This is a genomic window from Zestomonas ipomoeae (assembly GCF_057128665.1).
In genome coordinates, this window is the sequence record NZ_JBSKHQ010000006.1 from 1 (window position 1) to 108726 (window position 108726).

The 108726-nt window shown below is 64.3% G+C and carries 118 protein-coding genes and 4 tRNA genes (1 of these 122 only partly in view); 83 read left to right on the plus strand and 39 right to left on the minus strand.

Annotated elements, in window-relative coordinates:
• Positions 1-180: 180 nt before the first annotated feature.
• The 49 genes from birA to katG all read left to right on the plus strand — a co-directional run bounded on the left by birA (position 181) and on the right by katG (position 36992).
• The gene (birA, locus tag ACWKV7_RS08970) at positions 181-1137 is read left to right on the plus strand and encodes a bifunctional biotin--[acetyl-CoA-carboxylase] ligase/biotin operon repressor BirA (RefSeq protein ID WP_483857323.1); all 957 of its coding nucleotides are present in this window, start codon (positions 181-183) and stop codon (positions 1135-1137) included.
• Positions 1127-1876, plus strand: a complete 750-nt coding sequence (locus tag ACWKV7_RS08975) for a pantothenate kinase (RefSeq protein WP_483857324.1) — start codon at positions 1127-1129, stop codon at positions 1874-1876. The genes birA and ACWKV7_RS08975 overlap by 11 nt, the downstream gene beginning before the upstream one ends.
• A 7-nt stretch (positions 1877-1883) precedes the next feature.
• Positions 1884-2573 carry an SPOR domain-containing protein gene (locus ACWKV7_RS08980; protein ID WP_483857325.1) on the plus strand — a complete coding sequence of 230 codons (690 nt, stop codon included), beginning with the start codon at positions 1884-1886 and terminating at the stop codon, positions 2571-2573.
• A 132-nt stretch (positions 2574-2705) separates the two neighbouring features.
• Positions 2706-2790, plus strand: a tRNA-Tyr gene (locus ACWKV7_RS08985).
• 24 nt (positions 2791-2814) lie between these two features.
• Positions 2815-2888 (plus strand) — tRNA-Gly (locus ACWKV7_RS08990).
• Between the two features lie 26 nt (positions 2889-2914).
• A tRNA-Thr gene (locus ACWKV7_RS08995) sits at positions 2915-2990 on the plus strand.
• 84 nt (positions 2991-3074) lie between these two features.
• Positions 3075-4268, plus strand: coding sequence for an elongation factor Tu (tuf, locus tag ACWKV7_RS09000; RefSeq protein WP_483857326.1), 1194 nt, complete (start codon positions 3075-3077; stop codon positions 4266-4268).
• Between the two features lie 53 nt (positions 4269-4321).
• A tRNA-Trp gene (locus ACWKV7_RS09005) sits at positions 4322-4397 on the plus strand.
• 48 nt (positions 4398-4445) lie between these two features.
• A complete protein-coding gene (secE, locus tag ACWKV7_RS09010) occupies positions 4446-4814 on the plus strand; it encodes a preprotein translocase subunit SecE (RefSeq protein ID WP_483857327.1) in 369 nt (122 codons plus the stop codon).
• 9 nt (positions 4815-4823) lie between these two features.
• Entirely contained in the window at positions 4824-5357 is a 534-nt protein-coding gene (nusG, locus tag ACWKV7_RS09015; protein WP_483857328.1) for a transcription termination/antitermination protein NusG, read from the plus strand.
• A gap of 117 nt (positions 5358-5474) precedes the next feature.
• Positions 5475-5906 carry a 50S ribosomal protein L11 gene (gene rplK, locus ACWKV7_RS09020; RefSeq protein WP_483857329.1) on the plus strand — a complete coding sequence of 144 codons (432 nt, stop codon included), beginning with the start codon at positions 5475-5477 and terminating at the stop codon, positions 5904-5906.
• Positions 5907-6602 carry a 50S ribosomal protein L1 gene (rplA, locus tag ACWKV7_RS09025; RefSeq protein WP_483857330.1) on the plus strand — a complete coding sequence of 232 codons (696 nt, stop codon included), beginning with the start codon at positions 5907-5909 and terminating at the stop codon, positions 6600-6602.
• A 212-nt stretch (positions 6603-6814) separates the two neighbouring features.
• Positions 6815-7315: a 50S ribosomal protein L10 gene (rplJ, locus tag ACWKV7_RS09030; RefSeq protein WP_483857331.1), complete on the plus strand. Its 501-nt coding sequence runs from the start codon at positions 6815-6817 to the stop codon at positions 7313-7315.
• A 79-nt stretch (positions 7316-7394) separates the two neighbouring features.
• The gene (rplL, locus tag ACWKV7_RS09035; protein ID WP_483857332.1) at positions 7395-7763 is read left to right on the plus strand and encodes a 50S ribosomal protein L7/L12; all 369 of its coding nucleotides are present in this window, start codon (positions 7395-7397) and stop codon (positions 7761-7763) included.
• A gap of 209 nt (positions 7764-7972) precedes the next feature.
• Complete coding sequence (gene rpoB / locus ACWKV7_RS09040; protein ID WP_483857333.1) at positions 7973-12046, plus strand: DNA-directed RNA polymerase subunit beta; 4074 nt, start codon at positions 7973-7975, stop codon at positions 12044-12046.
• Between the two features lie 65 nt (positions 12047-12111).
• Positions 12112-16311 carry a DNA-directed RNA polymerase subunit beta' gene (gene rpoC / locus ACWKV7_RS09045; RefSeq protein ID WP_483857334.1) on the plus strand — a complete coding sequence of 1400 codons (4200 nt, stop codon included), beginning with the start codon at positions 12112-12114 and terminating at the stop codon, positions 16309-16311.
• Between the two features lie 158 nt (positions 16312-16469).
• Positions 16470-16841 (plus strand): 30S ribosomal protein S12, encoded by a 372-nt coding sequence (gene rpsL / locus ACWKV7_RS09050; protein WP_483857335.1) that lies wholly within the window; start codon positions 16470-16472, stop codon positions 16839-16841.
• 85 nt (positions 16842-16926) lie between these two features.
• Positions 16927-17397, plus strand: coding sequence for a 30S ribosomal protein S7 (gene rpsG / locus ACWKV7_RS09055; protein ID WP_483857336.1), 471 nt, complete (start codon positions 16927-16929; stop codon positions 17395-17397).
• Positions 17398-17427: 30 nt separating this feature from the next.
• Positions 17428-19548: an elongation factor G gene (gene fusA / locus ACWKV7_RS09060; RefSeq protein ID WP_483857337.1), complete on the plus strand. Its 2121-nt coding sequence runs from the start codon at positions 17428-17430 to the stop codon at positions 19546-19548.
• Positions 19549-19578: 30 nt separating this feature from the next.
• Positions 19579-20772 carry an elongation factor Tu gene (gene tuf / locus ACWKV7_RS09065; protein WP_483857326.1) on the plus strand — a complete coding sequence of 398 codons (1194 nt, stop codon included), beginning with the start codon at positions 19579-19581 and terminating at the stop codon, positions 20770-20772.
• Between the two features lie 150 nt (positions 20773-20922).
• Positions 20923-21234, plus strand: coding sequence for a 30S ribosomal protein S10 (rpsJ, locus tag ACWKV7_RS09070; protein WP_003186070.1), 312 nt, complete (start codon positions 20923-20925; stop codon positions 21232-21234).
• A gap of 82 nt (positions 21235-21316) precedes the next feature.
• Positions 21317-21952 (plus strand): 50S ribosomal protein L3, encoded by a 636-nt coding sequence (rplC, locus tag ACWKV7_RS09075; protein ID WP_483857338.1) that lies wholly within the window; start codon positions 21317-21319, stop codon positions 21950-21952.
• Between the two features lie 14 nt (positions 21953-21966).
• Positions 21967-22569 carry a 50S ribosomal protein L4 gene (rplD, locus tag ACWKV7_RS09080; protein ID WP_483857339.1) on the plus strand — a complete coding sequence of 201 codons (603 nt, stop codon included), beginning with the start codon at positions 21967-21969 and terminating at the stop codon, positions 22567-22569.
• Complete coding sequence (rplW, locus tag ACWKV7_RS09085; protein ID WP_483857340.1) at positions 22566-22865, plus strand: 50S ribosomal protein L23; 300 nt, start codon at positions 22566-22568, stop codon at positions 22863-22865. Before rplD ends, rplW begins: the two co-directional genes overlap by 4 nt.
• A 14-nt stretch (positions 22866-22879) precedes the next feature.
• Positions 22880-23701, plus strand: coding sequence for a 50S ribosomal protein L2 (gene rplB / locus ACWKV7_RS09090; RefSeq protein ID WP_483857341.1), 822 nt, complete (start codon positions 22880-22882; stop codon positions 23699-23701).
• Positions 23702-23717: 16 nt separating this feature from the next.
• Entirely contained in the window at positions 23718-23993 is a 276-nt protein-coding gene (gene rpsS / locus ACWKV7_RS09095; protein WP_483857342.1) for a 30S ribosomal protein S19, read from the plus strand.
• A 13-nt stretch (positions 23994-24006) separates the two neighbouring features.
• A complete protein-coding gene (rplV, locus tag ACWKV7_RS09100; protein WP_003103908.1) occupies positions 24007-24339 on the plus strand; it encodes a 50S ribosomal protein L22 in 333 nt (110 codons plus the stop codon).
• Between the two features lie 13 nt (positions 24340-24352).
• Positions 24353-25039, plus strand: coding sequence for a 30S ribosomal protein S3 (gene rpsC, locus ACWKV7_RS09105; RefSeq protein ID WP_483857343.1), 687 nt, complete (start codon positions 24353-24355; stop codon positions 25037-25039).
• Between the two features lie 12 nt (positions 25040-25051).
• The gene (gene rplP, locus ACWKV7_RS09110) at positions 25052-25465 is read left to right on the plus strand and encodes a 50S ribosomal protein L16 (protein WP_028238758.1); all 414 of its coding nucleotides are present in this window, start codon (positions 25052-25054) and stop codon (positions 25463-25465) included.
• Positions 25465-25656 (plus strand): 50S ribosomal protein L29, encoded by a 192-nt coding sequence (gene rpmC / locus ACWKV7_RS09115; protein ID WP_483857344.1) that lies wholly within the window; start codon positions 25465-25467, stop codon positions 25654-25656. Before rplP ends, rpmC begins: the two co-directional genes overlap by 1 nt.
• Positions 25657-25658: 2 nt before the next feature.
• A complete protein-coding gene (gene rpsQ / locus ACWKV7_RS09120) occupies positions 25659-25925 on the plus strand; it encodes a 30S ribosomal protein S17 (protein ID WP_483857345.1) in 267 nt (88 codons plus the stop codon).
• Positions 25926-25948: 23 nt separating this feature from the next.
• Positions 25949-26317 carry a 50S ribosomal protein L14 gene (gene rplN, locus ACWKV7_RS09125; RefSeq protein ID WP_003243907.1) on the plus strand — a complete coding sequence of 123 codons (369 nt, stop codon included), beginning with the start codon at positions 25949-25951 and terminating at the stop codon, positions 26315-26317.
• 12 nt (positions 26318-26329) lie between these two features.
• The gene (gene rplX, locus ACWKV7_RS09130) at positions 26330-26644 is read left to right on the plus strand and encodes a 50S ribosomal protein L24 (protein WP_483857346.1); all 315 of its coding nucleotides are present in this window, start codon (positions 26330-26332) and stop codon (positions 26642-26644) included.
• Between the two features lie 19 nt (positions 26645-26663).
• Positions 26664-27203, plus strand: coding sequence for a 50S ribosomal protein L5 (gene rplE / locus ACWKV7_RS09135; RefSeq protein ID WP_483857347.1), 540 nt, complete (start codon positions 26664-26666; stop codon positions 27201-27203).
• 12 nt (positions 27204-27215) lie between these two features.
• Positions 27216-27521 carry a 30S ribosomal protein S14 gene (gene rpsN / locus ACWKV7_RS09140; protein ID WP_483857348.1) on the plus strand — a complete coding sequence of 102 codons (306 nt, stop codon included), beginning with the start codon at positions 27216-27218 and terminating at the stop codon, positions 27519-27521.
• Positions 27522-27712: 191 nt separating this feature from the next.
• The gene (rpsH, locus tag ACWKV7_RS09145) at positions 27713-28105 is read left to right on the plus strand and encodes a 30S ribosomal protein S8 (RefSeq protein ID WP_483857349.1); all 393 of its coding nucleotides are present in this window, start codon (positions 27713-27715) and stop codon (positions 28103-28105) included.
• Between the two features lie 13 nt (positions 28106-28118).
• The gene (gene rplF, locus ACWKV7_RS09150; protein ID WP_483857350.1) at positions 28119-28652 is read left to right on the plus strand and encodes a 50S ribosomal protein L6; all 534 of its coding nucleotides are present in this window, start codon (positions 28119-28121) and stop codon (positions 28650-28652) included.
• 10 nt (positions 28653-28662) lie between these two features.
• Entirely contained in the window at positions 28663-29013 is a 351-nt protein-coding gene (rplR, locus tag ACWKV7_RS09155) for a 50S ribosomal protein L18 (protein ID WP_483857351.1), read from the plus strand.
• A gap of 3 nt (positions 29014-29016) precedes the next feature.
• Positions 29017-29517: a 30S ribosomal protein S5 gene (gene rpsE / locus ACWKV7_RS09160; RefSeq protein ID WP_483857352.1), complete on the plus strand. Its 501-nt coding sequence runs from the start codon at positions 29017-29019 to the stop codon at positions 29515-29517.
• A 2-nt stretch (positions 29518-29519) separates the two neighbouring features.
• Entirely contained in the window at positions 29520-29702 is a 183-nt protein-coding gene (gene rpmD / locus ACWKV7_RS09165) for a 50S ribosomal protein L30 (protein ID WP_263146893.1), read from the plus strand.
• A 3-nt stretch (positions 29703-29705) separates the two neighbouring features.
• Complete coding sequence (gene rplO, locus ACWKV7_RS09170; RefSeq protein WP_483857353.1) at positions 29706-30140, plus strand: 50S ribosomal protein L15; 435 nt, start codon at positions 29706-29708, stop codon at positions 30138-30140.
• Complete coding sequence (gene secY, locus ACWKV7_RS09175) at positions 30141-31469, plus strand: preprotein translocase subunit SecY (RefSeq protein ID WP_483857354.1); 1329 nt, start codon at positions 30141-30143, stop codon at positions 31467-31469.
• A 27-nt stretch (positions 31470-31496) separates the two neighbouring features.
• Entirely contained in the window at positions 31497-31613 is a 117-nt protein-coding gene (rpmJ, locus tag ACWKV7_RS09180; RefSeq protein WP_043217073.1) for a 50S ribosomal protein L36, read from the plus strand.
• A gap of 132 nt (positions 31614-31745) precedes the next feature.
• The gene (rpsM, locus tag ACWKV7_RS09185; protein ID WP_483857355.1) at positions 31746-32102 is read left to right on the plus strand and encodes a 30S ribosomal protein S13; all 357 of its coding nucleotides are present in this window, start codon (positions 31746-31748) and stop codon (positions 32100-32102) included.
• Between the two features lie 30 nt (positions 32103-32132).
• Positions 32133-32522: a 30S ribosomal protein S11 gene (rpsK, locus tag ACWKV7_RS09190; protein WP_002555466.1), complete on the plus strand. Its 390-nt coding sequence runs from the start codon at positions 32133-32135 to the stop codon at positions 32520-32522.
• Between the two features lie 16 nt (positions 32523-32538).
• Entirely contained in the window at positions 32539-33159 is a 621-nt protein-coding gene (gene rpsD / locus ACWKV7_RS09195) for a 30S ribosomal protein S4 (protein ID WP_483857356.1), read from the plus strand.
• A gap of 23 nt (positions 33160-33182) precedes the next feature.
• A complete protein-coding gene (locus ACWKV7_RS09200) occupies positions 33183-34184 on the plus strand; it encodes a DNA-directed RNA polymerase subunit alpha (RefSeq protein WP_483857357.1) in 1002 nt (333 codons plus the stop codon).
• Between the two features lie 45 nt (positions 34185-34229).
• The gene (gene rplQ, locus ACWKV7_RS09205; RefSeq protein ID WP_483857358.1) at positions 34230-34619 is read left to right on the plus strand and encodes a 50S ribosomal protein L17; all 390 of its coding nucleotides are present in this window, start codon (positions 34230-34232) and stop codon (positions 34617-34619) included.
• Between the two features lie 225 nt (positions 34620-34844).
• Complete coding sequence (gene katG / locus ACWKV7_RS09210; RefSeq protein ID WP_483857359.1) at positions 34845-36992, plus strand: catalase/peroxidase HPI; 2148 nt, start codon at positions 34845-34847, stop codon at positions 36990-36992.
• Positions 36993-37065: 73 nt separating this feature from the next.
• Here katG and uvrA read toward each other — a convergent pair whose 3' ends face one another.
• Positions 37066-39927, minus strand: coding sequence for an excinuclease ABC subunit UvrA (gene uvrA, locus ACWKV7_RS09215; protein WP_483857360.1), 2862 nt, complete (start codon positions 39925-39927; stop codon positions 37066-37068).
• 160 nt (positions 39928-40087) lie between these two features.
• On the opposite strand from uvrA, the gene ACWKV7_RS09220 reads away from it, so the two are divergent.
• The 3 genes from ACWKV7_RS09220 (at position 40088) to ACWKV7_RS09230 (ending at position 44247) form a co-directional block, all read left to right on the plus strand.
• Positions 40088-41479, plus strand: coding sequence for an MFS transporter (locus ACWKV7_RS09220; protein WP_483857361.1), 1392 nt, complete (start codon positions 40088-40090; stop codon positions 41477-41479).
• 9 nt (positions 41480-41488) lie between these two features.
• Positions 41489-41980: a single-stranded DNA-binding protein gene (ssb, locus tag ACWKV7_RS09225; RefSeq protein WP_483857362.1), complete on the plus strand. Its 492-nt coding sequence runs from the start codon at positions 41489-41491 to the stop codon at positions 41978-41980.
• A gap of 419 nt (positions 41981-42399) precedes the next feature.
• Complete coding sequence (locus tag ACWKV7_RS09230) at positions 42400-44247, plus strand: putative Ig domain-containing protein (RefSeq protein WP_483857363.1); 1848 nt, start codon at positions 42400-42402, stop codon at positions 44245-44247.
• A 41-nt stretch (positions 44248-44288) separates the two neighbouring features.
• On the opposite strand, the gene ACWKV7_RS09235 is transcribed toward ACWKV7_RS09230, so the two are convergent.
• The 4 genes from ACWKV7_RS09235 to ACWKV7_RS09250 form a co-directional block, all read right to left on the minus strand.
• Positions 44289-44750, minus strand: coding sequence for a MarR family winged helix-turn-helix transcriptional regulator (locus ACWKV7_RS09235; RefSeq protein ID WP_483857364.1), 462 nt, complete (start codon positions 44748-44750; stop codon positions 44289-44291).
• A 110-nt stretch (positions 44751-44860) separates the two neighbouring features.
• A complete protein-coding gene (locus ACWKV7_RS09240; RefSeq protein WP_483857365.1) occupies positions 44861-45976 on the minus strand; it encodes a hypothetical protein in 1116 nt (371 codons plus the stop codon).
• Positions 45948-47324 carry a cytochrome P450 gene (locus tag ACWKV7_RS09245; RefSeq protein ID WP_483857366.1) on the minus strand — a complete coding sequence of 459 codons (1377 nt, stop codon included), beginning with the start codon at positions 47322-47324 and terminating at the stop codon, positions 45948-45950. The genes ACWKV7_RS09240 and ACWKV7_RS09245 overlap by 29 nt, the downstream gene beginning before the upstream one ends.
• A 30-nt stretch (positions 47325-47354) precedes the next feature.
• Positions 47355-47837 carry a DUF1330 domain-containing protein gene (locus ACWKV7_RS09250; RefSeq protein WP_483857367.1) on the minus strand — a complete coding sequence of 161 codons (483 nt, stop codon included), beginning with the start codon at positions 47835-47837 and terminating at the stop codon, positions 47355-47357.
• A 169-nt stretch (positions 47838-48006) separates the two neighbouring features.
• On the opposite strand from ACWKV7_RS09250, the gene ACWKV7_RS09255 reads away from it, so the two are divergent.
• The 10 genes from ACWKV7_RS09255 to ACWKV7_RS09300 all read left to right on the plus strand — a co-directional run bounded on the left by ACWKV7_RS09255 (position 48007) and on the right by ACWKV7_RS09300 (position 61351).
• On the plus strand, positions 48007-50316 hold the full coding sequence (locus tag ACWKV7_RS09255) for an efflux RND transporter permease subunit (protein WP_483857368.1): 2310 nt from the start codon (positions 48007-48009) through the stop codon (positions 50314-50316).
• Positions 50261-51073 carry an outer membrane lipoprotein-sorting protein gene (locus tag ACWKV7_RS09260; RefSeq protein WP_483857369.1) on the plus strand — a complete coding sequence of 271 codons (813 nt, stop codon included), beginning with the start codon at positions 50261-50263 and terminating at the stop codon, positions 51071-51073. The genes ACWKV7_RS09255 and ACWKV7_RS09260 overlap by 56 nt, the downstream gene beginning before the upstream one ends.
• 11 nt (positions 51074-51084) lie before the next feature.
• Positions 51085-52191, plus strand: coding sequence for a DNA alkylation repair protein (locus tag ACWKV7_RS09265; protein WP_483857370.1), 1107 nt, complete (start codon positions 51085-51087; stop codon positions 52189-52191).
• A gap of 32 nt (positions 52192-52223) precedes the next feature.
• The gene (locus tag ACWKV7_RS09270) at positions 52224-53249 is read left to right on the plus strand and encodes a methyltransferase (RefSeq protein WP_483857371.1); all 1026 of its coding nucleotides are present in this window, start codon (positions 52224-52226) and stop codon (positions 53247-53249) included.
• Between the two features lie 190 nt (positions 53250-53439).
• Entirely contained in the window at positions 53440-55023 is a 1584-nt protein-coding gene (locus ACWKV7_RS09275) for an NAD(P)-binding domain-containing protein (RefSeq protein WP_483857372.1), read from the plus strand.
• 95 nt (positions 55024-55118) lie between these two features.
• Positions 55119-55946 carry an amidohydrolase family protein gene (locus ACWKV7_RS09280; protein WP_483857373.1) on the plus strand — a complete coding sequence of 276 codons (828 nt, stop codon included), beginning with the start codon at positions 55119-55121 and terminating at the stop codon, positions 55944-55946.
• 20 nt (positions 55947-55966) lie between these two features.
• Complete coding sequence (locus tag ACWKV7_RS09285) at positions 55967-57298, plus strand: coproporphyrinogen-III oxidase family protein (protein ID WP_483857374.1); 1332 nt, start codon at positions 55967-55969, stop codon at positions 57296-57298.
• Between the two features lie 9 nt (positions 57299-57307).
• Positions 57308-58594, plus strand: coding sequence for an ATP-grasp domain-containing protein (locus tag ACWKV7_RS09290; RefSeq protein WP_483857375.1), 1287 nt, complete (start codon positions 57308-57310; stop codon positions 58592-58594).
• A complete protein-coding gene (locus ACWKV7_RS09295; RefSeq protein WP_483857376.1) occupies positions 58587-60083 on the plus strand; it encodes a pyridoxal phosphate-dependent decarboxylase family protein in 1497 nt (498 codons plus the stop codon). Before ACWKV7_RS09290 ends, ACWKV7_RS09295 begins: the two co-directional genes overlap by 8 nt.
• Entirely contained in the window at positions 60077-61351 is a 1275-nt protein-coding gene (locus ACWKV7_RS09300; RefSeq protein ID WP_483857377.1) for a cation:proton antiporter, read from the plus strand. The genes ACWKV7_RS09295 and ACWKV7_RS09300 overlap by 7 nt, the downstream gene beginning before the upstream one ends.
• A 36-nt stretch (positions 61352-61387) precedes the next feature.
• Here the strand turns inward: ACWKV7_RS09300 and ACWKV7_RS09305 are convergent, their stop codons facing one another.
• Positions 61388-62401, minus strand: a complete 1014-nt coding sequence (locus ACWKV7_RS09305) for a MerR family transcriptional regulator (protein ID WP_483857378.1) — start codon at positions 62399-62401, stop codon at positions 61388-61390.
• Between the two features lie 366 nt (positions 62402-62767).
• Between ACWKV7_RS09305 and ACWKV7_RS09310 the strand changes: the two genes are divergently transcribed.
• Entirely contained in the window at positions 62768-63652 is an 885-nt protein-coding gene (locus ACWKV7_RS09310; RefSeq protein ID WP_483857379.1) for a sugar nucleotide-binding protein, read from the plus strand.
• Positions 63645-64577, plus strand: coding sequence for an NAD-dependent epimerase/dehydratase family protein (locus ACWKV7_RS09315; RefSeq protein WP_483857380.1), 933 nt, complete (start codon positions 63645-63647; stop codon positions 64575-64577). Before ACWKV7_RS09310 ends, ACWKV7_RS09315 begins: the two co-directional genes overlap by 8 nt.
• A 166-nt stretch (positions 64578-64743) precedes the next feature.
• Here ACWKV7_RS09315 and ACWKV7_RS09320 read toward each other — a convergent pair whose 3' ends face one another.
• Positions 64744-65442: an OmpW/AlkL family protein gene (locus ACWKV7_RS09320; RefSeq protein WP_483857381.1), complete on the minus strand. Its 699-nt coding sequence runs from the start codon at positions 65440-65442 to the stop codon at positions 64744-64746.
• Positions 65443-65630: 188 nt separating this feature from the next.
• On the opposite strand from ACWKV7_RS09320, the gene ACWKV7_RS09325 reads away from it, so the two are divergent.
• The 7 genes from ACWKV7_RS09325 (at position 65631) to ACWKV7_RS09355 (ending at position 71401) form a co-directional block, all read left to right on the plus strand.
• A complete protein-coding gene (locus ACWKV7_RS09325) occupies positions 65631-66401 on the plus strand; it encodes a DUF3450 domain-containing protein (RefSeq protein WP_483857382.1) in 771 nt (256 codons plus the stop codon).
• Positions 66398-67741, plus strand: coding sequence for a MotA/TolQ/ExbB proton channel family protein (locus ACWKV7_RS09330; RefSeq protein WP_483857383.1), 1344 nt, complete (start codon positions 66398-66400; stop codon positions 67739-67741). Before ACWKV7_RS09325 ends, ACWKV7_RS09330 begins: the two co-directional genes overlap by 4 nt.
• Positions 67742-67796: 55 nt before the next feature.
• Positions 67797-68276 (plus strand): MotA/TolQ/ExbB proton channel family protein, encoded by a 480-nt coding sequence (locus ACWKV7_RS09335; protein ID WP_483857500.1) that lies wholly within the window; start codon positions 67797-67799, stop codon positions 68274-68276.
• 10 nt (positions 68277-68286) lie between these two features.
• Positions 68287-68700: an ExbD/TolR family protein gene (locus ACWKV7_RS09340; RefSeq protein WP_483857384.1), complete on the plus strand. Its 414-nt coding sequence runs from the start codon at positions 68287-68289 to the stop codon at positions 68698-68700.
• The gene (locus ACWKV7_RS09345; RefSeq protein ID WP_483857385.1) at positions 68700-69380 is read left to right on the plus strand and encodes a TonB family protein; all 681 of its coding nucleotides are present in this window, start codon (positions 68700-68702) and stop codon (positions 69378-69380) included. The genes ACWKV7_RS09340 and ACWKV7_RS09345 overlap by 1 nt, the downstream gene beginning before the upstream one ends.
• A gap of 1 nt (position 69381) precedes the next feature.
• Positions 69382-70476 carry a tetratricopeptide repeat protein gene (locus ACWKV7_RS09350; RefSeq protein ID WP_483857386.1) on the plus strand — a complete coding sequence of 365 codons (1095 nt, stop codon included), beginning with the start codon at positions 69382-69384 and terminating at the stop codon, positions 70474-70476.
• 76 nt (positions 70477-70552) lie between these two features.
• The gene (locus ACWKV7_RS09355; RefSeq protein WP_483857387.1) at positions 70553-71401 is read left to right on the plus strand and encodes a GNAT family N-acetyltransferase; all 849 of its coding nucleotides are present in this window, start codon (positions 70553-70555) and stop codon (positions 71399-71401) included.
• 11 nt (positions 71402-71412) lie between these two features.
• On the opposite strand, the gene ACWKV7_RS09360 is transcribed toward ACWKV7_RS09355, so the two are convergent.
• The 4 genes from ACWKV7_RS09360 to ACWKV7_RS09375 form a co-directional block, all read right to left on the minus strand.
• Complete coding sequence (locus tag ACWKV7_RS09360; protein ID WP_483857388.1) at positions 71413-71931, minus strand: DUF3299 domain-containing protein; 519 nt, start codon at positions 71929-71931, stop codon at positions 71413-71415.
• Between the two features lie 11 nt (positions 71932-71942).
• Entirely contained in the window at positions 71943-73208 is a 1266-nt protein-coding gene (locus ACWKV7_RS09365) for an ABC transporter permease (RefSeq protein WP_483857389.1), read from the minus strand.
• A gap of 2 nt (positions 73209-73210) precedes the next feature.
• On the minus strand, positions 73211-73915 hold the full coding sequence (locus ACWKV7_RS09370) for an ABC transporter ATP-binding protein (RefSeq protein WP_483857390.1): 705 nt from the start codon (positions 73913-73915) through the stop codon (positions 73211-73213).
• Positions 73916-74000: 85 nt separating this feature from the next.
• The gene (locus ACWKV7_RS09375; protein WP_483857391.1) at positions 74001-74564 is read right to left on the minus strand and encodes a DUF2796 domain-containing protein; all 564 of its coding nucleotides are present in this window, start codon (positions 74562-74564) and stop codon (positions 74001-74003) included.
• 110 nt (positions 74565-74674) lie between these two features.
• Here ACWKV7_RS09375 and ACWKV7_RS09380 point away from each other — a divergent pair, with 110 nt between their 5' ends.
• Positions 74675-75022, plus strand: a complete 348-nt coding sequence (locus ACWKV7_RS09380; RefSeq protein WP_483857392.1) for a hypothetical protein — start codon at positions 74675-74677, stop codon at positions 75020-75022.
• A 218-nt stretch (positions 75023-75240) separates the two neighbouring features.
• Here the strand turns inward: ACWKV7_RS09380 and trxA are convergent, their stop codons facing one another.
• Together trxA and ACWKV7_RS09390 are read right to left on the minus strand one after the other, a co-directional pair.
• The gene (trxA, locus tag ACWKV7_RS09385; RefSeq protein WP_483857393.1) at positions 75241-76113 is read right to left on the minus strand and encodes a thioredoxin; all 873 of its coding nucleotides are present in this window, start codon (positions 76111-76113) and stop codon (positions 75241-75243) included.
• Positions 76114-76273: 160 nt separating this feature from the next.
• On the minus strand, positions 76274-77266 hold the full coding sequence (locus ACWKV7_RS09390) for a zinc-dependent alcohol dehydrogenase family protein (RefSeq protein WP_483857394.1): 993 nt from the start codon (positions 77264-77266) through the stop codon (positions 76274-76276).
• 110 nt (positions 77267-77376) lie between these two features.
• Here ACWKV7_RS09390 and ACWKV7_RS09395 point away from each other — a divergent pair, with 110 nt between their 5' ends.
• Positions 77377-78291: a LysR family transcriptional regulator gene (locus ACWKV7_RS09395; protein WP_483857395.1), complete on the plus strand. Its 915-nt coding sequence runs from the start codon at positions 77377-77379 to the stop codon at positions 78289-78291.
• A gap of 34 nt (positions 78292-78325) precedes the next feature.
• Here ACWKV7_RS09395 and ACWKV7_RS09400 read toward each other — a convergent pair whose 3' ends face one another.
• Together ACWKV7_RS09400 and ACWKV7_RS09405 are read right to left on the minus strand one after the other, a co-directional pair.
• The gene (locus tag ACWKV7_RS09400; RefSeq protein ID WP_483857396.1) at positions 78326-78997 is read right to left on the minus strand and encodes a class I SAM-dependent methyltransferase; all 672 of its coding nucleotides are present in this window, start codon (positions 78995-78997) and stop codon (positions 78326-78328) included.
• Positions 78994-79440 (minus strand): hypothetical protein, encoded by a 447-nt coding sequence (locus ACWKV7_RS09405; RefSeq protein ID WP_483857397.1) that lies wholly within the window; start codon positions 79438-79440, stop codon positions 78994-78996. Before ACWKV7_RS09405 ends, ACWKV7_RS09400 begins: the two co-directional genes overlap by 4 nt.
• Before the next feature lie 141 nt (positions 79441-79581).
• Here ACWKV7_RS09405 and nrdR point away from each other — a divergent pair, with 141 nt between their 5' ends.
• Both nrdR and ribD read left to right on the plus strand, forming a co-directional pair.
• Positions 79582-80046, plus strand: coding sequence for a transcriptional regulator NrdR (nrdR, locus tag ACWKV7_RS09410; RefSeq protein ID WP_483857501.1), 465 nt, complete (start codon positions 79582-79584; stop codon positions 80044-80046).
• Entirely contained in the window at positions 80046-81161 is a 1116-nt protein-coding gene (gene ribD, locus ACWKV7_RS09415; RefSeq protein ID WP_483857398.1) for a bifunctional diaminohydroxyphosphoribosylaminopyrimidine deaminase/5-amino-6-(5-phosphoribosylamino)uracil reductase RibD, read from the plus strand. The genes nrdR and ribD overlap by 1 nt, the downstream gene beginning before the upstream one ends.
• A 104-nt stretch (positions 81162-81265) precedes the next feature.
• Here the strand turns inward: ribD and ACWKV7_RS09420 are convergent, their stop codons facing one another.
• Entirely contained in the window at positions 81266-81418 is a 153-nt protein-coding gene (locus tag ACWKV7_RS09420) for a hypothetical protein (RefSeq protein WP_483857399.1), read from the minus strand.
• Positions 81419-81429: 11 nt separating this feature from the next.
• Complete coding sequence (locus ACWKV7_RS09425) at positions 81430-81813, minus strand: Rho termination factor N-terminal domain-containing protein (protein ID WP_483857400.1); 384 nt, start codon at positions 81811-81813, stop codon at positions 81430-81432.
• 130 nt (positions 81814-81943) lie between these two features.
• On the opposite strand from ACWKV7_RS09425, the gene ACWKV7_RS09430 reads away from it, so the two are divergent.
• Positions 81944-82834, plus strand: a complete 891-nt coding sequence (locus ACWKV7_RS09430; protein ID WP_483857401.1) for an alpha/beta fold hydrolase — start codon at positions 81944-81946, stop codon at positions 82832-82834.
• A 24-nt stretch (positions 82835-82858) separates the two neighbouring features.
• Here the strand turns inward: ACWKV7_RS09430 and ACWKV7_RS09435 are convergent, their stop codons facing one another.
• The 3 genes from ACWKV7_RS09435 to ACWKV7_RS09445 all read right to left on the minus strand — a co-directional run bounded on the left by ACWKV7_RS09435 (position 82859) and on the right by ACWKV7_RS09445 (position 84657).
• Positions 82859-83686, minus strand: a complete 828-nt coding sequence (locus ACWKV7_RS09435; protein WP_483857402.1) for an alpha/beta hydrolase — start codon at positions 83684-83686, stop codon at positions 82859-82861.
• 5 nt (positions 83687-83691) lie between these two features.
• Positions 83692-83898 carry a hypothetical protein gene (locus ACWKV7_RS09440; RefSeq protein ID WP_483857403.1) on the minus strand — a complete coding sequence of 69 codons (207 nt, stop codon included), beginning with the start codon at positions 83896-83898 and terminating at the stop codon, positions 83692-83694.
• Between the two features lie 96 nt (positions 83899-83994).
• Positions 83995-84657 (minus strand): hypothetical protein, encoded by a 663-nt coding sequence (locus ACWKV7_RS09445; RefSeq protein WP_483857404.1) that lies wholly within the window; start codon positions 84655-84657, stop codon positions 83995-83997.
• A gap of 319 nt (positions 84658-84976) precedes the next feature.
• On the opposite strand from ACWKV7_RS09445, the gene gbpA reads away from it, so the two are divergent.
• Positions 84977-86380, plus strand: a complete 1404-nt coding sequence (gene gbpA, locus ACWKV7_RS09450) for an N-acetylglucosamine-binding protein GbpA (RefSeq protein WP_483857405.1) — start codon at positions 84977-84979, stop codon at positions 86378-86380.
• Between the two features lie 262 nt (positions 86381-86642).
• On the opposite strand, the gene ACWKV7_RS09455 is transcribed toward gbpA, so the two are convergent.
• Positions 86643-87371: a VC0807 family protein gene (locus ACWKV7_RS09455; RefSeq protein ID WP_483857406.1), complete on the minus strand. Its 729-nt coding sequence runs from the start codon at positions 87369-87371 to the stop codon at positions 86643-86645.
• Positions 87372-87516: 145 nt separating this feature from the next.
• Between ACWKV7_RS09455 and ACWKV7_RS09460 the strand changes: the two genes are divergently transcribed.
• Positions 87517-88263, plus strand: a complete 747-nt coding sequence (locus ACWKV7_RS09460; protein ID WP_483857407.1) for a substrate-binding periplasmic protein — start codon at positions 87517-87519, stop codon at positions 88261-88263.
• 111 nt (positions 88264-88374) lie between these two features.
• Here the strand turns inward: ACWKV7_RS09460 and ACWKV7_RS09465 are convergent, their stop codons facing one another.
• Complete coding sequence (locus tag ACWKV7_RS09465) at positions 88375-89613, minus strand: cation:proton antiporter domain-containing protein (protein ID WP_483857408.1); 1239 nt, start codon at positions 89611-89613, stop codon at positions 88375-88377.
• Positions 89614-89759: 146 nt separating this feature from the next.
• On the opposite strand from ACWKV7_RS09465, the gene ACWKV7_RS09470 reads away from it, so the two are divergent.
• Positions 89760-90743 carry a type II secretion system F family protein gene (locus ACWKV7_RS09470; protein ID WP_483857409.1) on the plus strand — a complete coding sequence of 328 codons (984 nt, stop codon included), beginning with the start codon at positions 89760-89762 and terminating at the stop codon, positions 90741-90743.
• 85 nt (positions 90744-90828) lie between these two features.
• Here the strand turns inward: ACWKV7_RS09470 and ACWKV7_RS09475 are convergent, their stop codons facing one another.
• The 4 genes from ACWKV7_RS09475 to ACWKV7_RS09490 form a co-directional block, all read right to left on the minus strand.
• Entirely contained in the window at positions 90829-91353 is a 525-nt protein-coding gene (locus ACWKV7_RS09475; protein ID WP_483857410.1) for an REP-associated tyrosine transposase, read from the minus strand.
• Positions 91354-91651: 298 nt separating this feature from the next.
• The gene (locus tag ACWKV7_RS09480) at positions 91652-92200 is read right to left on the minus strand and encodes an RNA 2'-phosphotransferase (protein WP_483857411.1); all 549 of its coding nucleotides are present in this window, start codon (positions 92198-92200) and stop codon (positions 91652-91654) included.
• Positions 92201-92216: 16 nt separating this feature from the next.
• Positions 92217-92765 (minus strand): 2OG-Fe(II) oxygenase, encoded by a 549-nt coding sequence (locus ACWKV7_RS09485; protein ID WP_483857412.1) that lies wholly within the window; start codon positions 92763-92765, stop codon positions 92217-92219.
• 78 nt (positions 92766-92843) lie between these two features.
• Positions 92844-94109 (minus strand): Hsp70 family protein, encoded by a 1266-nt coding sequence (locus ACWKV7_RS09490; RefSeq protein WP_483857413.1) that lies wholly within the window; start codon positions 94107-94109, stop codon positions 92844-92846.
• Between the two features lie 122 nt (positions 94110-94231).
• Here ACWKV7_RS09490 and ACWKV7_RS09495 point away from each other — a divergent pair, with 122 nt between their 5' ends.
• From ACWKV7_RS09495 to ACWKV7_RS09510, 4 genes are all read left to right on the plus strand, one after another.
• Complete coding sequence (locus tag ACWKV7_RS09495) at positions 94232-94714, plus strand: GreA/GreB family elongation factor (RefSeq protein ID WP_483857414.1); 483 nt, start codon at positions 94232-94234, stop codon at positions 94712-94714.
• 113 nt (positions 94715-94827) lie between these two features.
• A complete protein-coding gene (locus ACWKV7_RS09500; protein ID WP_483857415.1) occupies positions 94828-95691 on the plus strand; it encodes an isocitrate lyase/PEP mutase family protein in 864 nt (287 codons plus the stop codon).
• 99 nt (positions 95692-95790) lie between these two features.
• Entirely contained in the window at positions 95791-96057 is a 267-nt protein-coding gene (locus ACWKV7_RS09505) for a DksA/TraR family C4-type zinc finger protein (RefSeq protein WP_483857416.1), read from the plus strand.
• 82 nt (positions 96058-96139) lie between these two features.
• Entirely contained in the window at positions 96140-96952 is an 813-nt protein-coding gene (locus ACWKV7_RS09510) for a substrate-binding periplasmic protein (protein WP_483857417.1), read from the plus strand.
• Here ACWKV7_RS09510 and ureC read toward each other — a convergent pair.
• From ureC to ACWKV7_RS09575, 13 genes are all read right to left on the minus strand, one after another.
• Positions 96937-98637, minus strand: coding sequence for an urease subunit alpha (gene ureC / locus ACWKV7_RS09515; protein ID WP_483857418.1), 1701 nt, complete (start codon positions 98635-98637; stop codon positions 96937-96939). The genes ACWKV7_RS09510 and ureC overlap by 16 nt on opposite strands.
• A 148-nt stretch (positions 98638-98785) precedes the next feature.
• Entirely contained in the window at positions 98786-99091 is a 306-nt protein-coding gene (locus ACWKV7_RS09520) for an urease subunit beta (RefSeq protein WP_483857419.1), read from the minus strand.
• Complete coding sequence (locus tag ACWKV7_RS09525) at positions 99088-99615, minus strand: N-acetyltransferase family protein (protein WP_483857420.1); 528 nt, start codon at positions 99613-99615, stop codon at positions 99088-99090. The genes ACWKV7_RS09520 and ACWKV7_RS09525 overlap by 4 nt, the downstream gene beginning before the upstream one ends.
• Positions 99615-100127, minus strand: coding sequence for an N-acetyltransferase family protein (locus tag ACWKV7_RS09530; protein WP_483857421.1), 513 nt, complete (start codon positions 100125-100127; stop codon positions 99615-99617). Before ACWKV7_RS09530 ends, ACWKV7_RS09525 begins: the two co-directional genes overlap by 1 nt.
• 17 nt (positions 100128-100144) lie before the next feature.
• Positions 100145-100447 carry an urease subunit gamma gene (gene ureA / locus ACWKV7_RS09535; protein ID WP_483857422.1) on the minus strand — a complete coding sequence of 101 codons (303 nt, stop codon included), beginning with the start codon at positions 100445-100447 and terminating at the stop codon, positions 100145-100147.
• Positions 100447-101286, minus strand: a complete 840-nt coding sequence (locus tag ACWKV7_RS09540) for an urease accessory protein UreD (protein WP_483857423.1) — start codon at positions 101284-101286, stop codon at positions 100447-100449. The genes ureA and ACWKV7_RS09540 overlap by 1 nt, the downstream gene beginning before the upstream one ends.
• A gap of 94 nt (positions 101287-101380) precedes the next feature.
• A complete protein-coding gene (gene urtE / locus ACWKV7_RS09545; RefSeq protein WP_483857424.1) occupies positions 101381-102079 on the minus strand; it encodes an urea ABC transporter ATP-binding subunit UrtE in 699 nt (232 codons plus the stop codon).
• A 187-nt stretch (positions 102080-102266) separates the two neighbouring features.
• Positions 102267-103103, minus strand: a complete 837-nt coding sequence (gene urtD / locus ACWKV7_RS09550; RefSeq protein ID WP_483857425.1) for an urea ABC transporter ATP-binding protein UrtD — start codon at positions 103101-103103, stop codon at positions 102267-102269.
• On the minus strand, positions 103100-104179 hold the full coding sequence (gene urtC / locus ACWKV7_RS09555; RefSeq protein ID WP_483857426.1) for an urea ABC transporter permease subunit UrtC: 1080 nt from the start codon (positions 104177-104179) through the stop codon (positions 103100-103102). The genes urtD and urtC overlap by 4 nt, the downstream gene beginning before the upstream one ends.
• Before the next feature lie 127 nt (positions 104180-104306).
• The gene (gene urtB / locus ACWKV7_RS09560; RefSeq protein ID WP_483857427.1) at positions 104307-105878 is read right to left on the minus strand and encodes an urea ABC transporter permease subunit UrtB; all 1572 of its coding nucleotides are present in this window, start codon (positions 105876-105878) and stop codon (positions 104307-104309) included.
• A gap of 142 nt (positions 105879-106020) precedes the next feature.
• Positions 106021-107289, minus strand: a complete 1269-nt coding sequence (gene urtA / locus ACWKV7_RS09565) for an urea ABC transporter substrate-binding protein (protein WP_483857428.1) — start codon at positions 107287-107289, stop codon at positions 106021-106023.
• A 199-nt stretch (positions 107290-107488) separates the two neighbouring features.
• Positions 107489-108085, minus strand: coding sequence for a MarC family protein (locus ACWKV7_RS09570; protein WP_483857429.1), 597 nt, complete (start codon positions 108083-108085; stop codon positions 107489-107491).
• Positions 108086-108421: 336 nt separating this feature from the next.
• Positions 108422-108726 carry the 3' end of a hybrid sensor histidine kinase/response regulator gene (locus ACWKV7_RS09575; protein ID WP_483857430.1) on the minus strand. The gene runs 2479 nt beyond the window's last position, so only the last 305 of its 2784 coding nucleotides appear in the window; the start codon falls outside the window, past its right edge; it ends in the stop codon at positions 108422-108424.

A 108726-nucleotide genomic window follows, 5' to 3' on the forward strand; every position in this document is an offset into this window, starting at 1 on the left:
ATGGTAGTGTGGGGTTTCCCCATGTGAGAGTAGGTCATCGTCAAGCTTCTATCCCAAACCCCCCATCCGCCAAGCGGGTGGGGGGTTTGCTTTTGCCTGTCCGAAAACCCGTCCAGAGGTTCCTAGGCATTTCCAAAGCGCGCCGCTATGATGCCTGCCTCTTTCGCAGGCGGGGGCAGCATGCTCGCTCTTTTGAAACTCCTACAGGACGGCAGATTTCATTCCGGGCAGCAGCTCGGCGCCGCAATGGGCGTCAGTCGCTCCGCCGTGTGGAAGCAGCTGCAGCAGTTAGAAGCGGATTTGAATATTCAGCTGCATAAAGTCCGTGGGCGTGGCTATCGCCTGGCCTGCCCGCTTGCCCTGCTCGATGCGTTGCGTCTTGATTCTGCCTGCCAGGAGTGGCCGATTTGTGTTCTGGAGTCCACTGACTCGACCAATGCGGAGGCATTTCGTCGCCTGGATCGGGGAGTGGAACCTCCTTTCATGATCCTGGCCGAACAGCAGAGTGCCGGGCGCGGGCGGCGCGGGCGGCATTGGATCAGTCCGTATGGGGAGAATCTCTACTGCAGTCTAGTCCTGCGTATAGAGGGTGGCCCTCGCCAGTTGGAGGGGCTGAGTCTCGTCGTGGGTTTGGCGGTGATGAAGACCCTCCACGAGTCGGGGTTGGCGGCCGCAGGGCTGAAGTGGCCGAACGATCTGCTGGTGAATGGGTGCAAAATAGCCGGAATTCTTCTGGAGTTGGCGGGTGACCCCGCGGATGTCTGCCATGTGGTCATTGGTATCGGTATCAATGTAAACATGTCGGCGCCATCTGAGGTCATCGATCAGCCTTGGACATCCTTGCGTGGAGAGCTGGGCGTTCTCGTCGATCGTACCGACCTTGTCATTCGCCTGTCGGCGCAGTTGCAACACTATCTTGCTCTGCATCGTGAGCAGGGCTTTGCTGGGCTGCAGGGCGAATGGGAGCGGTATCATCTTTGGCAAGGGTGCCGCGTAGCCCTGACAGCTGGCACCCAGTCGATCAGCGGGGTGGTGCTGGGGGTCGATCAGGGCGGAGCGCTTCGGTTGAGTGTCGAGGGTGTCGAGCAACGCTTTAGCGGTGGCGAGCTCAGTTTGAGGTTGCGTGATGATTCTTGAGCTCGATTGTGGCAACAGTTTTATCAAATGGCGGGTTGTCGCGGGGCCGGGGTCTCCAGTGTTTTCTGGTGGCGTCGCGGGGTCGGACGGACAGTTGCTTGATGCCTTGTCGCGGCTGCCAGGGCTGGTGTTGACCTGGTGCCGTCTGGTGAGTGTGCGCAGCGAGGAGGAAACGGCTCGGTTGGTTGCGCTGCTTGGTGAGCGCTATTCCATTGAATGTGTCCGCGCTGTTCCGGTCGAGTGCCTGGGCGGGGTGCGCAATGGCTACCAAGACTATCAGCGATTGGGATTGGATCGCTGGCTGGCGTTGGTGGGGGCATACCGGCTGGCGGGTCGTGCTTGCCTGGTCCTGGATCTTGGGACGGCGATTACCTCGGACTTCGTCTCGCCTGGCGGGGATCACTTGGGAGGCTACATCTGTCCTGGTATGCCATTGATGCGAAACCAGTTGCGTACCCATACCCGGCGGATCCGTTATGACGATGAGGCTGCCGAGCAGGCGCTCGAGGATATGGCTCCTGGGCGTTCCACGGTCGAGGCGGTGGAGCGGGGTTGTCTGTTGATGCTGCGAGGCTTCGTGCAGACGCAGCTCGAGCAGGCGAAAGCGTTCTGGGGGGGGGACTTCGAGGTGTTTCTGACTGGCGGAGATGCCGGCTTGGCGCACTCGGTGCTTCCAGATGCGCGCGTTGTGCCGGACCTGGTGTTCGTTGGCCTGGCAATCGCCTGTCCTTTGGTTTGAGGTTTCTATGCGTTGGATCTTGCTGTTGCTGATCGTGCTCAATCTCTTCTATTACGTCTGGCATCAGCAGCAGGCGCCTTTGCGCGCCAAGGAGGTGGCTGCCCCCTTGGCGCTATACAAAGGCTCCCAGCAGGACATCCGCCTGCTGAGCGAGTCGGGTCGTTCGCCTGCTCGGCGAGCGCCTGTCGAGACGGCTCCCGATCAGCCGAAGTCCGAGGCCGTGTGCTTGTTTCTGGGCAGTTTCGATCAGGAGGAGGCTGCCCATGTATTCGAGCAGCGCCTGTTGGGGTTGGATATCCAGTCTCAAGTTCAGGCGGTGGATGCGGCTGCGGGTGTGGATTATTGGGTCTATCTGCCCCCGCTGGCGTCGCGCCAGGCCTCCCTGCGGCAGTTGAAGGAGCTGCAGGCACGCAAGATCGACAGCTATGTCATTACTCAGGGGGACCTGGCTAACGGAATTTCTCTGGGAATCTTTCCGCGCAGCGATTCCGCAGAAAGCGTCATGCAGCGCCTGCGCGAGGCTGGTTACGAGCCCAGGCTACGTGAGTTGACTCGTGCGCAGCGCAATTACTGGGTTCGCATCGCCCCCCATAGTCGGCGCCTGGTGGATGAGGGCATGCTCAAGCGCTTGTCGCAGGACTTCGATGGGTTGCAACATCAATTAATGCCGTGCGAAAGCATTGCCACGCCAAGATAGTTTGCATAGAATGGCGCCCGCTTCGCAGGGTGGTGTTGCTGCGGGGTTGCTGTCAAAGAAGCTAACCTCAAGTTTTTAATGAGAAAATGCTTGACAGTAGGGTGGCATACAATGAAAATGCCGCCTCCTTTTGGAGGGGTTCCCGAGCGGCCAAAGGGATCAGACTGTAAATCTGACGTCATAGACTTCGAAGGTTCGAATCCTTCCCCCTCCACCAGATTTAGCGTGAGCTGCAGGCTCCGCGGGTATAGTTCAGTGGTAGAACCTCAGCCTTCCAAGCTGATGATGCGGGTTCGATTCCCGCTACCCGCTCCAGCATTGCTGTTTATGCGTAGCGTTTCGCTCATGTAGCTCAGCTGGTAGAGCACACCCTTGGTAAGGGTGAGGTCAGCGGTTCAAATCCGCTCATGAGCTCCATTACACAAAGGCAGATATGAAGATATCTGCCTTTGTTCTAATGGTGGCGTGACTTGCTCAATTCTTCGATAGGAGACGGTCTCGATGGCTAAAGAAAAGTTCGAACGTAACAAGCCGCACGTCAACGTCGGCACCATCGGTCACGTTGACCATGGCAAGACCACGCTGACTGCTGCTCTGACCAAGGTCTGTGCCGAGACCTGGGGTGGTTCTGCGCGCAACTTCGACCAGATCGACAATGCGCCGGAAGAGAAGGCTCGCGGTATCACCATCAACACCTCTCATGTTGAGTACGATTCCGCCATCCGTCACTACGCCCACGTCGACTGCCCCGGCCACGCTGACTATGTGAAGAACATGATCACCGGTGCTGCGCAGATGGATGGCGCGATCCTGGTTTGCTCCGCAGCCGACGGCCCCATGCCGCAGACTCGCGAGCACATCCTGCTGTCCCGTCAGGTCGGTGTTCCTTACATCGTCGTGTTCCTGAACAAGGCCGACATGGTGGACGACGCCGAGCTGCTGGAGCTGGTCGAAATGGAAGTTCGCGACCTGCTGAACACCTACGACTTCCCGGGCGACGACACTCCGATCGTCATCGGTTCCGCGCTGATGGCGTTGGAAGGCAAGGACGACAACGAGATCGGCGTTAGCGCCGTTCGCAAGCTGGTCGAGACCCTGGACTCCTATATTCCGGAGCCGGTGCGTGCCATTGACCAGCCGTTCCTGATGCCGATCGAAGACGTGTTCTCGATCTCCGGTCGCGGCACCGTGGTAACCGGTCGTGTCGAGCGCGGCATCGTCAAGGTCCAGGAAGAAGTGGAAATCGTCGGCATCAAGGCGACCACCAAGACCACCTGTACCGGCGTCGAGATGTTCCGCAAGTTGCTCGACGAAGGTCGTGCCGGCGAGAACGTTGGTGTGCTGCTGCGCGGCACCAAGCGTGAAGACGTCGAGCGTGGCCAGGTTCTGGCCAAGCCGGGCACCATCAAGCCGCACACCAAGTTCGAAGGCGAAGTGTACGTGCTGAGCAAGGAAGAAGGCGGTCGTCACACTCCGTTCTTCAAAGGCTACCGTCCGCAGTTCTACTTCCGTACCACTGACGTGACCGGTAACTGCGAACTGCCGGAAGGCGTTGAAATGGTTATGCCGGGCGACAACATCAAGATGACTGTCACCCTGATCGCTCCGATCGCCATGGAAGAAGGTCTGCGCTTCGCGATTCGCGAAGGCGGCCGTACCGTTGGTGCTGGCGTGGTTGCCAAGATCATCGAGTAATCGGTTGATCTAGCTCTGTCAGGCCGGCATAATGGTCGGCCTGACTTCGTTTTAGGCCAGTAGCTCAATTGGCAGAGCGGCGGTCTCCAAAACCGCAGGTTGGGGGTTCGATTCCCTCCTGGCCTGCCAGATTCATCCTGTGCGAATCTGGCGTGTCTTTTAACAGGATCCTCGTAGATGAATGCTAAGGCTGAAGCCAAAGACTCTCGCTTCGATCTGCTGAAGTGGCTGGTGGCGGTCGTGCTGGTCGCCGTCGGAGTGGTCGGCAATCAGTATTACTCCGCCGAGCCGATTCTGTATCGCGTCCTGGTGCTGCTTGCGCTTGCTGGTGTAGCTGCCTTCGTGGCGCTGCAGACGGCCAAGGGGCAGCTATTCCTGGGGTTGGCGAAAGAGGCGCGCGTCGAGATTCGCAAGGTCGTTTGGCCAACTCGCCAAGAAACCACGCAGACCACCCTTATCGTGGTGGCTGTCGTTCTGGTGATGGCGCTGCTGCTGTGGGGGCTCGATTCCCTGCTCGGTTGGCTTGTTTCGTTTATCGTCGGTTAAAGGTGTCCCGTGGCTAAGCGTTGGTACGTTGTGCATGCTTACTCGGGTTACGAGAAGCATGTCATGCGCTCGCTGATCGAGCGCGTCAAGCTGGCTGGCATGGAAGACGAGTTCGGCGAAATTCTGGTTCCCACCGAGGAAGTGGTGGAGATGCGTAACGGCCAGAAGCGCAAGAGCGAGCGTAAGTTCTTCCCTGGTTATGTGCTGGTTCAGATGGAGATGAACGAGGCGACCTGGCACTTGATCAAGGATACGCCGCGTGTCATGGGCTTCATCGGCGGTACGGCCGACAAGCCGGCGCCGATCACCGAGAAAGAGGCTGAAGCCATTCTGCGCCGGGTTGCCGATAGTGGCGACAAGCCGAAGCCGAAGACCCTTTTCGAGCCGGGCGAGACCGTGCGTGTTACCGACGGCCCGTTTGCCGATTTCAACGGGGTTGTCGAAGAGGTCAACTACGAGAAGAGCCGGATCCAGGTGGCCGTGCTCATCTTCGGGCGCTCCACGCCGGTGGAGTTGGAGTTCAGCCAGGTCGAGAAGGCGTAGCTGAAAAAGCATCCCGCACCCCGCAGCCGCTGGCTGCGGGGTTTTGTCGTCATTGGGATAAATGCGTAAAGCAACCGGGGAGCCTTAGGGCGATAGAACCCGTCACTGGAGTTATACATGGCTAAGAAGATTCAGGCTTATATCAAGCTGCAAGTTAAGGCCGGCCAGGCCAATCCGTCGCCGCCGGTCGGCCCTGCCCTGGGTCAGCACGGCGTGAACATCATGGAGTTCTGCAAGGCGTTCAACGCCAAGACCCAGGGCATGGAGCCCGGTCTGCCGACCCCGGTGATCATCACTGTCTACAGCGACCGCAGCTTCACTTTCGAGACTAAGAGCACCCCGGCTTCCGTGCTGCTGAAGAAAGCGGCCGGCATCACCAGCGGCTCCGCTCGTCCGAACACCCAGAAAGTCGGCACCGTGACCCGTGCTCAGCTGGAGGAGATCGCCAAGGCCAAGCAGGCCGATCTGACTGCCGCTGACATGGATGCAGCCGTGCGTACCATCGCCGGCTCCGCGCGTAGCATGGGCCTCAATGTGGAGGGTGTGTAAATGGCTAAGCTGACCAAGCGCCAGAAGGCGATTGCCGAGAAAGTAGAAGCCGGCAAGCAGTACAACTTCGAAGAAGCCGCCAAGCTGCTGTCCGAGTTGTCGACCATCAAGTTCAAAGAGTCCGTCGATATCGCCATCAACCTTGGCGTTGATCCGCGTAAGTCCGACCAGGTCGTGCGTGGCGCCACCGTGCTGCCGAATGGCACCGGCAAGAGCGTTCGCGTTGCCGTGTTCACCCAGGGGCCGGGCGCTGAAGCCGCTCTGGCTGCTGGTGCGGATCGCGTTGGCATGGACGAACTGGCTGCCGAGATGAAGGGCGGCGACCTCAACTACGACGTGGTCATCGCTTCTCCCGATGCGATGCGCGTTGTCGGTCAACTGGGTCAGATCCTCGGCCCGCGTGGCCTGATGCCGAACCCGAAGGTCGGTACCGTGACTCCGGACGTGGCTACCGCCGTGAAGAATGCCAAGGCTGGTCAGGTGCGTTTCCGTACCGACAAGAACGGCATCATCCACAGCAGCATCGGCAAGGTCGATTTCGAGGCCGGCAAGCTGAAGGAAAACGTGGAAGCCCTGCTGGCGGACCTCAAGCGTCTGAAGCCGTCCACCTCCAAAGGTATTTACGTCAAGCGCGTGACCCTGAGCACCACCATGGGTCCGGGTCTGGTCATCGATCAGGCTTCGCTCGACGCATAAGCAATTGGGGCCGGCGGCAGCAGTGCCGCCAGCCTGAAAGATTGGGGTCCCTGCCTGGCGGGGGCTATCCAAGACCGTAGGCGGCGCAAGCCTTAAACCCGGAGAGCAATCTCCACAGCCTACGCAGATGGTGCTCCCGATTCTACCGAATCAGACACCAAAACGCCGTCCGGCCCCGGCTGGACGAAACGGTAATATCCAGGAGTGAACCCGTGGCAATTAAACTCGAAGACAAGAAGGCCATCGTCGCTGAAGTCAACGAGGCTGCCAAAGCTGCCCTGTCCGCTGTCGTGGCCGATGCCCGTGGCGTGACCGTGGGGGCCATGACCGGACTCCGTAAAGAGGCCCGCGCATCTGGTGTGTACGTGAAAGTCGTGCGTAACACCCTGCTGCGTCGCGCCGTTGAAGGCACTCAGTTCGACGTGCTCAACGACGTGTTCAGTGGCCCGACCCTGATCGCTTTTTCCAACGAACATCCGGGCGCTGCCGCTCGCATCTTCAAGGAATTCGCCAAGGGTCAGGACAAGTTCGAGATCAAGGCCGCTGCGTTCGAGGGTCAGTTCCTCGCAGCCAACCAGATCGACGTGCTGGCAACCCTGCCGACCTACGACGAAGCCGTAGCCCAGCTGATGAGCGTGATCCAAGGCGCCACCAGCAAGCTGGCTCGTACTCTGGCGGCCATCCGCGACCAGAAAGAATCCGCTGCGGCCTGACGCATCAGCCTTTCTTTCGAATCTTAATTGTTGAATTTAGATGGCCGCAGGCCGTCCCAAAAATACAGGAACTAGAGTCATGGCTCTGACCAACGAAGACATCATCAACGCCGTATCCGAAATGTCCGTCATGCAGATCGTTGAACTGATCAAGGCGATGGAAGAGAAGTTCGGCGTGACCGCCGCTGCCGCTGTTGCCGCTGGTCCGGCTGCTGCTGCCGCTGCTGTTGAAGAACAAACCGAGTTCAACATCATCCTGACCGAAGCCGGTGACAAGAAAGTCAACGTCATCAAGGTCGTTCGTGAACTGACCGGTCTGGGCCTGAAAGAAGCCAAGGCTGTCGTTGACGGCGCCCCGGGCGTGGTCAAGGAAGGCGCTTCGAAAGAAGAAGCCGAAGCCGCCAAGAAGGCCCTGGAAGAAGCTGGCGCCAAAGTCGAGCTCAAGTAAGCGACGACCTTGCGTCGACAGCCTGGGCGTCTCGCGTAAGGCTGATGGCTGGTGGCTTTTGCCACCGGCCTTTTTCCGTTATGGGCAGGTTGCTGTCCATGATGGGAAACCCACCCGAGGGGTGGCGCGAACCATGGGGTTCGCACGATTTTCTGGCTGCTTCCGTCGGGAGGAGCCAAACAAGCAGGTGACCAAGCTGGGGAACGCTGATGGCTTACTCATACACTGAGAAAAAACGTATCCGCAAGGACTTTAGCAAGTTGCCGGACGTCATGGACGTGCCGTATCTCCTGGCCATCCAGTTGGATTCGTACCGCGAATTCCTGCAGTCGGGCGCGACCAAGGATCAGCTCCGCGACGTGGGCCTGCATGCGGCCTTCAAATCCGTATTTCCGATCATCAGCTATTCCGGCAATGCCGCTCTGGAATACGTCGGCTATCGCCTGGGCGAGCCGGCTTTCGATGTCAAGGAATGCGTGCTGCGCGGCGTGACCTATGCCGTGCCGCTGCGCGTAAAAGTGCGTCTGATCATCTTCGACAAGGAGTCGTCGAACAAGGCCATCAAGGACATCAAGGAGCAGGAAGTCTACATGGGGGAAATCCCCCTGATGACCGAGAACGGTACCTTCATCATCAACGGTACCGAGCGCGTCATCGTTTCCCAGCTGCACCGTTCTCCGGGCGTATTCTTCGACCACGACCGCGGCAAGACTCACAGCTCCGGCAAGTTGCTGTACTCCGCTCGCATCATTCCCTACCGCGGTTCCTGGCTGGACTTCGAGTTCGATCCGAAGGACGCCGTGTTCGTGCGTATCGACCGTCGCCGCAAGCTGCCGGCCTCTGTACTGCTGCGTGCCCTGGGCTACAGCACCGAGGAAGTGCTGGACGCCTTCTATGACACCAACCTGTTCCATGTGAAGGGCGAGTCCCTGAGCCTGGAGCTGGTGCCGCAGCGCCTGCGTGGCGAGATCGCCGCGTTCGATATCAAGGACGAGAAGGGCAAGGTCATCGTCGAGCAGGGCCGCCGTATCACTGCGCGCCACATCAACCAGATCGACAAGGCCGGCATCAAGGAGCTGGAAGTCCCGCTCGACTACGTGCTGGGTCGCACCACCGCCAAGGCCATCGTCCATCCGGCCACTGGCGAGATCATCGCCGAGTGCAACACCGAGCTGACCACCGACCTGCTGGCGAAGATTGCCAAGGCCCAGGTGGTTCGCATCGAGACCCTGTACACCAACGACATCGACTGCGGTCCGTTCATCTCCGACACGCTGAAGATCGACTCTACCGGCAACCAGCTGGAAGCCCTGGTCGAGATCTATCGCATGATGCGTCCTGGCGAGCCGCCGACCAAGGATGCCGCCGAGACCCTGTTCAACAATCTGTTCTTCAGCGCCGAGCGCTACGACCTGTCCGCCGTCGGCCGCATGAAGTTCAACCGTCGTATCGGTCGTACCGAGATCGAGGGTTCGGGCGTGCTGAGCAAGGAAGACATCGTTGCCGTGCTGAAGACCCTGGTCGACATCCGTAACGGCAAGGGCATCGTCGATGACATCGACCACCTGGGCAACCGCCGCGTGCGTTGCGTCGGCGAGATGGCCGAGAACCAGTTCCGCGTCGGCCTGGTGCGCGTCGAGCGCGCGGTGAAAGAGCGCCTGTCGATGGCCGAAAGCGAAGGCCTGATGCCGCAGGACCTGATCAACGCCAAGCCGGTCGCGGCGGCGGTGAAGGAGTTCTTCGGCTCCAGCCAGCTCTCGCAGTTCATGGACCAGAACAACCCGCTCTCCGAGATCACCCACAAGCGCCGCGTCTCCGCACTCGGCCCAGGTGGTCTGACCCGCGAGCGCGCCGGCTTCGAAGTCCGCGACGTACACCCGACCCACTATGGCCGTGTGTGCCCGATCGAGACCCCTGAAGGTCCGAACATCGGCCTGATCAACTCCCTGGCGGCGTATGCCCGCACCAACCAGTACGGTTTCCTCGAGAGTCCGTATCGTGTGGTGAAGGACACACAGGTCACCGACGAGATCGTGTTCCTGTCCGCCATCGAAGAGGCCGATCACGTGATCGCCCAGGCGTCGGCGACCATGAACGACAAGGGGCAGCTGACCGACGAGCTGGTGGCCGTGCGTCACCTCAACGAGTTCACCGTCAAGGCGCCGGAAGACGTCACCCTGATGGACGTCTCGCCGAAGCAGGTGGTTTCCGTCGCGGCCTCGCTGATCCCGTTCCTCGAGCACGACGACGCCAACCGCGCACTGATGGGTTCGAACATGCAGCGTCAGGCCGTGCCGACCCTGCGTGCCGACAAGCCGCTGGTGGGTACCGGTATGGAGCGCAACGTTGCCCGTGACTCCGGTGTCTGCGTGGTCGCACGCCGTGGCGGGGTGATCGACTCGGTCGACGCCAGCCGCATCGTGGTTCGCGTCAACGATGACGAAGTGGAAACCGGCGAAGCCGGTGTCGACATCTACAACCTGACCAAGTACACCCGCTCCAACCAGAACACCTGCATCAACCAGCGTCCGCTGGTGAGCAAGGGTGACAAGGTTTCGCGCAGCGACATCCTGGCCGATGGTCCGTCCACCGACATGGGCGAACTGGCGCTGGGCCAGAACATGCGCGTGGCGTTCATGCCGTGGAACGGCTTCAACTTCGAAGACTCCATCTGCCTGTCCGAGCGCGTGGTCCAGGAAGACCGCTTCACCACGATCCATATCCAGGAACTGACCTGTGTGGCCCGTGATACCAAGCTCGGCCCAGAGGAAATCACCGCGGACATCCCGAACGTCGGTGAAGCCGCGCTGAACAAGCTGGACGAAGCCGGCATCGTCTACGTCGGTGCCGAAGTCGGCGCTGGCGACATCCTGGTCGGCAAGGTCACCCCGAAGGGCGAGACCCAGCTGACGCCGGAAGAGAAGCTGCTGCGCGCGATCTTCGGTGAGAAGGCCTCCGACGTGAAGGACACCTCCCTGCGCGTGCCCACCGGCACCAAGGGCACCGTCATCGACGTGCAGGTCTTCACCCGCGACGGCGTCGAGCGTGACTCCCGTGCACTGGCCATCGAGAAGATGCAGCTCGACGAGATCCGCAAGGACCTCAACGAGGAGTTCCGCATCGTCGAAGGAGCGACCTTCGAGCGTCTGCGCTCGGCATTGGTCGGGCAGAGCGCCGAAGGCGGTGCCGGCCTGAAGAAGGGCGCGGTGATCACCGACGAGTTCCTCGACGGCCTCGAGCGCGGCCAGTGGTTCAAGCTGCGCATGAGCGACGACGCGCTGAACGAGCAGTTGGAAAAGGCCCAGGCCTACATCTCCGACCGCCGCCAACTGCTCGACGACAAGTTCGAAGACAAGAAGCGCAAGCTGCAGCAGGGCGACGACCTGGCGCCGGGCGTACTGAAGATCGTCAAGGTCTACCTGGCGATCAAGCGTCGCATCCAGCCGGGCGACAAGATGGCCGGCCGTCACGGTAACAAGGGTGTGGTCTCGGTGATCATGCCGGTCGAAGACATGCCGCACGATGCCAATGGCACTCCGGTGGACATCGTCCTCAACCCGCTGGGCGTACCGTCGCGGATGAACGTCGGTCAGATCCTCGAAACCCACCTGGGCCTGGCGGCCAAGGGGCTGGGCGAGAAGATCAATCGCATGCTCGAAGAGCAGCGTAAGGTCGCCGAACTGCGCAAGTTCCTCACCGAGATCTATAACGAGATTGGTGGTCGCCAGGAAAACCTCGACGAGCTCTCCGATACCGAGATCCTCGAACTGGCGAAGAACCTGCGCGGCGGTGTGCCGATGGCCACCCCGGTATTCGACGGTGCCAAGGAAAGCGAGATCAAGGCCATGCTGAAACTGGCGGATCTGCCGGAAAGCGGCCAGATGCGCCTGTTCGATGGCCGTACCGGCAACCAGTTCGAGCGCCCGACCACCGTCGGCTACATGTACATGCTCAAGCTGAACCACCTGGTCGACGACAAGATGCACGCGCGTTCCACCGGTTCCTACAGCCTGGTTACCCAGCAGCCGCTGGGTGGTAAGGCGCAGTTCGGTGGCCAGCGTTTCGGGGAGATGGAGGTCTGGGCGCTGGAAGCCTACGGCGCCGCCTACACCCTGCAGGAAATGCTCACCGTGAAGTCGGACGACGTGAACGGACGGACCAAGATGTACAAGAACATCGTGGACGGCGATCACCGCATGGAGGCCGGCATGCCGGAGTCCTTCAACGTGCTGATCAAAGAGATCCGCTCGCTGGGTATCGACATCGAACTGGAAACCGAATAACACGCGACGCGCATCGGGAGCGGGGCGGCAGAAGCCCGCTCCCTGCTCCGTGAGGAGGAAAGGCCTTGAAAGACTTGCTGAATCTGTTGAAAAACCAGGGTCAAATCGAAGAGTTCGATGCCATCCGTATTGGCCTGGCGTCGCCCGAGATGATCCGTTCCTGGTCCTTCGGTGAAGTGAAGAAGCCGGAGACCATCAACTACCGTACCTTCAAGCCGGAACGCGATGGCTTGTTCTGTGCCAAGATCTTCGGCCCGGTGAAGGACTACGAATGCCTGTGCGGTAAGTACAAGCGCTTGAAGCACCGCGGTGTGATCTGCGAGAAATGCGGCGTGGAAGTGGCCCTGGCCAAAGTCCGCCGCGAGCGCATGGCGCACATCGAGCTGGCTTCGCCGGTCGCCCACATCTGGTTCCTGAAGTCGCTGCCGAGCCGTATCGGCCTGCTGCTGGACATGACCCTGCGTGACATCGAACGCGTGCTCTATTTCGAGAGCTACGTGGTGATCGATCCGGGCATGACCACCCTCGAGAAGGGGCAGCTGCTGAACGACGAGCAATACTTCGAAGCCCTCGAAGAGTTCGGCGACGACTTCGACGCGCGCATGGGCGCCGAGGCCGTTCGCGAGCTGCTCAACCAGATCGACCTGGAGCACGAGATTGGCCGCCTGCGCGAAGAGATTCCGCAGACCAACTCGGAAACCAAGATCAAGAAGCTGTCCAAGCGCCTGAAGCTGATGGAAGCCTTCAAGGACTCCGGCAACCTGCCGGAGTGGATGGTGCTGACCGTGCTGCCGGTACTGCCGCCGGACCTGCGTCCGCTGGTTCCGCTGGATGGCGGCCGCTTCGCGACCTCCGACCTGAACGACCTCTATCGCCGGGTGATCAACCGCAACAACCGTCTGAAGCGCCTGCTCGACCTGTCGGCGCCGGACATCATCGTGCGCAACGAAAAGCGCATGCTGCAGGAAGCGGTCGACGCCCTGCTCGACAACGGCCGCCGCGGTCGCGCCATCACCGGCTCGAACAAGCGTCCGCTGAAGTCGCTGGCCGACATGATCAAGGGCAAGCAAGGTCGCTTCCGTCAGAACCTGCTCGGTAAGCGCGTGGACTACTCCGGTCGTTCGGTGATCACCGTTGGTCCGACCCTGCGCCTGCACCAGTGCGGCCTGCCGAAGAAGATGGCCCTCGAGCTGTTCAAGCCGTTCATTTTCGGCAAGCTGGAAGCCCGCGGCATGGCCACCACCATCAAGGCGGCCAAGAAGATGGTCGAGCGCGAGCTGCCCGAGGTCTGGGACGTTCTCGCCGAAGTCATCCGCGAACACCCCGTGCTGCTGAACCGCGCACCGACCCTGCACCGTCTGGGCATCCAGGCGTTCGAGCCGGTACTGATCGAAGGTAAAGCCATTCAGCTGCACCCGCTGGTCTGCGCCGCGTACAACGCCGACTTCGACGGTGACCAGATGGCCGTGCACGTGCCGCTGACCCTGGAAGCCCAGCTCGAAGCGCGCGCGCTGATGATGTCGACCAACAACATCCTCTCGCCGGCCAACGGCGAGCCGATCATCGTACCGTCGCAGGACGTGGTACTGGGTCTGTACTACATGACCCGCGAGGCGGTGAACGCCAAGGGCGAGGGTCGCGTATTCGCCGACCTGCAGGAAGTCGACCGGGTATTCCGCGCCGGCGAGGCCTCCCTGCACGCCCGCGTCAAGGTTCGCATCAACGAGACCATCAAGGAAAAAGACGGCAGCATCACCAAGAACACCCGCATCGTCGACACCACTGTCGGTCGTGCGCTGTTGTTCCAGGTGGTCCCGGCCGGCCTGTCCTACGACGTGGTCAACCAGCCGATGAAGAAAAAGGCGATCTCCAAGCTGATCAACCAGTGCTACCGCACTGTGGGTCTGAAGGACACCGTCATCTTCGCCGACCAGCTGATGTACACCGGTTTCGCCTACTCGACCATCTCCGGTGTGTCGATCGGCGTGAACGACTTCGTCATCCCGGACGAGAAGGCGCGCATCATCGATGCCGCCACCGAGGAAGTGAAGGAGATCGAGGCACAGTACGCCTCCGGCCTGGTCACCCAGGGCGAGAAGTACAACAAGGTGATCGACCTCTGGTCGAAGGCCAACGACGAAGTGTCCAAGGCGATGATGGCCAACCTCTCGAAAGAGAAGGTCATCGACCGCGAGGGCAAGGAAGTCGACCAGGAGTCCTTCAACTCCATGTACATGATGGCCGACTCCGGTGCGCGCGGTAGCGCCGCCCAGATTCGCCAGCTGGCCGGTATGCGCGGCCTGATGGCCAAGCCGGACGGCTCCATCATCGAAACGCCGATCACCGCGAACTTCCGCGAAGGTCTGAACGTACTGCAGTACTTCATCTCTACGCACGGTGCGCGTAAGGGTCTGGCGGATACCGCACTGAAGACCGCGAACTCCGGTTACCTGACCCGTCGCCTGGTCGACGTCGCCCAGGATCTGGTGGTGACCGAGGTCGACTGCGGCACCGAGCACGGCCTGCTGATGACCCCGCACATCGAAGGCGGCGACGTGGTCGAGCCGCTCGGCGAACGCGTACTGGGCCGTGTGATCGCCCGTGACGTGTTCAAGCCGGGCACCGACGACGTCATCGTGCCGGCCGGCACCCTGGTCGACGAGCAGTGGGTCGAGTTCATCGAGCGCAACAGCATCGACGAAGTGGTGGTGCGTTCGCCGATCAGCTGCGAAACCCGCTACGGTATCTGCGCCAAGTGTTACGGCCGCGATCTGGCCCGCGGGCATCAGGTCAACATCGGTGAAGCGGTCGGCGTCATTGCGGCCCAGTCCATCGGTGAGCCGGGTACCCAGCTGACCATGCGGACCTTCCACATCGGTGGTGCGGCCAGCCGGACCTCGGCTGCCGATAGCGTCCAGGTGAAGAACGGCGGCGTCATCCGCCTGCACAACCTGAAGCACGTCGAGCGCACCGACGGCAACTTGGTGGCGGTATCCCGCTCCGGTGAGCTGGCCGTGGCCGACGAGTTCGGTCGCGAGCGCGAGCGCTACAAGCTGCCCTACGGCGCCATGATCTCGGTGAAGGAAGGCGACAAGGTCGATCCGGGCGCCATCGTCGCCAAGTGGGACCCGCACACCCACCCGATCGTGACCGAAATGAAGGGTACCGTGACCTTCGTCGGCATGGAGGAGGGCATCACCATCAAGCGCCAGACCGACGAACTGACCGGTCTGACCAACATCGAGGTGATGGATCCGAAGGATCGCCCGGCGGCTGGCAAGGATATCCGTCCTGCGGTCAAGCTGGTCGATGCCAGCGGCAAGGAACTGCTGCTGCCGGGTACCGACGTGCCGGCCCAGTACTTCCTGCCCGCCAACGCCCTGGTCGGTGTCGGCGATGGCGTGCAGGTCAACGTGGGTGACGTCATCGCGCGTATCCCGCAGGAAACCTCGAAGACCCGCGACATCACCGGTGGTCTGCCGCGCGTGGCCGACCTGTTCGAGGCGCGTCGTCCGAAAGAGCCGTCGATCCTGGCGGAAATCAGCGGCACCATCAGCTTCGGCAAGGAGACCAAGGGCAAGCGCCGCCTGGTCATCACGCCGACCGATGGCAGCGATCCCTACGAGGAGCTGATTCCGAAGTGGCGTCACCTGAACGTCTTCGAAGGCGAACAGGTGAACAAGGGCGAAGTGATCTCCGACGGCCCGAGCAACCCGCACGACATCCTGCGCCTGCTGGGCGTCAGCGCGCTGGCCAAGTACATCGTCAACGAGATCCAGGACGTGTACCGCCTGCAGGGTGTGAAGATCAACGACAAGCACATCGAGACCATCCTGCGGCAGATGCTGCGCAAGGTCGAAGTGTCCGAGTCGGGTGACTCCAGTTTCATCAAGGGCGACCAGATGGAACTGACCCAGGTGCTGGAGGAAAACGAAGTGCTGGCCGGCGAAGACAAGTTCATCGCCAAGTACGAGCGCGTCCTGCTGGGTATCACCAAGGCTTCGCTGTCCACCGAGTCGTTCATCTCCGCGGCATCGTTCCAGGAGACCACCCGCGTGCTCACCGAGGCGGCGGTCACCGGCAAGCGCGACTACCTGCGTGGCCTGAAGGAAAACGTGGTGGTGGGTCGTCTGATCCCGGCCGGTACCGGCTTGGCCTACCACAGCGAGCGCAAGCGCAAGCGCGAGGCCGACAAGCCGGTCCGCGTCAGTGCGAGCGAAGTGGAAGCGGCGTTGAGCGAAGCGCTGAACTCCAGCGGTACTTGAGTGCGAGGCCCAGGCACCGCGGTGCCTGGGCTTTGCCTTGACTGGGGGCTACAGTCTCTTTAGACTCATGCACCCCTAAATTTGGCAGGGCGTGTGCCCTGCCATTTTTTGCTTTTGTTGTAATAAATAGCGTCGAAAGACAACAGTGGAGCTAGTAGATGGCAACTATCAACCAGCTGGTGCGTCAGCCGCGCAAGCGCGTCGTCGAGAAGAGCGACGTGCCGGCGCTGCAGAACTGCCCCCAGCGTCGTGGCGTGTGCACCCGCGTGTACACCACCACTCCGAAGAAACCGAACTCGGCACTGCGTAAAGTCTGCCGCGTACGTCTGACCAATGGCTTCGAGGTCACCTCCTACATCGGCGGTGAAGGCCACAACCTGCAAGAGCACAGCGTGGTGCTGATCCGTGGCGGTCGTGTAAAAGACCTTCCGGGTGTGCGTTACCACACCGTGCGCGGTTCGCTGGATACCTCCGGCGTCAAAGACCGTAAGCAGGGTCGTTCGAAGTACGGCGCGAAGCGTCCGAAGTAATCGTTTTCTATTTAATTGAGTCGATAAGAGTAAGGTCGGGCATTCGAGTCCCGAGCTAACCTGAAGACCGTTTGAGGGCTTATCAATGCCAAGACGTCGTGTAGCAGCCAAGCGCGAGATCCTTGACGATCCGAAGTACGGCAGCCAGATCCTCGCCAAGTTCATGAACCATGTGATGGAAAGCGGCAAGAAAGCCGTGGCCGAGCGCATTGTTTATGGCGCGCTGGACAAAGTGAAAGAACGCAAGAACAGCGATCCCCTGGAAATCTTCGAGAAAGCTCTCGACGCCATCGCTCCGCTGGTCGAAGTGAAGTCCCGCCGTGTAGGCGGCGCGACTTACCAGGTTCCGGTCGAAGTTCGTCCGTCCCGTCGTAACGCTCTGGCCATGCGCTGGCTGGTCGACTCCGCGCGCAAGCGTGGCGAGAAGTCCATGGCCCTGCGCCTGGCTGGCGAGCTGCTGGATGCTGCCGAAGGTAAAGGCGCTGCGGTGAAGAAGCGTGAAGACGTGCACCGTATGGCGGAGGCCAACAAGGCCTTCTCGCACTACCGCTTCTAAATTCTGCGTCACTAATTTTGCGAGGGCTTTATGGCTCGTACTACACCGATTAACCGCTACCGTAATATTGGTATCTGCGCCCACGTCGATGCGGGCAAGACCACTACTACCGAGCGGATCCTGTTCTACACGGGTGTCAACCACAAGATGGGCGAGGTGCATGATGGCGCCGCGACCATGGACTGGATGGTGCAGGAGCAGGAGCGTGGTATCACCATTACTTCGGCTGCCACCACTGCCTTCTGGCAGGGTTCCGAGAAGCAGTTCGACAAGTATCGTGTGAACATCATCGATACCCCCGGTCACGTTGACTTCACCATCGAAGTAGAGCGCTCCCTGCGCGTGCTCGACGGCGCGGTCGTGGTGTTCTGTGGTACCTCCGGCGTCGAGCCGCAGTCCGAAACCGTATGGCGTCAGGCCAACAAGTACGGTGTTCCGCGTATCGTTTACGTGAACAAGATGGACCGCGCCGGGGCCAACTTCCTGCGCGTGGTCGGCCAGATCAAGCAGCGCCTGGGTCATACCCCGGTTCCGATCCAGCTCGCCATCGGTGCGGAAGACAACTTCCAGGGCCAGATCGACTTGATCAAGATGAAGGCGATCTACTGGAACGAAGACGACCAGGGCATGACCTTTCGCGAGGAAGAAATCCCGGCCGAGCTGCAAGACCTGGCCGAAGAGTGGCGCTCGAACATGATCGAGGCGGCTGCCGAGGCCAACGAAGAGCTGATGAACAAGTACCTCGAAGGCGGCGAGCTGACCACCGAGGAAATCAAGGCCGGTCTGCGCCAGCGCACCATTGCCTGCGAAATCGTTCCGGCTGTCTGCGGTTCCTCCTTCAAGAACAAGGGCGTTCCCCTGGTTCTCGATGCTGTGATCGAGCTGCTGCCGGCGCCGACCGAGATCCCTGCGATCAAGGGCGTGCACCCGGACAACGAAGAGCAGGAGGACGAGCGTCACGCCGATGACAACGAGCCGTTCTCCGCTCTGGCGTTCAAGATTGCCACCGACCCCTTCGTCGGCACCTTGACCTTTGCCCGCGTTTACTCCGGCGTGCTGAATTCCGGCGACTCGGTTTTGAACTCGGTGAAGGGCAAGAAAGAGCGCGTCGGCCGTATGGTGCAGATGCATGCCAACACCCGCGAAGAGATCAAGGAAGTGCGCGCTGGCGACATCGCTGCACTGATCGGCATGAAGGACGTCACCACCGGTGACACCCTCTGCTCGCTGGAGAAGCCGATCATTCTCGAGCGCATGGACTTCCCGGAGCCGGTGATTTCCGTAGCTGTCGAGCCGAAGACCAAGGCCGACCAGGAGAAGATGGGGATCGCGCTGGGCAAGCTGGCCCAGGAAGACCCGTCGTTCCGCGTCAAGACCGACGAAGAGTCCGGTCAGACCATCATTTCCGGTATGGGTGAACTGCACCTGGATATCCTGGTCGACCGCATGAAGCGCGAGTTTGGTGTCGAGGCCAACATCGGCAAGCCGCAGGTGGCCTACCGCGAAACCATCTCCAAGGACAATGTCGAGATCGAAGGCAAGTTCGTCCGCCAGTCCGGTGGTCGCGGTCAGTTCGGTCACTGCTGGATTCGCTTCTCTTCCGCCGATGTGGATGAGAAGGGCAACATTGCCGAAGGCCTGGTCTTCGCCAACGAGGTCGTGGGTGGTGTGATTCCGAAGGAATACATCCCGGCGATCCAGAAGGGCATCGAGGAGCAGATGAAGAACGGCGTGGTTGCCGGTTATCCGCTCATCGGCCTCAAGGCTACCGTGTTCGATGGTTCCTACCACGACGTCGACTCCAACGAGATGGCGTTCAAGATCGCGGCTTCCATGGCGACCAAGCAGCTGGCCCAGAAAGGTGGCGGCAAGGTGCTTGAGCCGATCATGAAGGTCGAGGTGGTAACTCCGGAAGACTACATGGGTGACGTGATGGGTGACCTGAACCGTCGCCGTGGTCTGATCCAGGGTATGGAAGACACTCCGGCTGGCAAGGTTATCCGTGCCGAAGTTCCGCTGGGTGAGATGTTCGGTTACGCGACGGATGTTCGCTCCATGTCGCAGGGCCGTGCCAGCTACTCCATGGAATTCTCGAAATACGCCGAAGCTCCGTCGAACATCGTCGAAGCACTGGTTAAAAAACAAGGTTGATTCAGCCCTTTAAGTAAGAGGTTTACTGTCGTGGCTAAGGAAAAATTCGAACGTAACAAACCGCACGTCAACGTCGGCACCATCGGTCACGTTGACCATGGCAAGACCACGCTGACTGCTGCTCTGACCAAGGTCTGTGCCGAGACCTGGGGTGGTTCTGCGCGCAACTTCGACCAGATCGACAATGCGCCGGAAGAGAAGGCTCGCGGTATCACCATCAACACCTCTCATGTTGAGTACGATTCCGCCATCCGTCACTACGCCCACGTCGACTGCCCCGGCCACGCTGACTATGTGAAGAACATGATCACCGGTGCTGCGCAGATGGATGGCGCGATCCTGGTTTGCTCCGCAGCCGACGGCCCCATGCCGCAGACTCGCGAGCACATCCTGCTGTCCCGTCAGGTCGGTGTTCCTTACATCGTCGTGTTCCTGAACAAGGCCGACATGGTGGACGACGCCGAGCTGCTGGAGCTGGTCGAAATGGAAGTTCGCGACCTGCTGAACACCTACGACTTCCCGGGCGACGACACTCCGATCGTCATCGGTTCCGCGCTGATGGCGTTGGAAGGCAAGGACGACAACGAGATCGGCGTTAGCGCCGTTCGCAAGCTGGTCGAGACCCTGGACTCCTATATTCCGGAGCCGGTGCGTGCCATTGACCAGCCGTTCCTGATGCCGATCGAAGACGTGTTCTCGATCTCCGGTCGCGGCACCGTGGTAACCGGTCGTGTCGAGCGCGGCATCGTCAAGGTCCAGGAAGAAGTGGAAATCGTCGGCATCAAGGCGACCACCAAGACCACCTGTACCGGCGTCGAGATGTTCCGCAAGTTGCTCGACGAAGGTCGTGCCGGCGAGAACGTTGGTGTGCTGCTGCGCGGCACCAAGCGTGAAGACGTCGAGCGTGGCCAGGTTCTGGCCAAGCCGGGCACCATCAAGCCGCACACCAAGTTCGAAGGCGAAGTGTACGTGCTGAGCAAGGAAGAAGGCGGTCGTCACACTCCGTTCTTCAAAGGCTACCGTCCGCAGTTCTACTTCCGTACCACTGACGTGACCGGTAACTGCGAACTGCCGGAAGGCGTTGAAATGGTTATGCCGGGCGACAACATCAAGATGACTGTCACCCTGATCGCTCCGATCGCCATGGAAGAAGGTCTGCGCTTCGCGATTCGCGAAGGCGGCCGTACCGTTGGTGCCGGCGTGGTTGCCAAGATCATCGAGTAATCGAAGATCGCACTGGAAAGGGCCCCCTCGGGGGCCTTTTCTGTTTGCTGATCATTTATTGACACCCTGGGGGCGCATCCGTACAATTGCGCCTCCTTTTACCGGGCGTATTGCGTCCGGTGGGGTGGCAACTTGGAGTCTGAGGTCAAAATGCAAAACCAACAAATCCGTATTCGGTTGAAGGCTTTTGACCATCGCCTGATCGATCAATCTACCCAGGAAATCGTGGAAACCGCGAAACGTACTGGTGCTCAGGTGCGTGGTCCGATTCCTCTGCCTACTCGCAAGGAGCGTTTCACAGTGCTGGTTTCTCCGCACGTCAACAAGGACGCGCGCGACCAGTATGAGATTCGTACCCATAAGCGCGTGCTGGACATCGTTCAGCCGACCGACAAGACCGTCGATGCGCTGATGAAGCTCGATCTTGCGGCTGGCGTGGAAGTGCAGATCAGCCTCGGCTAAAACCTGCCGGTTTTGGTCGTGTAACGCTCTGAAATGGGCGGCCATAGCGGGTGAAAGCCCCGTACACTCATGAGGTTACAACATGACTATTGGTGTAGTCGGTCGTAAGTGCGGCATGACCCGCATTTTCACCGAAGAAGGTGTCTCTATTCCGGTTACGGTCATCGAGATCGAGCCGAATCGCGTCACTCAGTTCAAAAACGAAGAGACCGACGGCTATCGCGCGGTGCAGGTTACCGTTGGCGAGCGTCGTGCTTCCCGCGTGACCAAGGCTCAGGCCGGTCACTTTGCCAAAGCAAATGTCGCTGCAGGTCGCGGCGTCTGGGAGTTCCGCCTGGAGTCGGGCGAGTACCAGGCTGGCGATCAGATCACCGCCGAACTGTTCCAGGCCGGTCAGCTGGTGGATGTCACTGGCGAGTCCAAGGGTAAAGGCTTTGCCGGTACCATCAAGCGCTGGAACTTCCGCGGCCAGGACAACACCCACGGCAACTCCGTTTCTCACCGTGTGCCGGGCTCCATCGGCCAGTGCCAGACTCCTGGTCGTGTCTTCAAGGGCAAGAAAATGTCCGGTCATATGGGCGCCGAGCGCGTGACCGTGCAGTCCCTGGAAGTTGTGCGCGTCGACGCTGAACGCAATCTGCTGCTGGTCAAGGGTGCCGTTCCCGGCGCTACCGGCGCTGATGTCGTCGTGCGTCCGGCAGCCAAGGCTCGCGGTTAAGGGGAGATGCTGAGATGCAATTGAATGTAAACAACGCTCAGGCGATCGAAGTCTCCGAAACGACCTTCGGCAGCGAATTCAACGAGACTCTGGTTCACCAGGCTGTTGTCGCTTACATGGCTGGCGGCCGTCAGGGCAGCAAGCAGCAGAAGACCCGTTCCGACGTCTCCGGTGGCGGTAAGCGCCCGTGGCGCCAGAAGGGCACTGGTCGTGCTCGTGCTGGTACCACTCGCGGTCCGATCTGGCGTGGCGGTGGCGTGACTTTCGCTGCTCGTCCGCAGAATCACGACCAGAAGCTCAACAAGAAGATGTATCGCGCCGCTTTGCGCTCGATTCTCTCCGAGCTGGTGCGTCTGGATCGTCTGGTGGTGGTCGAGGATTTCGCCGTCGAGGCACCGAAGACCAAGGTTCTGCTGAACAAGCTGAACGGCATGGGCTTGAACGACGTGCTGATCATTTCCGATGCCGTCGACCAGAACCTGTATCTGGCTGCGCGCAACCTGCCGCACGTCGATGTACGTGACGTCCAGGGTTCCGATCCGGTCAGCCTTATCGCCTACGACAAGGTGTTGATCACCGTGTCCGCCGTGAAGAAATTCGAGGAGCTGCTGGGATGAACCAGGAACGCGTATTCAAAGTGCTGCTTGGTCCGCACGTCTCCGAGAAGGCCACCGTGCTGGCGGACAGCAAGAGCCAATTCGTTTTCAAGGTTGCCACCGATGCAACCAAGCTGGAAATCAAGAAGGCTGTCGAAAGCCTGTTCAGCGTGAAAGTCGCTCGTGTCACCACCCTGAATGTAAAGGGTAAGACCAAGCGTACCGCTCGCGGCCTGGGCAAGCGTAACGACTGGAAGAAGGCGTACATCGCTCTTCAGCCGGGCCAGGATCTCGATTTCGCCAGCAGTGCTGAGTAAGGTAGGGGTGCATCATGGCAATCGTTAAATGCAAACCGACTTCCGCGGGCCGCCGTTTTGTGGTCAAGGTGGTCAATCAGGAGCTGCACAAAGGCGCTCCTTATGCTCCGCTGCTCGAGAAGAAGTCGAAGTCCGGCGGCCGTAACAACAACGGTCGTATCACCACCCGTCATATCGGTGGTGGTCACAAGCAGCACTACCGTCTGGTCGACTTCCGTCGCAACAAGGATGGCATTCCGGCCATCGTTGAGCGCGTGGAATACGATCCGAACCGTACTGCTCACATCGCGCTGCTGAAATATGCCGACGGCGAGCGTCGCTACATCATCGCGCCGAAAGGCGTGAGTGCCGGCGACCAGCTGATCTCCGGTTCTGCTGCGCCGATCAAGGCGGGTAACACTCTGCCGCTGCGCAACATTCCGGTGGGTTCGACCATTCATGGTGTCGAGCTGAAGCCGGGCAAGGGTGCTCAGATCGCGCGTTCCGCTGGTGCTTCCGCTCAGCTGGTTGCTCGTGAAGGTGCCTATGTGACTCTGCGTCTGCGCTCCGGCGAGATGCGTAAGGTGCTGGCCGAGTGCCGTGCGACCCTGGGCGAAGTCTCGAACTCCGAGCACAGCCTGCGCTCGCTGGGTAAGGCTGGTGCCAAACGCTGGCGCGGCGTTCGCCCGACCGTTCGTGGTGTTGCCATGAACCCGGTCGACCACCCGCATGGTGGTGGTGAAGGTCGTACCTCGGGTGGTCGTCATCCGGTGTCGCCGTGGGGCTTCCCGACCAAGGGTGCGAAGACCCGTGGTAACAAGCGCACCGACAAAATGATCGTCCGCCGCCGCAAGTAACTAGAGGGATACGACAGTGCCGCGTTCTCTGAAAAAAGGTCCTTTTATCGATCTTCACCTACTGAAGAAGGTCGAAGTGGCGGTGGAAAAGAATGATCGCAAGCCGGTGAAGACCTGGTCGCGTCGTTCGATGATCCTGCCGCAGATGGTCGGTTTGACCATCGCTGTGCATAACGGTCGTCAACATGTCCCGGTTCTGGTGAACGAAGACATGGTCGGCCACAAACTCGGCGAGTTCGCTGCTACCCGCACTTATCGTGGGCACGTGGCGGACAAGAAAGCCAAGCGTTAAGGGGTAAGGAACGATGGAAGTAGCCGCTAAGTTGTCGGGCGCTCGCATCTCCGCCCAGAAAGCCCGCTTGGTCGCCGACCAGATCCGCGGGAAGAAGGTGGGCGAAGCGCTCAACCTCCTGGCTTTCAGCAGCAAGAAAGCCGCCGAGATCATGAAGAAAGTGCTGGAGTCGGCCGTTGCCAACGCCGAGCACAACGAAGGCGCTGACGTGGATGACCTGAAGGTCTCCACTGTCTTCGTCAACGAAGGGCGTTCGCTTAAGCGCATCATGCCGCGTGCCAAAGGCCGTGCTGATCGCATCGTCAAGCGGTCTTGCCATATCACTGTCAAGGTTGCGGACAAGTAACGGAGTCTCTCAGATGGGTCAGAAAGTACATCCCGTTGGCATCCGCCTGGGAATCGTCAAGGAGCACACCTCGGTCTGGTATGCAGATAAGCGCACTTATGCCGATTATCTGCTGGCCGACCTGCAGGTTCGTGAGTACCTCCAAGACAAATTAAAAAGCGCGTCCGTAAGCCGTATCGATATCCATCGCCCGGCCCAAACCGCACGCATCACCATCCACACCGCTCGTCCCGGCATCGTGATCGGCAAGAAAGGTGAAGATGTTGAGAAGCTGCGTCAGGACCTGACCAAGAAAATGGGTGTGCCGGTGCACATCAACATCGAAGAGATCCGCAAGCCGGAGCTCGACGCCATGTTGGTTGCCCAGAGCGTAGCTCAGCAGCTGGAGCGTCGCGTGATGTTCCGTCGCGCCATGAAGCGCGCCGTACAGAACGCCATGCGCATTGGTGCCAAGGGCATCAAGATCCAGGTGAGCGGTCGTCTCGGTGGTGCTGAAATCGCCCGTACCGAATGGTATCGCGAAGGTCGTGTGCCGCTGCACACCCTGCGCGCCGATATCGATTACGCCACCTACGAAGCGCACACCACCTACGGTGTGATTGGCGTCAAGGTCTGGATCTTCAAGGGTGAGGTCATCGGTGGCCGCCAGGAAGAGCTCAAGCCGCAAGCGCCCGCTCCTCGTAAAAAAGCTGCTAAGTAAGGGGTACGCCAAATGTTGCAACCAAAGCGTACGAAGTTCCGCAAGCAGATGACCGGCCACAACCGTGGTCTGGCTCAGCGCGGTAGCAAAGTCAGCTTCGGCGAGTTTGCTCTGAAGTCCGTTAGCCGTGGTCGTCTCACCGCTCGCCAGATCGAGGCCGCTCGTCGCGCCTTGACTCGTCACGTAAAGCGTGGCGGCAAGATCTGGATCCGCGTTTTCCCCGACAAACCGGTTACCAAGAAGCCCCTCGAAGTTCGTATGGGTAAAGGTAAGGGTAACGTCGAGTACTGGGTAGCCCAGATTCAGCCGGGCAAGGTGCTCTACGAGATCGAGGGTGTTTCCGAAGAGCTGGCGCGTGAGGCATTTGCCCTGGCCGCTGCAAAGCTGCCGCTCGCCACCTCCTTTGTTAAGCGGACGGTGATGTGATGAAAGCGAATGAACTTCGTGAAAAATCGGCACAGGAGTTGAGCGAGCAATTGCTCGGCTTGCTGCGCGACCAGTTCAATCTGCGCATGCAGAAGGCAACTGGCCAGTTGGGGCAGTCTCACCTGCTCTCGCAAGTGAAGCGCGATATCGCTCGCGTGAAAACTGTGCTCAACCAGCAGGCAGGTAAGTAATCATGGCTGAAGCTGAGAAAACAGTCCGTACGCTGACCGGCCGTGTCGTCAGCGACAAGATGGACAAGACAATCACCGTCCTGATCGAGCGCCGCGTGAAGCACCCGATCTACGGTAAATACGTGAAGCGTTCGACCAAACTGCACGCCCACGACGAAACCAACCAGTGCCGTATCGGCGACAAGGTCACCATTCGTGAAACTCGTCCGCTGGCCAAGACTAAGTCCTGGATGCTGGTGGATGTCGTCGAGCGCGCGGTGGAAGTCTAAGAGACTAAGGGTCGGAGAAAGTTATGATTCAGACTCAATCCATGCTCGATGTGGCCGATAACAGCGGCGCTCGTCGCGTTATGTGCATCAAGGTGCTGGGCGGTTCGCATCGTCGTTATGCCGGTATCGGCGATATCATCAAGGTCACCGTGAAGGAAGCGATTCCGCGCGGCAAGGTCAAGAAAGGCCAGGTGATGACCGCCGTTGTCGTCCGCACCCGTCACGGCGTACGCCGTGCCGATGGTTCCATCATCCGTTTCGACGGCAATGCTGCTGTTCTGCTGAACAACAAGCAGGAGCCGATCGGTACCCGCATCTTCGGGCCGGTGACTCGTGAGCTTCGTTCCGAGAAGTTCATGAAGATCGTCTCGCTCGCCCCCGAAGTGCTGTAAGGAGTAGCCGTCATGCAAAAGATTCGTCGTGACGACGAGATCATCGTCATCGCCGGCAAAGACAAGGGCAAGCGCGGTAAGGTGCTCAAGGTTCTCGCTGACGACCGTCTGGTCGTTGGCGGGGTCAACCTGGTCAAGCGCCATACCAAGCCGAACCCGATGTCGGGCGTACAAGGCGGTATCGTCGAGAAGGAGGCGCCGCTGCACGTCTCCAACGTGGCCATCTTCAATGCCGAAACCAACAAGGCTGATCGCGTTGGTTTCAAGGTGGAAGACGGCAAGAAAATTCGTGTCTTCAAGTCGACCCAGAAAGCGGTCGATGCTTGAGCATCGCTAGGTAAATACCATGGCACGACTAAAAGAGATTTACCGGAGTCAAATCGCGCCCAAGCTGAAGGAAGAGCTTCAGCTGGCGAACGTGATGGAAGTTCCGCGCGTTACCAAAATCACCCTGAACATGGGTCTGGGCGAAGCGATCGGTGACAAGAAGGTCATCGAGCACGCGGTTGCCGACCTTGAGAAAATCACCGGTCAGAAGCCCGTTGTGACCTACGCTCGCAAGTCGATCGCCGGTTTCAAGGTGCGTGAAGGCTGGCCGATCGGTATCAAGGTCACCCTGCGTCGCGATCGCATGTACGAATTCCTGGATCGCCTGCTCTCCATCTCCCTGCCGCGCGTGCGTGACTTCCGCGGGCTGAATGCCAAGTCCTTCGACGGGCGCGGCAACTACAGCATGGGTGTCAAAGAGCAGATCATCTTCCCGGAGATCGATTACGACAAGATCGATGCACTGCGTGGCCTGGATATCACCCTGACCACTACCGCCCGCAACGATGATGAAGGTCGTGCGCTGCTGCGCGCCTTCAACTTCCCGTTCCGCAACTGATTGGAGTAGGAAATGGCCAAGCAGAGCATGAAAAACCGCGAGCTGAAGCGTCAGCAGACGGTCGCCAAGTACGCCAAGAAGCGTGCCGAGCTGAAAGCTACCATCGCCAATCCGAACACCAGTCCGGAAGCGCGTTGGGAAGCGCAGATCGCCCTGCAGAAGCAGCCTCGTGACGCCAGCGCCTCGCGCCTGCGTAACCGCTGCCGTCTGACCGGTCGTCCGCACGGCGTCTACCGCAAGTTCGGTCTGGCCCGTAACAAGCTGCGTGAAGCAGCGATGCGTGGCGATGTGCCGGGTCTGGTCAAGGCCAGCTGGTAAGGCATCGGGCAAGGGGCGGGGGGGCAACCCACCCGCCTTTTGTTTTTATGATCAGGCCCCTTTTGGGGCTTGATTCATTTATGAGCAGTCCCTAGAATGACCGGCTCTCCTGAGCCTGGGTTTTTATCGCCCGGCATGGCTCGGGGGTACAGGCCGCAAGGCTTTCTTTTTGTATTAGGAGCAACTAGCCCATGAGTATGCAGGACCCGTTAGCGGACATGCTAACTCGTATCCGTAATGCCCAGATGGCTGAGAAGACCGTGGTTAGCATGCCGTCTTCCAAGCTGAAGGTGGCAGTGGCCAGCGTTCTGAAGAGCGAAGGTTACATTTCCGGTTACCAAGTCAGCGGCGATGCCAAGCCGTTGCTGTCCATCGAGCTGAAGTACTTCGAAGGCCGTCCGGTCATCGAGGAGCTGAAGCGTGCAAGTCGTCCTGGCCTGCGCCAGTACAAATCCGTCGACCAGCTGCCGAAAGTTCGTGGCGGTCTGGGCGTTTCGATCGTGTCCACCAATAAAGGTGTGATGACCGATCGCGCTGCACGCGCCGCAGGCGTGGGTGGCGAAGTGCTCTGCACTGTGTTCTAAGGGGGGGATAAGCATGTCTCGCGTTGCTAAGAACCCTGTCAAGCTGCCCGCTGGCGTAGAAATCAAACTCGCCGGTCAGCAGCTTTCCGTGAAGGGCGCCAAGGGCGCTCTCGAACTGAACGTTCATCCGTCCGTGGAAGTGATCCAGGAATCTGGAGAGCTGCGTTTCGCTGCGCGCAATGGCGACCAGCAGAACAAGGCCATGGCCGGTACCACCCGTGCGCTGGTGAACAACATGGTGATCGGTGTCAGCCAGGGCTTCGAGCGCAAGCTCCAGCTGGTTGGCGTTGGTTACAAGGCGCAGGCCAAGGGCGAAGTTCTGTCCCTGGCTCTCGGCTTCTCGCATCCGGTGGATTATGAACTGCCGAAAGGCATTACCGCTGAGACCCCCAGCCAGACCGATATCCTGATCAAGGGCATCGACAAGCAGCTGGTCGGTCAGGTGGCCGCCGAGATCCGCGACTTCCGTCCGCCGGAGCCTTACAAAGGCAAGGGTGTGCGTTACGCCGACGAAGTCGTCCGTCGTAAAGAAGCTAAGAAAAAGTAGGGCATAGCAAATGAGCGTAAAGAAAGAAACTCGTCTGCGTCGCGCTCGCAAGGCACGCCTGAAAATGCGCGAGCTGGAAACCGTACGCCTTTGCGTGTATCGCTCTTCCCAGCACATCTACGCCCAGGTCATTTCGGCCGACGGCGGCAAAGTTCTGGCCAGCGCTTCGACTCTGGACAAAGAACTGCGTGACGCTGCCACAGGCAACGTCGATGCGGCCAAGAAGGTTGGTCAGCTGGTGGCCGAGCGCGCGAAAGCCGCTGGTGTCACTCAAGTTGCGTTCGACCGTTCTGGCTTCAAGTACCACGGTCGTGTCAAGGCACTGGCTGATGCTGCTCGTGAAGGCGGGCTGGAGTTCTAAGTTATGGCAAACAACGAGCAAAAGCGCGACGAAGGCTACATCGAGAAGCTGGTCCAGGTTAACCGCGTCGCTAAAACCGTAAAGGGTGGCCGTATCTTCACCTTCACCGCGTTGACCGTGGTGGGTGATGGCAAGGGTCGCGTCGGTTTCGGTCGCGGGAAGTCTCGCGAAGTGCCGGCAGCCATTCAGAAGGCCATGGAGGCCGCGCGCCGCAACATGATCCAGGTCGACCTGAACGGCACGACGCTGCAGTACCCGGTGAAGTCCGCCCATGGCGCTTCCAAGGTCTACATGCAGCCGGCTTCCGATGGTACCGGGATCATCGCTGGTGGCGCCATGCGTGCCGTGCTGGAAGTGGCTGGCGTGCAGAACGTTCTGGCCAAGTGCTATGGCTCCACCAATCCGGTGAACGTGGTGTATGCCACTTTCAAAGGTCTGAAGGCCATGCAGTCCCCGGAATCCGTGGCGGCCAAGCGTGGCAAGAGCGTCGAGGAGATTCTCTAACCATGGCTAACGCAACTGTCAAAGTCACGCTGATCAAGAGCGTGAGCGGCCGTCTGGCCAATCACAAGGCTTGCGTCAAGGGTCTCGGCCTGCGTCGCATCGGTCATACCGTCGAGGTTCAGGATACTCCTGAGAATCGCGGAATGATCAACAAGGCCTACTACCTGCTGCGTGTGGAGGGCTAATCCATGCAACTGAACGATCTGCGTTCCGCGCCGGGTGCCCGTCGCGAGAAGCTGCGTCCGGGTCGCGGTATCGGCAGCGGCCTGGGTAAAACCGGCGGCCGTGGCCACAAGGGTCAGACTTCCCGTTCCGGTGGCAAAATTGCTCCCGGGTTCGAGGGTGGTCAGCAGCCTTTGCACCGTCGTCTGCCGAAGTTCGGCTTCGTCTCCCTGAAGGCCATGGATCGCGCTGAAGTGCGTACCTCCGAACTGGCCAAGGTGGAGGGTGACGTCGTAACCCTGCAGGCGTTGAAAGATGCCAATCTGATCAACCAGAACGTGCAGCGTGTGAAAGTCATGCTGTCCGGCGAGGTTGCTCGTGCGGTCACTCTGAAAGGTATCGGCGTCACCAAGGGTGCGCGCGAAGCCATCATCGCTGCTGGCGGCAAAATCGAGGACTAAATGGCTAAGCAAGGTGCTCTCTCCGCGCTCAGCAATGGCGGATTGTCCGAACTCTGGGCTCGACTGCGTTTCCTGTTCCTGGCGATCATCGTCTATCGGATAGGCGCGCACATCCCGGTGCCAGGTATCAATCCTGATCGGCTGGCCGACCTGTTCCGGCAGAACGAGGGGACCATTCTTAGCCTGTTCAACATGTTTTCCGGCGGCGCGCTGGAGCGGATGAGCATCTTTGCCTTGGGGATCATGCCGTACATCTCGGCGTCGATCATCATGCAGCTGATGACCGCGGTCAGTCCGCAGCTGGAACAGTTGAAGAAGGAAGGGGAAGCTGGCCGTCGCAAGATCAGCCAGTACACCCGCTACGGAGCGCTTGTTCTGGCTTTCGTGCAGGCCATCGCCATGTCCCTTGGACTGGCGGGGCAGGGCGTTGCCTTTGCAAATGACTTCGGCTTCCACTTCGTGGCCGTCACCACCTTCGTGGCGGGGGCGATGTTCATGATGTGGTTGGGCGAGCAGATCACCGAGCGAGGTATCGGCAACGGAATTTCCATGCTGATCTTCGCCGGTATCGTAGCTGGCCTGCCGGCAGCGATCGGGCAGTCCTTCGAGTCTGCCCGGCAAGGCGATATCAATATCTTCGCCTTGATCGCCATTGGCTTGCTGGCGGTTGCGATCATCGGTTTCGTGGTGTTCATCGAGCGTGGCCAGCGGCGTATTGCCGTGCACTACGCCAAGCGTCAGCAAGGCCGCAAGGTCTTCGCTGCGCAGACCAGCCACCTGCCGCTGAAGGTGAATATGGCGGGCGTTATTCCGGCCATCTTCGCCAGCAGCTTGCTGTTGTTCCCTGCTTCGCTGGGTGCCTGGTTCGGACAGGGCGAAGGCATGGGCTGGCTGCAGGACGTTGCGCAATCGATCGCCCCCGGTCAGCCATTGAACATTCTGCTGTTTAGTGCAGGGATCATTTTCTTCTGCTTCTTCTACACAGCCTTGATGTTCAATCCGAAGGACGTAGCGGAAAACCTGAAGAAGTCCGGTGCCTTTATTCCGGGTATCCGTCCAGGTGAGCAGTCGGCACGCTATATCGATGGCGTTCTGACCCGCTTGACCATGTTCGGTGCTCTGTACATGACGGCCGTATGCTTGTTGCCCCAGTTTCTGGTGGTGGCGGCCAACGTACCGTTCTACCTTGGCGGGACCTCGTTGCTGATCGTGGTCGTGGTTGTGATGGACTTTATGTCGCAAGTGCAATCGCACCTCGTTTCGCACCAGTACGAATCCCTGATGAAGAAAGCCAACCTGAAGGGCTATGGCAGCGGAATGCTGCGCTAAGTACCCGTAAGGTTCGAGGAGTTGGTGATGAAAGTTCGTGCATCGGTGAAAAAGCTGTGCCGTAACTGCAAGGTCATCCGTCGCGACGGCGTCGTGCGCGTGATCTGCAGTGCAGAGCCGCGTCACAAGCAGCGCCAAGGCTGAGTGTGATCAACGCGTTATGAGCCCGGCAGCTAGTGCGCTGTCGGGTTGATTATTTGTTATTACAGCGTTAATATCTCGCGCCCTTTTCTTGGCTTCCGGGGCGTAGGTAGCTGTCAATTGGAGTTTCACTGAATGGCCCGTATTGCAGGCGTCAACATTCCAGATAACAAGCATACTGTTATCTCGCTGACCTACATCTACGGTGTTGGTCGCACCTCTGCGCAGGCTATCTGCGCTGCTGCCGGGGTCAACCCGGCTGCAAAGATCAAGGATCTGTCCGACGAGCAGATCGAGCAGCTGCGTGGCGAAGTTGCGAAGCTCACCACCGAGGGTGATCTGCGCCGCGAAGTCAACATGAAAATCAAGCGTCTGATGGACCTGGGCTGCTATCGCGGTCTGCGTCACCGCCGTGGCCTGCCGGTCCGCGGTCAGCGCACCAAGACCAACGCGCGTACCCGCAAGGGCCCGCGTAAGCCGATCCGCAAGTAATTGCGCCCGCGAATCGACAGGAATTAAGTCATGGCTAAGCCTGCTGCTCGTCCTCGTAAGAAAGTCAAAAAGACAGTGGTCGATGGGATCGCCCATATCCACGCGTCTTTCAATAACACCATCGTGACCATCACCGATCGCCAAGGCAACGCGTTGTCCTGGGCGACTTCCGGTGGCTCCGGCTTCCGTGGCTCGCGTAAGAGCACCCCGTTCGCTGCCCAGGTGGCTGCCGAGCGCGCTGGTCAAGCCGCCCTGGAATATGGCCTGAAGAACCTCGACGTGAACGTCAAGGGCCCTGGTCCGGGTCGCGAATCCGCTGTCCGTGCTTTGAACGGCTGCGGCTACAAAATCGCCAGCATCACCGACGTGACGCCCATCCCGCATAACGGGTGCCGTCCGCCGAAGAAGCGTCGCGTGTAATAGGAGACAGTGAGAAATGGCTCGTTACATTGGTCCCAAGTGCAAACTGTCTCGTCGTGAAGGCACCGATCTCTTCCTGAAGAGTGGTGCGCGCGCGCTCGAATCCAAGTGCAACATCGAAACTCCTCCGGGCGTTCACGGCCAGCGGCGTGGCCGCCTGTCCGACTACGGCACCCAGCTGCGTGAAAAGCAGAAGGTACGTCGTATCTACGGTGTGCTGGAGCGTCAGTTCAGTGGTTACTACAAGGAAGCAGCCCGCAAGAAGGGCGCAACCGGCGAGAACCTGCTGCAACTGCTCGAGTGCCGCCTGGACAACGTCGTTTACCGCATGGGCTTTGGTGCTACCCGCGCCGAGTCCCGCCAGCTGGTATCCCACAAGTCGATCACCATCAACGGCAAGACCGTGAACATCCCGTCCTACCAGGTTCAGCCGGGTGACGTGGTAGCCGTTCGCGAGAAGTCGAAGAATCAGCTGCGCATCGCCCAGGCTCTTGATCTGTGCGCACAGCGCGGTCGCGTTGAGTGGGTCGAGGTCGATACCGAGAAGAAGTCCGGCGTGTTCAAGAGCGTGCCGGCTCGTAGCGATCTGTCCGCCGACATCAATGAAAACCTGATTGTCGAGCTCTACTCCAAGTAAGGGCTAGAAAATAGGTGCATTCCATGCAGAGTTCGGTAAATGAGTTCCTGACCCCCCGCCACATCGATGTGCAGGTGGTCAGTCCGACCCGCGCCAAGATCACGCTCGAGCCTCTCGAGCGTGGTTTCGGCCATACCCTGGGCAACGCGCTGCGTCGCATCCTGTTGTCCTCCATGCCTGGCTGTGCAGTAGTCGAGGCCGAAATCGATGGCGTGCTCCATGAGTACAGCGCTATCGAGGGTGTTCAGGAAGATGTCATTGAAATCCTGCTCAACCTGAAAGGGCTGGCTATCAAGTTGCACGGTCGCGACGAAGTAACGCTGAACCTGGTCAAGAAAGGTTCGGGCGTGGTCACTGCTGCCGATATTCAGCTGGATCATGATGTCGAGATCGTCAATGGTGACCACGTGATCGCCAATCTGGCGGACAACGGCAGCCTGAGCATGAAGCTCAAGATCGCCCGTGGCCGCGGCTATGAGCCGGCTGACGCGCGTCAGAGCGACGAAGACGAAAGCCGTAGCATCGGTCGCTTGCAGCTGGACGCTTCCTTCAGCCCGGTTCGCCGTGTCGCCTACGTGGTGGAAAACGCCCGTGTCGAGCAGCGTACCAACCTGGACAAGCTGGTCATCGACCTGGAAACCAACGGTACCCTGGACCCCGAAGAGGCCATCCGTCGTGCCGCGACCATTCTGCAGCAGCAGCTGGCCGCGTTCGTCGACCTCAAGGGTGACAGCGAGCCGGTGGTGGTCGAGCAGGAAGACGAGATCGATCCGATCCTGCTGCGCCCGGTCGACGACCTGGAGCTGACCGTGCGTTCGGCCAACTGCCTGAAGGCGGAAAACATCTACTACATCGGTGACCTGATTCAGCGCACCGAGGTCGAGTTGTTGAAGACGCCAAACCTGGGCAAGAAGTCCCTGACCGAGATCAAGGACGTTCTGGCCTCCCGTGGTCTGTCCCTCGGCATGCGCCTCGACAACTGGCCGCCGGCAAGTCTGAAGAAAGACGACAAGGCTACGGCCTGATCGTCATTACCACCGAACGAGAAAGTTTGGTAAGGAATTTCAATCATGCGTCATCGTAAAAGTGGCCGTCACCTGAGCCGCACCAGCTCCCACCGCAAGGCTATGTTTCAGAACATGGCGGTGTCGCTGTTCGAGCACGAGCTGATCAAAACCACCCTGCCGAAAGCCAAGGAGCTGCGCCGCGTTGCGGAGCCGCTGATTACCCTGGCCAAGGAAGACAGCGTTGCCAATCGTCGTCTGGCTTTCGACCGTACCCGTTCCAAGGAAGCGGTCGGCAAGCTGTTCAATGATCTGGGCAAGCGCTATGCCACCCGTCAGGGCGGCTACCTGCGTATCCTCAAGTGCGGTTTCCGTGCTGGCGACAATGCCCCGATGGCTTACGTCGAACTGGTTGACCGTCCGGTCGCCGGTGAAGCTGTAGAGGCTGCCGAGTAAGCTGCCTCTGCTGCATAGAAAACCGGGCCTCGTGCCCGGTTTTTTTATGACTGGGATTCCCTGTCTGTGGCGTCGAGTCCCGAGAGGGCGGCGGATATTTTAAGAGATCTAATCTATCGAGTGGTTGGCTTTCATAAATTGGATCGCTTGATTGGGCGGGGCTAGTCTTCCTCCATCGTCGGCTGCGTTGCCACAGGCCGACCCGACAGGAGTAAGGAGAGAGCGATGTCTGATCAAGGTAAGTGCCCATTCCACCAGGTAGCCGGTGCCGGCACGAGCAACAAGGCATGGTGGCCCAATCAGTTGGCTGTCGACCTGCTTAACCAACATTCCGAGAAGTCCAATCCGCTCGGCAAGGCGTTCAACTACGCCGAAGAATTCAGCAAGCTTGACTACAGGGCGCTCAAGGCCGACCTGGTCAAGCTGATGACCGACTCCCAGGACTGGTGGCCTGCCGACTTCGCTCATTACGGCCCGCAGATGATCCGCATGGCCTGGCACAGTGCCGGTACCTATCGCATGACCGATGGCCGCGGCGGCGGCGGTCGTGGCCAGCAACGCTTTGCACCGCTCAACTCTTGGCCGGATAACGTCAACATCGACAAATCCCGCCGCCTGCTGTGGCCGATCAAACAGAAATACGGCCAGCGGATCTCCTGGGCCGACCTGATGATTTTGGCTGGCAACGTTGCGCTGGAGTCCATGGGGTTCCGTACTTTCGGTTTTGCCGGCGGGCGCGAGGATGTCTGGGAGCCGGATATGGACGTGGCCTGGGGGGCGGAAACCACCTGGCTCGGAGATGACAAGCGTTTCGAGGGTGACCGCGAGTTGGTCAAGGGGCTCGGCGCCACGCACATGGGGCTCATCTATGTGAACCCCGAAGGACCCAATGCCAGCGGCGACTACCTCGCTGCCGCCAAGGACATTCGCGCTACCTTTGGCCGCATGGCCATGGATGACGAAGAGACCGTCGCGCTCATCGCCGGTGGACATACCTTCGGCAAGGCCCATGGGGCTGCTCCCGAGTCGCACAAGGGTAAGGATCCCGAGGGCGGCCTGCTCGAAGAACAGGGGCTGGGCTGGACCAGCAGCTTCGGCTCGGGTCATGGCAAGGACACGATCTCCAGCGGCCTCGAGGTCACCTGGACCAAGACGCCGGCGTTGTGGAGCAACAATTTCTTCGAGAACCTGTTCAATTACGAGTGGGAGCTGACCCATTCGCCGGCGGGGGCCAAACAGTGGGTTGCCAAGGACGCGCCGGAGATCATTCCGGATGCCCATGTGCCAGGCAAATTCCATAAGCCGACCATGCTCACCACTGACCTGACGCTGCGCTTCGATCCCGAGTTCGGCAAGATCTCCAAGCGCTTCCTGGAAGACCCCCAGGCCTTTGCGGATGCCTTCGCCCGCGCCTGGTTCAAGCTGACCCATCGCGACATGGGGCCGAAGTCCCGCTACCTGGGCCCGGAAGTGCCCAAGGAAGACCTGATCTGGCAGGACCCGCTGCCGGCGGCCGCGCACGACCCCAGTGCTGCCGATATTGCCGACCTGAAAGCCAGGATCGCCGCATCCGGGCTCTCGGTGAGCGAACTGGTTTCGGTGGCCTGGGCCTCGGCTTCGACTTTCCGCGGTGGCGACAAGCGCGGTGGTGCCAACGGTGCGCGCCTGGCGCTGGCACCGCAGAAGGATTGGGCCGTCAACCGGATTGCGGTGCGGGCATTGCCGAAGCTGCAGGAAATCCAGCGGGCGTCCGGCAAGGCGTCCCTGGCGGACGTCATCGTGCTGGCCGGCGGCGTGGGTATCGAACTCGCGGCGAAGGCGGGCGGGGTAGAGATCACCGTTCCGTTCTCGCCGGGGCGGGTGGATGCTCGCCAGGATCAGACCGATGTCGAGTCTTTCGCCTTGCTCGAACCGGACGCCGATGGATTCCGCAACTACCGCAAGGATCAGAGCGGTGCGCCGACCGAGACCTTGCTGATCGACCGGGCCCAGTTGCTGACCCTGACCGGTCCGGAGCTGACGGCACTGGTGGGCGGCCTGCGGGTGCTCGGTGCCAACTACGATGGCAGCCAGGATGGCGTGTTCACCGACCGGGTCGGCGTACTGAGCAACGACTTCTTCGTCAAGCTGCTGGATATGGGCCTGGTGTGGAAGCCGGTGGACAAGGAGGCCGAACGGTTCGAAGGGCGCGACCGCAAGTCCGGCGAGGTGAAGTACAGCGCGACACGCAATGACCTGGTGTTCGGCTCCAACTCGATCCTGCGGGCCTACGCCGAGGTCTATGCCAGTACCGATGGCAAGCAGAAGTTCATCCAGGACTTCGTTGCCGCCTGGTCCAAGGTGATGAATCTGGATCGCTTCGATCTGGCCTGAGTCGAGCCGCAAGCGGCAAGCCACAAGGAAAAGCCAGAGCACAGCCCGTGCTCTGGCTTTTTCGCTCTTGCCGCTACTTGCCGCTGCCGCCAGCCCCATCCCGTTCCAGCAAGGGCTTGAGGAAGTGCCCGGTGTGCGAGGCCGGGTTGGCAGCCACCTCCTCCGGAGTGCCGGTGGCGATGATCATGCCGCCCTTGGAGCCGCCCTCGGGCCCGAGGTCGACGATCCAGTCGGCGGTCTTGATCACGTCCAGATTGTGCTCGATCACCACCACCGTGTTGCCGTGGTCGCGCAGGCGGTGCAGCACGTCGAGCAATTGCTGGATGTCGGCGAAGTGCAGGCCGGTGGTGGGTTCGTCGAGGATGTACAGGGTCTTGCCGGTGTCGCGCTTGGACAGCTCGCGGCTCAGCTTGACCCGCTGTGCCTCGCCGCCGGAAAGCGTGGTCGCACTCTGCCCGAGCTTGATGTACGACAGGCCGACATCCATCAGCGTCTGTAGCTTGCGCGCCACCGCCGGGACCGGGTCGAAGAATTCACGGGCTTCCTCGATGGTCATTTCCAGCACTTCATGAATGCTGCGGCCCTTGTATTTCACTTCCAGCGTTTCGCGGTTGTAGCGCTTGCCCTTGCATACGTCGCACGGCACGTAGATGTCCGGCAGGAAGTGCATCTCCACCTTGATCACGCCGTCACCCTGGCAAGCTTCGCAGCGGCCGCCCTTGACGTTGAACGAGAAGCGCCCCGGCCCGTAACCGCGCGAGCGCGCTTCCGGCACGCCGGCAAACAGCTCGCGGATCGGCGTGAACAAGCCGGTGTAGGTGGCGGGGTTGGAACGCGGGGTGCGGCCGATCGGGCTCTGGTCGATGTCCACCACCTTGTCCAGGTGCTGCAGGCCGTCGAAGTTGTCGTGGGGCGACACTTCAAGTGTGCTGGCGCCGTTCAGCGCGGTCGCGGTGATCGGGAACAGGGTGTTGTTGATCAGCGTCGACTTGCCCGAACCGGATACGCCGGTGACGCAGGTGAACAGGCCGACCGGGATCTCCAGATCGACATTGCGCAGATTGTTGCCGCGCGCGCCCTTGAGCTTGAGCAGCTTCTTCTTGTCGCGCGGGGTGCGCTCGGGGCGGTAGCGGATGCGCTCGCGGCCGGACAGGTACTTGCCGGTCAGCGACTCGGGGTGGGCCATGACCTCGGCCGGCGTGCCCTCGGCGACGATATGTCCGCCGTGCACACCGGCGCCGGGGCCGATGTCCACCACATAGTCAGCCAAGCGGATGGCGTCCTCATCGTGCTCGACCACGATCACCGTGTTGCCGAGGTTGCGCAGGTGGGTGAGGGTACCCAGCAGGCGCTCGTTGTCGCGCTGGTGCAGGCCGATGCTGGGCTCGTCGAGGATGTACATCACGCCCACCAGGCCGGCGCCGATCTGGCTGGCCAGGCGGATGCGTTGCGCCTCGCCGCCGGACAGGGTGTCGGCGCTGCGGTCAAGGGTCAGGTAGTCGAGGCCGACGTTGACCAGGAACTGCAGGCGCTCGCGGATTTCCTTGAGGATCTTCTCGGCGATCTCGCCGCGGCGCCCGGTGAGGTGCAGGCCGCCGAAATAGTCGCAGGCTTCGCCCACCGGCAACCCGGTGACCGCCGGCAGGGTCTTCTCGCCAACCCATACGTGGCGGGCCTCGCGGCGCAATCGGGTACCGCGGCACTCCGGGCAGGGCTGGGTGCTGAGGAACTTGGCCAGTTCTTCGCGCACGGTCTGCGACTCGGTCTCGCGATAACGACGCTCGAGGTTGGGGATGATGCCCTCGAACGGGTGCGAGCGCTTGACGATGTCGCCGCGGTCGTTCAGGTAGCGGAATTCGACACTTTCCCGTCCGGAGCCGTAGAGCACTGCCTTCTGGTCCTCCGCCGAGAGCTCGTCGAAGGGTTTTTCCAGGCTGAAGCGATAGTGCGCCGCCAGCGAGCCGAGCATCTGGAAGTAGTACACGTTGCGCCGGTCCCAGCCGCGAATGGCGCCCTCGGCGAGGGTCAGCTCGCCATTCACCAGACGCTTGGCATCGAAGAACTGCTTCACGCCCAGGCCGTCGCAGGTGGGGCAGGCGCCGGCCGGGTTGTTGAAGGAAAACAGCTTGGGTTCCAGCTCGCTGATCGAGTGGCCGCACACCGGGCAGGCGAAGCGCGCGGAGAAGATCAGCTCTTTTCCATCCGCGGTCTCGCCCTCGTCCGGCAGGGGGGCAACCAGGGCGATGCCGTCGGCCAGGTGCAGCGCCGTCTCGAAGGACTCGGCGAGGCGCTGCTGCAGGTCGGCGCGTACCTTGAAACGGTCTACCACCACATCGATGGTGTGCTTCTTCTGCTTGTCCAGCTTGGGCAGCTCATCCAGTTCATAGAGCCTGCCGTTGACCCGGGCACGCACGAAGCCCTGGGCGCGCAGCTCTTCGAACACCGCCAGGTGCTCGCCCTTGCGCTCGCGGATCACCGGGGCCAGCAGCATCAGCTTGCGGCCTTCCGGCAGGGCCAGGACCTGATCGACCATCTGGCTGACGGTCTGTGCCTCCAGCGGAATGTCATGGTCGGGGCAGCGCGGGATGCCGACCCGGGCGTAGAGCAGGCGCAGGTAGTCGTAGATTTCGGTGATGGTACCGACGGTGGAGCGCGGGTTGTGCGATGTGGATTTCTGCTCGATGGAAATGGCCGGAGACAACCCTTCGATGGTGTCCACATCGGGCTTTTCCATCATCGACAGGAACTGCCGGGCATAGGCCGACAACGACTCCACATAGCGTCGCTGACCTTCGGCATAGAGGGTGTCGAAGGCCAGCGAAGACTTGCCCGAGCCGGACAGGCCGGTGATGACGATCAACTTGTCGCGCGGCAGGGTCAGGTCGATGTTTTTCAGGTTGTGGGTACGCGCCCCACGAATCAGGATCTTGTCCATGTCGACCTCGCATGGCGGGCGGGGAAACCCGCGAGTATACGGTCGCAGTGGCCGCGCGCCAAAGCGCGATTCGGTCATCGAGGCGTATGCCCGGACTTTTAACCGCGCCCTTGGCAGCACAGGCTGGTAGAATCGCCGCGCATTTTAACGAGGTTGTTTCATGCACGATCCGCATAGCGAGCGCATGAGCCCCGGCGAAACCCGCGCCGCCGGTGGACTGGCGCTGGTATTCGCGTTCCGCATGCTGGGCATGTTCATGGTATTGCCGGTATTGGCCACCTACGGCCAGGACCTGGCCGGCGCCACCCCGGCGCTGATCGGCCTGGCCATCGGTGCCTATGGGCTGACCCAGGCGTTTCTGCAGATTCCCTTTGGTATCCTGTCCGACCGCATAGGCCGGCGTCCGGTGATCTATGCCGGGCTGCTGGTGTTCGCCGCCGGCAGCGTGCTGGCGGCCAATGCCGACTCGATCTGGGGGGTGATCGCCGGCCGCGTGCTGCAGGGCGCTGGAGCGATTTCCGCGGCGGTAATGGCGCTGCTATCCGACCTGACCCGCGAACAGCACCGCACCAAGGCGATGGCCATGATCGGCATGAGCATCGGCCTGTCGTTCGCCGTGGCGATGATCGTCGGGCCGCTGCTGACCCGTGCCTTCGGCTTGTCCGGGCTGTTCTGGACCACCGCCGGCATGGCGCTGGTCGGCCTGGCCGTCGTGTTGCTGCTGGTGCCGCGCGCCGACCACCCGCTGCAGCACCGGGAATCCGGCGTGGCCGGCCAGGCGCTGCTGCCGACCCTCAGGCACGCTGACCTGCTGCGTTTGGACGTGGGCATCCTGGTGCTGCACGCCATCCTGATGGCGAGCTTCGTCGCCCTGCCGCTGGCACTGGTGGAGCGCGGCGGCCTGCCCAAGGAAGAGCATTGGTGGGTATACCTGACCGCTCTGCTGGTCGGATTTTTCGGCATGGTGCCGTTCATCATCTATGCCGAGAAAAAGCGCCAGATGAAGCGTGTGCTGCTCGGTGCCGTCAGCGTGCTGCTGCTGTGCGAGCTGTTCTTCTGGCAGTTCGGTGGCAGCCTGCGGGCGCTGGTCATCGGGACCACGCTGTTCTTCACCGCCTTCAACCTGCTGGAAGCGACCCTGCCCTCGTTGATCAGCAAGGTGGCGCCCGCCGGTGGCAAAGGCACGGCGATGGGCGTCTATTCCACCAGTCAGTTCCTCGGCGCAGCGCTGGGCGGCATCCTCGGCGGCTGGCTGTTCCAGCACGGCGGGCTGAACGTGGTGTTCATCGGCTGTGCCGCGCTCTGTGCCCTCTGGCTGGCAATTGCTGGTACCATGCGCGAACCGCCTTACGTCACCAGCCTGCGCCTGCCGTTGTCACCCGCAGCGGTGCGCGATGCGGGGCTTGTCGAGCGATTGCTGGCAGTACCCGGAGTGGCGGATGCCATCGTGGTGGCCGAAGAGGCCGCCCTCTACATCAAAATGGATACCGAACAATTGGATCGCACGTCCCTCGAGCGCCTGATCGAACCGGCGCGGCGTGCTGAAGCCTAGGAGAACGTTATGGCCCGTGGGGTTAACAAAGTCATTCTGATCGGCAACGTCGGCGGCGACCCGGAAACCCGCTACCTGCCCAATGGCAACGCGGTGACCAACATCACCCTGGCCACCACCGACAGCTGGAAGGACAAGCAGACCGGCCAGCAGCAGGACCGCACCGAATGGCATCGCGTGGTGTTCTTCGGCAAGCTCGCCGAAATCGCCGGCGAATACCTGCGCAAGGGCTCGCAATGCTACGTCGAAGGCCGCCTGCAAACCCGCGAGTGGGAGAAGGACGGTGTCAAGCGTTACACCACCGAGATCGTGGTGGATATGAACGGCACCCTGCAGTTGCTCGGCAGCCGTGGCGGCAACAACGACGGCGGCGACTACGCCCCGCGCCAGCAGCAATCGCGCCCGGCTCCGCAACAATCTGCCCCGCGTCCTGCACCGCAGCCCGCCGCCCAGCAGCCGGCGCCGGATTACGACAGTTTCGACGACGATATTCCGTTCTGAAAAACGGCTATTTAAGAAGCGACACAACTGAAGCGAAGCCATTGACCTGGCTTCGCTTTTTTGTTGGGCTGGAAAACGTCGGCGCACCGAGGCGGCTCGGGGCAGCGCACCTCCGGTGGAGCGGCGCCGGCCAAAGGTTTCCCTGAGGCGGCGTATCGCTGGCTCCGTCGGTAGGATGATCGGCTCGGCGGGATGCTCTCGCGTCTTCTGCGAGCAGCGGGCATTGGCGGCGACCTGCCGAGGACACAGGAGGGACTCCATTTCGCATCCTACTGGGTTGATCCTGTCGCGCTGTTTAATACCGTCTGCGTTTCACGTTCCTGCGGGCGCCGGTTTGTTAGGTTGCGAGTCGGGCGGGTGGTAAGAGGCGTCTGTTCGCTCAAGAGATCAAGCAATCGACCAAGGAGCTAGAGACGGTCATGTTAAGGAAGCTGATTTTTCCGCTGTTCACTCGCAATTCAATAAGACACTTTCTTTGTGGCATGCCTATTTTGTGCATGGCGCAAGCCGGATATGCCCTGGCAGGGGCGGATGAAGTCGGGCTGAATGTTCGCGTCTCGTCGAGCGTGGCGAGCGATGTGTATGCTGTCCCGCCCAGGGTCGCAGGTACCCAACCCATCGGCGCCCAAGCGCCAGGCAGCGCCGGGCTGATAGTCGAAGGGCCTGTGCAGGTCGGCACTTCGCCCTGGTGGCGCGTCGACTATGAATCAGGCATCGATGGCTGGGTCGACTCGCAAGTGCTGAGTGCCCTGTCCGCGCCCATGGGCAAGCCCTGGGGGACCGACTCGATGGTCAGCCCTACGCCGATGGTCGTTTCCTGGCCGCTGACTTCCGCATACCCCGGCCTGCAGTACAACATTCGCCTGGGTGTCGTCGGTGGTCGCTATCCCTATGCCTTTATGCTTTCGCAAGCTCCGGCAGGTATGGCCATCGACTACCGCTCGGGGGAAATCACCTGGACACCCGGCGCCGCCTTGGAAGGGCAAACGGTCCCTATCACCGTCGACGTCTATGACACCTGGCAGCAGCACACCTCGCAGGAGTTCAGGCTGACTGTAACCACCTCGGGCTTTCGCTTCGTTGCGCCGCAGGGATCGGACGTGGCGGGCGACGGTTCGCTACTCAAGCCGTGGCGAACCCTGTCTCACGGCATTGCCCAAGGCAATGCATCGACCATTTTGTATGTCCGGGAAGGGACCTATACGGAAGTGCCTCAGTTTGCGCCGGGCAAGGCCAATAAATTGATCGCGTTTCCCGGAGAGAAGCCGGTGGTGGATTTGAACTTCAATCCTGGCGGCGACCTGAACTTCATGTATACGCAGGACAATTTCGGCCTGATCGACGGCTTCGAGTTCAAGAATTGCCGGCGTTATTGCTTCAAGATGAATGGCAAGGACTCGGATTGGATCTATCGCCGCAACCGGATGCACCATCTATACGATGACGTATCGGTAAATGCCAATGCGGCATTCATTACTGTCTTCGACGCCCGGATGGCCACCGCCTTGCGCTATGTCGTGCAAGACAACGAATTCCATGACCTGTTCGACAGAGCGTCGGGTGAACACGGCGATACCGTCGGCGGCAAGTCAGGCTCTGCCATCGTGATCTTTGACACGCACTATGCGCTGATGGAAAACAACGTCGCCTATAACATCGACGGCTTTGGTTATCACGACAAAGATCATTCGTTCGGCAATACCTATCGCAATAATCTTGCCTATAACAACTTCGATGCGGCCATCGGGATATCCAACCAGTACTACGCGAATAATATCGATATCCTGCATAACACCCTGGTTGGGGCCGGGGGCGCCCACGTGGGACTGCGCATCGGGCATCAGCCGGGCCAGATTGGCAATGTTCTGGTGCATCACAATACGATTCTCGGCAGCGTGGAGCATCGAACGGGAACGCCGGCCGGCGGACCGGGTAGCATCCAGATGCGGGATAACATCGTGAGCAACGTAGGCTTCAAGAACCAGATTTACCAGTGCTGCAAGGGGCCGGCGGGAGGTGTTTGGACGTCCGAGCACTTCGCGCGTGACAACAACCTGTTTCGCCTGAAGGACGCTTTCGTGGCGGGCAAGGATGGTACGCGTTTCAAGCCTGAGCAATGGGCGGCGTTTGGCTTCGACCGCAACAGCATATACGCCGACCCGCTCCTGACCGACCCCGGCCGCTTTGACTTCCGGCCGCTGCCAGGCTCGCCGGCGTGCGGGGCCGCAACCGATGGGACGGACATAGGTGCTGTCTCGTGTAGGTAAGCGACACGACCGTGTGCCGTTCCGGCGCGTCCGGTCGGTTTTCAGGCCCGCTCAAGCTCCAGCAGGGTGCGGATCTGGTCGACCACTTTGGTCAGATGCACGCGGTCTTCGCCGTTGATCGCCTGGGACATGATTCGGTCGGCTTCGACCATGGCCGTGCGGATGGTGGCGCGCAGTTCTTCGCCTTTGCGGGTCAGGAAGACCTGGGTTTGCCGACGGTTGCTCGGCACCACTTCACGGCGGATCAGGTCGGCGCCTTCCATGCGTCGCAGCATGCCGGAGATGGCGGAGATTTCGATTTCCAGTTGATTGGCGATCTCACTGACCAGCACGCCGCGATCCTGCTCGCACATTTCCAGGAGGTAGCTCTGCTGGGCCGAGACGCCCTCCGGGAGGAACTGGCGATAGAACTCGGAAACGCCCCGCCAGCCTCGGTAGAAGTTGAAGCAGATCAGGTCCCGAAGAGGGGATATGTGCGAGCACTTATCGTCCACAAAGTTCATCTCTCAACTGTTGTCAGTTGCACAATTATAGCGAATGGATGGCACGCCGCAGTACCGCTGGGCCGTCCGTGCGTCGCACTGCGCACTGGCGCGGCTGATCTGGTCACGTTCTAGAAGCCGTAGGCGATGCCGAGCAGGGAGTAGAAGGTTCCATCCAGCTCCCCGCTGTCGAAGCTTAGGCTGATGTTGTCGTTCAGTCGGCGGCTGAGTTCGATCTTGAAGCCCTTGGCATCGCTGGCGCGATCTTGCACCAGACTGAGCAGGGCGCTGGTGCCGCCGACGTCGTTGGCCAGCCAGCGCACGCCGAGCATGTTGCCGCAGGCGAGGGCGATGCTGGCGCAGCGGGTATCTTCCAGGTGTTCGTAGAGCAGCGAAAGCTCCGAGGGGCCGGCGAACAGGCTGGGCAGGCTGTATTCCACGCCAACTACCGAGGCGCGGTCTTCGCCGTGGTGGCTGTGTTGCAGCAGCCCTTCGGCTTTCAGCAGCCAAGGCCCCTCGGTCCATTGCACGTCGATGCTGTAGCGGCGCACGTCCGGGTAGTCGTCGCCGTCGCCAGGGGCATGCCCGGCAAAGGGCTCGCGGGCATGGCCGTTGAAGTAGCCCAGGCCGATGTCGGCGGACTCGTGGACGAAGCCGGCGCGGATCGCGTGATCCGGCGCGCCGCAGCTGATGGGGGTGAAGCGGGCGTCGTCGTAGCCTTCGTAGGGCTGGTCGCCGAGCACCAGTGCCTCCGGCCGCGGTCGGTAGCACGGCAGGGCGAAGACGGTGAGGGTGCGGCCGATGCTGCGATGGGCGAGACTGACCAGCGGCTGGGACAGGCGCACATCGCCGTCGGGATCGAAACGCAGGTCGACCTGATTGATCACGTCCACCAGGTGGCGGGACTCGGTCACCCCCCAGAACACTCGGCTCAGGCCGGTGCGCACTTCCCAGGCGTCCCGGGAGAGGCTCCATGACAACTCGCGTATGTCGACCGCCTGGTGCTCGCGGGCGCCGCCCGCGCGGGCGGCGAGCTCGATGTCCAGTTGTTGCCCGTCGACCGGCGCAGCCTGCCATTCCCACTTGCCCTCGAGCGCGGCGTCGATCTCCTGGCGATCGCCAATGGAGAATATATCCAGCCGCGGGGTGAGAGTGGTCTGCGCGGCGCCGCAGGCAAGGCCCGGCAGGCAGGCGAGCAGCAGCCAGGCCCGGCCGCGACTAGACCGTGGCCGGGTCGGCTGGCGCATGTTGGGCAATGCGATCCCTTAGTTTGACGTGCAGTCCCGAGCGGGTCCGCAGGACGAAGGCAGGCTCGATCTCCGCCGGCCGCTGCGGATCGTCGCTCAGCTCGAACCGGGCCAGTGCCTGGGTGACGAGGGCTTTGAGCTGCAACTTGGCGAGGCCGATGCCGATGCATTTCATGCGTCCGCCGCCGAAAGGGAAATAGGCGTACTTCGCTCGTTGCGTGCTGGCGCCGGCGCTGAAACGCATCGGGTCGAAGCGTTCCGGATCGGGCCATAGTGTCGGGTCCCGATGGGTGACCCAGGGGCTGGTGATGATGTTGGTCCCGGCGGGAACCAGGCAGCCGCCGAGACGGGTGTCCTGGTTGGTCTTGCGGTCCACCAGCCACAGCGAGGGAGACAAGCGCAGGGATTCGGAAAACACCTGGTCGAGCAGCGGGCAGTCCTGCAGATCGAGGCGCGCGCTGCCCGGGGCGGTCGCGGCCAGCTCGTGACGCACCGCGCCCTGCCAGTCCCTGTGCCGCGCCAGGTCATAGAGCGTCCACATCATGCCGGAGGCGACGGTGTCGAAACCGGCGAGGAACACGCCCATGATCTCCTGGAGGATCAGCGCGTCGGGCAGCGGCCGGCCGCTGGTCTCGTCGCGGTAGGCGATCAGGTCGCTGAGGAAGCCGCCGTTGCTGGCCTCCGGTGCCGCGCGGTGTTGCTCGATGACCTCCAGCAGGACCTGGGCGATCTGCCCGGCGGCGTGGTGCAGCCTGCGGTTGTTCGGCGTCGGCAGCCAATCCGGCAGGGGAATCGGCTGTGACAGGCGCACGTTCATGTAGCGCAGGCTCAGCGGCCACCAGTGGCCGATGCGCTCGATGGCGCCCGGGGCGATCTCGCGACCGAAGAGGAACTCGGTCAGCACGCTCATGGCATAGCTGACCAGCTCGCTCTGCAGATCGATGCCGCCGTGCTTGCCGGTCCGCGCCGCCCAAGAGGCAACGGTGCGCTCGGCGATGGCCTCGACACGCGGCGCCAGGGCGCGCAGGCGCGGCAGGGCGAAGGAGGGAATCACCGCCTTGCGTTGAGCGCGCCAGGTTTCGCCGTCGGCGATGATCATGCTGCCGCCGGCCAACGGCTTGAAGGCGGCGGCGATATCGCTGCGACCGAAATGGTCGCCGTGGAAGATCGTCTCCAGATCCGCCGGGTCGAAGGCCAGGCAGAAGGACACGCCGAAGCCGACCGGCAGTTGCACTACCGGCCCGTACTCGGCCCGGCATTCGGCGAGTAGTTGCAGGGGCCGATCGCGGAAGTCCGCGAAGCAACCGAACAGGGGGTGGCCCTTGGGGCCGGGTGCGAAGCGCTTCATGGGTGTCCCTCCCGGCCCGCTCGGCTGGTATCAGGCTTGTTGCAGACGGGCGACGGCGAAGGCGCCGCCGAAGACCTGGCTCGATTCCGCGGTGCGGTTGCGGTAGTCCGGGTCAGCCATCAGTTGCTGGATGGTTTCCGCCGAGGGGAAATCGATGATCTCCATGCCGTCGAATTCCCAATCGTCGGAGCGCTGGGTGACGGCGCTGAGCACCACGCGACCGTCATGCTTGTTCAGTGCCGGCTCGCGGTCGGCGACATAGCGGGCCAGGGCCTCGCGCTGCGGCTGATCGTAGAACTGGAAGGCCACCAGCAGCAGGGCGCGGCTGTCGTTGGCGGAGGTCGGCAGGTCGGTGCGCACCGCATCGACGGCGATGCCTTCGGCGTGCTCGGCGGCCTTGCTCAGCTGCAGGCGGCTGGCGGAAATCTGGCCGAACAGCGTGCCATCTATGCGGGCATCGAACAGGGTCGGGGCGTTGGAGTCGGGCTGGTCCTTGTTTATGCGCAGCAGCATGGGCGTATTCCTTATGTGTGGGCTGGCTTGCTGGGGACGAACCGTACAAGCGTGCAATATGTTGCGTCAAGTGTTGACGCATCAACAATAAGCGCATAGTTTTGCTGCCAGCCATAGACGGGACCCCTCTCTGGAGAGCGAAATGACATCAAGGATCGTTGCCGCAATCATGAGCGCACGCTGGCTGCTGCTGGTCGCGCTGCTCGCTTTGGCGGTGCTCGCCGGCCTCGGTCAGGGCCGGCTGGGTTTCAGCACCGACTACCGCGTTTATCTCTCGCATGACAATCCGGAGCTGCAAGCGCTGGAAGAGATGCAGGCCACCTACGACAAGTCGGACAACCTGCTGATCGTGCTGGCGCCGAAGTCCGGTGACGTGTTCAGTCGCGAGTCGCTCGAAGCCCTGCAATGGCTGACCCAGGAAGCCTGGCAGACCCCCTACTCGGTGCGCGTCGAGTCGTTGACCAACTTCCAGCACATGCAGGCCAGCGAGGACACCATCGAGGTGGCCGATCTGGTCGAGAACGCGGCGCAGATACCTGACGCCCGCCGCGCGCGAGTCGAGGAGATTGCCCTGGGCGAGCCGCAGCTGGTCAATCGCCTGGTGGCGCCCGACGGCCGCGTGGCGGCGGTGAACGTCATCTATCACCTGCCGGGGCTGTCGCCGTTCGAGAACAGCGAAGTGGTCGGTTTCGCCAGGGGGCTGGCGGAGAAGGCGGCACAGCGCTACCCCGACATGCAGGTCCATCTGACCGGCATGGCGATGTACAACAACGCCTTCTTCGAGGCGGCGATCAGCGACGAAACCAACCTGACGCCCATCGTTTACCTGGTGATCGCCCTGTCGGCCCTGGTCCTGCTGCGCAGCGTGCTATCGACCCTGGCGGTGGTGGCCATCGTCTACCTGTCGGTGACCAGCGCCGTCGGCATCGCTGGCTGGCTGGGCATGAGCCTGACCTCGTTGTCGGCCTCGGCACCGCTGGTGATCCTGATGATCGGGGTGGCCGATGCGGTGCACCTGTTGAGCGCGGTGCTGCTGCGCCTGCGCCGCGGCATTGCCAAGGCCCAGGCGATTCGCGAGAGCCTCAATGAAACCTTCGTGCCGATCGCTGCCACCAGTGCCTCCACGATCGTTGCGTTCCTGTCGCTGAACTTCAGCGAGGTGCCGCCGTTCCGCGACCTGGGCAACATGGTGGCGATCGGCATCGCACTTGCCTGGGTGTTCACCGTGTTCCTGCTGCCGGGACTGATCTTCCTGCTGCCGTTGCGGGCCAGGGCTGGGGCGGGCGATATCAGCGAGCACCTGATGGGGCGCTTCGGTGGCTGGGTGTCGCTGCGCGCCACCCGCCTGCTGTGGATCGGCCTGCCGCTGGCGTTGGTGCTGGCCCTGTTGTCCGGCCGCAACGAGCTGAACGATCAGTACCTGAAGTGGTTCCACCCGGATACCGCGTTCCGCCAGGCCAACGATTTCACCGAGAAGAATCTCACCGGCCTGTATGCCATCGAGTATTCACTGCGTTCGCGCTCGGCGAGCGGGGTGGCCGATCCGGCCTTTCTGACGGACGTGGATGCTTACACGCGCTGGCTGCGGCGGCAGCCCGAGGTGGCGCATGTCGCGTCCCTGGCCGATACCGTCAAACGCATCAACCGCAGCCTGCATGGCGGTGCCGACTCCGAATACCGCATTCCCGACGACAGCGCGCTGGCGGCGCAAAGCCTGCTGCTCTACGAGCAGTCGCTGCCCTACGGCCTCGACCTGAACAACCAGATCGATGTGAACAAGGAGGCGACCCGCGTGGTGGTGTCCCTGCATGAACTGTCCACCGCGGCGATGCTGGAGTTCGAGCGGCGTTCGATGGACTGGCTGGCGCAGAACACCCGCACTCTTGAGGCGAAGGCCGCCAGTACCACGCTGATCTTCGCCCATATCGGCCAGCGCAATATCGAAAGCATGATCAGCGGCATCCTGCTCTGTGCCGGCATCGTCGGCCTGCTGTTGATGGCGGTGTTTCGCTCCTGGAAGCTCGGCCTGCTGTCGCTGATCCCCAACCTGTTGCCGGCGGCGGTGGCCTTCGGCATCTGGTCGCTGTTCGTCGGGCAGATCGGTTTCTCGGTGGCCATCGTTGCGTCCATGACCCTCGGCATCGTGGTGGACGACACCATCCACATCATGTACGCGGTGCTGCGCGGCGTGCGCGAGGAGCGGCGCCCCGTCGGCGAGGCGATCCGATTGGCGTTCCGCAACGCCGGCCCGGCGCTGCTGGTGACGTCGGTGGCGCTGATCGCCGGGTTCCTGGTGCTGGCCACCTCGCAGTTCGCCCTCAACCGGGAGATGGGCCTGGTGACGGCGCTGACCCTGTTCATCGCGCTGCTGGCCGATTTCTTCCTGTTGCCCGGCCTGCTCAAGAAAACCATGGAGAACTCTCATGCAGAAGATAGGGAACCGCTGGCTGTGCCTGGCGATACTGCTGTGCAGCGTTAATCTGGCGCAGGCCCAGACCGAGGAAGCCAAGGACAGCGCCGCGATCAAGCGCGGCTACGCGATCGCCCAGGAGGCCGATCGGCGCAACCTGGGCTGGGCCGACATGAGTGCGGACATGCGCATGGAACTGTTCAATGCCCACGGCGCCACCAGCCAGCGCGAGCTCAAGGTGCGCATGCTGGAAGTGCGAGGCGACGGCGACAAGAGCGTGGTGCAGTTCGACAGCCCGGCGGATGTCCGTGGCACCGCGCTGCTGACCCACGCCCACCCGCTGGATTCGGACGACCAGTGGCAGTACTTCCCGTCGCTGCGGCGCATCAAGCGCATTTCCTCGGAGAACAAGTCGGGACCGTTCATGGGCAGCGAGTTCGCCTACGAGGACGTCGCCGGTTGGGACCTGGACAAGTTCAGCTATCGCTTCCTCGGCGAGGAAGAGCTCGACGGCCAGCCGGTGTTCGTGCTGGAGATGACGCCGCGCTATGCCCGCTCGGGCTACACCCGGCAGGTCAGTTGGCTCGACCAGCAGCACTACCGCCCGCTCAAGGTGGAGTACTACGACCGCAAGAACGCCCTGCTGAAAACCCAGACCTTCAGCGACTACGCCCTGTACCTGGACCGCTACTGGCGTGCCGGCAGCATGCACATGGTGAATCACCAGACCGGCAAGGAAACCCGCTTGAGCTGGACCAACTACCGGTTCGGCAATGGCTACGGCGAGCTGGCCTTCGACAAGAGTGCGCTGTCGCGCCTGAATTGACGTGTGAGCAAATGGATTTCAAAGACTACTTCGACTTCGCGCTGGCCGAGCAACTGTCGCAACGGACCGCCTGCGTCTGTCCCGAGTTCGACCTGGCGCGCTACGACGCGGCAGTGCCCTATACCCTGCTCGACCTGGAGATGAAGGCCCGGGTAAGGGCCCTGGCCGATGCCTTGTGGGCCGGCCTGGGACTGCCGTATCCGCGCGCCATCGACGTGCTCTGCCAGGCCCTCGGCCCGATTCCCGGCCGGTTCAGCGGGGAAGTCAGCGGCTTCCCGGTGTGGGTGGTGGCGGACGTGATCGAGCGCCACGGCATCGAGTACTTCGACGAGTCGATGCGTGCCATTCACCAGGTCACCCAGCGTTTCACCGGTGAATTCGCCATCCGGCCGTTCCTGCAGGCACGCCTGGCCCAGACCCTGGCCGTGCTCGAAGGCTGGACCCGCGATCCGTCCTACCACGTGCGCCGGCTGGTGTCCGAGGGCACCCGCCCGCGCCTGCCCTGGGCGACCCAGGTGCCGTCGCTGCTGGCCGACCCGGTGCCGGTGATCGCCCTGCTGGACAAGCTGAAGGACGATCCGTCCGAGTACGTGCGTCGCTCGGTGGCGAACAACCTCAACGACATTTCCAAGGATCATGCCGACCTGGTGGTCGACACCCTGAGCGCGTGGAAGCGCGCGCAGCCCGGCAGCGCCACGCTGGCCTGGATCACCCGCCACGGCCTGCGCACCCTGGCGCGCCAGGGGCACCCGCAGGCCCTCGAACTGCTCGGGTATCCCGCCGCCGCGGCGCTGACGGTGCCGCGCTTCTCGGTGGCGCCACTGGCCATTGCCCTGGGCTCCGATCTGCAGTTGAGCTGCGAGTTGCACATCGAAGGCCGGCTGGACGGGCTGATGATCGACTACGCCATCCTTGCGCCGGGTGCCCGCGGCCAGATCAATCGCCGCGTGTTCAAGTGGAGCAAGCGCAGGTCGGTGAGCGCCGGCGCGCTGACCCTGGAGCGCACCCATCGCCTGGAGAACCGCGCCTCGCGGGCCTATTACCCCGGCGAACACCAGGTTCACCTCATCATCAATGGACAGGTCAAGGCGGAGTCGGCGTTCGAAGTCCGTCACTGATCGATCCGCGGAGCTATGGCAGGGAGGTTCTTGTGGCAATACCGCAGATGGGGGGCAACCCCTTCAACACCGCGCTCTACGGGTTCATGGCAACCGCACTGCTGCTGGAGGGCGACCGGCTAGGGATCTTCGCCGGCATGGCCGAGCGGCCCGTGGCGGCGGCGGAACTGGCGGCCAGCCTGGGGCTGGATGCGCAGGCGCTGGCGCGCTTTCTGGACGGTGCCAGTTGCTGGGGGCTGGTCTCCCGCATGGATGATCGCTACGCGCTGCACGCCGGGCTGCGCCCGATGCTGGACCCGGCTTCGCCCGAGTACCTCGGCCCGCTGCTCAACCACTTCCGCGACAACACCGTGCCGCTGTTCGCCCATCTCGGCGCGTCCGTGCGCGAGGGGCGGCCGCAGTGGTCGGTATTGGCCGGCGAGCGCGGCGAGAGCGGCTCGCCGTTCGACCATATCTTCGCCGACGACGAACGTGCCGCGGCCTTCCACGGGGCAATGTGGAACCTCAGCTATGGCGCCTCCCGCGAGCTGGTGGGGCTGGGCCTGGTGGAGGGCGTCGGCACGCTGGTGGACCTGGGCGGCGGTGCCGGCTCGCTGGCCATTGCCGCGGCCGAGGCGGTTCCCACGCTGAAAGCACGGGTGTTCGACCTGCCGGCGGTGGAGCCGCATTGCCGGCGCTACATCGATAAGTCCGGGCTCGCCGAGCGGGTCGGCTTCCTGGGCGGCGATTTCTGGCAGAGCCCGCTGCCACCGGCCGATGCCTATGCGCTGGGCTTCATCCTCTCCGACTACGACGACGAGCGCTGCGTGGCGCTGCTGCGCCGGGTGCGCGAGGCGCTCGGCGCCGGCGGCCGGGTACTGGTGCTCGAACGCCTGCTCGACACGGAGCGGGCCGGTCCGTTCATGGGCGTCATGCAGGACCTGGCGATGATGCTGGAGACCGGTGGCATGCACCGAACGGCGCCGCACTACCGGCGGCTGCTGGAGCGGGCCGGCTTCGGCGACGTTCGCGAGCTGCGCTCCAGCGGCGAGAAGCATGCGCTGATTGGCTATTGCTGACGGTGGCCAGCGCCGCCGCATAGCGAACTTTCCATTCGTCCGATACCGACAAGAACAATAAGAGTAACCAAGACACAACTTTCAAGTTTCTGCGCAAGTAAGTCCAAACCAACAAGAAAACAGACATCGATTCTGCAGTACGAGGTCGCCCGAAATCGCGAAACGCGTGTATTGAGGAGACAAGGCAGTGATGGAATCTATCAAGGACTTCGAGTTCCTGATCCTGGGGGCGGGCCCCGCCGGTTTGCAGGCGGGCTATCACCTGGACAGGGCAGGACGCAACTATCTGATCCTGGAAGGGGCGGACAAGCCGGGGGCATTCTTCGAGAAGTACCCACGGCACAGAAAGCTGATTTCCATTAACAAGGTGCATACCGGCTACAGCGATCCGGAGATCAACCTGCGCTGGGACTGGAACTCGGTGTTGGGCTGCGAAGTCGATCGCCATCTGTTCACCCACTACAGCCACAGCTATTTCCCCACCGCCGACAAGATGCCCGAGTACCTCGGCGACTACGCCGATCGCTACGGGCTGAATGTGCGGACGAACGCCAAGGTGGAGCGGGTCAGCCGCGACGGCCGCTTCTGCGTCGAGCTGGCCGGCGGCGAACGCCTCTTCGCCAAGGTGCTGATCGTCGCCACCGGCGTCTATACCCCTTGGCTGCCGGCCATCCCCGGCATCGAGAGCGTGCCGACCTACTGCGATATGGACGTCGACCCCCGAGCGCTGACCAACAAGCGGGTGCTGATCCTCGGCAAGGGCAACTCGGCTTTCGAGACCGCCGAAGCGCTGATGGAGCACGCCGCGATGATCCACCTGGCCAGCCCCAACCCGCTGAAGATGGCCTGGTCGACCCATTACGTCGGCCATTTGCGCGCGGTCAACAACGGCGTGCTGGACACCTACCAGCTGAAGTCGCAGAACGCGGTGCTGGACGCCGACGTGCAGGCCATCGAGAAGGTCGGCGACAAGTACCGGGTTGCGTTCGGCTACAAGCATGCCGAGGACGAGCAGGAGGTCATCGAGTACGACCAGGTGATCGCCTGCACCGGCTTCCGCTTCGATACCGGTATCTTCGACGACAGCTGCCTGCCGGCGCTGTGCTCGATGGGCAAGCTGCCGGAGCAGGGCAGCGACTGGCAGTCGAGCAATGTGCCGGACCTGTACTTCGCCGGCACCCTGATGCAGTACCGCGACTACAAGAAGTACATGTCCGGCTTCATCCATGGCTTCCGCTACAACGTGCGTACCCTCTGCGGCCTGCTGCTGGAGCGCTACTGCGACATGAGCTACCCGGAACGGGGCGTGCCGCTGGACGCTCAAAGCCTGACCGCCGACATCATGGCGCGGGTCAACCAGACCTCGGCACTATGGCAGCAGCCGGGCTTCCTCGCCGACGTGCTGGTGCTGGATCGTACCGACGGCAGCGTGCGCTGCTACGAGGAGCTGCCGGTGGACTACGCCAGGGAGCGCTGGGCGGGGCCCGGTGACGAATTCTTCCTGCTGACCCTGGAGTTCGGCACGCGCAAGTTCGACAACCCCTTCAACGTACCCCGTATCGCGCGCGACAACGTGCGCCGGGCGGAGGATTCGAACTTCCTGCATCCGATCATCCGCCACTACCGCGACGGGCAGTTGTGCGCCGAGCACCACGTCATCGAGGACCTGGCGGCGGAGTGGCGCGAGCCGGAGCACATCGAGCCGGTGCTGGCGTTCATCCAGGCGGCGGTGTGCCTGGACGAGCCGCTGGCCGAGGTACTCGCCGTTTCCTGACCCCATCGAGCGAATCGGTCCGGTTCCCGCGCGGCGTTGCCGTGCGGAGCGCCGGCCTGTTCCTGGCGTTTTCCCGCATTTCAGGAGTCATGCACATGCAAGTCGTCGATTTCCACATTCACGCCGGTAAATTCAGCCATCTTCGCGATGACATCCAGGGCCTGCTGACCAAGTTTCCGTTCGAGGAGGGCGTCAAGGTCAGCGAGATCTTCTCGTCGCCGTCGATACTCAAGCGCTACCTGCAGGAGCGCGGTGTCACCCGGGCAGTGATCCTCGCCGAATGCGGCCCCGGCACCAACTTTTCCATCGACAGCACGCTGATCGCCGAATTCTGCGGCGACGATCCGTTCTTCGTGCCGTTCGGCAACATCAACCCGAACTTCCATGAGGACCCGCTGGCCGAGTGGGAGCGTGACCGGGCCCAGGGCATCAAGGGCTACAAGTTCTACCCGGCCGACCACGACTTCGATCCCTACAGCGACGTGATGATGCAGGTCTATGCGCGCTGCGAGGAGGCCGGTCAGCCGATCATGTTCCACACCGGCCTGACCGCCCAGCGCGACGCCTCGCAGCTGTACATCCGTCCGGGCGACTATCGCCGCCTGGTGGAGACGTTTCCGCGCCTGCGGGTGGTGTTCGCCCATGGCGGCAAGCCGACCTGGTACGACGAGGCGCTGGACATGGCCTGCCACTACGAGAACGTCTACCTGGATACCGCGCTGGTGCCGCCGGGCACCGTGGTCGAGTGGCTGCTGACCAAGCCCGAGGTGCAGAGCAAGGTGCTGTTCGGCTCCGACCTGCCGGTTTGCGGCAGCTACAGCGCGGTGCGCGAGGGCATGCTCGGCGCGGGCTTCGACGAGGCCGCGCTGCACGCCATCCTCGGCGGCAACGCTAGCCGGGTCCTGGCTGCTGCCCAGGGCTGATCCCGTCCGGAGGACACACCATGTACAGCACCTATTTCCCGGTCACTTACTACTTCTATCCGCTGCTCGAAGCGCAGTTGGACGCCCGGCGCCTGCAGGCGATCTTCGAGCAACCGGTGACGGCGGACATCGAGACCCTGCTCTACGTGCACATTCCCTATTGCCAGGACATGTGCCGCTTCTGCCCGTTTCACGTGCGGGTGGACAAGGACGTGGCCATCTACGAGCGCTACACCCAGGCGCTGTGCCTGGACATCCAGCGCACCGCCGCCAGCGCACGCGGTGCATCGAGCACCCTGAAGGCGATCTACTTCGGCGGCGGTTCGCCCTCGGTGCTGTCCGCCGAGCAGATCGGCCGCATCCTCGACTGCATCGCAACGTCCTTCAGCCTCGATCCGGCGGTGGAGATTTCCTTCGAGGGCGAGCCGAAAACCCTTGGCGATCCGCAACGGCTGGAGGTGCTCAAGAAGCATGGTGTGCAGCGCATCAGTTTCGGCCTGCAGACCTACGAGCCGAGCCTGCGCAGCCACTTCAACATCGCCGCGACCCTGGACGACATCGAGCGGGTGCGGCGCAACGGCCGCGAGTTCGCCTTCGACGAGATCAACGTCGACATGATGTACAACCTGCCTGGGCAGACCCTCGGCAGTCTGGAGCAGGACATTCGCCGGCTGGTCGAGGACGACTTCGACAGCATCGATTACTACAACCTGCATTACTTTGCCTTTCCGCCCAAGTTCAAGCGGCAGATGGCCGAGGGCAGCATTCCGCCCAAGCCCTCCGAACCGATGATGCTGGCGCTGTTCGAGCAACTGCGCCACAGCCTGGAGCGCGCCGGCTACGCCAACGTGGCCGATCAGGTGTACAGCCGCAAGGGGCGCGTCTGCGAGTACTTCCGCCTACTCTGGGGCGGCGGTGCCGGCGAGCATCGCGCGGAGACCCTGGCGGTCGGCTCCTCGGCCAGGGGCTACGTGGACGGTTGCTCGTACATGCTGCATGGCAACGTCAACAAGTACATGGAAGGCATCGAGGCCGGGGTGTCGGTGGTGGAGAAGACCTCGGCAGCGCTGGGTCATCCTGAGAACCGCGGCGCGGTGATGTTTCCCAAGTTCCTGCGCATCGACAAGGCGCACCAGGCCGCGCTCGCCACCATTCCGCCGGAGCTGCTGGCGGCCTGGATCGAGCATGGCCTGCTCTACGAAACCGACGAGGCGTTCCACGTTTCCGAACGCGGCAAGCTGTGGAACAACAACATGACCACCGACCTGTTCGAAGCGGCCCAGCGGCGGGTCGGCGACGAGGCGGTGATTGCCCTGGCGAACAAGGCCGGTACCCGTACCGGGTCGTTCTAGGAGACCGCCATGGAACAGCCAAGAATCGGCATCATCCATGCGTACCCCAGCCGCTACCTGATCGAGCGCCTGGCCGAGCAGGGCTATCGCCTCGTGCTGATCGGCAACGCCGCGCCGGAACTGGCCGGGCACCCGGCAGTGGAGGCTTTGCTGGCGGTGCCGTTGTGGTCGGCCGCGACGCTGCGCCAGGCCGTGGTCGAATATCACCGTGACCGCCCGTTCGCCGCGCTGCTGCCGGTCAACGAGGGCACGGTGGTGGCCACCGCGCAGCTCTGCGAGGCGCTGGGTCTGCGTGGGCTGCCGTCGGTGGCGGCGCTGGCCAGCCGCAACAAGTACCTGTCCGCGCTGTTGTGGGAGAGCCAGGGCATCGCCGTGCCGAAGACCGTGCCGATTGGCGACCCGCGTTTCGCCTGGCCAATCATCGAACAGCAACTGGGCGGTCGCGCGGTGCTCAAGCTGGTGGACTCGATGAACAGCCAGGGGGTGATCGCGGTGACCTCCGAGGCGCAGTGCGGCGCGGCGGTGGAGCAGTTGCTCGGCATGGTCGAGCAGGCGGTGGATGTCGATGCGGCCCTCGATCGCAACCGCTTCGCCTACGGCCAGTCCAGCCTGAAGCTGATCGCCCAGAGTTTCTGCGAGGGGGCCGAAGTCAGCGTCGATGTGTTCCTGCTGCCCGATGGCGACGATCAGGTGCTGGCGGTGCTGGAGAAAGCACCGGCGCCGGGACCGTATTTCGCCGAGTCGGCATCGGTCTGGCCGACCTCGCTGGGCGCGGCGGCGGAGCGGGAGTTGGGTCGCCTGGCGATCGCCGCCGCGCGTGGCCTCGGCCTGCGGGAAGGGCCGGCCCACGTGGAGATCCGCTATGCCGACGGCCGACCCTGCGTACTTGAGGCAGGATTGCGCCCGGGGGGCGGCTATACGGTGCAGACCATCGAGCTGCTGACCGGCCACGGCGTCTACGCCATGCAGGCGCGCCTGGCCTTGGGCCTGCCGGTGCTGCACGAGGCGCATCCCGAGCATGGGGCCGCGTTGTTCGGCGGGGTGGTGATCGAGCAGAGCGGCATCCTGCGGCAGGTGGACGGGCTGGAGGTGTTCGAGGGGCTGGCGGCACTCAAGCATCTGGTGGTGCTGTGCCAGCCGGGCGATCCGGTGCAGGCCATGCCGCGCTCGGCACAGCCGCATTTCTGCTACTACCTGCTCGGTGGCGAGCGGCGCGAGGCGCTGCTGGACCTCCACCGGCAGATCCAGGCCAGTGTGCGTCTGCATATCGACAGCCAGGGAGACGGGCATGCTTGAGCTACAGGATCTACCTGCGCCGACCACCCGCGCCGAGCCGGGTGCCGGCGAGCGCGAAGCCGTGCAACAGGCCGGCGAAAGTGTGCTGGCGCTGCTCGGCGACTACCTGCAGCAGCCCGAGCGCTGGCCGCTGCTCGGCGGCAGCGAACGCCTCAAGCAACTGGCCGCCCGGCCGGCGCCGGTGGCGCAGGGCGGCAAGCCCCTGCCCGCCGTGCTGGCCGAGGCTGTGGCCCTGATGCAGGAGGGCTTGTGCAACGTCGCCCATCCCGCCTATTTCGGCTATATCTCGCCGCGACCGCACCCAGCGACGGTGCTGGGGGACTTTCTCGGCAGCGCGCTGAACCAGACGCCCGGTGCCTGGCGTGCCGGTCCGGCCGCCACCGCCATCGAGGTGCAGGTGCTGCATTGGCTGCGCGAGCTGTTCGGCCTGCCGGCGGTGGAGGGCACGCTGCCCGGCGGCATCTTCACCGGCGGCGGCACCCTGGCCAACCTGGTCGCGCTGAAACTGGCCCGCGACCAGCTGCTCGGCAAGCGTGTCCAGGCCGAAGGGCTCGATCCGCGCGGGCTGCGGGTGTACATGTCCTGCGAGGGGCATTTCTCCGTCGGCAAGGCGCTCGACACCCTGGGCTTCGGCCGCAATGCGCTGGTGCTGATCGATACCGACCGGTTCGGTGCGCTGGACATCGACCAACTGCGCGAACGGCTCAGTGCCGACGTGGCCGAGGGGCTGCGCCCGCTGTGCCTGATCGGCACCGCCGGCACCACCGCCTCCGGTGCCATCGATCCCTTGGATGAACTGGCCGAACTGGCCGCCGAATACTCCGCCTGGTTCCACGTGGACGGCGCCTCAGGGCTGGCGATGGCGGCGTTGCCGGAACCGCGCCGGGCGATGGCCGGCATCGAGCGTGCCGACTCCATCACCTTCGACCCCTGCAAGTGGATGTTCGCCTCCTTTGGCGTCGGCTGCCTGCTGGTGCGCAACGGCGAGCGGCTCGGCGAGTCGTTCTGGTCCGGCGGGCATTACTGGGAAGAGCTGGGCGAGCTGGACACCTTCAAGATGAACCTCTACGGCACCCGGCAGTTCCGTTCCCTGGGGCTCTGGTGCCTGCTCCAGCACCTCGGCGCGCAGGGCTACCGCGACGCACTGCAAGGCATGCTCGACTGCGCCGGGCGGCTGAAGGAACTGCTCGGCGCCGACCCGCGCTATCAGTTGCTGCCCCAGCAGGAACACATGCCGCTGGTGGCCTTTCGCCTGGCCGGCCACACCGGTGGCCATGGCGATGCGCTGACCGCCGAGCTGGTGCAGCGGTGCCAGGACAGCGGCGCGGCCTACCCGACCCGGCTCGACTGGCGCGGCCGGGTCTACCTGCGTGTCGCCATCAGCAACTACGCCACCACCCCCGCGCACATGGAGCGCTTCAAGGACCTGCTGGACGAACTGCTGCCGGCCGTCGAACGCGCGTTCCCCGAAGGAGAAAGATCATGCTAGGCAGTGGATTCGAGACCCCCTTGATCGTCATCCTCGTCGCCCTGGCGAGCATCGTCATCTGTGGCCGCCTGGCCGGCAGCCTTGCCGTGCGCTACGGCCAGCCGCGCGCGGTCGGCGAGATTACCGGCGGCATTCTCCTGGGCATTGCCCTGAGCGCCCTGTGGCCGGCGAGTTCCGGCTACCTGCACGGGCACACCGGACAGGTGCTGAGCGTCATGGCGCAGATCGGCATCGTGCTGATGATGTTTCAGGTCGGCATGGAGTTCGACTTCGCGTTGTTGAAGCGGCGCCAGTCGAAGCGCGCGGTGTCCTGGATCGTATTGCTGGGCATTCCGATCCCGTTTCTCGCCGGCATGCTCGCCGCGGCGATGTATGCCGCCGCCCATCCGGTGGAGAACCGCCTGGGGTTGATGCTGATCTGCGGCGTGGCCTTTTCCATCACCGCGCTGCCGATCCTCGGGCGCATCCTGCTGGAGCGCAACCTGCAGAACACCGAGGCCGGGGTGATCACTATCACCGCCGCCGGACTCAACGATCTGCTCGGCTGGATCATCCTCGGCGCCGTGGTGGTCTTCGCCACCGGCCAGGAGCTGCAGGCGATCGCCCTGCAGAGCGGCGTAATCGCGCTGTTTCTCGCCGTGCTGTTCTTCGGGGTGCGGCCGCCGCTGGTGCGCTATTACCTCCGGCAGGAACACTCCGAGAAGGGTCTTAGCGACAGCGGCATGGGTTTGCTGGCCGGCGGCGTGCTGCTGGTCGGCGCGCTGACCGCCTGGTTGGGCATCTTCGCCGTGGTCGGCGGCTTCCTGCTGGGTACCTCGCTATACCAGTGCCGCGGCCTGCTGCGGCAGTGGAACCAGAAGGTCACGCCCTTCGTCAATGTGGTGCTGGTGCCGATCTTCTTTTTCTACACCGGCATGAAGGTCGAGCTGTCGACGTTCTCCGGCGCCGACGAGGTGTTGCTCTGCGTTGGCTGGGTCGCGGCTGGTTGCCTGAGCAAGGGGTTGAGCTGCGCCCTGGCGGCGCGCATCGCCGGGCTGCCGGGCGTCGAGTCGTTGCGCATCGGAGTGTTGCTCAACACCCGCGCCCTGATGGAGCTGGTGGTGTTGAACATCGCCCACGAACTGGGGCTGGTGCCGCCGGCGCTGTTCTCCGTGCTGGTGCTGCTGGCCCTGGTCTCCACGCTGATCACTGCACCGCTGCTCAACATGCTGGAAACCCGGCGCAGCGCCCGGACCAAGCTCGCCACGGGGCTCAGCGGCCACCCCTGAACGCGCCCGGGCCGTGGCCCGGGGCAACGCTGCCTGCTAGGCGGCCTGCAAGGCATTCACCGCTTCGCCGAGGTAAGCCAGCAACTGCGGATCGGCCCAGGAGCCTTCCCGCAAGGCAGATTCCTCGGCATTGGCCTGGCGGATCTTCCGCTGGGTGGCCGGGTCGTCGCCGGCATAGCCCCGGAACAGCTCGAGCCAGCGCGCGGCGAGGGCGCGCATGGGCGGGGCGTCGGCGGCGATGCCGTCGTCCTGGTACTGGCGCAACTGCGCCAGCAGGCCGGGCCATTCGCGCATGCTGTCGATGTAGTGGGCGCGCATGAAGGCGAACTCCTCCGCCGTCAGGTAGCGCTGGTAGATCGCCAGCTTGGACTCGGCGAAGGCCGTCAGCACATAGTCGGCCATCTCATGGCTTACCTGGGTCTGCTGGCGCATACCCGGCTCGGCGGCATGCATCGAATCCAGCCTGGCCAGCAGGCGCGGGTCGCCGCCGGTGTCCCGTTGCAGTTGCACCATCCAGCGCCGCGCCAGGGCCTGGGCTTCGTCGCTCTGCGGGCTGACGCCACGGCGCATCAGCGTGGCCGCCTCGGTCGCCAGTCCCGGCCATCGGCCGGCGCTCTGGTAGGACGGCAGCTTGGCGAGTTCTTCCTGGGAAAAGTATTTGTCGTACATGCTCATCATCTCCAGCGTTTCCAACCAGTCGGCAAGCTCCGGCTCCTCCCCGGTCAGGCATTGCGCCTGCAACCTGGCCAGGCGCTCGCGCAGCCGGGTGTGCTGGGCGATCTGCCGGTCGAGCTGGCAGAGCTGCTGTTCGATGAGGGAGGAAAGCGGCACGTCCTGCCGGTTCAGGATCGCTCCGATATCCGCCAGCGCCACGCCCAGGCCGCGTAGAGCCTGGATCTGGTGCAGGCGCGCGACATCCGCGCGGTCGTACAGGCGATAGCCGGCGGCGGAGCGCACGGTGGGTTTCAGCAGCCCGATGCTGTCGTAGTGATGCAGCGCCCTGACAGTCAGGCCACAGCGCTTGGCCAATTCGCCTACTTTGAGCAGCATGGGTTTGCTCCCTTGGTCCGTGTGGCTGAGATGCTCCGGCCTGACGTTGCGTGAGGGTCAAGCGGGAGGCGAAGAATTCTTCGTCACTTTTGCGAAGTAAAGAAAGAGGCCGGGTCGGCAGCGCGTGGAAAGGGCGCGCCGAGGAAGCGGGGCGCGTCACGCCTTGCCCAAGCGCCGCTTGCCGCCTGAACTAGTGACGCCCCGCCGTGAAAACCGCACAATGCCGCATTCGGCGCGCCGCGCCTTTCCCTTGACCACCAGACCAGGAGGCCGCGATGGCCGAGTTCACCGCTCGTACCAGCCGATGGCGCGGGCGACCCGCCTGCTGCGGCCTGCGGCTGCGCTGACCGGAGCCCTGCGAAACACATGCGTATGCGCCTGATGCTACTGGGTGGCGGCAATGCACTGGGGCAGGCCCTGATCCGCCTCGGTGCCGAAGAGGACATAAGCTTTCTCGCCCCGCGCCCGCCCAAGGACGGCTGGGACGTCGCCAGCCTGACCCAACTGCTCGACGACACCCGCCCCGATGCCCTGATCAACCTGGCGTTCTATTTCGACTGGTTCCAGTCCGAAGAGGTGGACGCCGCACGCTTCCTCGTCCAGGAAGAGGCCGTCGAGCGGCTGGCCGAACTCTGCCAGCACCACGGCATCATTCTGCTGCAGCCCTCCAGCTATCGGGTATTCGACGGCTCGCGGGCCACCGCCTACAGCGAAAAGGAGGAGCCGGTGCCGCTCGGCCTGCGCGGTCAGGCGCTCTGGCGCATCGAACAGAGCGTTCGCGCGGTTTGCCCGCGGCACGTGCTGCTGCGCTTCGGCTGGTTGCTCGACGACAGCGCCGACGGTCAGCTCGGCCGCTTCCTGCGGCGCGCCGAGCGCGACAGCGAGCTGCTCCTGGCCGACGACCGGCGCGGCAATCCGACCCCGGTGGACGACGCCGCGCGGGTCATCCTCGCGGTGCTCAAGCAACTCGATTGCGCCGCCCCGCTGTGGGGCACCTTTCACTACGGCGGACACGAGGCGACCACAGCGCTCGCCCTCGGCCAGGCGGTGCTCAGCGAGGCGCGCAGCTTTCGCAGCCTGACCGTCGAGCAGATCACCCCGCAGGCCCACGCCGCCCGCCCGGATGCCGGCGACGAGCCGCAGCACGCAGTGCTGGCCTGCAAGAAAATCCTCCATACCTTCGGCATCAAGCCGCGCGCCTGGCGTGCCGCGTTGCCGGCCCTACTGGATCGCTATTACCGCCATGACTGATGCTCCCGTTCTGGTTACCGGTGGCGCCGGCTTCATCGGTTCCCATCTGATCGACGCCCTGCTCGCCAGGGGCTACCGCGTGCGCGTGCTGGACAATCTCTCCACCGGCAAGCCCGGCAACCTGCCGCTGGACAATCCGGCGCTGGAACTGATCGAAGGCGATGTCGCCGACGCGGCTCTGCTGCTGCGGGCAGTGGCGGGTTGCCAGGCGGTCGCCCATCTGGCGGCGGTGGCGTCGGTACAGGCCTCGGTAGAAGATCCGGTGGCCACCCATCGCAGCAATTTCATCGGCACGCTGAATCTGTGCGAGGCGATGCGCCAGCACGGCGTCCGGCGCGTGCTGTTCGCCTCCAGCGCGGCGGTCTACGGCAACAACGGCGAAGGCGAGGCCATCGATGAGGAGACGGCGAAGGCGCCGCTGACGCCCTACGCGGCGGACAAGCTGGCCAGCGAGCACTACCTGGACTTTTACCGCCGACAGCACGGCTTCACCCCAGCGATCTTCCGCTTCTTCAATATCTACGGGCCGCGGCAGGACCCGTCCTCGCCCTATTCGGGGGTGATCAGCATCTTCACCGAGCGCGCGCTCAAGGGGCAGCCGATCACGGTGTATGGCGATGGCGAGCAGACCCGCGACTTCTTCTACATCGGCGATCTGGTCGGGGTCCTGGTGCAGGCGCTGGAGGCGGCGCAGGTCGAGCAGGGCGCGGTGAACGTCGGCTTGAATCGCGCCACCAGCCTCAACCAGTTGCTGGCGGAGATCGATGCGGTGCTCGGCGGCTTGCCGCCGGTGATCCATGCCGACGCGCGCGCCGGCGATATTCGCCATTCGCGGGCGAACAATGCGCGGCTGCTGGCACGTTATGCGGTAGCCGAGCCGACGCCGATGCGTATCGGCCTGACGCGGTTGCTGGGGTTGGCGTGAGCGGCTGGGCGCCCGTGGCGTGTTCGAGCGCCGCCAGTGGAAAAGAAAAAGGGAGGCTGTGACCTCCCTTGCGGTTGAGCCCGGCGCGGCGCTCCGCCTGTCGGCGACTCAGCCAGGCGAATAAATTCGCCCCTACACGACTGGCTCTGGGTCGCGGGACTTACCCTTAGAACTTGTAGCCCAGGCCGACCATATAGACCCAGGGGTCGATGTCCACATCCACCTTCACTTTGCCGAGGGCGTTGTGCTGGGCGGTGGCCTGGGTGTCGATGTCCACGTACCACACGGCTGCGTTCAGCAGCACGTTGTCGGTCAGCATGAAGTCCACGCCTGCCTGCAGGGCCAGGCCGAAGGAATCGTCCAGCTCCAGGTTGCTGAAGCCGTTGGCCTTCTGCCGGCTGGTCAGGTCCTCGTCGAAGAACAGCGTGTAGTTGATGCCGGCGCCGACATAGGGCTGCACCTGGGAGCTGGCCTCCAGCGGGTAGTACTGCACGGACAGGGTCGGCGGCAGGTGCTTGACGTCGGCGAAGCTGCCGTCGAAGGTGCCGGCCGGTGCGCCCAGCGCCGCGTCGATACCGGACACGCTGATGCCATGGCTGAACGGGGTGGCCGCCAGCAGCTCGATGCCGACGTGGTCGGTGACCATGTAGGTGGCGGTCAGGCCAAGCTGGGTATTGCTGTCCACGCCTGCCTTGGTGCCGGCGACCGGGCCGGTGGCGGCGGTGGAGATGCGGCTGCTGTCTTCATGCGGGTCGACGGTGGCGGCGCCGCCACGCACGATGATCGAGCCGGCTTGGTGAGCCTGGGCCAGCGGAGCAGCCAGCGCCAGGGCCAGCAGGGAGGCAATGAACGGGATCTTACGCATGGTGAACTCCAATCGAGTCATAGGGGTGTTGGCTGACCGTCATGGTAGGGAGCGCAACGCGGCGCGAGTTGATCCAGCTCAATGGATAACCCTGCTCGGGGTGCGGCTTTTTGTCCCCATTGCCTTGCTCTGTGGTTGCGGATGATAATGTTTCTCTTTTTTATGTAGATCGTCTGGCGAGGACTTCCATGACCCCTTTCTCCACCCGCCTGCTGGCCGTTTCGCTGGCGCTGGTGAGCCTGCCGCTGAGCGCGGCGCCCCTGGATGCGGCGCTCGACGAGAGCCAGCGTCTGGCCGAGGAAGCCAAGGCCTCCCAGGCGCGCATCGAACAACTGGACGACGCCAGCCGGCAGATGTTGCTCGACTACCGTGCCGCCTTGCAGCAGGCCGAGGCGCTGAAGGATTACAACGCCCAGCTGCGCGAGCTGGTCGCGGCTCAGCAGAAGGAACTGGACGGCTACCAGCAGCAACTGGACGGCATCGAGCGCACCCAGCAGGCGGTGACCCCGCAGATGCGCCGCATGGTGGAGGTGCTCGGCGAGTTCATCGCCGCCGACCTACCGTTCCTGCCCGAGGAGCGCGCCGACCGCCTGGCCGCCCTGCGCGAGCTGTTGCCGCGGGCCGATGTCAGCCTGGCAGAGAAATACCGGCGCATTCTCGAGGCCTACCAGATCGAGAGCGACTACGGCCGCACGCTGGAAGCCTGGCGTGGCGAGCTGAGCCTTGGCGGCGAGGCGCGCAGCGTGGAATACCTTCGCCTGGGCCGCGTCATGCTCTATTACCAAACCCTCGACGGACATGAGAGCGGTTGGTGGAACCCGCAGCAACACGCGTGGGAATCGCTCGATGGCAGCGCCCGGCGTCCGCTGACCCAGGCCATCGCCATCGCCCGCCAGCAGCAGGCTCCGGCCTACCTGACCCTGCCCGTGAAGACCCTGGCCGAGGAGGCCGCCCGATGAGTCGTCTGCCGCTTCTGCTGCTCGTCCTGCTGCCCACGTTGGCCATGGCTGCCGAGCCGCTCACGCCCGATCAATTGCTGCAGCGTATCCGCAGCGAGCGCGCCGCCGAGGCCAGCGCCATGGCCGAGCGCGAGCAGGCGTTCCTTGCCCGTCGCGGCCAGCAGGCGCAATTGCTCGCCGCCGCGCGCGCCGCGCTGGCGACCCAGAAGGCCGAGGCCGAACGCCTGAAGGCCGAGTTCGACCGCCATGAGGCACAGCTTGCCGAGCAGGAGCAACTGCTCGCCCAGCGTGCCGGCCACCTCGGCGAACTGTTCGGGGTGATCCGCCAGAGTGCCGGCGATGTCGCCGGGCAATGGCAGGACGGCCTGCTCAACGCCCAGTATCCGCAGCGTCTGCAACGCCTCAAGGCCCTGGCCGAGAGCCGCGCGCTGCCCTCCGCCGAAGACCTCGACGGCTACTGGATGCTGCTACTCGAAGACCTCGCCGCCAGCGGCCGGGTCGAGCGCGTCGAGCTGCCGGTGGTGACCGCCGACGGTCGCCGGGCACTGCAGCCGGTGCTGCGGGTTGGCACCTTCTCCGCCTATGGCGACGAGGCCTTCCTGCGCTACGACGCCGATGCCGGCGAGCTGATCGCGCCGCCGCGGCAGCCGTCGGGCATCGGCCTGGTGGGCGACTATCTGCACAGTGACGACGCGCTCGCCGCGCTGCCCATCGATCCCAGCCGCGGCACCCTGCTGGCGCAGCTGCAACGCCAGCCCAGCCTGTGGGACCGGGTGCAGCAGGGCGGTCTGGTCGGCGGCGTGATCATTGCCCTCGGCCTGCTTGGCCTGCTGCTGGCCGTCTGGCGCCTGGCCTACCTCTCCGGCGTGTCCCGCGCGGTGAATCGCCAGGCCCGCGAGCTGGGGGCGCCGCGCGCGGACAACCCGCTGGGCCGGGTGATCGGCGTGCTCGGCCCGCAGCCGCAGCTGTCCGACCTGGAAACCCTGGAGCTCAAGCTGGACGAGGCGATCCTGCAGGAGACCCCGCCGCTGGAGCGCGGCCAGGGCCTGCTCAAGCTGCTCGCCGCCGTTGCCCCGCTGCTCGGCCTGCTGGGCACCGTGACCGGCATGATCCTGACCTTCCAGGCCATCACCCAGAGCGGTGGCGGCGACTCGCGGCTGATGGCCGACGGCATTTCCCAGGCGTTGGTGACCACCGTGCTCGGCCTGGTGGCGGCGATTCCGCTGCTGTTCCTGCACAGCCTGCTGGCCAGTCGCAGCAAGGCACTGATCCAACTGCTGGAGCAACAGAGTGCCGGGCTGATCGCCCTGCACCTGTCGGGGGCGCCGCGCCGTGACTGAGTTCTACGCCGCCTGGCTGCGCCTGGTCGACAACGCCTACGCGTTGCTCGACCTGATGGCCGCCGGTGGCCTGGTCATGTGGGCGCTGGCGGCGCTCTGCGTGGTCTACTGGACGCTGGTGTTCGAGCGCCTGTGGTACATGCGCCGGGTCTTCCCGCTGTGGGCCGGCGAGCGGCGCCAGGCCTGGGCCGGGCTGGCCGGTGCCGGCGGCTGGCGGCGCGCGGTGCGCAGCGCCTGGCTGGCCCAGGCCCAGCAGCAATTGGCGGCGCCGCTGCGGCTGGCCAAGACCCTGGTGGCGCTGTACCCGCTGCTCGGCCTGCTGGGCACCGTCAGCGGCATGGTCGCGGTGTTCGACGTGCTCGCCGTGAACGGCACCGGCGACCCGCGCGGCATGGCCGCTGGCGTCTGGCAGGCGACCCTGCCGACCCTGGCCGGCATGCTGCTGGCCATTACTGGACTGTTCAGCCTGGCGCGTCTCGAACGCAACGCGCGCCAGGCCATCGACCGGCTGGCCGACCAGCTGCGTCACGATTGAGGATCGACCGATGCGCATGCGCCGTCATCACTACCAGCAAGACGAAGACACCGGCATCGACCTGACGCCGATGCTAGACGTGGTCTTCATCATGCTGATCTTCTTCATCGTCACCAGCTCCTTTATCAAGGAGTCGGGCATCGAGGTGCAGCGCCCCGAGGCGCAGAGCGCCAGCCCGCAGGACAAGGGCAACATCCTCATCGCGGTGACCGCCGACGGGCAGATCTGGCTGGACAAGCAGGCTGTCGACCTGCGCAGCGTGCGCGCCCACGTCGAGCGCTTGCGCGTCGACCAGCCGGAAGGCGCCGTGGTGGTGCAGGCCGACCGCGACGCGCGTACCGGGCTGGTGGTGCAAGTGATGGACCAGGCGCGCCAGGCCGGCGTGCATGACGTTGCCCTCGCTGCCAGCGCAGGGACACGCTGATGCGGCTGCCGGTGAGCTTCGCCGCTGCCTGCCTGGTGGCCTTGGCGCTGTTCGCGCTGATGCTCTATCTGGTGGCGCCGCCGCGCCAGCCCATCGCCGAAGACCCGCTGACGGTGGCCAACTTTGTGCGCATGGCCAAGGATTCCAGCACCGCCAGCAGCCGCAGCCGGCAACAGGCGCCGCAGCCGCCGCAGGCCAAGCCCCCGCAGGCACCGGCACCGCCCACTCCGATGACCGCCACCCCCAGCGCCCAGGCCCCCAGTCTCGACTTGGAACTGCCGACGCTGAGCGGCAGCGTCAGCCTGGCAGGTGCGCCGTCGCCGAGCCTGGACGGCCTCAATGCCGCAGCGGCGCCTAGCCTGCCGGCCGACAACGGCGACGTCGGCGGTTCGGCGCTGCTGGAGAGCGAAGTGGTGCCGCTCAACGAAGTGCGTCCGGAGTACCCGGACTACGCTATCCAGCGCGGCATCGAGGGCCACGTGAAGCTGGCCTTCACCATCAACCGCGGCGGCAGTGTGGAAAACATTCGCGTGCTCGAGGCCAAGCCGCGCAACGTGTTCGAGCGCGAGGCCCGGCGTGCCGCGGCGCGCTGGCGCTTCGCCCCGCGCACCGAGGGTGGCCTGGCGGTTGCGCGCGAAGCGGTGAAAACCCTGTACTTTCGCCTGAAGAAGGAGGGCTGAGATGCGCCACCTGATACTTCTGCTGCTGCTCGCCGCGGGCGCTGCCCAGGCGGCGGTGACCGTCGAGCCGGGCGTGTTCCGTGCCCTGGAAACGGCGCGTACGGCGCAGCAGCAGGGCGACTACGCCGCCGCCAAGCGGGCCCTGGACGGCGCCCAGGCCAAGCCCGGCAGCCTGGAGCAGGCGCTGGTCTGGCGCAGTCGCGGCTACCTGGCCTGGGCGGCCGGGCGCGGCGCCGAGGCCATCGACTGGCTGGACAAGGCCCTGGCCAGCGGCAAGCTCGATGCGCAATTGCTGAAGGATGACCGCTTCAACCTGGCCAAGCTCAATCTGCTCGTGGGGCGTCACGCCAAGGCGGCGGAACTGCTCGCCCCGGCGCCGGCGCAGGCAGGCGAGGAGCACCTGCAACTGCTGGCCCAGGCCTATCAGGGCATGGGCCGACTGGACCTGGCGCTGCCCATCGCCGAGCGCTATGTGCACGACAATGCCCAGGCCGCCGATAGCTGGCTGCAATTCCTGGTGGCCGGCAATGCCGAGTTGAAGCGCTACGCCCAGGCCGAACGCTGGCAGCGCCAGTTGTTGCTGCGCCAGCCGAACAGCCTGAACGCCTGGCGTCAGCTGGCCGGGCTGCAGCAGCTCGGCGGTCGCCATGACAAGGCCCTGGCGACCCTGCGCACCGCCCACAGCAAGGGCCTGCGGTTTTCCGCCGAGCAACTGGACAACCTGGTGTCGCTCGCCAGCGCCGCCGACCAGCCCTGGCAGGGCGCCACATTGCTCGCCGGCATGCTCGACAGCGGCCTGCTGCCGCGCACCGCCCTGCGCGAGGAGCGCCTGGCCCAGCTCTGGTGGCAAGCCCGCGAGCGCGACGAGGCGGCTACGCTGTACCGCGCCCTGGCCGCACGCAGCGGCAATGGCAAGCAATGGCTGGCGGTTGCCCAGTTGGAGCTGGAGCAGGCCCATTGGCAGGCCGGGCTGGACGCGCTCAAGCAGGCCGAACGGGCCGGTGCCGAGCCTGGCCAGACCCGCCGCTGGCGGCAATGGGCCGAAGGCGAATTGTCCTTCGAGCGCGAACAGCAGCGCCTGGCCAGGGCGGATTGACGACCCGGCGATCGGTTGACGCCGGTCGTCGCGATCACCCAGGATCGGGTTTTGCCGCGAAACGGAGGCTCCGGCCATGTCCGCTTGCTCTATCCGCACCCTGCGCCGCGAAGAACTCGACTTCGCCATCGAACTGGCCGCGCGCGAAGGCTGGAATCCCGGCCTGCACGACGCGGCCTGTTTCTACCAGGCCGACCCTGAGGGCTTCCTGCTGGCCGAAGTCGATGGCCAGCCGGTGGGCTGCATCAGTGCGGTGTCCTATGCCGGGCAGTTCGGCTTCATCGGTCTGTACATCGTGCTGCCTGAATATCGCGGGCGGGGCATCGGCATGCGCCTCTGGCAAGCCGGCATGGCGCGCCTGGCCGGGCAGGCGGTCGGTCTCGATGGCGTGCCGGAGCAGCAGGACAACTACCGCAAGTCCGGCTTCACCCTGGCCTGGCGCAATGCCCGCTATGCCGGCAAGGCCGTGACTCCGGACCAGCCCATTGCCGACGCGATCCGGCCGGTGGCCGCGCAGGATTTCGCCGCGCTCCGTGACGATGACCGGCGGGTGTTCCCCGCACCGCGTGACGCCTTCCTGCGGGCCTGGCTGAGCATGCCGGACGCCCATGCGCTGCTTTGGCAGGAGCACGGCCAATTGCTGGGCTGGGGCGTGATTCGCCGCTGTCGCGAGGGGTACAAGATCGGCCCCTTGCTGGCCGACGCACCGCCGGTGGCTCGCGGCCTGTTCGATGCGCTCTGTGCCCAGGCGCCGGCCGGCGCGCAGGTGTTCCTCGATGTGCCGACCGCCAATGCCGAGGCCATGGCGTTGGTCGAGGCGCAGGGCATGCACTGCGTGTTCGAAACCGCCCGGATGTATGTCGGTGCAGCGCCTGCCATCGAACTGTCGCGGGTCTATGGCATCACCACTTTCGAGCTGGGCTGAGTGGTGCCGAATCAGCTATCCGGCAGTTCGTAGGGGTAGATCTTGCTCGCCTCCATGCGATAGCCCGCTTCGGCCAGCTCGCTGCTGACGTGCTCGACCTTCAGCGGGCCTTCTATCCAGAACGGCTGGTAAAGCGCATCGAGCAGCACGCCCAGTTCGCTGGTGACATGCACGATCTGGTTCGAGGGCGGCGGCGGCACGTGGATACAGGCGCCGAAGTAGGGCACCAGCAGGAATTCCGTCACCCGGCCTTCCTCGCTTACGTCCAGCGGCACGATGTAGCCGGGCAGCTTCACTTGCACCCCGTCCAGTTCCTTGACCACCGGTGCCTCCGGGGTCTGCTGGATGGCGGCCGGGCCGCTCTCGGCGGCCAGCGCATCGGCCAACTGCGAGAGATCGTGCACCGGCGCCGGTGGTGCGGGCAGGGCGGCGTCCGGGGGCATCATCTCGCCCCAGGTCAGCTCGCGCACGTCGGCGGCCGCGGCCAGCAGCGGCAGGGCAAGTAGCAGGGCGAGCAGGGAGCGCGGCATCGGGTACTTCCTCACAGTCGGATCGACAGGCCATCGGCCAGCGATTGGCGATAGGCGCGCCAGGCCGGCACGCTGCCCATCAGCAGGGCGGCAGCAAGAATAGCGCCGAGCAGGCCCCACTCATAGCGGCTCGGCCAGGCCAGCGGCAGGTACAGGCCATAGTTGGCCTGCACATAGCCCTGGGCCAGGGCGATGCCCAGATACAGCAGGGCCAGGCCGAGCAGCAGCCCGGCGAGGGCCAGGACGCAGGCCTCCAGCACCAGCAGGCCGGCGATGTGCCAGGGCCGCGCGCCCACCGAGCGCAGGATGGCCATTTCCCGCCGGCGCTCGTTGAGGCTGGTGAGAATCGCCGTGAGCATGCCGATCAGCCCGGTGAGTACGACGAACAGCGAGACCACGAACAGCGCCCTCTCCGCCGTGCCCATCAGGCTCCACAGTTCCTGCAGGGCGACGCCCGGCAGGATCGCCAGCAGCGGTTCGTCGCGGTATTCGTTGATCTCGCGCTGCACGGCGAAGGTGGCGATCTTGCTGTTCAGACCGAGCAGGGCGGCGGTGATGGCCCTGGGTTGCAGGTCCATGGTCCGTGCCTGCTCGGCGCTGACTTTGCCGGCGCCGCGGGCCGGCACGCCGTTCTGCCAGTCGATGTGCAGCGCCTGCATACCGGCCAGGCCGATATGCAGGGTGCGATCCACCGGCGTGCCGGTGCGCTCGAGAATGCCTACCACCTTGAACGGCTTGTCGTCGTGCTTGAGCAGGCTGATGGTGGCCACGCCATGGGCCAGCACGATCTCTTCGCCGAGGCGGTAGTTCAGCGCCCTGGCCACTTCGGCGCCGAGCACCACCTCGAACGGGTCGTCGGCGAAGGCGCGGCCCTCGGCCAAGTGCAGTGACTGGCCGCGGCCATAGCGGTAGTGCTCGAAGTAGGCCACGCTGGTGCCCATCACCCGGTAGCCGCGGTGGGAGTCGCCGAGGGAGATCGGGATCGCCCATTTCACCTTCGGGCCGCTGGCGATCTTTTCGAAGCTGTCCCAGCGGATGTTGTTGGTGGCATTGCCGATGCGGAACACCGAGTAGAGCAGTAGGTTGATCGAGCCGGAGCGCGCGCCGACGATCAGGTCGGTGCCGCTGATGGTGCTGGCGAAGCTGGCGCGCGCCTCGTTGCGCACCCGTTCGACGGCCAGCAGCAGGCACACCGAGAGGGCGATGGCGAATACCGTGAGCAGCGCGGTGAAGCGGCGGTTGGCGAGGCTGGCCAGGGCGATGCGTAGCAGATGCACGTTCAGACCTCCACGGGCTTGGCGGCTCGGTTGAGTTCGGCCAGCGACAGGCTGCGGTCGAACAGCGGCGCCAGGCTCTGGTCATGGCTGACGAACAGCAGGCTGGCCCCGGCCTCGCGGCATTCGGCGAACAGCAGGCGCAGGAACGCCTCGCGGGTATCGGCGTCGAGCGCCGAGGTCGGCTCGTCGGCGATCACCAGCTCCGGCTGGCCGATCAGCGCGCGGGCGGCGGCGACCCGCTGCTGCTGGCCGATGGACAGCGAATCGGCGCGGCGGCCGAGCAGCTCGGCCGGCAGGCCGAGGTGCGTCAGCAGGCTGGCGGCGGCCTGGTCGATGCTGCCGTTGCGCTGCATTGCGCGCTGGGCGCGCAGGCGGGAGAAGCGGCAGGGCAGCTCGACGTTGTCGCGCACGGAGAGAAACGGCAGCAGGTTGAACTGCTGGAAGATGTAGCCGGTGTGGTCGACACGGAAGCGGTCACGGGCACCAGCCGACAGGGTGGTCAGGTCCTGGCCGAGCAGGCGCACGCTGCCGCGGCCGGGCTTCTGCACGCCGCCGAGCAGGCCGAGCAGGGTGGTCTTGCCGCTGCCCGAGGGGCCCTTGAGGAACAGGGTTTCGCCGCGCTGCAGGCTGAACTGCGGGATATCCAGCAATTCGGCCTGGCCCGGCCAGGCAAAGCCGAGGTCGGCGAGTTCGATCAGTGTGGTCATAGCAAGTCCATGGCGAGAAGGGCCTGGCAGGGGCTGGCGCAGCATAGAGGGATCGCCGCACCTGCGCAGCCCATCTTTCCTGCGGTCAGAAGCGCAGCTCGGCGCGGCTCGGCGTTGCCTCCAGGCCCTGCTGGGCGTTGGGACCGATCAGCTGCACCTGGATCTTCTGGATGGAGGGGAATGTGGCGAACAGCGCGCCGAGATTCAAGGCCTCGAGCGCATCCGGTGTGCCGCACTGGAAGTGGTAGTGGGCGTGGATGTCGCTGTGCCCTTCATGTTCTTCCTCGACATGCCCGTGTTCTTCTTCGACGTCGAACAGCGGGCTTTCCAGCTCCTGGCCGGCCAGCGTGCAGCCGGCCGACGCGGGAATGCCGAACAGCGCCTGCGGCTGCTCCAGCTCGCGGCGCACGGCGGCAACCTTGGCCTGATCGCCGGCACTCTTCGCTTCATGCTCGAAGCCCACCAGGTTCATCGCCGGGCTTTCCAGCTCGATCTCGAGGGTACTGCCGTCCAGCGCCAGGTTCAGCTGGGCGATGCCATGCTCGTGGGCGCCGAGGCTGGCGTGGCCTTCGTGATGTTCATGCTCATGGGCCTGGGCGATGGCCAGGGGTGGCAGGACGAAGGGCAGGGCGAGCAGCAGGCGGCGCATGGGGAGTCTCCGAATGGCAAAGTGTTGTTATGTTATAACAAGTTTTTGCGTCGACTGGCCAGCCATGGGTGCGCGTGGGAGCATTCACCGATTGGGAAGGAGAGCGGGCGATGATCAGAATTCGTGGGCGTATCGGCGACTGGCCGGTGGATTTGCAGGTGGAGCTGGGCGACGAGGACTTGGCACGGCTGGCGCAGCACCTGCAGCCGGCGCAGCCGCAACCGGCAACGACTCCACCGGAGCCGGCCGACCGATTGTGGGAGATGACCTGCGAGCTGTTGCGCCAGGCTGGACGCATGGACGGGCCGCAACTGCTCGCCGAGTTGCAGGGCCTGGCCGGCAGCGCCGAGGCCGGCAAGCGGCTGCTGGTGCGATTGCGCCATTGCGACCAAGTAAGACTGGAAAGCGGCGCGGATGCGCCGGTGTATTGCTGGGTGGGTGAAGTTCCCAGCGACTAGCGGCAGCGGCGAAGGGTTGCTCGGGTCGCCAGCAGGCCGTCCGCCTGGTGGGTTACGGCGCGCCTGGGTTCCGGGGATGGTCGAGAGCAATTCGAACTGCGCGGCTAACCCTCCTTGGACCGGATTGCATTCCCTCACCCCCGGCCCCTCTCCCGGCGGGAGAGGGGAGACAAGCGCTCGCCCAGAGGGGCGAGGCTCGCGGCGATCCGGCTGTGCCCTCAGTAGATCGCCTGGTACAGCTTGCGGCGGTACAGGGTGACCAGCGGGTGGTCGTTGCCGAGCAGGTCGAATACCTGCAGCAGGGTCTTGTGCGGCAGGCCGTCGGCGTAGCTGCGGTTGCGCACGAACAGCTTGAGCAGGCCGTCCAGCGCCGGCTCGTATTGCTGGCGGGCCAGTTGCTGGATGGCCAGCTGGTAGGCCGCTTCGTCGTCTTCGCCATTCTGCGCCAGGCGCGACTTGAGGTCGGCGACTTCGGGCAGGTCGTTGGCCTGGCGCAGGAAGGTCAGTTGCGCACGGGCGCCGGCCAGGGCCTGCTTGTGCTCGTCGCCCTGCACCGCGTCCAGCACGGTTTCGGCTTCGCCCAACTCGCCGCGCTCGGCCAGGCAACGGGCATACAGGATCAACGCCGCGGCGTTCTGGTTGTCCTCGCCAAGCAGTTGCTGGAGCAGCGCCTCGGCCTCGCTCGGCCGGCCCTCGGCATACAGCGCCTGGGCGCTGCCCAGCAGGTCGGCCTGCGGCGCCGGCGGTTGCTGCACATGGGGTTCGAGCATGGCGCGGATCGCCGACTCCGGCTGCGCGCCGGCGAAGCCGTCGACGGGCTGGCCATCCTTGAACAGCACCACGGTGGGCAGGCTGCGAATGCCGAAGCGCATGACGATGTCCTGCTCGATATCGCAATTGACCTTGGCCAGCAGCAGTTCGCCCTGATAGTCCTCGGCGATCTGCGCCAGCATCGGCATCAGCGCCTTGCACGGGGCGCACCATTCGGCCCAGAAGTCCACCAGCACCGGCTTGTGGAAGGAGTTTTCGATCACCAGCTGCTCGAAGTTGGCACTGCCGGATACGTCGAAGATGTAAGGAAGGTCGCTCATGGAAGTCTCGGCGATACGGGTAGAGAAAGGGCGATAGCTTCCTGCTTCGGGGCGCAAGCTTCAAGCGAAAGCTCGGTTTCGCCAGCTCGGGAGGTGCCCGGTTTCTCCCCGCGCGCAGACTGGCGGCAGGCGGGTGCTTGCCGCCTCGGCGAGTCGCGGGCTACGGGAGCGTCACGACCACCTTGCCGAACTGTTCGTTCGACTCCAGGAAGCGATGGGCCTCGATGATCTGCTCGAAGGGGAAGCGCCGGGCGATCAGCGGCCGCAGGGCACCTGTTTCCATACCTGCGAGGATGAAGGCCTTGGCGGCCCGCAAGCGCTCGGGATCGGTGGTGACCTCATGCACCAGATAACCGCGCAGGGTGAGCGACTTGCTCAGTACCGTAGCCAGGGGAAACGGCGTTGGCTGCGGGCTCAGGCCGCCATACTCGATGAGCATGCCGCCGCGTGCCATTGCCGCTGTCAGCGGCTCGAACAGCGGTCCGCCGATGGGGTCCAGGACGACCCGCACACCCTCGGGGCCGGCGATTTCCCTGAGGCGCTCGGCCAGGTTTTCCTCCTCCGTGGCGATCACATGGAGGGCTCCGGCGGCCAACAAGGGCTCGCGCTTGGCCGATGTGCGGGTGACGGCGATCGGCGTGGCGCCCAGCAGGTTGGCTATCTGGATTGCGGCCAGGCCAACACTGCTGGAAGCTGCGGTCACCACCAGGAAGTCACCCCGGCCGAGCTTGGCGACATCCACCAGCGCGCCGTAGGCGGTGAGGTATTGCATCCACGAGGCCGCTGCCTCTTCCCAGCCCAGGCTGGAGGGATGACGGATGATCGCCTCCGCGGGAAACAGCACCTGTTCGCCATAGGCGGGCCAGCGGACCATGGAGTGCGGCGGCACCACGCTGACCGCATCGCCCACCTGCAAACCTTCCACGCCTTCACCCAACTGTTCGATGATGCCCGCCGCCTCCAGGCCCAGGCCCGAGGGAAAGGTGGGGGTCTCGATATAGCTGCCGGCACGTATCAGGGCTTCGGCCCGGTTGATGCCCAGGGCCTTGACGCGGATTCGCACCTCTCCAGGCGCCGGTTGCGGCACCTGGACCTGCTCGATGCGTAGCACTTCCGGGCCGCCATGTTCATGAAAACGGATTACACGGGTCATTTGCTGGGTCCCTCAGTTGGTAATGATTGGTGTGTAATCCACTATTTCAAATGCAATATCCGTGATAAATGAGGTTTCGGTTAGATCAATCGAAACCAAGAGTTATCAATATGGATCGACTTACCAGCATGGCGGTGTTCGTCCGGGTCGTGGAGCTTGGCTCCTTCGCTGCGGCAGCGAATGCCCTGAACCTCTCGGGACCGATGGTGGGCAAACACATCCGCATGCTCGAAGAACACCTCGGCGTGCGCCTGATTGCGCGGACCACCCGGCGCCAGAGCCTGACGGACATCGGCCAGGCCTATTACGAGCGCTGCCGGGCGATCCTGGCGGAGGTGCAGAACACGGAAACGCTGGTAGTCGAACAGGCGACGGAGCCGCGGGGCAAGTTGAAGGTGACGATGCCCGTGCATTTCGGCCGGCACTGTGTGGCACCCATCCTGCTGGAGCTGGCCCGGCAATACCCGGCGCTGGAACTCTCGCTGTCCTTCAGTGACGGTCTGTCAGATCTGACCGAAGACGGCTTCGATCTGGCCATCCGGACCGGCCCGCCAACCGACAGGGCCGGCCTGGTGGCGCGTCGCCTCGCCCGGCAAACCATGGTGGTCTGCGCTGCGCCGAGTTACCTCGCCGAGCACGGCGTGCCGCTGTGCATCGACGATCTCGACCGACAACGCGCAATCGTCTACCGGCGCTCGGGGCCTACGCCGCACTGGCTGTTTCCACTCGACGGCCAGGCGACTCGGGAAATCCTGCCGCCGCACCGCCTCTGTCTCGACGATCTCGATGCCATCGCCGATGCGGCAAGTGCCGGCATGGGCCTGGCATGGCTGCCCGATTGGCTGGTGCACGACCGCATCCGCGCGGGAGTGCTGGTGCGGCTGCTGCCGGAGCAACCGGGCTACCTCTACGACGTCCATGCACTCTGGCTGCAGACGCCCCATCTGCCGCGCAGGGTGCGCCTCGCCGTGGATGCACTGGCCGCTCACCTGCCTGGGCGAACCCAGCTTCCCGCTGAGCCTTGAGTGGCTTGGCGGGGCGCGCAGTGGCCCGCATGGCTCATGGGGCTGCGTGTGGCTCGCGGCGTGCGTGGTAGAGGCTGACGTTGCGAAACTCCGCCGGCTCGGCCAGATCCGGCCAGGTGCAGGCGTCCAGCACCGCCAGGCGCCGGTACAGCGGATGCTGGAAGTCGCGTACCCGCGAGTCGGCTACCAGCGCCTCGCGGCCGCGGCTGAGGAACTGATCGAGCAGCGGCAGGTTGGCGCGGTCGTAGAGCACGTCGGCAACGATGATCAGGTCGAAGCGGTCGGCCTCGGCGAAGAAATCCGCCGAGTAACCCAGTGCCACGCCATTCAGCGCGGCGTTGGCGCGGCAGGCAGCGAGGGCCAGCGGGTCGAGGTCGCAGGCGACCACTTCGGCGGCGCCGGCCTTGGCTGCGGCGATCGCCGCTACACCGGAGCCGGCGCCGAAGTCCAACACGTGCTTGCCCCGCACCCATTCGGGATGCTCGGCCAGCCAGCGCGCCAGCACCAGGCCGCTGGCCCAGCAGAAACTCCAGTAGGGCGGCTCTTCGAGGATGCGCCGGGTTTCCTCGGGGCTGAAGGCGCGGTCCATGTTCGCCGCGTCGATCAGCCACAGGCGCAGGTCGGTACCAGGTAGCGTCTCGGCCACCAGGCGGGCATCGCCGAGCAGATCGCCGAGGGCGTGTTGCAGGTCCAGCGGGGCATTCATGGGGCGGGTTCCAGGTGCAGTTCGCCGAGGTTCTGGTTGTCGGCGGAACGAATGGTTCGTGGCGGCAGGCGCAGAATCAGGCGGCCGGACTGGCTGGCCCGTCCACGCAGCACCACCGTCTCGCCGGTGGGAAACGCCTGCGGGTTGAATTCGAGCCGGAACGGCAGGCTGGCGCCATTGCCGCGCAGCAGGATGTTGCCGAGCAGGCGGCGCGAGCGGCCCTTGCCGTCGACCACCAGCAGCGCCAGCTCCACCTCGGCGTCGACCGGCACGCCGGCCAGGCTGCCATGCAGCTCGCGCAGGTAGGCCGCGGGTGCCGGTTCGGCGCTGGCCTGGCGCGGGGCTTCCGGCGCTGGCGGTCGCACCGGCGCGGTGGCGACGGGATCGGCGGCACAGGCGCCGAGCAGCAGGAACAGGGCGGGCGCAAGCAGGCGTATCGTCATGCTGGGATTCATCGCGAAGGCTGGCGGTGTCTGAAACGGTAGCCCACCTCGGGCGCCGGCTGTATACCGTAATGTCGACCGTTTGTCTCGTTGGCGGGATGCGCTACCATGGGCCTCCCTTCGACTTGCCTACTGCCCATCATGCACTGTCCCTTCTGCGGCGCCCACGACACCAAAGTCATCGACTCGCGGCTGGTCGCCGAGGGCGAGCATGTGCGCCGTCGCCGCGAATGCCTGGCCTGCGAGGAGCGCTTCACCACCTTCGAGACCGCCGAACTGGTCATGCCGCGGCTGATCAAGCAGGACGGCAGCCGCCAGCCGTTCGACGAAGAGAAGCTGCGTGCCGGCATGCAGCGCGCGCTGGAGAAGCGCCCGGTCAGCGTCGAGCGCCTGGAGGCGGCCATCGCCCATATCAAGCACAAGCTGCGCGCCACCGGCGAGCGCGAGATTAAGTCGCGGGTGCTCGGCGAGCTGGTGATGGCCGAGCTGCAGAAGCTCGACGAGGTGGCCTACATCCGCTTCGCCTCGGTCTACCGACGCTTCCAGGACCTCAACGAATTCCGCGAGGAAATCGAGCGCCTGGCCCGCGAGCCGTCGAAGGACTGATGGTCCAGTCCGATCACGCCTTCATGGCCCGCGCCCTCGAACTGGCGCGCAAGGGGCTGTATTCCACCCATCCCAATCCGCGGGTCGGCTGCGTGGTGGTGCGCGACGGGCGCATCGTCGGCGAAGGCTGGCACGCCCGCGCCGGCGAACCCCATGCCGAGGTGCACGCCCTGCGCCAGGCCGGTGAGCGGGCCCGCGGTGCCACCCTCTACGTCACCCTGGAACCCTGCAGCCATCACGGGCGCACCCCGCCGTGCGCCGATGCGGTGCTCAGCGCCGGGGTGGCGCGGGTAGTGGCGGCGATGCAGGACCCCAACCCACAGGTGGCCGGCCAGGGCCTGGCGCGCCTGCGCGAGGCCGGCATCGAGGTGCTCGACGGCGTGCTGGAAAGCGAGGCGCGCGCGCTGAACGCCGGCTTCGTCAAACGCATGGAGCAGGGCCTGCCGTTCGTGCGGGTCAAACTGGCGATGAGCCTGGATGGGCGCACCGCCATGGCCAGCGGCGAGAGCCAATGGATCACCGGGCCGGCGGCGCGGGCCGCGGTGCAGCGCCTGCGCGCCCGCGCCAGCGTGGTGATCACCGGCGCCGATACCGTATTGCGGGACAACGCCCGGCTGACCGTGCGCCCCGACGAGCTGGGCCTGAATGCCGAACTGACCGCGCTATCGATCATGCGTCCGCCGCTGCGGGTGTTGGTCGATGGTCGCCTGCGAGTACCGCTGGACGCACCGTTCTTTCAAGCCGGCCCGGCGCTGGTGGCGACCTGCGCGGCGGCCGGTGCCCGCGAGCGTTATCTGGACGACGGCCACGAACTGCTGGCAGTGCCGGGCAAGGGCCATGTCGATTTGCGCAAGCTGCTGCTGGATCTTGCCGCCCGTGGCGCCAACGAAGTGCTGGTGGAAGCCGGCCCGCGTCTGGCGGGGGCCTTTGCCCGCGAAGGCTTGGTGGACGAATACCAGTTGTTCGTCGCGCCAAAATTGCTCGGCTCCAGCGCCCGGCCGTTGCTCGACCTGCCGCTGGCGAAGATGGCCGAGGCGCAGGCGCTGAAGATCATCGAGATACGCGCGGTGGGCGACGACTGGCGCATCATCGCGGTACCGCAGCCGGCGGGCTGAGCCGCGCCGCAATCGCGGCGCCCAGGAACGTGCATCGGTACGATCTGGTCGCCGGCCCCCTCCAGGTCACTGCATGTAGGAGCGGGACAATGCCCGCGAAGGAACTAGGTTTGGCGCAGGAACTGTCTGCTCGGACCGGGCGGGTTGCGCGGCAGGCCCTGTTCGCGCGGGTCCTTCGGCAGGGGACTGTGTTCGCTGCCGGGGATGCGTTTGGGCTGGTACGGGTCGGGACGTTCCCGTGGGGTGTCGGGGCTCATGGCTGTACCTCCTAGCTCAAGGCCTTGATCAGTTCGGCCTTGCGCATGCGCGAGCGGCCGCGCACGCCGCGTTCGGCGGCGCGCTTTTGCAATTCGTCGCGGGTCATGGCGCTCAGCGAGGTGCTGCCGGAGTGCGAACCGCGATTGGGCGAATGCCCATGCTTGGTAGCCGATGCGCGACGGGCGGAGTCCTTGCGGTCGGCACGCTTGGCGGTTTCGCTTTTCTTCTCGCCGGAGCCGCCCTTTTCGCCGCCGCCGGATTGCTTGTTCACCGTCGCCCAGGCGCGGGCCTCGGCTTCGTCTTCGGAAACGCCGCGTTTCTCGTAGCTTTCCTCGATGTGCTCGGCCTTGCGCTTCTGCTTGTCGGTGTACTTGTCTTTGTCGCCGCGGGACATGACGGCTCTCCTGTTCACTTGGCTGTATGAATTTCGACTGCCGTCGGGGGCAAAGTTCGGCGCGCTGGTCCGCTGGCGGATATTCCGCCGCACCGACGGTCAGATGCCAGGAACCGCGAAGGAGCCCGCCATGCAAGACACCGCGAAAACCCGCTATCCCATCGTCCTGGTGCCCGGCCTGCTGGGATTCGTGCGCCTGCTCGGCTACCCCTACTGGTACGGCATCGAGTCGGCGCTGCGCGAGCAGGGCGCGCAGGTCTTTGCGCTGCGGGTGTCAGCGGTGAACGACAGCGAGCTGCGTGGCGAGCAGGTGCTCGGGCAGATCCCCGGTATTCTCGAATGCAGCGGCGCGGCCAGGGTCAACCTGATCGGCCATAGCCAGGGGGCGCTGAGTGCCCGCTATGCGGCGGCCCAGCGGCCACAGTGGGTGGCCTCGGTGACCTCGGTCGCCGGGCCCAACCAAGGCTCGGAAGTGGCCGACTATCTGTTCGACCGTTGGCGTTCCGGCGGTAGTCGCGAGCGGCTGGCGACGTTCTGCCTGCAGGGCGTCGGGCGCTTTCTCGATCGCTTCGACTTGCATGGCGATGACCTGCGAATGCCCCAGGACGCGCTGGCCGCCTATCGAGCGCTGACCCGCGAGGGCGTCGCGGCGTTCAACGAGAAGTATCCCCAGGGCCTGCCGCCCCTGTGGGGCGGCGAGGGCGCCGAGGAAGTCGACGGAGTGCGCTACTACTCCTGGTCCGGCATCCTGCAGCCAGGCGTGACCGACAGCGGTCGCAACCGCTTCGACCTCGGTCACACCACTTGCCGTCGCCTGGCGCGCTGGTTCGAGGTGGAGCGCGACGAGAACGATGGCCTGGTGGGGCGCTTCAGCTCGCACTTGGGCAAGGTGATTCGCTCCGACTATCCGCTCGACCACCTCGACATCATCAACCAGACCGCCGGGGCGGTCGGTGCGGGCGTCGATCCGGTAGGGCTGTTCATCGAGCATGCGGCGCGGCTGCGCGAGGCCGGGCTGTAGGATGCGCTCGCCAGGTGCACTGGCTCAGCGGCCGAACTGACGCTCAAGGAACGCATTCAGCCCATCCATATAATCCTCTCCGGACTCGACGAAGCCGCGGTTGTGATCGCCGTGGATGGCCAGGAAGGTCTTCGGCTCCCGGGCGGCGGCGAACAGCGCCTGGCCGTGATGGAAGGGGATGAGGTCGTCTTCGCGGCTGTGCACTACCAGCACCGGCGTGTGAACCTGGGCGAGAGCGGCGCGGGTGTCGTAGCGATAGCGGGCGATCAGCCGCACCGGCAGGAAGGGGTAGAGCTCCGCGGCAATATCCGGCAGCGAGGTGAATCCCGATTCGACGATCAGCGCCGTCGCCGGTCGCTCGGCGGCCAGCCGGGTCGCCACCGCGGCGCCCAGCGAGCGGCCGAAGATTACCAGCCGCTGCGGGTCCACGCCCGGCAGGCGCAACAACTGGGCGTACGCGGCCTCGGCATCCAGCGCCAGGCCCTGCTCGCTGGGCGTGCCGCTGCTCTGGCCATAGCCGCGGTAGTCGAATACCAGCACGTTGAGGCCGAGCCGATTGAAGCGCTGCAGCGACTCCAGTCGGTGGGAGATGTTGCCGGCATTGCCGTGGAAGAACAGCAGGCTGGCGCGCGCCCGCTCTGCCGGCAGGAACCAGCCATGCAGGCGTTCGCCATCGGCGGTGGCTATCCACTGTTCGCTGTACCGCAAGCCGGCATCGGCCGGCGTGGCCGCCAGTTGGCGCAGCGGCACATGGATCACTTGGCCCTGGAACGTCCAGGCCAGGGCCATCAGCAGCAGGTAGGCGCCGCCCAGTGACAACAGCAGGCGGCGCAAGACGCGGAGTGTGCGCATTGGGTTCAGTAGGCGTTTTCTTCGGCGTCTTGCAGGCGCTGCTGGTTCTGCTGGTTGACCTGGTCGATCTGTTGCTTGAGCTGCTCCATCTGCTGTTGTGCCTGCTCGGCCTTTTCTGCCTGCAGCTTGGCGGTGGCCGCGGTCTCGGCGCCGCCGCAGCCGGCGAGCACCAGCAGGGCAGCGGTATAGAGGGCTGTGCGTGAAAGGTTCATGGCGGGCTCCTGGTCAAGGGAGCCTATGAATAACGCCCGAACGCGTGCAGCGCCAGCGGTTTGCGGCGAAAGCGTCGATCACTGCGCGTGGCTCGATCAGAACGGGCTCTCGCGCACGATGCGGAAGGGATGGCGGAACACCGCCGGGCGGTCTTCGCCCCGGTACAGCCCGTTGGGATAGGTGGCGGGGGCGCCGCCCATGCCGATCTGGTGCTGGGCGGTGGACGAGCGGCAGGCCAGCAGCAGGAAGTTGTCATAGACGTTGTACAGCGGTCCGCCGCCGATCGGATGCTGAGCGGCGAGCATGGTGTCGAGGGCAATGTACTGACGCTGCGGGTAGGGTTGTAGATCGACCAGGCACATGATGTCGCAGGTGCCGGTCTGGTGCAGGCTGTCCAGTACGGCAGGCAGTCCGTTGATCGGCACCAGGTAGGGATAGATGCTGAGCGACGGCGGCTGGTGCGCGGCGAAGCGATTGGCGTTTTCGCGGAAGGTCGTGACGAAGCTGTGCAGGCTCTGTGGCTGGTTGATGAAACCGGCGTTGTTCAGCGCCGTATTGAAGGGAGTGGTGAAGGCGTAGTTTTTCATCGGCCGGGGGTTGGCCAGGTTCAGGCCGCCGAGTCCGTGATTGGGAGGGTCCTGCATGCCATGGGTATGGATGACCAGTGTGCGAGTCGGATTGTTGTTGTCCCAGAAGTCTACGACGGGGGCGACGGGGGCGGTGGTGGCGAGGACCTGATCGGTGAGCGTGGCGGGCATCGGGCTTCCTTTTGCGTAATTTCCTTTTGACCGTTCGTCAGCATAGTCAAGGAAACGGTAACCGGCTCGCGATCCTGCCGTGCAACCGGTCGACTGACGCATGCCCATCGGCAACTGCCCGTCAATGGGGCGTCTGCGGCGGTGTGAGCCAGTCAGGATTAGCGCCCGGATCGGCGCACGGAAATCTCGAAGGCTAGGCAAAATTTCCAACCTTTAGTTGGTACGAACGATCCAAATCGTGAAATCGCGGTCTGTTCGCCACACCGCTGCGCCGTTTGCATCCTGCACGGCGCCCGGTTCATTCAGGAGGACTCGACGAGTGAACACGTACCGCTACATCCTGGCCGGCTGCACCCTGCTGGCCAGCTCCAGCCTCTGGGCACACGGCTACATGACCCAGCCCGAATCCCGCGCGTTGCTCTGCAAGCAGGGCGGCAACAGCAACTGCGGCGCCATCCAGTGGGAGCCGCAGAGCCTGGAAGCCGTCTCCGGCTTTCCCAACGGCGGGCCGGCCGATGGCAAGATCGCCAGCGCCGGGCTGGCGCAGTTCGGCGAGCTGGACGAGCAGACCAGTAGCCGCTGGACCAAACGCAACATCCAGGCCGGCCCGAATGCCTTCAAATGGCATTTCACCGCCAACCATGTCACCCGCAACTGGCGCTATTACATCACCAAGCAGAATTGGAACCCGAACCAGAAGCTGACCCGCGATTCCTTCGAACTGACGCCGTTCTGTACCGTCGACGGGCAGATGCAACGCCCTCCGGTGGACGTCACCCACAACTGCAACGTGCCGCAGCGCACCGGTTACCAGGTGATCCTCGGCGTGTGGGAGATCGGCGACACGGTGAACAGCTTCTACAACGTCGTCGACGTACTGTTCCAGGGCGGCGACGTGCCGCCGCCGGCCTGGTCGCAGAAGGGCACCATCTACCCGAGCGTCGACCTCAAGGCCGGCGACAGCGTGGCCACCCGCGTGTTCGATGCCAGTGGCGAGCGTACTGACCTGCAGACCCGCCTGGCCATTACCGGCGATACCCAGGGCAACACCTGGGCCTACCAACTGGCCGGCAAGATCAACGCGGAGCAGCCGTTGCTGCGCGCCGGGCAGATGAACCAGGCCGGCCAGGTCAACCCGGTCTATGGCCAGAACGCCATCTACGCCAAGTCCAACAGCAGCATCACCCGCGTCGAGGTGCAGATCGACAAGGAAGAGCCGCCGGTGGGCGCCGACTTCACGGTCAGCGGCCTGAAGAGCGACTACCTGATCCGCAACGGTCAGCTGAGCATCGACTTCAGCGTCACCGCCGTCGGCGAGATGGAGGTCAGCGCCTACGTCTACGACCACGGCGGCGCTGCCAAGGGCTTTGCCACCGCGCAGATGAACAACAATGCGCAGGGCCTGAGCATTGCGCTCGACCAGCCCCAGGCCGGGCATCACCAGTTGGTGATCAAAGCGGTGGTCAAGGCCACGGGCGAGGTGCTGCAGAAGACCTTCGACATGATGCTCAGCGCCGACAACGCGGGCGGCGACCATCAGTACGTGTTCCCCGATGGCCTGAAGAACTACAAGGCCGGTACCCGCGTGCTGCAGCCGAAGACCGGCAAGGTCTACACCTGCAAGCCGTTCCCCTACAGCGGCTATTGCATCCAGTGGAGCCCCTCGGCGACCCACTACGAGCCAGGTGTAGGCTCGCACTGGCAGCAAGCCTGGAGCGAGTAGACAGGGAAGCGGGCCGCGCAATGCGGCCCGTTTTTATTGGGGAATGTTGCGGCCTGCCAGCTCGCTGCGCTCCTCAGCGGCAACCTACAGGTGAGGCGGCGAGCGTGAACCGAGCGCAACGTAGGTTGGCGTTGAGCATGGCGAAGCCCAACAAGGGCTCGCAGCGACCCAGCGGAGTCGATTGGCCCAGGCGGTGAGCCTCGTTGCGCTTCGTCGCTGCGCTCCTCAGGCTACACGCCCCGCCGCAACCGATGGAAACAGGCTAACCCTTCCTGGGTTCGTCCCGCGTCGCCATCACGTCTTCCAGGCTCAGCCCGGTGAGCCCGTGCAGGGTGCGCCAGAGGAAATAGAAGATCGCCATCATCATCGCCATGCTGGGTATGGCGATCGCCGGGTAGCTCACCAGGGTCAGGCGGCCGAGTTCGGCGTTGAATGCTTCGCTGCCGGCGGGGCTGGTGACGATCCACTTGGCCAGCACGTAGTTCATCGCCGAGGAGAAGAAGAAGGTGCCGCCCAGCCAGTAGGTGGCCGTGAGCAGGCGTGCCTCGAAGACCGCGGTCTTGCCCTGTTCGGCCAGGCGCTGGCGAATCTTTTCCACGTCCAGCACCGCTTCGTTGAACAGCAGGGTCTTGATCAGCGGATAGCGGGTGCGGGTGGAGATCAGCACGGCGATGCCGATGATGCCCGGTATCGCCGCCTCCTTGACCGCCAGCCATTGCGGTTCCAGCTGCAGCAGGCCGATGCCGCCGGTGAGCAGCACGCTGACCAGGCCGAGCACGGCGATCAGGTTGTACTTGCGGTAGCGCAGCAGCTCGTAGGCGCCCCAGCCAAGGGGAAAGGCCAGCGCCAGCAGCAGCGCGCCGTCGGCGCCGAGGCGCTGCTCGCCACTGAGCTTCATCAGCACCAGGGAGGGAATCAGGATACTGATCGCCAGGTCGATCAGCGGGCGCGGTTTGTGGTGCGGGGGCGGCTGTTCGGTCATGGTCTTCATGTGGACAGGAGCGGAAGCCGGATGATCGCCCGACCATCGGTCTCCCGGCTAGCCGGCAGGCGACCGGCTGTGTGACAAAGTTGTTCCGTGGTACCGGTGCGCGGCTCCGTCTGGGCTAGGCTGAAGGGAACGGGGAGGGGAACCCATGGGCTTGCGCGGCGGCTTGATCGGCGTGCTTTCAGTGTGGCTGGCGTGCATGCAAGCGTCGGCCGACCTGCGCCTGCTCACCGAGGACGCGCCACCGATGAGCTTCGTCCAGGACGGCAAGCTCACCGGTATGTCGGTTGAGATCGTCGAGGCGCTGGTTCGACGCACCGGCCAGGCCGCCAGCATTCGCCTGGTGCCCTGGACCCGCGGTTACCACGACGTCCAGCACTATGCCGACACTGCGCTGTTCTCCACCGTGCGCACCCCGGAACGGGAGGCGCTGTTCCAGTGGGTCGGCCCGCTGGTTCGCGGGCAGACGCGCTTCTACTCGCTGCGCTCCCGCCAGTTGCGCATCGAAACCCTGGAACAGGCCGGGCAGACCGGCCCGCTGGCCGTGCCCAAGCAGTGGTACACCTACGAGACCCTGATCGCCCGCGGGCTGAAGAACATCTACGGGGTGCCCGGCCCCAAGCAGATGATGACCATGCTCAAGTACGGCCGGGTCAAGCTGATCGCCACCGAGGACATCACCCTGCGCGAGGAACTGGCCCTCGGCGGCCTGACCCCGGAAGAAGTGCAACCGCAGCTGGTGTTCATGCAGTCGGACTACTACATCGCCTTTTCCCGGCAGACCGACCCGGTGCTGGTCCAGCAATGGCAGCAGCATTTCGAGGCGATGGGAGCGGACGGCAGCCTGCGGCAGATCGTGCTGCGCTGGCTGCCGCATGCCGGCGCGCCGGAGTGAGCGATCCCGGCCCGCCAGCCGCGCCAACCGCTGGGAGCTGTACTGGCTGCGCGTGGGGGCGCTGGTCTGTGGCGTGCTGCTCTTGCTGCTGCTCGTCGCCTTGCCGATGGGCTAGGAGCGCGCGGTCGGCGGATGGTGGCGGGCATAGAGCCTGGTGAAGGCCACCGCGGTGGCGCCATGGGCGACGATGGAGCTGAAGATGATCAGGCTCGCCACATGCCAGAGCTTGCTGTCGGCCCCCCGCTGCAAGGCCAGGGTCGCATAGAACAGCGCGGAAATGCCGATGGGGCCGAACCAGCCGAAGAACAGCGCGTCCGCCTTGTTGGGCAGCGGGCGGAGCTGCGAACGCAGCAGCAGGATGAACGGCAGGCGCCGCAGCAGCAGGATCAGCAACGGCAGCAGCCAGGCCCGCCAGTCCAGCTTCAGCCATTCGTCGATCGGCGCGATGACGCCGAACAGAGTGAAGATCGGCAGGGTGAAGAACTGGTTCACCGTCTCCTGCACGTTGGCTTCCTGCGCGCGCTCCTTGCCGCCGACCATATGATCGAAGGCGATGCCGGCGACGAATACCGAGAGCACGCCGTCCACGTCCAGCAGGCGGGCGCATCCGACGGTGAACAGGGCGAGGGCGATGGTGTAGGAAAGGAACGACACCTGCTCGAAGGTCTTCCTGCGCTCGCCCCATACCAGCAGCTTGCCGGCGGGCAAGCCGATGGCCACGCCCAGCAGCACCGCCCCGAGCACTTCGACCAGCAACACATCCTGGAGCCAGTGGCCGAGCACGTCCGAGGTCTCGCCGCTGAGCAGCAGGATCGGGCCGAGGACGAACAGATAGGCGAGCCCGTCGTTGGCCCCCGATTCGCCGGACAACAGATGGCGCAAGCCCCCCGGCAGGTGGCGTTCGGCGAACTCGCCGGTGGCGATGGCCGAGGCGACCACCGGATCGGTGGGCGTCACGATGGCACCGAGCAGAAAGCTCAGCGCGAGCGGCCAGCCGAGCAGCCAATAGCCCAGGAGGCTGCTGGCCACCCACATGGCCGGCATCACCACACCCAGCAGCACCAGCACCGCGCGGCCCTGGCGGAACAGGAAGCGCGCCGGTAGGCGCAGGGCGATGCCCATCAGGGCGATGGCCAGGGTCAGGCGTGTCGCCTCTTCGATCAGGGCATTGGGCGCAGGCCAGCCCTGCGGATCCAGCCAGCCGAGGGCCTGGGGGCCAAGCAGGATGCCGAGCGCCATCGCCAGCATGGGAATGGAGATGCAGCCGTGGCTACTCAGGTATTTGGAAACCAGGCCGATTCCCAGCACGACGGCGCCGATCAGGGTTATTGCCAAGTAGAATTCGAACACGTCTCCTCCCGCAGCCTCTGCCCCCGGCCTTTTTGACAACCGGCTGCCCGATGCGCTCCGCCGTTCACAAGCCGGGCCGGAAGCCGTTGTGGTCGCCTGGCGCACGCCTTATGGTGCGCCATCTCCCTCGCCGACAGCGTGCCCGCATGCAGACCTATCGACCCACCGCCCTCGGTTTCAAGGCCCGCGCCCAACTGTTCGACCACCTGGCAGCCATGGAAAAGGCGGGCGTGCCGGCGACCCAGGCGTTCGCCAGCCTGCAACTTCCGGCCGCCGGGGCCAGTCTCGCCAGCATGCGCCGGCAACTGGAACAAGGGCGCGACCTCGCCACCGCGGGACACAAGGCTGGCTTGTTCAGCCCGCTGGAAGTGACCTTGCTGAGTGCGGCGCAAACCGCCGGCAGCCCCGCGGCGCTCTACGCCCGGCTGGCCGACGGCTATGGCCGCAAGGCCCGGCACCTGACGGCCATCAAGTCGCGCCTGCTGATGCCAGCGGCGGTGTTCGCCATCGCCCTGTTCGTCCAACCTCTGCCGCGTTTGGCCAGCGGCGCCCTCGGCCTCGGCGGCTACCTGTGGAGCAGCCTGCAACCGTTGCTGCTGGTGGCCGGCTTGCTGCTGCTCGGGCGTTGGCTCTGGCGCCGCACGCAGAGTCGGAGCGGCGGAGCCCTGCAGACCTGGCTGTCGCGGCTGCCGCTGCTCGGGCCCGCCCTCGTGCGGCGCAACGTGCGCGACTACGTGGAAAGCCTGGCGCTGATGCTGGAGGCCGGCGTACCGATGTTCGACGCCCTGCCGAAGGCCACCGCGACACTGCGCGACCCGAATCTGCGCCGTGATTTCGTCGACTTGCAGCATCGCGTGCAGGCCGGCCAGCCGTTGTCCCAGGCCCTGCAAGCGCTGGATATCCCCGGCCAATCCGCACTCGCCGGGTTGACCCGCACCGGCGAAGCCAGCGGCACCCTGCCGGCCAGCCTGTTGCGCTTCGCCCATCTGGAAACCCAGGCACTGGACAGCTTCGAAGAGCAACTGTCGATCTGGCTGCCGCGCGTGGTCTACGCCGCACTGGTCGCATGGATGGCCTACGGGCTGCTCAGCGGCCCCGGCGTCATGCCGCACCTGCCGGAAGGACTCTAACCCCAGGCACCATGAAATCTTGTAGGTTGCGGTTGAGCGCAGCGAAGCCCAACAAGCGGCGCATGGCCAGCCACAAAAGCCTGCGCTACGTCTCGCCAACTGCCGTCAGGTCGACGGCCCCGGACCAGTCCGCGGTGAGCAAGCCGTCCCGGATGAACCGGTGGATGGTGGAATAAGGCCAATCGATAGCCTTGGCGACGTAACCGTGCTTGACCGGATTGAAATGGATGTAATCCATATGTCGTTGCAGATCTCGCTCATCGCGGATCTGGTGCTCCCAGAACCGCCGCTGCCATATTCCACGCTCCCGCTTGAGACGGCGGGAAAGACGGACAGGCTCGGTGTGGGGCAGGTGGCGGGAAAACTCGCTTTTGACCAGACCCCAGCGCAGCGGGTAGTCGTGGTCGCCCTCAGGCAACCGCCACAGTGTATGCAGGTGATCGGGCAGCACGACCATGGCGAGGATGTCGAAGGGGTAGTTGGCCTTGGTCTTGCGCAACGCTGTGCGCATGGCCCCGATATGCTCGGTGAGCAGTGACTGCGAGCGGTCTTCCAGACTGACCGTGAAAAAGAATGTGCCGCCCGGCACGAATGCGCGGCGATATCGCATGGCATACCTTCCTTGGCATAAACGGACCGGCCGATTGTAGACCGACAGGCCAGGGGCGGGACAATCCAGGCGCCGAGTTTGTGGCCTGCCATGCCGGCTGGAGCGAAGCCCAGCGGCACGGGGGAACGGACAAACGATCAGGTCGCTGGACGCCACGCTCGTTGGGCTTCGGGAAAAGCTTCCTCAGGCTACGCGCCCCGTCCCAACCTACCGGTGCGCGATGTTTGTCTCCGATGCCGAGGCCGCGATCTTCCGTAGGTTGCGGTTGAGCGCAGCGAAGCCCAACCGGTTGTATCGATCAATGCCCGCTGCCATGGAGCTGGAGGTAGCTGTACGGCACCGACTCGGCAAGCCAGACCCCATTCTCGGACCGAAAGAAGACATGCCCGTCCTGATGCATGCGTTCCGCGTCCACGTGCAGGATCACCGGTTTGCCGTGGCGCTGCCCGACCCGCAGGGCGGTGTCGGTGTCCGCCGAGAGGTGGACGTGCTGGCGCGCTTGAGGCTGGAGACCATTGTCCAGAATCGACTGGAGAAAGCGCGAAGCCGTACCGTGGTAGAGCGTCGCGGGAGGCGTCAGGGGCCGGAGTCCCAGGTCCACGGGAAAGCTGTGCCCCTGGTTGGCGCGGATACGGCGCCCATCCGCACTGAGACTGAAGCGCTGCTTGTCGCTGGTAGCGACCACTTCGGCGATGAGCGGCGCGCTCAATAACCGGCCGTGCTGGCTTGCACGGGTGATCAGGTCCGTCACGTCCGCCCAGCCCTGGGCGTCGAGCGATAGGCCGATGGACTGTGGTTCGTGCCTGAGGATGTAGCTCAGAAATTTGCTGGCTTTCTCGATATTCATGACCTTTCCTTGGACTTCACGGACACCGTGAATACATAACGTCCGTGCGCAGAACGTATTTGACGCCGGACTTTACCGGCGCCCCCTGATGCACCATCAAATGCGGGAAGATCAGTGCCATGCCGGCTTCCGGTTTGATCAGGTCCCACTTGAACTCGGTCTCGCCGCCGTCATAGCCATCGTTCAAGTAGATGAGAAAGGTCAACTGGCTGATCTCGTCGGGCGAACGGCAGTAGAAACCGTCCTTGTGCCATTTGAAATACTGCTCTGGCGTATAGCGGTAGAAGCGAAAGCGCTCGTTGAACCCCAGCAGCTTCCAATCCGGCAGCTCGTCGGGCAGGCAGGGTCTGGCTCGCTCGAACAATAGCTCGGCCAGAGCAGGATCGTCGAAGATGACCCGGTCGTTGTTGCGCACATGCTTGAGCAGTTCCTGCCCCGAGCGCGTCTGCACGGCTGCTTCCTCGTAACCATAGCGGTCGCCCATGTCGATATAGCGGGTGCATTCGGTGGGGGTGAGGAAGCCTTTGAGGGTGGTGATTCCCGCACCGTAGTCGGTCTTTTCCATAAGTTCGCTCAGGTTCGCGTGTGTGTTGCTGCGTTCGAAAGGCGCACGCTATCGATGGGTCGATAGCATGTCGTTCCCTCAGCCATAGCGCTTCCACGCCTCGATGGCCAGGCCGCTGCCGATGCCGCCGAAGGTGTCGCCTTCCACCGCGCGGGCGTTGGGCAGCATGGCGGCGATGCTCTGGCGCAGGGCCGGGATGCCACTGGAGCCGCCGGTGAAGAACAGCGTGTCGACCTGCTCGACGCCGACGCCGGCGTCCGCCAGCAGGCGGTCGACGCTGGCGCGGATGCGTTCCAGCAGTTGCTCGATGGAAGCCTCGAACAGGCCGCGGCTGAGGTCGGCGGCGAGACCGTCCTCGATGCGCGACAGGTCGATATGGCGCTGCTCGGCCTCGGTCAGCGCAATCTTGCTGTCCTCCACCTGGATCGCCAGCCAATGCCCGGCCCGTTGCTCGATCAGCCGGAACAGCCGGTCGATACCGGTGGGGTCGACGATGTCGTAGCGCATGCTCTGCAACTGGCGCTGCGACTGTGCCGAGTAGACTGCGTTGATGGTGTGCCAGGTGGCCAGGTTGAGGTGGGTGCTGGTCGGCATCGGCGCGTCGCTCTTCATGCGACTGCCGTAACCGAACAAGGGCATCACCCCGGCCAAGGACAGTTGCTTGTCGAAGTCGGTGCCGCCGATGTGCACGCCGCCGGTGGACAGGATGTCGGCCTGGCGGTCGGCCACGGCGCGGCGCTCTGGCGCCAGGCGTACCAGGGAGAAGTCCGAGGTGCCGCCGCCGATATCGACGATCAGCACCAGCTCCTCGCGGGCGATGCCCGACTCGTAGTCGAAGGCGGCGGCGATGGGCTCGTACTGGAAGGAAACGTCCTTGAAGCCCAGCTTCCGGGCGACCGCCACCAGGGTGTCCTGGGCTTCCTGGTCGGCCGCCGGGTCGTCGTCGACGAAGAACACCGGGCGGCCCAGCACCACCTGCTCGAACGGCCGCTCGGCGACGGCCTCGGCACGAGACTTCAGCTCGCCGAGGAACATCCCGAGGATGTCCTTGAACGGCAGGGCACTGCCGAGGATGGCGGTTTCGCTCTTCAGCAGCTTGGAGCCCAGTAGGCTCTTCAGCGAGCGCATCAGGCGGCCCTCGTAACCCTCCAGGTACTCGTGCAGCGCCAGGCGGCCATAGACCGGGCGGCGCTCCTCGAAATTGAAGAACAGCACCGAGGGCAGGGTGATCTTGCCATCCTCCAGGGCGATCAGCGATTCCTCGCCGGGGCGCTGCCAGCCGACGGTGGAGTTGGAGGTGCCGAAGTCGATGCCGCAGGCGCGGGCGGGGAGGGCGTGGGTCATGCTGCGCGGTCCGGTAAAAAAACGGCCGCGCAGTGTATGCGAGCGCGTCGCCGATTGCTGCCCCGAATCGTCGGGCGGATGCGTTTCGGCTACAGTAGGCGGCCCTTTTCGACGCAGCCGCCATGGACAAGACCCGCCTCCAGCACCTGATCATCGAGCGTTTGCAGAACGACCGGCAGATCGCCGCGGCTGCCGTGCAGAGCGCCCGCGAGGCCGCCACCCACAGCGAGAGCAAGGCCGAGAACAAGTACGACACCCGCGGCCTGGAAGCGGCCTACCTGGCCGACGGCCAGCGCCGGCGGCTGTTGGAGATCGAGCAGGCGCTGGCGCTGTATCGCAATCTGGTGCTGCGGCCATATCTCGACGCCCAGGGCATCCAGCTCGGCGCACTGGTGCTGCTGGAGCAGGACGACGGCAGTCGGCGCCAGGTCTTTCTCGGTCCCGATGCCGCCGGGCTGAGGATCGACGACGGCGCCGGCGAGATCCTGCTGATCACCCCGCGTGCGCCCCTCGGCCAGAGCCTGCTCGGCCGCCGGGTCGGTGACGAGGTGGAAACCCGCGTCGGCGAGCAACGTCTTTACTACGAGATACTGCTCGTCGAGTGAGCGCCTGAAAGCCCGCAGCAAGGCGGCCCAGGTAATCTGGCGTGTCCCGGACCCAGCGCTTCGGCGTCTGTACAGCCATCGGGCGTGTCCCGCTACATCTTTGGAATTCTGTCATGCAAAGACTTTCCCACCATGCCCTGCGCAAGGCCTTTCGCGCGCTGCTCGAGGCCGATGCCTGCTACCACACCGCCTCGGTGTTCGACCCGATGTCCGCCCGTATCGCCGCCGACCTGGGGTTCGAGGTCGGCATTCTCGGTGGCTCGGTGGCCTCGTTGCAGGTGCTGGCGGCGCCGGACTTCGCCCTGATCACCCTCAGCGAGTTCGTCGAACAGGCCGCGCGCATCGGCCGGGTGGCGCGCCTGCCGGTGATCGCCGACGCCGACCACGGCTACGGCAATGCGCTCAACGTGATGCGCACGGTGGTGGAGCTGGAGCGCGCCGGCATCGCCGCGCTGACCATCGAAGACACCCTGCTGCCGGCCAAATTCGGCCACAAGTCCACCGACCTGATCGGCGTCGACGAAGCCGTCGGCAAGATACGCGCGGGGCTGGAGGCACGGGTCGACCGTGCCCTGGCGATCATCGCCCGGACCAACGCCGGGGTGATCGATACCAGCGAAGTCATCGAACGCTGCCGGGCCTATCAGGACGCCGGGGCCGACGGCATCTGCCTGGTCGGGGTGAAGGATTTCGCCCATCTGGAGGCCATCGCCCAGCACCTGCGCGTGCCGCTGATGCTGGTCACCTACGGTAACCCGGCGTTGCGTGACAACGCCCGCCTGGCCAAGGCCGGGGTGCGCATCGTGGTCAACGGCCACGCCGCCTACTTCGCCGCGATCAAGGCCACCTACGACTGCCTGCGCGAGCAGCGCCAGGCCGAGGCCTGCGACCTCAACGCCACCGAACTGACCCACAAGTACACCCAGCCCGAGGACTACATCGTCTGGGCGCGGGAGTTCATGGACGTCGAAGAGTAGCCGGGGCGACGCGCGGTTATCCATCTACGTCGCCAGCCCTTGCAAGCGGGCACGGAACCGCCCATATCTCGCTTATCGACAGGCAGGGCGGAGGCGACCATGGCCACCGGTTGGGCTCAAGACGGAGCCGTGCAGGAACAGATCGACAGCACCATCGAAGACGCCGTGCAGCGTGCCCGCAGCCAACTGCCCAAGGGCGAAAGCCTCAAGCACTGCGAGGAATGCGACGCGGCCATCCCCGAAGCACGGCGCCAGGCGGTTCCCGGCGTGCGCCTGTGCGTGGCCTGCCAGGGCGAGCGCGACAAACAGCAGCAGGCGACCAGCGGCTACAACCGGCGCGGCAGCAAGGACAGCCAGCTGCGCTGACGATGCGACGCGTTACCCTTGGCTTGCGGTCGTCTCGCCTATAATCCACAGGCTCGATCCGACTTGCGATTCAAGGAGCGCCGTGCGCTTGCCCGATCTGTTCGTTTGCCGCTGGCTGTCCCTCGCTGCCCGGTTGTGCCTGGCGGGGCTGTCGCTGGGCGAGGTGCCGTCGGTCCAGGCGGCCGAGCTGGTGCTGTTTACCGAGGAAAACCCGCCGCTCAACTTCAGCCAGGACGGCGACCCCACCGGGTTTTCCACCCAGGTGATCGAGGCCACTGCCGCACTGACCGGGGATAGCGTGCAGATCGTCGTTGCCCCCTGGACCCGTGGCTACAACAAGGCGCTGACCGAGCCGAATGTCGGGTTGTTCTCCACCGCCCGCATCGAGACCCGCGAGGATACTTTCCAGTGGGTCGGGCCGCTGATGCGCACGCTCAACCGCTTCTATACCCACAAAGATTCCGGCATCCGGATCACCAGCCTGGAGGACGCCGCCACCGCCGGGCCACTGGCGTTGCCCAGGCAGTGGTATACCCATGAATACCTGCGCAGCAAGGGCTTCGACAACCTCTACACGGTAACCACGCCGGACAAGATGATGCAGATGTTCAGCAAGCGTCGGGTGAGCCTGCTGGCGGCCAACGATGTGCAGTTGCCCCGGCTGCTGGAGCGGGTCGGCATGAGCGAGGACCAGTTGGAGCCGCAGTTCGTCTTCCTCGAACATGAGAGCTATCTGGTGTTTTCCCTGAGTACCGACCCCGAGGTGGCGCAGCGCTGGCAGGCAGCGCTGGACAGCCTCAAGCGCGACGGTACTTTTACGGCCATCTACCGACGCTGGTTTCCCGACCGCATCGTACCGTCGCGCCTGCTGGAGGTCAGTCAGAACAGGAAATAGCGCTGCGCCATCGGCAGTACTTCGGCCGGTTCGCACCAGAGCAATTGCCCGTCCGCCTTCACCTGATAGTTCTGCGGGTCGACCTCTATCGACGGCAAGTAGCCGTTATGGATCAGATCGGTCTTCTGCACCTCGCGGCAGCCTTTCACCACGCCGATCTTTTTCTTCAATCCGAGCTGTTCCGGCACGCCCGCGTCCAGCGCCGCCTGGCTGATGAAGGTCAGGCTGCTGGCATGCAGGCTGCCGCCAAAGCTGCCGAACATCGGCCGGTAGTGCACCGGCTGCGGGGTGGGGATCGAGGCGTTGGCGTCGCCCATCAGGCTGGCGGCGATCACTCCGCCCTTGAGGATCAACGACGGTTTGACGCCGAAGAACGCCGGGCGCCAGAGCACCAGGTCGGCCCATTTGCCGACTTCGATCGACCCCACCTCATGGCTGATGCCGTGGGTGATCGCCGGGTTGATGGTGTACTTGGCGATGTAGCGCTTGGCGCGGAAGTTGTCGTTGCCGGGCGCGTCCTCGGGCAGGGCGCCGCGCTGCTTCTTCATCTTGTCGGCGGTCTGCCAGGTACGGGTGATCACTTCGCCGACACGGCCCATGGCCTGGCTGTCGGAGCTGATCATGCTGAACGCGCCGAGGTCGTGCAGGATGTCTTCGGCGGCGATGGTCTCGCGGCGGATGCGGCTCTCGGCGAAGGCCACGTCCTCGGCGATGCTCGGGTCCAGGTGGTGGCAGACCATCAGCATGTCCAGATGCTCGTCGATGGTGTTCTTGGTGAAGGGCCGGGTCGGGTTGGTCGAGGACGGCAGCACGTTAGGGAAGCCGCAGGCCTTGATGATGTCCGGCGCATGACCGCCGCCGGCGCCCTCGGTGTGGTAGGTGTGGATGGTGCGGCCCTTGAAGGCGCCGAGGGTGGTTTCGACAAAGCCGGATTCGTTGAGGGTGTCGGTGTGGATGGCCACCTGCACATCGTACTGGTCGGCCACGCTCAGGCAGTTGTCGATGGCGGCCGGAGTGGTGCCCCAGTCCTCGTGCAGCTTGAGGCCGATGGCCCCGGCCTTGACCTGCTCGATCAGCGGTTCGGGCAGCGAGGCGTTGCCCTTGCCGGTGAAGCCGAGGTTCATCGGGAAGGCATCGGCGGCATGCAGCATGCGCATCATGTGCCACGGCCCCGGCGTGCAGGTGGTGGCGTTGGTGCCGGTGGCCGGCCCGGTGCCGCCACCGATCATGGTGGTCACGCCGCTCATCAGCGCCTCTTCGATCTGTTGCGGGCAGATGAAGTGGATGTGCGAGTCGATGCCGCCAGCGGTGAGGATCATGCCTTCGCCGGCGATCACCTCGGTGCCGGCGCCGATGGCGATGGTCACGTCGGGTTGGATATCCGGATTGCCGGCCTTGCCGATGGCCGCGATGCGGCCGTCCTTGAGGCCGACGTCGGCCTTGACCACGCCCCAGTGGTCGAGGATCAGCGCGTTGGTGATCAGCGTATCGACCACGTCCTTGGCGCATAGCTGGCCCTGGCCCATGCCGTCGCGGATGACCTTGCCGCCGCCGAACTTCACTTCTTCACCGTAGGTGGTGAAGTCCTTCTCCACTTCGATCCACAGGTCGGTATCGGCCAGGCGCAGCTTGTCGCCGACGGTGGGGCCGAACATGTCGGCATAGGCTTGGCGGCTGATTTTCATCGGGACTCCTGAATAGATCCGTGCTCAATATCGCCCTCACCCCAGCCCTCTCCCGGAGGGAGAGGGGGCTGATCGGCGTGCTGGTTCATTCCCGCCGCGGCGGGGTGCTTTTCTCTCTCCCTCTGGGAGAGGGCCGGGGTGAGGGACTCTAAAGATTGCCCATCACCCGCCCGGCGAAGCCGAACACCCGGCGCGCGCCGGCCAGTTCCACCAGCTCTACCTCGCGGCTCTGCCCCGGCTCGAAGCGCACCGCGGTGCCGGCCGGGATGTTCAGGCGCATGCCTCGCGTGCTCGCTCGATCGAATGTCAGCGCGTCGTTGGTCTCGAAGAAGTGGTAATGCGAGCCGACCTGGATCGGCCGGTCGCCGCTGTTGGCCACGCTGAGAGTGAGGGTGCGGCGGCCGGCGTTGAGTTCGATGTCGCCGTCCTGGATCTGGTATTCGCCGGGAATCATGGCTGGGGTCTCGACAGGGTCTTGTAGTAGATGGCATTGGCCCGGTAGGTGCCGTCCGGGGCGCAGGCATAGTCGGGCAGGCCGCCGATGCAGGTGTAGCCAAGGGCCCGGTAGAAGGCTTCCGCCGGGCTGCCGGCTTCGGTGTCCAGGTAGAGCAGGCCACGACGCAGGTCGCGGGCTTCGTCTTCCAGGCGCTGCATCAACTGCTGGGCGATGCCTTGGCGGCGGGCGTCGCTACGTACCATCAGCTTCTGCACCTCGGCGCGGTTCAGGCCGTTGCGCTTCTGGCACAGCACCAGTTGCACGCTGCCGAGCACCTGCCCGTCCTGCTCGGCGATCCACAGCAGGTGGGTACCCTCACGCAGGCCAGCGAGTACCTGGTCGAAATAGGCACTGGCCTCGGCCTGGTCGATATCGGCGAGAAAACCGAGCGAGGCGCCGTGGCGCACGGCATCTAGCAGCAGTTCGATCATCCCGGCGCGGTAGTGTGCGAAATCGCTCTCGCCGAGCGGTTGGATGTACATCAGGGCGTGCTCCGCTGCGGGGTGAGGATCAACTGCATGAAGGTCAGGTCCAGCCAGCGGCCGAACTTGCAGCCGACCTGGCGCAACTGGCCGACGTGGACGAAGCCGAGCTGCTGGTGCATGTGGATGGAGGCGCGGTTCTCGCTCTCGATGCCGGCGACCATCACGTGCTTGCCGAGGGCGCGGGCGCGCACGATCAGCTCGCGCATCAGCGCCTTGCCGATGCCGGCGTTGAGGTGGTCCGGCTGCACGTAGACCGAGTGTTCGACGGTGTGGCGATAGCCGTCCCAGGCCCGCCAATCGCAGAAGGAGGCATAGCCGAGCAGCGTGCCGGCGTCGTCTACCGCCACCAGCACCGGGTAGTGCTGGGACTGGCGCTGGGCCAGCCAGGCCTGCCGGTTGGCGAGGTCCACCTCGGTTTCGTTCCAGATCGCCGTGGTGTTCAGCACGGCGTGGTTGTAGATCTGCAGGATGCCCGGCAGATCGGCTTCGCTGGCGTCGCGTATGTGCATGGCGCTTCCTCGGTCGCTCAGGGAATCGGTTGATGCACGGTGACCAGCTTGGTTCCGTCTGGGAAGGTGGCCTCCACCTGGATCTCCGGGATCATCTCCGGCACGCCTTCCATCACCTGTTTGCGGCTGAGCAGGGTGGTGCCGTAGTGCATCAGCTCGGCCACGCTCTGCCCGTCGCGCGCGCCTTCGAGCAGGGCGGCGGAGATATAGGCCATGGCTTCCGGGTAGTTCAGCTTCAGGCCACGGGCCAGGCGGCGTTCGGCCACCAGGCCGGCGGTGAAGATCAGCAGCTTGTCCTTCTCGCGGGGTGTCAGGTCCATCAGGTGCTCCAGATTCGCGGGGAGACGGCGGCGCGCCCAAGCAGGGACGGGCGCAGTAGGCGCCAGAGTTCGATCAGCCAGGCACGGGCGTGCAGCGCTTCGCCGGCCAGGCAACGGGCCGCCAGCAGGCCCGGCAGTTGGGTGAGGTCACCGCGCACCGGGCTCGCCAGTTGGCGACAGCAGTCCAGCAGCTCGGCGTCGATTTCGCCAGTGGCCAGCAGGGTGGCGAACACCGGCTGGCCGGCCAGGCCGATGGGCGAGTCGAGCAGGCCGTCGCCGCCCTCGATACGCTGGCGTTCATGCCAGAGCAGGTGGCCGTCGCGACGGATATCCAGCCCGGCCTGGAAATGGCCCTCGGCGAAGCGCTCGCCACTGGCCGGGCGGCCGAGGGCGATCATGTCCCAGTAGAACAGCCGGGCGTCGCCTTCGAGTTCGATGCGGGTGGCGAGTTCGGCCTGGGCGCCGGAGAAGACGATGGTCTCCTGCGGCAGCCATTCCAGGGTGGCGCCGGGGGCGACGCGCAGGTCGATGGCCTGGTGGGCCGGACCGCTGGAGCGGTACCACTTGGCTGCGCCGGGGCTGGTCAGTTGCGCCCAGGCATCGGCGCCAATCGTTGCATTGATATTCAGTCGATCGCCGCCGGCGATGCCGCCCGGCGGGTGCACGATGATGTGCTGGCAGACCTCGGGGCCTTCGGCGTACAGGTGCTTCTGCACTCGCAGCGGGCCTTGGTGGCGCCGCTGGGTCGGTCGCGTGCTGTCGCCGAAACGACCATAGGCCAGCTCCAGCTCGGCATGCCAACTGGGGCTGAACAGGGTGGTGGCAACGGGTGCGTTCATAGGGTCTTATCGTAGGGTGGATGACGCTTTATCCATCCACCAGTTGCTGGCGCCGTGGTGGATGAGAAAAGCGTCATCCACCCTACAGCGAGTTTCATATCGCCACCAATCCGCGCACGCCGTCGGCTTCCATGGTTTCTCCTCGGCCCTGCTGGACGATTTCACCGCGACTCATGACCAGATACTGATCGGCCAGTTCGGCGGCGAAGTCGTAGAACTGTTCGACCAGCAGGATAGCCATGTCGCCGCGCGCGGCCAGCTTCTTGATCACCGCGCCGATCTCCTTGATCACCGACGGCTGGATGCCTTCGGTGGGCTCGTCGAGGATCAGCAGGCGCGGCCGGCTGGCCAGGGCGCGGCCGATGGCCAGTTGTTGCTGCTGGCCGCCGGAGAGGTCGCCGCCGCGGCGCTGCTTCATCTGCTCGAGCACCGGGAACAGTTCGTAGATGAACGACGGCACCGTCTTGGCCTCGCCCGCGCTGAAGCGCGACAGGCCCATCAGCAGGTTTTCCTCCACGGTCAGGCGCGGGAAGATTTCGCGGCCCTGCGGCACGTAGGCGATGCCAGCCTGCACGCGCTGGTGCGGCTTGCAGCCGGTGATGGCCTTGCCTTCCCAGTGCACGCGACCGTCCTTGGCCGGAATCAGGCCCATCAGGCATTTCAGCAACGTGGTCTTGCCCACCCCGTTGCGCCCGAGCAGGCAGGTGACCTCGCCGACCCTGGCCTCGAACGACAGCCCGCGGAGGATATGGCTGCCGCCGTAGTATTGGTGGAGTTGCTCAACCTGCAGCATGTGGTTCTCCCGCTCGTTCCCAGGCTCCGCGTGGGAATCATCAATGACCGTACCTGTAGGGGCGAATTCATTCGCCTGACAGCGAATAGGGTGGATCGGGGCGTGTAGCTCGCGCTTTATCGATCCACCGTGCGCTGCCCTTGGTGGATGAGGAAAGCGTCATCCACCCTACGGTTCTACGTTTCTATCAGCGTCCTAGGTAGACCTCGATCACCCGTTCGTTGGCCTGTACCTGCTCCAGCGAGCCTTCCGCCAGAACGCTGCCCTGGTGCAGCACGGTGACGTGGTCGGCGATGCTGCCGACGAAGCCCATGTCGTGCTCCACCACCATCAGCGAATGCTGGCCGGCGAGGCGCTTGAACAGTTCGGCGGTGAATTCGGTCTCGGCATCGGTCATCCCGGCGACAGGCTCGTCGAGCAGTAGCAGTTGCGGGTCCTGCACCAGCAGCATGCCGATCTCGAGGAACTGCTTCTGGCCATGGGACAGCAACCCGGCCGGGCGCTGCCGCGAGGCGTCCAGGCGGATGGTGGTGAGCACCTCGTCGATGCGGTCGCGCTGTTCGCCGGAGAGCCTGGCGCGCAGGCTGGCCCATACCGACTTGTCCGCCTTCAGCGCCAGCTCCAGGTTCTCGAACACTGTCAGCGCTTCGAACACCGTGGGTTTCTGGAACTTGCGGCCGATGCCGGCCTGGGCGATCTGCACCTCGCTCAGGCGGGTGAGGTCGAGGGTTTCGCCAAAGTAGGCGTGGCCGTGGTCGGGGCGGGTTTTGCCGGTGATCACGTCCATCAGCGTAGTCTTGCCGGCGCCGTTGGGGCCGATAATGCAGCGCAGCTCGCCGACGCCGATGTACAGGGTCAGGTCGTTCAGCGCCTTGAAGCCGTCGAAGCTGACGCTGATGTCCTCCAGGGTGAGCAGGGTGCCATGGCGAACGTTCAGGCCCTTCTCGGCGCGTGCGCCGAGGCCGATGGAGTCGCGGCCGCTGCCGGCGTCGAGCAGAGTTTCCGGGATTGGCGCGGCTCTCATTGGGCTTTCTCCTTGCGCAGCAGGCCGATCACGCCTTTCGGTAGAAACAGCGTGACGACGATGAACAGCAGGCCGAGGAAGAACAGCCAGTACTCCGGGAAGGCCACGGTGAACCAGCTCTTCATGCCGTTGACCAGGCCGGCGCCGAGCAGCGGGCCGATCAGGCTGCCGCGCCCGCCGAGGGCCACCCACACGGCGGCCTCGATGGACTGGGTCGGCGCCATCTCGCTGGGATTGATGATGCCCACCTGCGGCACGTAGAGCGCCCCGGCCAGGCCGCACAACACGGCGCTGACGGTCCAGATGAACAGCTTGTAGCCGCGCGGGTCGTAGCCGCAGAACATCAGGCGGTTCTCGGCGTCGCGCACCGCGGTGAGCACCCGGCCGAACTTGCTGCGCGCCAGCTTGAAGCCCAGGTAGAGGCTGCCCGCCAGCAGGCCCAGGGTGGCGAGGAACAGCAGCGCGCGGGTGCCCGGCGCGGTGATGTCGAAGCCGAGGATGCGGGTGAAGCCGGTGAAGCCGTTGTTGCCGCCGAAGCCGGTTTCGTTGCGGAAGAACAGCAACATGCCGGCGAAGGTCAGCGCCTGGGTCATGATCGAGAAGTACACGCCCTTGATGCGCGAGCGAAAGGCGAAGAAGCCGAATACCAGTGCCAGCAGCCCCGGCGCCAGCACCACCAGGCACATGGCCCAGAGGAAGCTGGACGTGCCGTACCAGTACCAGGGCAGCTCGTTCCAGGCGAGAAAGCTCATGAACGCCGGCAGCCCGTCGCCGGCGGCCTGGCGCGACAGGTACATGCCCATCGCATAGCCGCCGAGGGCGAAGAACAGCCCGTGGCCGAGGGACAGCAGGCCGGCATAGCCCCATACCAGGTCGAGCGCGAGGGCGACGATGCAGTAGCAGAGAATCTTGCCGACCAGGGTCAGGGTGTAGGCGGAGACGTGCAGGGCGCTGTCCGCCGGCAACAGGTGCAGCAGCGGCAGGGTGATGAGCAAGACGAGCGCTGCGCCGAGGGCCAGGGCGGTGGCGGTCGGGCCGGCCTTTTGCGCGGCCGTGAGCGTGAGGGGCTGGTTCATGGGCGGCAGCCTTGTCGAGGTTCGATGGCAAAAACGTTGCTTCCGTAGGGCGGGTGCAGCCCGCCAAAGGTGCCGACTATGGCGGGTTTCATCCGCCCTACGGCGGAGGGAGGCAGAGTGACAGGCATCAATCGATCACCCTCCCTTTCAGCGCGAACAGGCCCTGGGGGCGCTTCTGGATGAACAGGATGATCAGCGCCAGGATCAGGATCTTGCCCAGCACCGCGCCGATCTGCGGTTCGAGAATCTTGTTCGTCACCCCAAGGCCGAAGGCGGCCATCACGCTGCCGGCCAGTTGGCCGACCCCGCCGAGCACCACCACCAGGAACGAGTCGATGATGTAGCTCTGGCCGAGGTCCGGACCGACGTTGCCGACCTGGCTCAGCGCCACCCCGCCAAGCCCGGCGATGCCCGAGCCGAGGCCGAAGGCGAGCATGTCCACGCGGCCGGTGGGCACCCCGCAGCAGGCGGCCATGTTGCGGTTCTGGGTCACCGCGCGCAGGTTCAGGCCCAGGCGGGTCTTGTTCAGCAGCAACCAGGTGAGCAGCAGCACGAGCAGGGCGAAACCGATGATGATCATGCGGTTGTACGGCAGCACCAGGTTCGGCAGCACCTGCAGGCCGCCGGACAGCCAGCCGGGGTTGGCCACCTCGACGTTCTGCGCGCCGAAGGTGACGCGCACCAGTTGGATCAGAATCAGGCTGATGCCCCAGGTCGCCAGCAGGGTTTCCAGCGGGCGGCCGTACAGGTGGCGGATCACCGTGCGTTCCAGCGCCATGCCCACCGCGGCGGTGACGCAGAAGGCCACCGGCAGTGCGGCCAGGGGGTAGAAGGCCAGGGCCTCCGGAGCGAATCGCTGGAACAGCGTCTGCACCACATAGGTGGTGTAGGCGCCGAGCATCAGCATCTCGCCGTGGGCCATATTGATCACCCCGAGCAGGCCGAAGGTGATGGCCAGGCCAAGGGCGGCGAGCAGCAGGATCGAGCCGAGTGACAGGCCGCTAAAGGCTTGGCCGAGCAGCTCGCCCACCAGCAGCCGGCGCTTGACCTGGGCCAGGCTGGTCTCGGCGGCGGTGCGCACGGCGGCGTCCTGCTCCTGGGCCGGGTCGAGCAGCGCTTCCAGGCGGGTGCGGGCCAGCGGCTGGCCGGTCTCGCCGAGCAGGCGCACGGCCTTCAGGCGGATCGCCGGATCGGCATCGGCCAGCTGCAGGTTGGCCAGCGCCAGGCTCAGCGCCTCGCGCACCTCGGCGTCGTCTTCCTCGACCATGCGCTGGTTGAGCAGTGGCAGCAGGCTGGGCGGGGTGCGACGTTGCAGTTCCTGGGCGGCGGCCAGGCGCTCGGCTGCGTCCTCGGCCAGCAGTCGATGGCTGGCCAGGGCGATATCCAGCAAGCCGCGCAGGCGGTTGTTCAGGCGTAGCTTCTTCGGCGTGCCGACAGGTTCGGCAACGCCTTCCAGGGCACGGTAACTACCTCGCTCGTCGATAAAGGGCGCCTTGTTCCCGTCGATAGCGACGTGGTTGGCGCGCAGCGCTTCGAGCAGCTCCAGCCGCTCGGCGGCCGGCGCGGCGGACCAGTTTTCCAGCAGCTTGGCCTGCTTGGCCGGGCTGGCCTTGGCGTAATCGGCTGCGTCTCCGGCCTGCGTCGTTAGCGGCAGGGCCAGCAGGAGCAACAGCAAGAATCGATGCAGGGCAGAGTTCATCTATGCATTCCCTTGGGCAGGCCTGGTGCTCTCTTGGCGGAGCCGGTGGCCGACAGGTGGATGAGAAAGGCGTCTCCACCCTACGAAAGCCGAGTGAGCGTAGGGTGGATGGCGCTTCATCCATCCACCACAGCGGCGTCGATCAGTTCGACTTCACCGCATAGTCCGGCTTGGCATCGTTACCGGGAATGAACGGGCTCCAGGGCTGGGCGCGCAGCGGGCCGTCGGTCTCCCAGACCACCGAGAACTGACCGTCTTCCTGGATCTCGCCGATCATCACCGGCTTGTGCAGGTGGTGGTTGGTCTTGTCCATGGTCAGGGTGTAGCCGGAGGGCGCGGCGAAGGTCTGCCCGGCCAGCGCGTCGCGCACCTTGTCGACGTCGGTGGTGCCGGCTTTTTCGACCGCCTGCGCCCACATGTGGATGCCGACGTAGGTGGCCTCCATCGGGTCGTTGGTCACCGCCTTGTCGGCGCCCGGCAGGTTCTTGGCCTTGGCGTAGGCCTTCCACTTGTCGACGAATGCGGCGTTCACCGGGTTCTCCACCGACTGGAAGTAGTTCCAGGCGGCGAGGTGGCCGACCAGCGGCTTGGTGTCGATGCCGCGCAGTTCTTCTTCGCCCACCGAGAAGGCCACCACCGGCACGTCGGTGGCTTCCAGGCCCTGGTTGGCCAGTTCCTTGTAGAACGGCACGTTGGAATCGCCGTTGACGGTGGAAATCACCGCGGTCTTGCCGCCAGCGGAGAACTTCTTGATGTTGGCGACGATGGTCTGGTAGTCGCTGTGGCCGAAGGGGGTGTAGACCTCTTCGATGTCCTTCTCCGCCACGCCCTTGGAGATCAGGAAGGCGCGCAGGATCTTGTTGGTGGTGCGCGGGTAGACGTAGTCGGTGCCGAGCAGGAAGAAGCGCTTGGCGGCGCCGCCGTCCTCGCTCATCAGGTACTCGACGGCCGGGATGGCCTGCTGGTTTGGCGCCGCGCCGGTGTAGAACACGTTCGGCGACAGCTCTTCGCCTTCGTACTGCACGGGGTAGAACAGCAGGCCGTTGAGTTCCTCGTAGACCGGCAGCACGGATTTGCGCGACACCGAGGTCCAGCAGCCGAAGGTCACCGCCACCTTGTCCTGGGTCAGCAGCTGGCGACCCTTCTCGGCGAACAGCGGCCAGTTCGAGGCCGGATCGACTACCACCGGTTCGAGTTGCTTGCCGAGCACGCCGCCCTTGGCGTTGATCTCGTCGATGGTCATCAACGCCATGTCCTTCAGCGACGTCTCGGAAATAGCCATGGTGCCGGACAGCGAGTGCAGGATGCCGACCTTGATGGTCTCGGCGGCTTGCAGGCTGAACGGGAACAGACCGCTGAGCAGCAGGGCGCTGGCGGCCAGGGTGGATTTCAGCAGGGGACGGCGTTTCATTCTTATGGGCTCCGTGCGCAGATGTTGGATGGGCCTAGAGGGCCATCAGTCCAATCGCAGCATCCGTGCCAAGCCGCGCAAAGGCCCATTCCAGTGGGGTGCGCGGCGGAAACGCAGGATTCTTTCCGGAGTCTTCAGTGCGCGGCCTTGGTGCGTAGGCCGGGTCCTGGTGCAGTGCCGGGGGCAGCACTGCACCGATTTAGAGCGTCAGGTAGTTCTTCACTCCGGTGAAGATGATCTGCGCTGCCAGCGCGCAGACGAACAGCCCCATCAGCCGGCTGACGATCTGCAGGCCCTGTTCGCCGAGCAGCCGTTCGAAGCGGTTGGACAGGTAGAGGATGACCCCCACGGTGAGGCTGGCGACGAAGATGGCGAACACCGCCAGCAGCTTGTCGTCCCAGTGCGGCTGGCTGGCGCCCATCAGCAGCAGCGCACCAATGGTACCGGGGCCGACGGTGAGTGGTATGGTCAGCGGCACGATGGTCACGTCCTGCTGCGGGTTGTCGCTCTGCACCGCCGACTTGCCCTGCGCCATGCCCAGGGCGGAGATGAACAGCACGCTGCCGGCGCCGATGCGGAAGGCGTCGATGGTGATGCCGAACAGGGTGAAGATGTGTCGGCCGAACAGGTACAGCAGCACGCTGGAAATCAGGACGCCGAGGGCCACCTTCCAGGCCAGCCTCTTGCGCTCGCGCACGGTATAGCCGCGGGTCAGGCCGATAAAGCAGGACAACACGAAGAACGGGCTGTAGAGCACCAGCAACTTGAGATACAGACTGGAAAGCGCGCTAAGCATGGCGATGGCTCATGGGGAATGGCTGGTGGGACGCGGCCGCCCGGCATGGCGTCACCGATCCCGCGACTGCGGTTCGTGCGTGTGGCAGAAGCCTAGCAGGCTGTGACGCTTGCTCTGCTGCCATTGCTTCATCTTCGTCATACCGACACAGGGGCAGGCAGAGCCCGGAAAGTGCAAGGCTGGCGAATGCCGCTGGACCGCGGCCTGCTCCGGGGCGACGGGGGAGGGCTGCGAGAGGGGAGTCCATCGGAGCTGCCTGCTCGCCACTGCCCTTGCTTTGCCGCTGTTCTGTGGAAACCCGTCATGCCAACGACGGCTGTTTTTCCAACGGGGTGATCAGGACGGCTGCACGCTGCTCTGCTCGCGCTGGCGGCGCAGTTCGCGCTCGACGATCCAGTGCTCGATCAGGTCGCGCAGTTGCGACAGTTCCACCGGCTTGGCCATGTGGCCGTCCATGCCCGCCTGCCTGGCGCGCTCCTTGTGCTCGGCGAGGATGTGCGCAGTCAGCGCCACCACCGGGGTACGGGGGCGGTGCTCGTCGGCTTCCCAGATGCGCAGTTGTTCGGTGGCGGAGAAACCGTCGAGCACCGGCATTTCGCAGTCCATCAGCACCAGGTCGTACTGTTGCTCCTTCATCGCGT

What these genes read in the sequence shown, in the direction of transcription:
- birA (WP_483857323.1), top strand. Translation starts at nt 181, where the DNA reads ATGCTCGCTCTTTTGAAACTCCTACAGGACGGCAGATTTCATTCCGGG.
- ACWKV7_RS08975 (WP_483857324.1), top strand. Translation starts at nt 1,127, where the DNA reads ATGATTCTTGAGCTCGATTGTGGCAACAGTTTTATCAAATGGCGGGTT.
- ACWKV7_RS08980 (WP_483857325.1), top strand. Translation starts at nt 1,884, where the DNA reads ATGCGTTGGATCTTGCTGTTGCTGATCGTGCTCAATCTCTTCTATTAC.
- tuf (WP_483857326.1), top strand. Translation starts at nt 3,075, where the DNA reads ATGGCTAAAGAAAAGTTCGAACGTAACAAGCCGCACGTCAACGTCGGC.
- secE (WP_483857327.1), top strand. Translation starts at nt 4,446, where the DNA reads ATGAATGCTAAGGCTGAAGCCAAAGACTCTCGCTTCGATCTGCTGAAG.
- rplK (WP_483857329.1), top strand. Translation starts at nt 5,475, where the DNA reads ATGGCTAAGAAGATTCAGGCTTATATCAAGCTGCAAGTTAAGGCCGGC.
- rplA (WP_483857330.1), top strand. Translation starts at nt 5,907, where the DNA reads ATGGCTAAGCTGACCAAGCGCCAGAAGGCGATTGCCGAGAAAGTAGAA.
- rplL (WP_483857332.1), top strand. Translation starts at nt 7,395, where the DNA reads ATGGCTCTGACCAACGAAGACATCATCAACGCCGTATCCGAAATGTCC.
- rpoB (WP_483857333.1), top strand. Translation starts at nt 7,973, where the DNA reads ATGGCTTACTCATACACTGAGAAAAAACGTATCCGCAAGGACTTTAGC.
- rpsL (WP_483857335.1), top strand. Translation starts at nt 16,470, where the DNA reads ATGGCAACTATCAACCAGCTGGTGCGTCAGCCGCGCAAGCGCGTCGTC.
- rpsG (WP_483857336.1), top strand. Translation starts at nt 16,927, where the DNA reads ATGCCAAGACGTCGTGTAGCAGCCAAGCGCGAGATCCTTGACGATCCG.
- fusA (WP_483857337.1), top strand. Translation starts at nt 17,428, where the DNA reads ATGGCTCGTACTACACCGATTAACCGCTACCGTAATATTGGTATCTGC.
- rpsJ (WP_003186070.1), top strand. Translation starts at nt 20,923, where the DNA reads ATGCAAAACCAACAAATCCGTATTCGGTTGAAGGCTTTTGACCATCGC.
- rplC (WP_483857338.1), top strand. Translation starts at nt 21,317, where the DNA reads ATGACTATTGGTGTAGTCGGTCGTAAGTGCGGCATGACCCGCATTTTC.
- rplD (WP_483857339.1), top strand. Translation starts at nt 21,967, where the DNA reads ATGCAATTGAATGTAAACAACGCTCAGGCGATCGAAGTCTCCGAAACG.
- rplW (WP_483857340.1), top strand. Translation starts at nt 22,566, where the DNA reads ATGAACCAGGAACGCGTATTCAAAGTGCTGCTTGGTCCGCACGTCTCC.
- rplB (WP_483857341.1), top strand. Translation starts at nt 22,880, where the DNA reads ATGGCAATCGTTAAATGCAAACCGACTTCCGCGGGCCGCCGTTTTGTG.
- rplV (WP_003103908.1), top strand. Translation starts at nt 24,007, where the DNA reads ATGGAAGTAGCCGCTAAGTTGTCGGGCGCTCGCATCTCCGCCCAGAAA.
- rpsC (WP_483857343.1), top strand. Translation starts at nt 24,353, where the DNA reads ATGGGTCAGAAAGTACATCCCGTTGGCATCCGCCTGGGAATCGTCAAG.
- rplP (WP_028238758.1), top strand. Translation starts at nt 25,052, where the DNA reads ATGTTGCAACCAAAGCGTACGAAGTTCCGCAAGCAGATGACCGGCCAC.
- rpmC (WP_483857344.1), top strand. Translation starts at nt 25,465, where the DNA reads ATGAAAGCGAATGAACTTCGTGAAAAATCGGCACAGGAGTTGAGCGAG.
- rpsQ (WP_483857345.1), top strand. Translation starts at nt 25,659, where the DNA reads ATGGCTGAAGCTGAGAAAACAGTCCGTACGCTGACCGGCCGTGTCGTC.
- rplN (WP_003243907.1), top strand. Translation starts at nt 25,949, where the DNA reads ATGATTCAGACTCAATCCATGCTCGATGTGGCCGATAACAGCGGCGCT.
- rplX (WP_483857346.1), top strand. Translation starts at nt 26,330, where the DNA reads ATGCAAAAGATTCGTCGTGACGACGAGATCATCGTCATCGCCGGCAAA.
- rplE (WP_483857347.1), top strand. Translation starts at nt 26,664, where the DNA reads ATGGCACGACTAAAAGAGATTTACCGGAGTCAAATCGCGCCCAAGCTG.
- rpsN (WP_483857348.1), top strand. Translation starts at nt 27,216, where the DNA reads ATGGCCAAGCAGAGCATGAAAAACCGCGAGCTGAAGCGTCAGCAGACG.
- rpsH (WP_483857349.1), top strand. Translation starts at nt 27,713, where the DNA reads ATGAGTATGCAGGACCCGTTAGCGGACATGCTAACTCGTATCCGTAAT.
- rplF (WP_483857350.1), top strand. Translation starts at nt 28,119, where the DNA reads ATGTCTCGCGTTGCTAAGAACCCTGTCAAGCTGCCCGCTGGCGTAGAA.
- rplR (WP_483857351.1), top strand. Translation starts at nt 28,663, where the DNA reads ATGAGCGTAAAGAAAGAAACTCGTCTGCGTCGCGCTCGCAAGGCACGC.
- rpsE (WP_483857352.1), top strand. Translation starts at nt 29,017, where the DNA reads ATGGCAAACAACGAGCAAAAGCGCGACGAAGGCTACATCGAGAAGCTG.
- rpmD (WP_263146893.1), top strand. Translation starts at nt 29,520, where the DNA reads ATGGCTAACGCAACTGTCAAAGTCACGCTGATCAAGAGCGTGAGCGGC.
- rplO (WP_483857353.1), top strand. Translation starts at nt 29,706, where the DNA reads ATGCAACTGAACGATCTGCGTTCCGCGCCGGGTGCCCGTCGCGAGAAG.
- secY (WP_483857354.1), top strand. Translation starts at nt 30,141, where the DNA reads ATGGCTAAGCAAGGTGCTCTCTCCGCGCTCAGCAATGGCGGATTGTCC.
- rpmJ (WP_043217073.1), top strand. Translation starts at nt 31,497, where the DNA reads ATGAAAGTTCGTGCATCGGTGAAAAAGCTGTGCCGTAACTGCAAGGTC.
- rpsM (WP_483857355.1), top strand. Translation starts at nt 31,746, where the DNA reads ATGGCCCGTATTGCAGGCGTCAACATTCCAGATAACAAGCATACTGTT.
- rpsK (WP_002555466.1), top strand. Translation starts at nt 32,133, where the DNA reads ATGGCTAAGCCTGCTGCTCGTCCTCGTAAGAAAGTCAAAAAGACAGTG.
- rpsD (WP_483857356.1), top strand. Translation starts at nt 32,539, where the DNA reads ATGGCTCGTTACATTGGTCCCAAGTGCAAACTGTCTCGTCGTGAAGGC.
- ACWKV7_RS09200 (WP_483857357.1), top strand. Translation starts at nt 33,183, where the DNA reads ATGCAGAGTTCGGTAAATGAGTTCCTGACCCCCCGCCACATCGATGTG.
- rplQ (WP_483857358.1), top strand. Translation starts at nt 34,230, where the DNA reads ATGCGTCATCGTAAAAGTGGCCGTCACCTGAGCCGCACCAGCTCCCAC.
- katG (WP_483857359.1), top strand. Translation starts at nt 34,845, where the DNA reads ATGTCTGATCAAGGTAAGTGCCCATTCCACCAGGTAGCCGGTGCCGGC.
- uvrA (WP_483857360.1), bottom strand. Translation starts at nt 39,927, where the DNA reads ATGGACAAGATCCTGATTCGTGGGGCGCGTACCCACAACCTGAAAAAC.
- ACWKV7_RS09220 (WP_483857361.1), top strand. Translation starts at nt 40,088, where the DNA reads ATGCACGATCCGCATAGCGAGCGCATGAGCCCCGGCGAAACCCGCGCC.
- ssb (WP_483857362.1), top strand. Translation starts at nt 41,489, where the DNA reads ATGGCCCGTGGGGTTAACAAAGTCATTCTGATCGGCAACGTCGGCGGC.
- ACWKV7_RS09230 (WP_483857363.1), top strand. Translation starts at nt 42,400, where the DNA reads ATGTTAAGGAAGCTGATTTTTCCGCTGTTCACTCGCAATTCAATAAGA.
- ACWKV7_RS09235 (WP_483857364.1), bottom strand. Translation starts at nt 44,750, where the DNA reads ATGAACTTTGTGGACGATAAGTGCTCGCACATATCCCCTCTTCGGGAC.
- ACWKV7_RS09240 (WP_483857365.1), bottom strand. Translation starts at nt 45,976, where the DNA reads ATGCGCCAGCCGACCCGGCCACGGTCTAGTCGCGGCCGGGCCTGGCTG.
- ACWKV7_RS09245 (WP_483857366.1), bottom strand. Translation starts at nt 47,324, where the DNA reads ATGAAGCGCTTCGCACCCGGCCCCAAGGGCCACCCCCTGTTCGGTTGC.
- ACWKV7_RS09250 (WP_483857367.1), bottom strand. Translation starts at nt 47,837, where the DNA reads ATGCTGCTGCGCATAAACAAGGACCAGCCCGACTCCAACGCCCCGACC.
- ACWKV7_RS09255 (WP_483857368.1), top strand. Translation starts at nt 48,007, where the DNA reads ATGAGCGCACGCTGGCTGCTGCTGGTCGCGCTGCTCGCTTTGGCGGTG.
- ACWKV7_RS09260 (WP_483857369.1), top strand. Translation starts at nt 50,261, where the DNA reads ATGCAGAAGATAGGGAACCGCTGGCTGTGCCTGGCGATACTGCTGTGC.
- ACWKV7_RS09265 (WP_483857370.1), top strand. Translation starts at nt 51,085, where the DNA reads ATGGATTTCAAAGACTACTTCGACTTCGCGCTGGCCGAGCAACTGTCG.
- ACWKV7_RS09275 (WP_483857372.1), top strand. Translation starts at nt 53,440, where the DNA reads ATGGAATCTATCAAGGACTTCGAGTTCCTGATCCTGGGGGCGGGCCCC.
- ACWKV7_RS09280 (WP_483857373.1), top strand. Translation starts at nt 55,119, where the DNA reads ATGCAAGTCGTCGATTTCCACATTCACGCCGGTAAATTCAGCCATCTT.
- ACWKV7_RS09285 (WP_483857374.1), top strand. Translation starts at nt 55,967, where the DNA reads ATGTACAGCACCTATTTCCCGGTCACTTACTACTTCTATCCGCTGCTC.
- ACWKV7_RS09290 (WP_483857375.1), top strand. Translation starts at nt 57,308, where the DNA reads ATGGAACAGCCAAGAATCGGCATCATCCATGCGTACCCCAGCCGCTAC.
- ACWKV7_RS09295 (WP_483857376.1), top strand. Translation starts at nt 58,587, where the DNA reads ATGCTTGAGCTACAGGATCTACCTGCGCCGACCACCCGCGCCGAGCCG.
- ACWKV7_RS09300 (WP_483857377.1), top strand. Translation starts at nt 60,077, where the DNA reads ATGCTAGGCAGTGGATTCGAGACCCCCTTGATCGTCATCCTCGTCGCC.
- ACWKV7_RS09305 (WP_483857378.1), bottom strand. Translation starts at nt 62,401, where the DNA reads ATGCTGCTCAAAGTAGGCGAATTGGCCAAGCGCTGTGGCCTGACTGTC.
- ACWKV7_RS09310 (WP_483857379.1), top strand. Translation starts at nt 62,768, where the DNA reads ATGCGTATGCGCCTGATGCTACTGGGTGGCGGCAATGCACTGGGGCAG.
- ACWKV7_RS09315 (WP_483857380.1), top strand. Translation starts at nt 63,645, where the DNA reads ATGACTGATGCTCCCGTTCTGGTTACCGGTGGCGCCGGCTTCATCGGT.
- ACWKV7_RS09320 (WP_483857381.1), bottom strand. Translation starts at nt 65,442, where the DNA reads ATGCGTAAGATCCCGTTCATTGCCTCCCTGCTGGCCCTGGCGCTGGCT.
- ACWKV7_RS09325 (WP_483857382.1), top strand. Translation starts at nt 65,631, where the DNA reads ATGACCCCTTTCTCCACCCGCCTGCTGGCCGTTTCGCTGGCGCTGGTG.
- ACWKV7_RS09330 (WP_483857383.1), top strand. Translation starts at nt 66,398, where the DNA reads ATGAGTCGTCTGCCGCTTCTGCTGCTCGTCCTGCTGCCCACGTTGGCC.
- ACWKV7_RS09335 (WP_483857500.1), top strand. Translation starts at nt 67,797, where the DNA reads ATGGCCGCCGGTGGCCTGGTCATGTGGGCGCTGGCGGCGCTCTGCGTG.
- ACWKV7_RS09340 (WP_483857384.1), top strand. Translation starts at nt 68,287, where the DNA reads ATGCGCATGCGCCGTCATCACTACCAGCAAGACGAAGACACCGGCATC.
- ACWKV7_RS09345 (WP_483857385.1), top strand. Translation starts at nt 68,700, where the DNA reads ATGCGGCTGCCGGTGAGCTTCGCCGCTGCCTGCCTGGTGGCCTTGGCG.
- ACWKV7_RS09350 (WP_483857386.1), top strand. Translation starts at nt 69,382, where the DNA reads ATGCGCCACCTGATACTTCTGCTGCTGCTCGCCGCGGGCGCTGCCCAG.
- ACWKV7_RS09355 (WP_483857387.1), top strand. Translation starts at nt 70,553, where the DNA reads ATGTCCGCTTGCTCTATCCGCACCCTGCGCCGCGAAGAACTCGACTTC.
- ACWKV7_RS09360 (WP_483857388.1), bottom strand. Translation starts at nt 71,931, where the DNA reads ATGCCGCGCTCCCTGCTCGCCCTGCTACTTGCCCTGCCGCTGCTGGCC.
- ACWKV7_RS09370 (WP_483857390.1), bottom strand. Translation starts at nt 73,915, where the DNA reads ATGACCACACTGATCGAACTCGCCGACCTCGGCTTTGCCTGGCCGGGC.
- ACWKV7_RS09375 (WP_483857391.1), bottom strand. Translation starts at nt 74,564, where the DNA reads ATGCGCCGCCTGCTGCTCGCCCTGCCCTTCGTCCTGCCACCCCTGGCC.
- ACWKV7_RS09380 (WP_483857392.1), top strand. Translation starts at nt 74,675, where the DNA reads ATGATCAGAATTCGTGGGCGTATCGGCGACTGGCCGGTGGATTTGCAG.
- trxA (WP_483857393.1), bottom strand. Translation starts at nt 76,113, where the DNA reads ATGAGCGACCTTCCTTACATCTTCGACGTATCCGGCAGTGCCAACTTC.
- ACWKV7_RS09390 (WP_483857394.1), bottom strand. Translation starts at nt 77,266, where the DNA reads ATGACCCGTGTAATCCGTTTTCATGAACATGGCGGCCCGGAAGTGCTA.
- ACWKV7_RS09395 (WP_483857395.1), top strand. Translation starts at nt 77,377, where the DNA reads ATGGATCGACTTACCAGCATGGCGGTGTTCGTCCGGGTCGTGGAGCTT.
- ACWKV7_RS09400 (WP_483857396.1), bottom strand. Translation starts at nt 78,997, where the DNA reads ATGAATGCCCCGCTGGACCTGCAACACGCCCTCGGCGATCTGCTCGGC.
- ACWKV7_RS09405 (WP_483857397.1), bottom strand. Translation starts at nt 79,440, where the DNA reads ATGACGATACGCCTGCTTGCGCCCGCCCTGTTCCTGCTGCTCGGCGCC.
- nrdR (WP_483857501.1), top strand. Translation starts at nt 79,582, where the DNA reads ATGCACTGTCCCTTCTGCGGCGCCCACGACACCAAAGTCATCGACTCG.
- ribD (WP_483857398.1), top strand. Translation starts at nt 80,046, where the DNA reads ATGGTCCAGTCCGATCACGCCTTCATGGCCCGCGCCCTCGAACTGGCG.
- ACWKV7_RS09420 (WP_483857399.1), bottom strand. Translation starts at nt 81,418, where the DNA reads ATGAGCCCCGACACCCCACGGGAACGTCCCGACCCGTACCAGCCCAAA.
- ACWKV7_RS09425 (WP_483857400.1), bottom strand. Translation starts at nt 81,813, where the DNA reads ATGTCCCGCGGCGACAAAGACAAGTACACCGACAAGCAGAAGCGCAAG.
- ACWKV7_RS09430 (WP_483857401.1), top strand. Translation starts at nt 81,944, where the DNA reads ATGCAAGACACCGCGAAAACCCGCTATCCCATCGTCCTGGTGCCCGGC.
- ACWKV7_RS09435 (WP_483857402.1), bottom strand. Translation starts at nt 83,686, where the DNA reads ATGCGCACACTCCGCGTCTTGCGCCGCCTGCTGTTGTCACTGGGCGGC.
- ACWKV7_RS09440 (WP_483857403.1), bottom strand. Translation starts at nt 83,898, where the DNA reads ATGAACCTTTCACGCACAGCCCTCTATACCGCTGCCCTGCTGGTGCTC.
- ACWKV7_RS09445 (WP_483857404.1), bottom strand. Translation starts at nt 84,657, where the DNA reads ATGCCCGCCACGCTCACCGATCAGGTCCTCGCCACCACCGCCCCCGTC.
- ACWKV7_RS09455 (WP_483857406.1), bottom strand. Translation starts at nt 87,371, where the DNA reads ATGAAGACCATGACCGAACAGCCGCCCCCGCACCACAAACCGCGCCCG.
- ACWKV7_RS09460 (WP_483857407.1), top strand. Translation starts at nt 87,517, where the DNA reads ATGGGCTTGCGCGGCGGCTTGATCGGCGTGCTTTCAGTGTGGCTGGCG.
- ACWKV7_RS09470 (WP_483857409.1), top strand. Translation starts at nt 89,760, where the DNA reads ATGCAGACCTATCGACCCACCGCCCTCGGTTTCAAGGCCCGCGCCCAA.
- ACWKV7_RS09475 (WP_483857410.1), bottom strand. Translation starts at nt 91,353, where the DNA reads ATGCGATATCGCCGCGCATTCGTGCCGGGCGGCACATTCTTTTTCACG.
- ACWKV7_RS09480 (WP_483857411.1), bottom strand. Translation starts at nt 92,200, where the DNA reads ATGAATATCGAGAAAGCCAGCAAATTTCTGAGCTACATCCTCAGGCAC.
- ACWKV7_RS09485 (WP_483857412.1), bottom strand. Translation starts at nt 92,765, where the DNA reads ATGGAAAAGACCGACTACGGTGCGGGAATCACCACCCTCAAAGGCTTC.
- ACWKV7_RS09490 (WP_483857413.1), bottom strand. Translation starts at nt 94,109, where the DNA reads ATGACCCACGCCCTCCCCGCCCGCGCCTGCGGCATCGACTTCGGCACC.
- ACWKV7_RS09495 (WP_483857414.1), top strand. Translation starts at nt 94,232, where the DNA reads ATGGACAAGACCCGCCTCCAGCACCTGATCATCGAGCGTTTGCAGAAC.
- ACWKV7_RS09500 (WP_483857415.1), top strand. Translation starts at nt 94,828, where the DNA reads ATGCAAAGACTTTCCCACCATGCCCTGCGCAAGGCCTTTCGCGCGCTG.
- ACWKV7_RS09505 (WP_483857416.1), top strand. Translation starts at nt 95,791, where the DNA reads ATGGCCACCGGTTGGGCTCAAGACGGAGCCGTGCAGGAACAGATCGAC.
- ureC (WP_483857418.1), bottom strand. Translation starts at nt 98,637, where the DNA reads ATGAAAATCAGCCGCCAAGCCTATGCCGACATGTTCGGCCCCACCGTC.
- ACWKV7_RS09520 (WP_483857419.1), bottom strand. Translation starts at nt 99,091, where the DNA reads ATGATTCCCGGCGAATACCAGATCCAGGACGGCGACATCGAACTCAAC.
- ACWKV7_RS09525 (WP_483857420.1), bottom strand. Translation starts at nt 99,615, where the DNA reads ATGTACATCCAACCGCTCGGCGAGAGCGATTTCGCACACTACCGCGCC.
- ACWKV7_RS09530 (WP_483857421.1), bottom strand. Translation starts at nt 100,127, where the DNA reads ATGCACATACGCGACGCCAGCGAAGCCGATCTGCCGGGCATCCTGCAG.
- ureA (WP_483857422.1), bottom strand. Translation starts at nt 100,447, where the DNA reads ATGGACCTGACACCCCGCGAGAAGGACAAGCTGCTGATCTTCACCGCC.
- ACWKV7_RS09540 (WP_483857423.1), bottom strand. Translation starts at nt 101,286, where the DNA reads ATGAACGCACCCGTTGCCACCACCCTGTTCAGCCCCAGTTGGCATGCC.
- urtE (WP_483857424.1), bottom strand. Translation starts at nt 102,079, where the DNA reads ATGCTGCAGGTTGAGCAACTCCACCAATACTACGGCGGCAGCCATATC.
- urtD (WP_483857425.1), bottom strand. Translation starts at nt 103,103, where the DNA reads ATGAGAGCCGCGCCAATCCCGGAAACTCTGCTCGACGCCGGCAGCGGC.
- urtC (WP_483857426.1), bottom strand. Translation starts at nt 104,179, where the DNA reads ATGAACCAGCCCCTCACGCTCACGGCCGCGCAAAAGGCCGGCCCGACC.
- urtB (WP_483857427.1), bottom strand. Translation starts at nt 105,878, where the DNA reads ATGAACTCTGCCCTGCATCGATTCTTGCTGTTGCTCCTGCTGGCCCTG.
- urtA (WP_483857428.1), bottom strand. Translation starts at nt 107,289, where the DNA reads ATGAAACGCCGTCCCCTGCTGAAATCCACCCTGGCCGCCAGCGCCCTG.
- ACWKV7_RS09570 (WP_483857429.1), bottom strand. Translation starts at nt 108,085, where the DNA reads ATGCTTAGCGCGCTTTCCAGTCTGTATCTCAAGTTGCTGGTGCTCTAC.